104 protein-coding genes, 2 tRNA genes and 1 pseudogene (1 of these 107 only partly in view) are annotated in these 113946 nt (G+C 63.0%); 52 read left to right on the forward strand and 55 right to left on the reverse strand.

The window, feature by feature from the left end:
* Both SxD43FB_RS00005 and SxD43FB_RS24570 read left to right on the forward strand, forming a co-directional pair.
* Nucleotides 1-227 (forward strand): annotated as a pseudogene (locus SxD43FB_RS00005) (IS630 family transposase); the annotation flags it as partial.
* Between the two features lie 50 nt (nucleotides 228-277).
* Nucleotides 278-541: a hypothetical protein gene (locus SxD43FB_RS24570; RefSeq protein WP_141249435.1), complete on the forward strand. Its 264-nt coding sequence runs from the start codon at nucleotides 278-280 to the stop codon at nucleotides 539-541.
* A 141-nt stretch (nucleotides 542-682) separates the two neighbouring features.
* Here the strand turns inward: SxD43FB_RS24570 and SxD43FB_RS00010 are convergent, their stop codons facing one another.
* From SxD43FB_RS00010 to ychF, 5 genes are all read right to left on the reverse strand, one after another.
* Entirely contained in the window at nucleotides 683-1147 is a 465-nt protein-coding gene (locus tag SxD43FB_RS00010) for a MaoC family dehydratase (protein ID WP_096060467.1), read from the reverse strand.
* Nucleotides 1148-1207: 60 nt separating this feature from the next.
* A complete protein-coding gene (locus SxD43FB_RS00015; protein ID WP_096060468.1) occupies nucleotides 1208-2761 on the reverse strand; it encodes an alkaline phosphatase D family protein in 1554 nt (517 codons plus the stop codon).
* Between the two features lie 21 nt (nucleotides 2762-2782).
* The gene (locus SxD43FB_RS00020; protein WP_096060469.1) at nucleotides 2783-4057 is read right to left on the reverse strand and encodes an ectonucleotide pyrophosphatase/phosphodiesterase; all 1275 of its coding nucleotides are present in this window, start codon (nucleotides 4055-4057) and stop codon (nucleotides 2783-2785) included.
* A gap of 68 nt (nucleotides 4058-4125) precedes the next feature.
* Entirely contained in the window at nucleotides 4126-4659 is a 534-nt protein-coding gene (locus tag SxD43FB_RS00025; RefSeq protein WP_096060470.1) for a DNA-deoxyinosine glycosylase, read from the reverse strand.
* 3 nt (nucleotides 4660-4662) lie between these two features.
* Nucleotides 4663-5763, reverse strand: coding sequence for a redox-regulated ATPase YchF (gene ychF / locus SxD43FB_RS00030; protein ID WP_096060725.1), 1101 nt, complete (start codon nucleotides 5761-5763; stop codon nucleotides 4663-4665).
* 132 nt (nucleotides 5764-5895) lie between these two features.
* Between ychF and SxD43FB_RS00035 the strand changes: the two genes are divergently transcribed.
* Nucleotides 5896-6345 (forward strand): DUF983 domain-containing protein, encoded by a 450-nt coding sequence (locus SxD43FB_RS00035; protein WP_096060726.1) that lies wholly within the window; start codon nucleotides 5896-5898, stop codon nucleotides 6343-6345.
* Between the two features lie 9 nt (nucleotides 6346-6354).
* Here the strand turns inward: SxD43FB_RS00035 and SxD43FB_RS00040 are convergent, their stop codons facing one another.
* The gene (locus SxD43FB_RS00040) at nucleotides 6355-7770 is read right to left on the reverse strand and encodes a helix-turn-helix transcriptional regulator (RefSeq protein WP_069064809.1); all 1416 of its coding nucleotides are present in this window, start codon (nucleotides 7768-7770) and stop codon (nucleotides 6355-6357) included.
* A gap of 221 nt (nucleotides 7771-7991) precedes the next feature.
* Between SxD43FB_RS00040 and SxD43FB_RS00045 the strand changes: the two genes are divergently transcribed.
* The 5 genes from SxD43FB_RS00045 to SxD43FB_RS00065 all read left to right on the forward strand — a co-directional run bounded on the left by SxD43FB_RS00045 (nucleotide 7992) and on the right by SxD43FB_RS00065 (nucleotide 15742).
* Nucleotides 7992-9524 carry an acyl-CoA carboxylase subunit beta gene (locus tag SxD43FB_RS00045; RefSeq protein ID WP_096060471.1) on the forward strand — a complete coding sequence of 511 codons (1533 nt, stop codon included), beginning with the start codon at nucleotides 7992-7994 and terminating at the stop codon, nucleotides 9522-9524.
* A 114-nt stretch (nucleotides 9525-9638) separates the two neighbouring features.
* Complete coding sequence (mce, locus tag SxD43FB_RS00050; protein WP_096060727.1) at nucleotides 9639-10076, forward strand: methylmalonyl-CoA epimerase; 438 nt, start codon at nucleotides 9639-9641, stop codon at nucleotides 10074-10076.
* Nucleotides 10077-10265: 189 nt separating this feature from the next.
* Nucleotides 10266-12419 carry a methylmalonyl-CoA mutase gene (gene scpA / locus SxD43FB_RS00055; protein ID WP_096060472.1) on the forward strand — a complete coding sequence of 718 codons (2154 nt, stop codon included), beginning with the start codon at nucleotides 10266-10268 and terminating at the stop codon, nucleotides 12417-12419.
* Between the two features lie 121 nt (nucleotides 12420-12540).
* Nucleotides 12541-13545 carry a biotin synthase BioB gene (gene bioB / locus SxD43FB_RS00060; RefSeq protein WP_096060728.1) on the forward strand — a complete coding sequence of 335 codons (1005 nt, stop codon included), beginning with the start codon at nucleotides 12541-12543 and terminating at the stop codon, nucleotides 13543-13545.
* 196 nt (nucleotides 13546-13741) lie between these two features.
* Nucleotides 13742-15742 carry an acetyl/propionyl/methylcrotonyl-CoA carboxylase subunit alpha gene (locus tag SxD43FB_RS00065; protein WP_096060473.1) on the forward strand — a complete coding sequence of 667 codons (2001 nt, stop codon included), beginning with the start codon at nucleotides 13742-13744 and terminating at the stop codon, nucleotides 15740-15742.
* A 102-nt stretch (nucleotides 15743-15844) separates the two neighbouring features.
* On the opposite strand, the gene SxD43FB_RS00070 is transcribed toward SxD43FB_RS00065, so the two are convergent.
* Together SxD43FB_RS00070 and SxD43FB_RS00075 are read right to left on the reverse strand one after the other, a co-directional pair.
* Entirely contained in the window at nucleotides 15845-17017 is a 1173-nt protein-coding gene (locus tag SxD43FB_RS00070) for an acetyl-CoA C-acetyltransferase (RefSeq protein ID WP_096060474.1), read from the reverse strand.
* Between the two features lie 49 nt (nucleotides 17018-17066).
* Nucleotides 17067-18029 (reverse strand): alpha/beta fold hydrolase, encoded by a 963-nt coding sequence (locus SxD43FB_RS00075; RefSeq protein WP_176482647.1) that lies wholly within the window; start codon nucleotides 18027-18029, stop codon nucleotides 17067-17069.
* A gap of 124 nt (nucleotides 18030-18153) precedes the next feature.
* Between SxD43FB_RS00075 and phaR the strand changes: the two genes are divergently transcribed.
* The 3 genes from phaR to proS all read left to right on the forward strand — a co-directional run bounded on the left by phaR (nucleotide 18154) and on the right by proS (nucleotide 20715).
* Nucleotides 18154-18735 carry a polyhydroxyalkanoate synthesis repressor PhaR gene (gene phaR / locus SxD43FB_RS00080; RefSeq protein ID WP_096060475.1) on the forward strand — a complete coding sequence of 194 codons (582 nt, stop codon included), beginning with the start codon at nucleotides 18154-18156 and terminating at the stop codon, nucleotides 18733-18735.
* A 21-nt stretch (nucleotides 18736-18756) separates the two neighbouring features.
* A complete protein-coding gene (locus SxD43FB_RS00085) occupies nucleotides 18757-19098 on the forward strand; it encodes a hypothetical protein (protein WP_096060476.1) in 342 nt (113 codons plus the stop codon).
* 90 nt (nucleotides 19099-19188) lie between these two features.
* A complete protein-coding gene (proS, locus tag SxD43FB_RS00090; RefSeq protein ID WP_096060477.1) occupies nucleotides 19189-20715 on the forward strand; it encodes a proline--tRNA ligase in 1527 nt (508 codons plus the stop codon).
* Between the two features lie 9 nt (nucleotides 20716-20724).
* Here proS and SxD43FB_RS00095 read toward each other — a convergent pair whose 3' ends face one another.
* Genes SxD43FB_RS00095 through SxD43FB_RS00105 form a run of 3 tightly spaced genes read right to left on the reverse strand, consistent with a single transcriptional unit; the run spans nucleotide 20725 to nucleotide 24080 of the window.
* Nucleotides 20725-21114 carry a nuclear transport factor 2 family protein gene (locus SxD43FB_RS00095; RefSeq protein WP_096060478.1) on the reverse strand — a complete coding sequence of 130 codons (390 nt, stop codon included), beginning with the start codon at nucleotides 21112-21114 and terminating at the stop codon, nucleotides 20725-20727.
* 51 nt (nucleotides 21115-21165) lie between these two features.
* Nucleotides 21166-23451: an EAL domain-containing protein gene (locus SxD43FB_RS00100; protein ID WP_255245552.1), complete on the reverse strand. Its 2286-nt coding sequence runs from the start codon at nucleotides 23449-23451 to the stop codon at nucleotides 21166-21168.
* Between the two features lie 14 nt (nucleotides 23452-23465).
* Nucleotides 23466-24080, reverse strand: coding sequence for a methylamine utilization protein (locus SxD43FB_RS00105; RefSeq protein WP_096060479.1), 615 nt, complete (start codon nucleotides 24078-24080; stop codon nucleotides 23466-23468).
* A gap of 150 nt (nucleotides 24081-24230) precedes the next feature.
* On the opposite strand from SxD43FB_RS00105, the gene SxD43FB_RS00110 reads away from it, so the two are divergent.
* Together SxD43FB_RS00110 and SxD43FB_RS00115 are read left to right on the forward strand one after the other, a co-directional pair.
* A complete protein-coding gene (locus SxD43FB_RS00110) occupies nucleotides 24231-25076 on the forward strand; it encodes a DUF3034 family protein (protein WP_255245570.1) in 846 nt (281 codons plus the stop codon).
* 10 nt (nucleotides 25077-25086) lie between these two features.
* Complete coding sequence (locus SxD43FB_RS00115) at nucleotides 25087-25560, forward strand: group 1 truncated hemoglobin (protein WP_096060480.1); 474 nt, start codon at nucleotides 25087-25089, stop codon at nucleotides 25558-25560.
* A 144-nt stretch (nucleotides 25561-25704) separates the two neighbouring features.
* Here the strand turns inward: SxD43FB_RS00115 and SxD43FB_RS00120 are convergent.
* The 7 genes from SxD43FB_RS00120 to SxD43FB_RS00150 form a co-directional block, all read right to left on the reverse strand.
* Nucleotides 25705-25781, reverse strand: a tRNA-Arg gene (locus SxD43FB_RS00120).
* A gap of 73 nt (nucleotides 25782-25854) precedes the next feature.
* Complete coding sequence (locus SxD43FB_RS00125) at nucleotides 25855-26238, reverse strand: hypothetical protein (protein ID WP_096060732.1); 384 nt, start codon at nucleotides 26236-26238, stop codon at nucleotides 25855-25857.
* 60 nt (nucleotides 26239-26298) lie between these two features.
* Nucleotides 26299-26988, reverse strand: coding sequence for an endonuclease III (gene nth, locus SxD43FB_RS00130; RefSeq protein ID WP_096060481.1), 690 nt, complete (start codon nucleotides 26986-26988; stop codon nucleotides 26299-26301).
* A gap of 19 nt (nucleotides 26989-27007) precedes the next feature.
* Nucleotides 27008-27772, reverse strand: a complete 765-nt coding sequence (gene dapB, locus SxD43FB_RS00135; RefSeq protein ID WP_096060482.1) for a 4-hydroxy-tetrahydrodipicolinate reductase — start codon at nucleotides 27770-27772, stop codon at nucleotides 27008-27010.
* A gap of 78 nt (nucleotides 27773-27850) precedes the next feature.
* Nucleotides 27851-28378 carry a molybdenum cofactor biosynthesis protein B gene (gene moaB / locus SxD43FB_RS00140; protein ID WP_096060483.1) on the reverse strand — a complete coding sequence of 176 codons (528 nt, stop codon included), beginning with the start codon at nucleotides 28376-28378 and terminating at the stop codon, nucleotides 27851-27853.
* The gene (locus SxD43FB_RS00145; RefSeq protein ID WP_096060484.1) at nucleotides 28378-30165 is read right to left on the reverse strand and encodes a lytic transglycosylase domain-containing protein; all 1788 of its coding nucleotides are present in this window, start codon (nucleotides 30163-30165) and stop codon (nucleotides 28378-28380) included. Before SxD43FB_RS00145 ends, moaB begins: the two co-directional genes overlap by 1 nt.
* Nucleotides 30158-30880, reverse strand: a complete 723-nt coding sequence (locus tag SxD43FB_RS00150) for a uracil-DNA glycosylase family protein (RefSeq protein ID WP_096060485.1) — start codon at nucleotides 30878-30880, stop codon at nucleotides 30158-30160. Before SxD43FB_RS00150 ends, SxD43FB_RS00145 begins: the two co-directional genes overlap by 8 nt.
* Before the next feature lie 140 nt (nucleotides 30881-31020).
* On the opposite strand from SxD43FB_RS00150, the gene SxD43FB_RS00155 reads away from it, so the two are divergent.
* From SxD43FB_RS00155 to SxD43FB_RS00185, 7 genes are read left to right on the forward strand one after another with little or no spacing between them, the layout of a single operon-like run.
* On the forward strand, nucleotides 31021-32673 hold the full coding sequence (locus SxD43FB_RS00155; RefSeq protein ID WP_096060486.1) for an electron transfer flavoprotein-ubiquinone oxidoreductase: 1653 nt from the start codon (nucleotides 31021-31023) through the stop codon (nucleotides 32671-32673).
* A gap of 25 nt (nucleotides 32674-32698) precedes the next feature.
* Entirely contained in the window at nucleotides 32699-34303 is a 1605-nt protein-coding gene (locus tag SxD43FB_RS00160; protein ID WP_096060487.1) for a tetratricopeptide repeat protein, read from the forward strand.
* On the forward strand, nucleotides 34290-35171 hold the full coding sequence (locus tag SxD43FB_RS00165; protein ID WP_096060488.1) for a 4-(cytidine 5'-diphospho)-2-C-methyl-D-erythritol kinase: 882 nt from the start codon (nucleotides 34290-34292) through the stop codon (nucleotides 35169-35171). Before SxD43FB_RS00160 ends, SxD43FB_RS00165 begins: the two co-directional genes overlap by 14 nt.
* On the forward strand, nucleotides 35168-35884 hold the full coding sequence (locus tag SxD43FB_RS00170) for an N-formylglutamate amidohydrolase (protein ID WP_096060489.1): 717 nt from the start codon (nucleotides 35168-35170) through the stop codon (nucleotides 35882-35884). The genes SxD43FB_RS00165 and SxD43FB_RS00170 overlap by 4 nt, the downstream gene beginning before the upstream one ends.
* Nucleotides 35881-36243 (forward strand): hypothetical protein, encoded by a 363-nt coding sequence (locus SxD43FB_RS00175; protein ID WP_255245553.1) that lies wholly within the window; start codon nucleotides 35881-35883, stop codon nucleotides 36241-36243. Before SxD43FB_RS00170 ends, SxD43FB_RS00175 begins: the two co-directional genes overlap by 4 nt.
* Nucleotides 36240-37622 carry an NAD(P)H-hydrate dehydratase gene (locus SxD43FB_RS00180; protein ID WP_096060490.1) on the forward strand — a complete coding sequence of 461 codons (1383 nt, stop codon included), beginning with the start codon at nucleotides 36240-36242 and terminating at the stop codon, nucleotides 37620-37622. Before SxD43FB_RS00175 ends, SxD43FB_RS00180 begins: the two co-directional genes overlap by 4 nt.
* Nucleotides 37619-38824 carry a class I SAM-dependent RNA methyltransferase gene (locus tag SxD43FB_RS00185; protein ID WP_096060491.1) on the forward strand — a complete coding sequence of 402 codons (1206 nt, stop codon included), beginning with the start codon at nucleotides 37619-37621 and terminating at the stop codon, nucleotides 38822-38824. The genes SxD43FB_RS00180 and SxD43FB_RS00185 overlap by 4 nt, the downstream gene beginning before the upstream one ends.
* A 70-nt stretch (nucleotides 38825-38894) precedes the next feature.
* Here the strand turns inward: SxD43FB_RS00185 and SxD43FB_RS00190 are convergent, their stop codons facing one another.
* From SxD43FB_RS00190 to SxD43FB_RS00200, 3 genes are all read right to left on the reverse strand, one after another.
* Nucleotides 38895-40085: a type III PLP-dependent enzyme gene (locus tag SxD43FB_RS00190; RefSeq protein WP_096060492.1), complete on the reverse strand. Its 1191-nt coding sequence runs from the start codon at nucleotides 40083-40085 to the stop codon at nucleotides 38895-38897.
* Nucleotides 40086-40233: 148 nt separating this feature from the next.
* The gene (locus tag SxD43FB_RS00195) at nucleotides 40234-41406 is read right to left on the reverse strand and encodes a carboxynorspermidine decarboxylase (RefSeq protein ID WP_096060493.1); all 1173 of its coding nucleotides are present in this window, start codon (nucleotides 41404-41406) and stop codon (nucleotides 40234-40236) included.
* Nucleotides 41407-41510: 104 nt separating this feature from the next.
* Nucleotides 41511-42716, reverse strand: coding sequence for a saccharopine dehydrogenase family protein (locus tag SxD43FB_RS00200; protein ID WP_096060734.1), 1206 nt, complete (start codon nucleotides 42714-42716; stop codon nucleotides 41511-41513).
* A 196-nt stretch (nucleotides 42717-42912) separates the two neighbouring features.
* On the opposite strand from SxD43FB_RS00200, the gene SxD43FB_RS00205 reads away from it, so the two are divergent.
* A complete protein-coding gene (locus SxD43FB_RS00205; protein WP_069064773.1) occupies nucleotides 42913-43476 on the forward strand; it encodes a fasciclin domain-containing protein in 564 nt (187 codons plus the stop codon).
* Between the two features lie 81 nt (nucleotides 43477-43557).
* Here the strand turns inward: SxD43FB_RS00205 and SxD43FB_RS00210 are convergent, their stop codons facing one another.
* Together SxD43FB_RS00210 and SxD43FB_RS00215 are read right to left on the reverse strand one after the other, a co-directional pair.
* Nucleotides 43558-45141 carry a cisplatin damage response ATP-dependent DNA ligase gene (locus SxD43FB_RS00210; protein ID WP_096060494.1) on the reverse strand — a complete coding sequence of 528 codons (1584 nt, stop codon included), beginning with the start codon at nucleotides 45139-45141 and terminating at the stop codon, nucleotides 43558-43560.
* A gap of 94 nt (nucleotides 45142-45235) precedes the next feature.
* Nucleotides 45236-46231 carry a ligase-associated DNA damage response exonuclease gene (locus SxD43FB_RS00215; RefSeq protein WP_096060495.1) on the reverse strand — a complete coding sequence of 332 codons (996 nt, stop codon included), beginning with the start codon at nucleotides 46229-46231 and terminating at the stop codon, nucleotides 45236-45238.
* A gap of 132 nt (nucleotides 46232-46363) precedes the next feature.
* On the opposite strand from SxD43FB_RS00215, the gene SxD43FB_RS00220 reads away from it, so the two are divergent.
* Together SxD43FB_RS00220 and SxD43FB_RS00225 are read left to right on the forward strand one after the other, a co-directional pair.
* On the forward strand, nucleotides 46364-47584 hold the full coding sequence (locus SxD43FB_RS00220; protein WP_096060496.1) for a DUF3419 family protein: 1221 nt from the start codon (nucleotides 46364-46366) through the stop codon (nucleotides 47582-47584).
* Nucleotides 47581-48225, forward strand: coding sequence for a methyltransferase domain-containing protein (locus tag SxD43FB_RS00225; protein WP_096060497.1), 645 nt, complete (start codon nucleotides 47581-47583; stop codon nucleotides 48223-48225). The genes SxD43FB_RS00220 and SxD43FB_RS00225 overlap by 4 nt, the downstream gene beginning before the upstream one ends.
* A gap of 189 nt (nucleotides 48226-48414) precedes the next feature.
* Here SxD43FB_RS00225 and hemA read toward each other — a convergent pair whose 3' ends face one another.
* The 3 genes from hemA to SxD43FB_RS00240 form a co-directional block, all read right to left on the reverse strand.
* Nucleotides 48415-49641 (reverse strand): 5-aminolevulinate synthase, encoded by a 1227-nt coding sequence (hemA, locus tag SxD43FB_RS00230; protein WP_037474500.1) that lies wholly within the window; start codon nucleotides 49639-49641, stop codon nucleotides 48415-48417.
* 141 nt (nucleotides 49642-49782) lie between these two features.
* Nucleotides 49783-50586, reverse strand: coding sequence for a glutamate racemase (gene murI, locus SxD43FB_RS00235; protein WP_069066811.1), 804 nt, complete (start codon nucleotides 50584-50586; stop codon nucleotides 49783-49785).
* 52 nt (nucleotides 50587-50638) lie between these two features.
* Nucleotides 50639-51184 (reverse strand): nucleotidyltransferase family protein, encoded by a 546-nt coding sequence (locus tag SxD43FB_RS00240; protein WP_096060498.1) that lies wholly within the window; start codon nucleotides 51182-51184, stop codon nucleotides 50639-50641.
* Nucleotides 51185-51289: 105 nt separating this feature from the next.
* Here SxD43FB_RS00240 and plsY point away from each other — a divergent pair, with 105 nt between their 5' ends.
* The 4 genes from plsY to topA all read left to right on the forward strand — a co-directional run bounded on the left by plsY (nucleotide 51290) and on the right by topA (nucleotide 56082).
* Nucleotides 51290-51889: a glycerol-3-phosphate 1-O-acyltransferase PlsY gene (gene plsY / locus SxD43FB_RS00245; protein ID WP_069066810.1), complete on the forward strand. Its 600-nt coding sequence runs from the start codon at nucleotides 51290-51292 to the stop codon at nucleotides 51887-51889.
* Nucleotides 51886-52968: a DNA-processing protein DprA gene (gene dprA / locus SxD43FB_RS00250; RefSeq protein WP_096060499.1), complete on the forward strand. Its 1083-nt coding sequence runs from the start codon at nucleotides 51886-51888 to the stop codon at nucleotides 52966-52968. The genes plsY and dprA overlap by 4 nt, the downstream gene beginning before the upstream one ends.
* 63 nt (nucleotides 52969-53031) lie before the next feature.
* On the forward strand, nucleotides 53032-53319 hold the full coding sequence (locus SxD43FB_RS00255; protein WP_096060500.1) for a GIY-YIG nuclease family protein: 288 nt from the start codon (nucleotides 53032-53034) through the stop codon (nucleotides 53317-53319).
* Nucleotides 53320-53493: 174 nt separating this feature from the next.
* Nucleotides 53494-56082: a type I DNA topoisomerase gene (gene topA / locus SxD43FB_RS00260; RefSeq protein WP_096060501.1), complete on the forward strand. Its 2589-nt coding sequence runs from the start codon at nucleotides 53494-53496 to the stop codon at nucleotides 56080-56082.
* A gap of 10 nt (nucleotides 56083-56092) precedes the next feature.
* Here topA and SxD43FB_RS00265 read toward each other — a convergent pair whose 3' ends face one another.
* The 4 genes from SxD43FB_RS00265 to lepB form a co-directional block, all read right to left on the reverse strand.
* Nucleotides 56093-56809 (reverse strand): GGDEF domain-containing protein, encoded by a 717-nt coding sequence (locus SxD43FB_RS00265; protein WP_096060502.1) that lies wholly within the window; start codon nucleotides 56807-56809, stop codon nucleotides 56093-56095.
* 57 nt (nucleotides 56810-56866) lie between these two features.
* Nucleotides 56867-57775 carry a GTPase Era gene (gene era, locus SxD43FB_RS00270; protein WP_069066809.1) on the reverse strand — a complete coding sequence of 303 codons (909 nt, stop codon included), beginning with the start codon at nucleotides 57773-57775 and terminating at the stop codon, nucleotides 56867-56869.
* A gap of 170 nt (nucleotides 57776-57945) precedes the next feature.
* Nucleotides 57946-58629, reverse strand: coding sequence for a ribonuclease III (gene rnc / locus SxD43FB_RS00275; RefSeq protein WP_037476311.1), 684 nt, complete (start codon nucleotides 58627-58629; stop codon nucleotides 57946-57948).
* The gene (gene lepB / locus SxD43FB_RS00280) at nucleotides 58626-59486 is read right to left on the reverse strand and encodes a signal peptidase I (protein WP_096060503.1); all 861 of its coding nucleotides are present in this window, start codon (nucleotides 59484-59486) and stop codon (nucleotides 58626-58628) included. Before lepB ends, rnc begins: the two co-directional genes overlap by 4 nt.
* A gap of 177 nt (nucleotides 59487-59663) precedes the next feature.
* On the opposite strand from lepB, the gene pgi reads away from it, so the two are divergent.
* Both pgi and gor read left to right on the forward strand, forming a co-directional pair.
* Nucleotides 59664-61169 carry a glucose-6-phosphate isomerase gene (gene pgi, locus SxD43FB_RS00285; protein WP_096060504.1) on the forward strand — a complete coding sequence of 502 codons (1506 nt, stop codon included), beginning with the start codon at nucleotides 59664-59666 and terminating at the stop codon, nucleotides 61167-61169.
* Nucleotides 61170-61340: 171 nt separating this feature from the next.
* A complete protein-coding gene (gene gor / locus SxD43FB_RS00290) occupies nucleotides 61341-62687 on the forward strand; it encodes a glutathione-disulfide reductase (protein ID WP_096060505.1) in 1347 nt (448 codons plus the stop codon).
* A gap of 53 nt (nucleotides 62688-62740) precedes the next feature.
* Here the strand turns inward: gor and SxD43FB_RS00295 are convergent, their stop codons facing one another.
* From SxD43FB_RS00295 to SxD43FB_RS00325, 7 genes are all read right to left on the reverse strand, one after another.
* Nucleotides 62741-64204 carry a 2-oxo acid dehydrogenase subunit E2 gene (locus SxD43FB_RS00295; RefSeq protein WP_096060506.1) on the reverse strand — a complete coding sequence of 488 codons (1464 nt, stop codon included), beginning with the start codon at nucleotides 64202-64204 and terminating at the stop codon, nucleotides 62741-62743.
* Nucleotides 64205-64211: 7 nt separating this feature from the next.
* Nucleotides 64212-65228 (reverse strand): alpha-ketoacid dehydrogenase subunit beta, encoded by a 1017-nt coding sequence (locus SxD43FB_RS00300; protein ID WP_069065021.1) that lies wholly within the window; start codon nucleotides 65226-65228, stop codon nucleotides 64212-64214.
* A gap of 18 nt (nucleotides 65229-65246) precedes the next feature.
* Nucleotides 65247-66209 (reverse strand): thiamine pyrophosphate-dependent dehydrogenase E1 component subunit alpha, encoded by a 963-nt coding sequence (locus tag SxD43FB_RS00305; protein WP_069065020.1) that lies wholly within the window; start codon nucleotides 66207-66209, stop codon nucleotides 65247-65249.
* Between the two features lie 34 nt (nucleotides 66210-66243).
* Nucleotides 66244-67452, reverse strand: a complete 1209-nt coding sequence (locus SxD43FB_RS00310; RefSeq protein ID WP_096060507.1) for an acyl-CoA dehydrogenase family protein — start codon at nucleotides 67450-67452, stop codon at nucleotides 66244-66246.
* Nucleotide 67453: 1 nt separating this feature from the next.
* Nucleotides 67454-68599, reverse strand: coding sequence for a thiolase family protein (locus SxD43FB_RS00315; protein WP_096060508.1), 1146 nt, complete (start codon nucleotides 68597-68599; stop codon nucleotides 67454-67456).
* 3 nt (nucleotides 68600-68602) lie between these two features.
* Entirely contained in the window at nucleotides 68603-69007 is a 405-nt protein-coding gene (locus tag SxD43FB_RS00320) for an OB-fold domain-containing protein (RefSeq protein WP_096060509.1), read from the reverse strand.
* Nucleotides 69008-69169: 162 nt separating this feature from the next.
* Nucleotides 69170-70063 carry a helix-turn-helix transcriptional regulator gene (locus SxD43FB_RS00325; RefSeq protein WP_037476060.1) on the reverse strand — a complete coding sequence of 298 codons (894 nt, stop codon included), beginning with the start codon at nucleotides 70061-70063 and terminating at the stop codon, nucleotides 69170-69172.
* 139 nt (nucleotides 70064-70202) lie between these two features.
* Here SxD43FB_RS00325 and SxD43FB_RS00330 point away from each other — a divergent pair, with 139 nt between their 5' ends.
* Nucleotides 70203-71387 (forward strand): acyl-CoA dehydrogenase, encoded by a 1185-nt coding sequence (locus SxD43FB_RS00330; protein ID WP_096060510.1) that lies wholly within the window; start codon nucleotides 70203-70205, stop codon nucleotides 71385-71387.
* Nucleotides 71384-71749: a Rieske (2Fe-2S) protein gene (locus tag SxD43FB_RS00335; protein ID WP_096060511.1), complete on the forward strand. Its 366-nt coding sequence runs from the start codon at nucleotides 71384-71386 to the stop codon at nucleotides 71747-71749. Before SxD43FB_RS00330 ends, SxD43FB_RS00335 begins: the two co-directional genes overlap by 4 nt.
* A gap of 175 nt (nucleotides 71750-71924) precedes the next feature.
* Here the strand turns inward: SxD43FB_RS00335 and SxD43FB_RS00340 are convergent, their stop codons facing one another.
* Both SxD43FB_RS00340 and SxD43FB_RS00345 read right to left on the reverse strand, forming a co-directional pair.
* The gene (locus SxD43FB_RS00340) at nucleotides 71925-72680 is read right to left on the reverse strand and encodes a ThuA domain-containing protein (protein ID WP_096060512.1); all 756 of its coding nucleotides are present in this window, start codon (nucleotides 72678-72680) and stop codon (nucleotides 71925-71927) included.
* 14 nt (nucleotides 72681-72694) lie between these two features.
* Entirely contained in the window at nucleotides 72695-73456 is a 762-nt protein-coding gene (locus SxD43FB_RS00345; protein ID WP_096060513.1) for an SDR family NAD(P)-dependent oxidoreductase, read from the reverse strand.
* 174 nt (nucleotides 73457-73630) lie between these two features.
* On the opposite strand from SxD43FB_RS00345, the gene SxD43FB_RS00350 reads away from it, so the two are divergent.
* Both SxD43FB_RS00350 and SxD43FB_RS00355 read left to right on the forward strand, forming a co-directional pair.
* Nucleotides 73631-75169: a long-chain-fatty-acid--CoA ligase gene (locus SxD43FB_RS00350; RefSeq protein ID WP_096060514.1), complete on the forward strand. Its 1539-nt coding sequence runs from the start codon at nucleotides 73631-73633 to the stop codon at nucleotides 75167-75169.
* Between the two features lie 70 nt (nucleotides 75170-75239).
* Entirely contained in the window at nucleotides 75240-75662 is a 423-nt protein-coding gene (locus tag SxD43FB_RS00355; RefSeq protein WP_096060515.1) for a nuclear transport factor 2 family protein, read from the forward strand.
* A gap of 250 nt (nucleotides 75663-75912) precedes the next feature.
* On the opposite strand, the gene SxD43FB_RS00360 is transcribed toward SxD43FB_RS00355, so the two are convergent.
* Both SxD43FB_RS00360 and SxD43FB_RS00365 read right to left on the reverse strand, forming a co-directional pair.
* On the reverse strand, nucleotides 75913-76695 hold the full coding sequence (locus SxD43FB_RS00360) for an SDR family oxidoreductase (protein WP_096060516.1): 783 nt from the start codon (nucleotides 76693-76695) through the stop codon (nucleotides 75913-75915).
* Nucleotides 76696-76710: 15 nt separating this feature from the next.
* On the reverse strand, nucleotides 76711-77520 hold the full coding sequence (locus SxD43FB_RS00365; RefSeq protein ID WP_096060517.1) for an SDR family oxidoreductase: 810 nt from the start codon (nucleotides 77518-77520) through the stop codon (nucleotides 76711-76713).
* 200 nt (nucleotides 77521-77720) lie between these two features.
* On the opposite strand from SxD43FB_RS00365, the gene SxD43FB_RS00370 reads away from it, so the two are divergent.
* The 3 genes from SxD43FB_RS00370 to SxD43FB_RS00380 are packed head-to-tail and all read left to right on the forward strand — an operon-like array spanning nucleotide 77721 to nucleotide 81458.
* Nucleotides 77721-80189: a TonB-dependent receptor gene (locus SxD43FB_RS00370; RefSeq protein ID WP_096060518.1), complete on the forward strand. Its 2469-nt coding sequence runs from the start codon at nucleotides 77721-77723 to the stop codon at nucleotides 80187-80189.
* Between the two features lie 53 nt (nucleotides 80190-80242).
* Nucleotides 80243-80662 (forward strand): nuclear transport factor 2 family protein, encoded by a 420-nt coding sequence (locus tag SxD43FB_RS00375; RefSeq protein WP_096060519.1) that lies wholly within the window; start codon nucleotides 80243-80245, stop codon nucleotides 80660-80662.
* A gap of 16 nt (nucleotides 80663-80678) precedes the next feature.
* On the forward strand, nucleotides 80679-81458 hold the full coding sequence (locus tag SxD43FB_RS00380; protein WP_096060520.1) for an SDR family NAD(P)-dependent oxidoreductase: 780 nt from the start codon (nucleotides 80679-80681) through the stop codon (nucleotides 81456-81458).
* Nucleotides 81459-81460: 2 nt separating this feature from the next.
* On the opposite strand, the gene SxD43FB_RS00385 is transcribed toward SxD43FB_RS00380, so the two are convergent.
* The gene (locus SxD43FB_RS00385) at nucleotides 81461-82369 is read right to left on the reverse strand and encodes a LysR family transcriptional regulator (protein WP_096060736.1); all 909 of its coding nucleotides are present in this window, start codon (nucleotides 82367-82369) and stop codon (nucleotides 81461-81463) included.
* A 133-nt stretch (nucleotides 82370-82502) separates the two neighbouring features.
* Between SxD43FB_RS00385 and SxD43FB_RS00390 the strand changes: the two genes are divergently transcribed.
* From SxD43FB_RS00390 to SxD43FB_RS00405, 4 genes are all read left to right on the forward strand, one after another.
* Nucleotides 82503-83405, forward strand: a complete 903-nt coding sequence (locus tag SxD43FB_RS00390) for a VOC family protein (RefSeq protein ID WP_096060521.1) — start codon at nucleotides 82503-82505, stop codon at nucleotides 83403-83405.
* Between the two features lie 3 nt (nucleotides 83406-83408).
* Entirely contained in the window at nucleotides 83409-84569 is a 1161-nt protein-coding gene (locus SxD43FB_RS00395; RefSeq protein ID WP_096060522.1) for a prolyl oligopeptidase family serine peptidase, read from the forward strand.
* Between the two features lie 79 nt (nucleotides 84570-84648).
* The gene (locus tag SxD43FB_RS00400) at nucleotides 84649-85599 is read left to right on the forward strand and encodes a fumarylacetoacetate hydrolase family protein (RefSeq protein ID WP_096060523.1); all 951 of its coding nucleotides are present in this window, start codon (nucleotides 84649-84651) and stop codon (nucleotides 85597-85599) included.
* 340 nt (nucleotides 85600-85939) lie between these two features.
* Nucleotides 85940-87250: a site-specific integrase gene (locus tag SxD43FB_RS00405; protein ID WP_255245554.1), complete on the forward strand. Its 1311-nt coding sequence runs from the start codon at nucleotides 85940-85942 to the stop codon at nucleotides 87248-87250.
* Here the strand turns inward: SxD43FB_RS00405 and SxD43FB_RS00410 are convergent.
* Both SxD43FB_RS00410 and SxD43FB_RS00415 read right to left on the reverse strand, forming a co-directional pair.
* Nucleotides 87225-87419, reverse strand: a complete 195-nt coding sequence (locus tag SxD43FB_RS00410) for a helix-turn-helix domain-containing protein (protein WP_096060525.1) — start codon at nucleotides 87417-87419, stop codon at nucleotides 87225-87227. The genes SxD43FB_RS00405 and SxD43FB_RS00410 overlap by 26 nt on opposite strands.
* The gene (locus SxD43FB_RS00415) at nucleotides 87416-87631 is read right to left on the reverse strand and encodes an AlpA family phage regulatory protein (RefSeq protein ID WP_021316615.1); all 216 of its coding nucleotides are present in this window, start codon (nucleotides 87629-87631) and stop codon (nucleotides 87416-87418) included. The genes SxD43FB_RS00410 and SxD43FB_RS00415 overlap by 4 nt, the downstream gene beginning before the upstream one ends.
* 550 nt (nucleotides 87632-88181) lie before the next feature.
* Here SxD43FB_RS00415 and SxD43FB_RS00420 point away from each other — a divergent pair.
* Together SxD43FB_RS00420 and SxD43FB_RS00425 are read left to right on the forward strand one after the other, a co-directional pair.
* On the forward strand, nucleotides 88182-88487 hold the full coding sequence (locus SxD43FB_RS00420; protein WP_021316614.1) for a type II toxin-antitoxin system RelB/DinJ family antitoxin: 306 nt from the start codon (nucleotides 88182-88184) through the stop codon (nucleotides 88485-88487).
* Complete coding sequence (locus SxD43FB_RS00425; protein ID WP_096060526.1) at nucleotides 88484-88789, forward strand: type II toxin-antitoxin system RelE/ParE family toxin; 306 nt, start codon at nucleotides 88484-88486, stop codon at nucleotides 88787-88789. The genes SxD43FB_RS00420 and SxD43FB_RS00425 overlap by 4 nt, the downstream gene beginning before the upstream one ends.
* A gap of 101 nt (nucleotides 88790-88890) precedes the next feature.
* On the opposite strand, the gene SxD43FB_RS00430 is transcribed toward SxD43FB_RS00425, so the two are convergent.
* Genes SxD43FB_RS00430 through SxD43FB_RS24575 form a run of 3 tightly spaced genes read right to left on the reverse strand, consistent with a single transcriptional unit; the run spans nucleotide 88891 to nucleotide 92766 of the window.
* Entirely contained in the window at nucleotides 88891-89880 is a 990-nt protein-coding gene (locus SxD43FB_RS00430; RefSeq protein WP_096060527.1) for a hypothetical protein, read from the reverse strand.
* Nucleotides 89880-91583: a zinc ribbon domain-containing protein gene (locus tag SxD43FB_RS00435; RefSeq protein WP_141249436.1), complete on the reverse strand. Its 1704-nt coding sequence runs from the start codon at nucleotides 91581-91583 to the stop codon at nucleotides 89880-89882. The genes SxD43FB_RS00430 and SxD43FB_RS00435 overlap by 1 nt, the downstream gene beginning before the upstream one ends.
* A gap of 55 nt (nucleotides 91584-91638) precedes the next feature.
* Nucleotides 91639-92766, reverse strand: coding sequence for an N-6 DNA methylase (locus SxD43FB_RS24575; RefSeq protein ID WP_141249437.1), 1128 nt, complete (start codon nucleotides 92764-92766; stop codon nucleotides 91639-91641).
* A gap of 850 nt (nucleotides 92767-93616) precedes the next feature.
* On the opposite strand from SxD43FB_RS24575, the gene SxD43FB_RS00450 reads away from it, so the two are divergent.
* Together SxD43FB_RS00450 and SxD43FB_RS00455 are read left to right on the forward strand one after the other, a co-directional pair.
* A complete protein-coding gene (locus SxD43FB_RS00450; protein WP_255245555.1) occupies nucleotides 93617-94069 on the forward strand; it encodes a hypothetical protein in 453 nt (150 codons plus the stop codon).
* Nucleotides 94066-95580, forward strand: coding sequence for a HEPN domain-containing protein (locus SxD43FB_RS00455; RefSeq protein ID WP_096060532.1), 1515 nt, complete (start codon nucleotides 94066-94068; stop codon nucleotides 95578-95580). Before SxD43FB_RS00450 ends, SxD43FB_RS00455 begins: the two co-directional genes overlap by 4 nt.
* Here SxD43FB_RS00455 and SxD43FB_RS00460 read toward each other — a convergent pair.
* Both SxD43FB_RS00460 and SxD43FB_RS00465 read right to left on the reverse strand, forming a co-directional pair.
* Complete coding sequence (locus SxD43FB_RS00460; protein WP_096060533.1) at nucleotides 95577-95807, reverse strand: conjugal transfer protein TraD; 231 nt, start codon at nucleotides 95805-95807, stop codon at nucleotides 95577-95579. The genes SxD43FB_RS00455 and SxD43FB_RS00460 overlap by 4 nt on opposite strands.
* A gap of 22 nt (nucleotides 95808-95829) precedes the next feature.
* Nucleotides 95830-96135, reverse strand: a complete 306-nt coding sequence (locus tag SxD43FB_RS00465; protein WP_096060534.1) for a conjugal transfer protein TraD — start codon at nucleotides 96133-96135, stop codon at nucleotides 95830-95832.
* Between the two features lie 173 nt (nucleotides 96136-96308).
* Here SxD43FB_RS00465 and traA point away from each other — a divergent pair, with 173 nt between their 5' ends.
* Both traA and SxD43FB_RS00475 read left to right on the forward strand, forming a co-directional pair.
* Nucleotides 96309-99302 carry a Ti-type conjugative transfer relaxase TraA gene (traA, locus tag SxD43FB_RS00470; RefSeq protein WP_096060535.1) on the forward strand — a complete coding sequence of 998 codons (2994 nt, stop codon included), beginning with the start codon at nucleotides 96309-96311 and terminating at the stop codon, nucleotides 99300-99302.
* Nucleotides 99303-99320: 18 nt separating this feature from the next.
* Nucleotides 99321-100073, forward strand: coding sequence for a DUF6118 family protein (locus tag SxD43FB_RS00475; protein WP_096060536.1), 753 nt, complete (start codon nucleotides 99321-99323; stop codon nucleotides 100071-100073).
* Between the two features lie 156 nt (nucleotides 100074-100229).
* Here SxD43FB_RS00475 and SxD43FB_RS00480 read toward each other — a convergent pair whose 3' ends face one another.
* From SxD43FB_RS00480 to SxD43FB_RS00495, 4 genes are all read right to left on the reverse strand, one after another.
* Nucleotides 100230-101021 carry a hypothetical protein gene (locus tag SxD43FB_RS00480; protein WP_096060537.1) on the reverse strand — a complete coding sequence of 264 codons (792 nt, stop codon included), beginning with the start codon at nucleotides 101019-101021 and terminating at the stop codon, nucleotides 100230-100232.
* A 35-nt stretch (nucleotides 101022-101056) separates the two neighbouring features.
* Entirely contained in the window at nucleotides 101057-105157 is a 4101-nt protein-coding gene (locus tag SxD43FB_RS00485) for a hypothetical protein (RefSeq protein ID WP_217988767.1), read from the reverse strand.
* A 281-nt stretch (nucleotides 105158-105438) separates the two neighbouring features.
* A tRNA-Met gene (locus SxD43FB_RS00490) sits at nucleotides 105439-105515 on the reverse strand.
* A gap of 87 nt (nucleotides 105516-105602) precedes the next feature.
* A complete protein-coding gene (locus SxD43FB_RS00495) occupies nucleotides 105603-106439 on the reverse strand; it encodes an alpha/beta fold hydrolase (protein WP_096060539.1) in 837 nt (278 codons plus the stop codon).
* 146 nt (nucleotides 106440-106585) lie between these two features.
* Here SxD43FB_RS00495 and SxD43FB_RS00500 point away from each other — a divergent pair, with 146 nt between their 5' ends.
* The 6 genes from SxD43FB_RS00500 to trxB all read left to right on the forward strand — a co-directional run bounded on the left by SxD43FB_RS00500 (nucleotide 106586) and on the right by trxB (nucleotide 113149).
* On the forward strand, nucleotides 106586-107995 hold the full coding sequence (locus SxD43FB_RS00500; protein WP_037476536.1) for a circularly permuted type 2 ATP-grasp protein: 1410 nt from the start codon (nucleotides 106586-106588) through the stop codon (nucleotides 107993-107995).
* A gap of 139 nt (nucleotides 107996-108134) precedes the next feature.
* Nucleotides 108135-109067 (forward strand): alpha-E domain-containing protein, encoded by a 933-nt coding sequence (locus tag SxD43FB_RS00505; RefSeq protein ID WP_096060540.1) that lies wholly within the window; start codon nucleotides 108135-108137, stop codon nucleotides 109065-109067.
* Between the two features lie 21 nt (nucleotides 109068-109088).
* Nucleotides 109089-109961 carry a transglutaminase family protein gene (locus SxD43FB_RS00510; RefSeq protein WP_096060541.1) on the forward strand — a complete coding sequence of 291 codons (873 nt, stop codon included), beginning with the start codon at nucleotides 109089-109091 and terminating at the stop codon, nucleotides 109959-109961.
* Between the two features lie 27 nt (nucleotides 109962-109988).
* On the forward strand, nucleotides 109989-110726 hold the full coding sequence (locus SxD43FB_RS00515; RefSeq protein WP_037476539.1) for a peptidase: 738 nt from the start codon (nucleotides 109989-109991) through the stop codon (nucleotides 110724-110726).
* Between the two features lie 426 nt (nucleotides 110727-111152).
* Nucleotides 111153-111602, forward strand: a complete 450-nt coding sequence (locus SxD43FB_RS00520; RefSeq protein WP_141249438.1) for a hypothetical protein — start codon at nucleotides 111153-111155, stop codon at nucleotides 111600-111602.
* A 584-nt stretch (nucleotides 111603-112186) separates the two neighbouring features.
* The gene (gene trxB, locus SxD43FB_RS00525; protein WP_096060543.1) at nucleotides 112187-113149 is read left to right on the forward strand and encodes a thioredoxin-disulfide reductase; all 963 of its coding nucleotides are present in this window, start codon (nucleotides 112187-112189) and stop codon (nucleotides 113147-113149) included.
* A gap of 50 nt (nucleotides 113150-113199) precedes the next feature.
* Here the strand turns inward: trxB and SxD43FB_RS00530 are convergent, their stop codons facing one another.
* A complete protein-coding gene (locus SxD43FB_RS00530; protein ID WP_096060544.1) occupies nucleotides 113200-113490 on the reverse strand; it encodes an acyl carrier protein in 291 nt (96 codons plus the stop codon).
* Between the two features lie 27 nt (nucleotides 113491-113517).
* Nucleotides 113518-113946: the final stretch of a GNAT family N-acetyltransferase gene (locus SxD43FB_RS00535; protein ID WP_176482639.1), read on the reverse strand. The gene runs 576 nt beyond the window's last position; only the last 429 of its 1005 coding nucleotides appear in the window; the start codon falls outside the window, past its right edge — the gene reads right to left on this strand; its stop codon occupies nucleotides 113518-113520.

The raw sequence follows: 113946 nt of genomic DNA on the forward strand, positions 1-113946 counted from the left end.
CGACGTCCTGCTCATGGCTCAATGCCGTCGAGGGCTTCTTTGCAAAGTTGACCCGGCGGCGGCTGAAAAACGGCGTCTTCCACTCCGTTGTCGATCTGCAGGCCGCCATCAACCGCTTCATCAAGGAGCATAATGAGGCGCCGCGCCCCTTCGTCTGGAAGGCTGACCCTGACCAAATCATCGCCGCCGTTAGGCGCGGGCACCAAATGTTGGAATCAATCCACTAGCGGGAACCACGCAGTCTAATTCAGCGGTCTTCGTCCTGCTAACGCAAGCGTTGACCATCGCGCTGATCGTTGCTCTGACCCTGCTGGTCTCCCGTTGGCGTAGCCGTGTCGCGATGTGGATATCGATCATTCTCTTTGCTATTGGTATACCTAGTGTTTTTTCACTGGCTGCACATGGACTTTTGGCAGGTGCCCACTTCATCACTGTACTGCAGACTTTCGGTCAATTAGTTGCGTATGGCCTGCTGTTCACACCGGAAGCGCGGGCTTGGATGAAGGCAGGCACCTCTCCTCGAGCAGGCGTGATGGGCTAAGGTCCGCTTTCCACCAAAATTCGAAATGGCCATGTTGACACGACCGTCCTCACGCATCGGAAAGTCTAGCCATCGCTATGTAGAAAAGCTGGTTGAGCGGGAGTGACCGCTCTCAGGCAGGCCGACAACTAACGTCCAGCCTCACACCGGCCGCGTGCGCCACATCGCAATCGGGATCATCGTCAGCACGGGTTGATCGTCCTGGTTGAGGATCGTCACCTTGTTGCGCACGATCCCCATTTCCGGGCGGCTTTTCGATGCCTTTTTGTCGATCACTTCGCTTGTCCCGCGCAGCGTGTCGCCGGGGCGCAGTGGGCGGAGCCAGCGTAGCTCATCGACGCCGATCGCGCCCAAGCTCGCCGCCTGTCGCCCCGGATTCCTCTGCATCTCGGTCACGAACATCTTCATGAACAGCGCGGTGGTGTGCCACCCGCTGGCTGACAAGGTGCCGAAATGGGTGGTCGCTGCGGCCTCGTCGGACAGGTGGAAGGGCTGGGCGTCGAACTCCGCGGCGAAGGCGATCGTTTCCTCGCGGCTGACCGTCAACGGCCCGAAGGCGAAGCTGTCGCCGACTTCAATGTCCTCGAAATAGAGAATGTCATCCATCGCCACGCCTATCCTTTTGCAATGGATGCCGTTCTATCACCCCTTACGTTTACGTCAATGTCAGCTGATTTGCAGCGAAGGCTGGCCGCGCGGGACGGTCATGGTCGCTCGCGTGCTGATCGCGCCGCCCGGCGTCGACACCTGATCCATCACGCGCGCCTGCGTCGTCCAGGCGTCGGGCGTGACTTCGCAGACCAGATAGCCGCGCTGGTCGTTGATGAATTTCAGCTCGGCGTTGTTCTTCAACATTACATCGCTGCCGGTGCGCAGGTTCGACCCGTCGCCGCCCGACGAGATGGAGGTGGACACGAATTCGACCGCCACGGCCTTGTCGCCATTGTCGAGCAGCCCGGCGAAATTCTGATGCTCGTCGCCGGTCAGCACCACGACATTATCGAGACCACGCATCTTGGCCAGCAACCGGCTGCGCTGCGCCGTATAGGCGGCCCAAGTGTCGATATTATAGATTTTCTGGGTCTCGTCGGCATAGCGGCGGCGGTCGAGCGACATCATCATGATCTGCTGCGCCACGCAATTCCATTTCGTCTGGCCCCGCGTCATGTTGCGCACCAGCCAGCTTTCCTCCTCGGCGGAAATGACCATCGCCTTGCTGTCGTCGATGCCGGGGCAATAGGGTTTGAACCCATCGTCACACGGCTGATCCGTGCGGAAGGAGCGGGTGTCGAGAAAGTCGATCGACAGCAGATCGCCGAACCGCGCTTCGCGATAGGCGTTGGTGATGAGGCCGTTGCGCGGCATCATCGCCGCACGCACCGGCATAAATTCATACCAGGCCTGCAGCCCCGCCTGGCGGCGCAAGCGGAAGATTTCAGCGGGGCTGTTCCCCTTGCCGGCGAAATCCTGGACCCAATTATTGTCGATCTCATGATCGTCGAACGTTGGGAACCATGTGTGCCGGGCGCGTGCTGCCTGCAGGTCGTAATCGCTCAGATATTGAGCATAGCGCAGCCGATAATCGACAATGTCGATGCAATCCTGGCCGATATGCTGGCGGACCTGCGCCTCCGGCAGTCCGTCCTTGTCATAGTCCGGTCCGCGCTTTTTATATTCGTAAATGAAGTCGCCATAATGATAGACGAAGGCAAGGTCATCCTCGCGCGCCAGATGGCGGAACGCGGTGAACAGGCCGTCCTCATAATTCTGGCACCCGGCCACGCCGAATTTCAGCGCCTTGGGGCTGGCCGAGGCCAGCGGCAAGGTGCGTGCCCGCCCGCGCGGCGACTGGTCGCCTGCCAGCGCGAACCGATACCAATAGGGCCGGTCAGGCTGCAACCCTGACACCTCGACATGGACGCTGTGGCCAAGTTCAGGCCGCGCGGTGGCTTCGCCTGACGCCACGATCGTCTTGAAACGATCGTCGCTTGCCACTTCCCACTTCACCGGCAACGGGACGGTCGGCATCCCGCCATGCGGCTCGAACGGTTTGGGTGCCAGCTTGGTCCAGATGACAAAGCCATCCGCCGCCGGATCACCCGACGTCACCCCCAGCGAAAAGGGATAGCCCGCATACCAGCTTTGCGCCTTCAGCAAAGCGGGCGCGCCGATGGCGGGGGCAGTGGCGGCGGCGGTCAATATCTGGCGACGGGTCAGCATGGCAAATGTCCTGAAGGAAGGTCAGTGTGCGAGAATGGGGGCAAGCGCGGCTGGATCACCGTCACCGGGCACCGGCGCGACACCGATCAGACGCGTGAGCAGGGGATAGACATCGACATTGGCGAAATCGCGCTTTGGCTTGTTGCCTGCCGCGAAGGCCGGGCCGTGCGCGATGAACAATGCGCGCATTTCCGGTGCCTGATCGTCCCAGCCATGGCTGCCGCCGGTTATGGCGTAGGTCGGCGTGGTCGGCTGAATCTCCCACCCGGTTTCGCCCAGGCAGAAATAGGGCGGGATGCGCCGATGCGTGCCATAATGGAAACGGGCGGGCATCGCTTCCTTGCGCCAGCATTGCATATGGGGGTGGGGCTTGAGCAGAGCGGCTTCCAGCGCCTTTTCGCGTCCCGGCTGTGCCGCCAGCGTGGCATAAGGACCGGATTCGACAACGCGATAATCGGCCGGATCAGCGATCTTGTCCAATATTACCACCCGGTCGCTGGCGCTGGCGGCCATGCCGTGATCGGACAGGATGACGAGATTGGCGGGCTGCCCCATAGTCTTCAGACCGTCGATCAGGTCACGAATATGGCCGTCCACCTCTGTTGCCGCGCGCGCGGTTTCCGGTGCATCCGGTCCATAAATATGACCGGCCGTATCAACGATGTCGAAATAGAGGGTGACGAAGCGCGGGCGGATGGCGGCCGGGCGGCGAAGGACGTCCAGCACCATGTTGACGCGCTGGGTGCCACTGACCTGCTGATTGAACTGCGCCCAGTCGCTCGGCCGGGTGCCGCCGTCCAATGTATAGGGCCATTGCTGCAGGCGCGTGCCACCCCAGGCTACGTTGGAGCCGGGCCAGAACATGGTGGCCGTGCGTATTCCCGCCTTTTCCGCCGTTACCCAGATCGGTTCCGCCTCATTCCACCAATAAGGATCGTCGCTCGCCATGGTGAAGCGTTCATCGGGGCGGGTAACGTCCTCCATGCTGTTGGCGACGATGCCATTATGGTCGGGCCGCTTGCCCGTCACGACGGTCCAGTGATTGGGGAAGGTCTTGGTCGGAAAGGACGGGCGCATGGGCGCTTCGACGCCGCCCGCAGCCAGCCCGGAAAGGACAGGCGTCACGCCCCGTTCGAGATAATCGGGGTGAAAGCCGTCGATCGACACCAGGATGGTGACCGGCGCGCGTTCCTCTGTCGGGGCAGCGACGGCCGGACGCTGTTCGACCGAAGCGCATGCCCCCAGCACGCTGGATAAGGACAGGCAAAGGGCAACGGCTATCGAACGGGGGATCATGGCGACTCTATGATTAGGGGCTTTTGAAGCATGGCGCTTAGCAGGGATGCCATGACGGTAAAGTGACACTAAGCGGCAGGTGGGGCAATCCACGACCGCAGGGCGGCCCAGCGCTCGGCCTTTTGCGCGCGCGACAGGCTGGCATAGGCGCCGCTGGAGGAGGGGAGGTCGATCAGCGTCAGGCCCGGCCGGTCACCCAACTGCCGCCGCCCCTGCATCGCGGCGGTCTTGCCATTGAAGCCGATCGCTTCGAGCATCGGCAGCCGCGCGACGAACGCCCCCAGATCGCGGACTTCCGCCCCCCGAATGGCCCCGTCCAGGCTCCCCTCACGCTGCGCGCTTTCGATCACATCCCATAGGCCGACGCCCCGTGCCCGCAACCGCTTCAGCCGCATGGCATAGGGGTGGCCGCGCAAATCCTCGCCCAGCACATCGCCCATCAGCAGCCAGAAGGCGTTGCCGCGATGGGCATAATATTCCCCCTGCCGGATCGACGCATCACCGGGCAGGCTGCCGAGGATCAGCAGCCTTGTGTCCGCATCGACGCTGGGCGGGAAGGCGGCCTTGCGCTGCGCAGGCGATTGACCGGGACGCAGCGCCAAGGGTCAGACGTTGAAGCGGAACAGCATGATGTCGCCATCCTGCGTCACATAGTCCTTGCCTTCCGACCGCCATTTGCCCGCTTCCTTGGCCCCGGCTTCGCCGTTAAACTGGACATAATCGTCAAAGGCCATGGTTTCGGCGCGGATGAAGCCCTTTTCGAAATCGGTATGGATCGCGCCCGCCGCTTGCGGGGCCTTCGATCCACGCGCCACGGTCCAGGCGCGCGCTTCCTTGGGGCCGACGGTGAAGAAGGTGATGAGGCCAAGCAGTTCATAGCCCGCCCGGATGATCCGCGCGAGACCCGCTTCGGCAAGGCCCAGCGCTTCGAGATATTCCGCCCGTTCCTCGACCGGCATGGTGACGAGTTCCGCCTCAATGGCGGCGGAGACGATTACGGCCTTGGCATTTTCCGCCGCGGCCTTTTCGAACACACGCGCCGAATGAGCGTTGCCGCTCGATGCGCTATCTTCCTCGACATTGCAGACATAGAGGACGGGCTTGGCGGTCAGCAATTGCGCCTGCGCGAACAGCCTTGCTTCTTCTTCGTCGCGCGGCACCGTCAGGCGCGCGGGCTTGCCGTCGCGCAGCAGGTCTAGCGCCTGACCCAGAACGGCGGCGGCCGCCTTGGCCTCCTTGTCGCCCTGCGCGCCCTTTTTCAACAGGTTGGGAACGCGCTTTTCCAGGCTTTCGAGGTCGGCCAGCATCAATTCCGTCTCGACCGTTTCGGCGTCGGCGATCGGATCGACTTTATTTTCGACATGGGTGATGTCGTCATCTTCGAAACAGCGCAGCACATGGACAATCGCGTCGGTCTCGCGGATATTGGCCAGGAACTGGTTGCCCAGCCCTTCACCCTTGGACGCGCCACGCACCAGACCCGCAATGTCCACGAACGCCAATTGCGTTTCGATGATCTTGGCCGACCCGCCGATCTTCGCGATCGTCTCCAGCCGGGGATCGGGCACGGCCACGCGCCCCTCATTCGGTTCGATGGTGCAGAAGGGATAGTTCGCCGCCTGCGCCGCCTGCGTCTCGGTCAACGCGTTGAACAGGGTGGACTTGCCCACATTGGGAAGACCGACGATACCACAACGAAAACCCATTTGACTGCCTTTGAAGATCGGAAGGATTGGCGCGCGCGATAGCGCCTTGTGCGCTCCTTGGCCAGTGGCGCGCAAAGGGGTAGGACAAAAGGGCCAATTGCAATGCGCTTCGCACGCGCCACATGGAGCGTCATGACAGACATGCAAAGCCAGGCCCATTGGGTTGACGAGACCGGCCGCCAGTGGCCCAAGCGCCCGGCGCATGAGACGGGTGTACTAGGCCGTTGTCCCCGCTGCGGCGAAGGGCATATCTTCAATGGCTTCCTGACCATGCGCGATCATTGCGAAGTCTGTGGCCTAAATTACAGCTTCGCCGACCCTGCCGATGGCCCCGCCGTATTCGTGCAATTATTCGCCTGCGTGCCCGGCGTCATTTTCATCATCATGCTCGAAATCATGGCGCGGCCGGGCGTGTGGGTCCATCTGGCCGTTGGCGTCCCCGTGCTGATCCTGACCACCATTTTGCCCATGCGCCCGATCAAGGGCTGGCTGGTCGCTGCCCAGTTCACGATGAAGGCGCAGGAAGCGGGCACGGCGGGCCTGTGGGCCAAATTACATGATGGCCAAGGCACGAAGCCCTAACCTCAGTCCTTACCCAATCCAGTAAGGCACGATCTGCCGATTGTCCGGGTCGACATGGATCGGCCGATCGGCGGGCGGAAAGGCGCGCTGGTCGCAGCTTTGGCGCGAACAGAGGCGACAGGTGATGCCGATCGGCGTCGCCGCACCCTCGACGTCCAGCTGCAGGCCATCGGCATAGACGAAGTTCGCCGCATGCGCCGTCTCGCACCCCAACACCACGGCAAAGCGGCGCGGCGTCCGGCTATAGCTGCCCGATGGCTTAACCAGCCCCTTGGCCATAGAGACATAGCGCACGCCATCGGGCGTTTCGCCCAGTTGCACGTTGATCCGGTCGGGGATCGCCACCGCCTCATGCACGTTCCATAAAGGGCAAGCCCCGCCGAACCGCGCGAACTGCAACCGGGTGGCGCTGTGGCGTTTGGTGATATTGCCCGCCATGTCGACGCGGCAGAAGAAGAAGGGAATGCCGCGCAGCCCCGGTCGCTGAAGCGTCGAAAGCCGATGGCAGGCCTGTTCGAAACTGACGCCGAAGGTGCGGGCGAGCCGGTCGATGTCATGGCGCATCGTGCGGGCGGCTTCGCGGAAGGCGGCATAGGGCATCAGCAGCGCGCCCGCCGCGTAGTTACCAAGACCTATGGCCAGCAGACGGTCTGCCCCAGTCACCGGCAGTCCCGCCTTGCTCACCACATCAGCGATCACGGCCTGCCCCTCCAGCATCATGAGCTGGTGCGCCAGCATGAATTTGCGGCTCTCGGTCGGCAGCGCCGCGTTGACGAATAGCCGCTTGGTACTGCTGGTATAGGATCGCAACGCGCTGTCGGGCGTATCGGCGATCAGCGTTTCGATGCCATGCCGCCGCGCCAGCGCTTCGACCAGCATGCCTTCGTCCAGTGTTTGTCCGGCGGTAAAGCTGGCGGCCATGTCCTCGGCCAGGCAATCGATGCTGTGAACATAATTGCCCGCCTCATGAAACCAGTCGCGCGCCGCCTCCCATGGCAGCCGGGCCTGCACCGTGCTGTCATTGGCGATCGCTTCCTCGATCATGTTGATGCGCTCGTTCGCCCGCAGATGTGCATTATAAAGGTCGAGATAGCGCGCCGCGAATTCCGGGAACTGCAAATGCAATTTCTCGATCCGTTCCGGCTCCAGCGCGACGCCAGGCAATTCGGGATGGCTGAGCGCGAAGGTGAAGGCGCCCAGCATCTGCTCATCCTCACGCGCGTCAAAGCTGGCCCAATCGGTCGGAAAGGCATTGGCGAGTGCGGCCTTGACCTTGGCGGTCAGGGGGCGGTCATCATTCTCCATCTGGGATAGGTAGGACACGGAAATGCCCAACGCCTGCGCCATCGTCGCCTGATCCATGCGATGATCGAGGCGCAACTGGCGCAGCCTTGGTCCTGCAAAGATACGATTGCCGCGTGCCATATTTGGGTTCCCCGCTTCATGTTCCCCGGCGAAGGCCGGGGTCCAGTCCCATGGTCCGAACTGGACCCCGCCCTTCGCCGGGGCACGGAACAGGCCTGCTCCCAGTTCCTAATTTGCGAAGTCGTGATTTGCAAATTAGCAAATTTACATTTGCGAAAAGTCGCAAAGCTTGGGACAGAGCCGCTATAAGACGTCCGCGCAATGACCGGAGAGATATGCCTATGTCGAAGCTCGCCATTATCGAACAGCTTGAAGCCAAGCGCGAAGGCGCGCGCATGGGCGGCGGCCAACGCCGCATCGATGCCCAGCATGGCAAGGGCAAGCTGACCGCGCGCGAGCGGATCGAGGTGTTGCTGGACGAGGACAGCTTTGAAGAGCTGGACATGTATGTCGAGCATAATTGCGTCGATTTCGGCATGGATGAAGCGCATATCCCCGGCGATGGCGTGGTCACCGGATCGGGCACGATCAACGGGCGGCTGGTGTTCCTGTTCAGCCAGGACTTCACCGTCTATGGCGGCGCGGTGTCCGAACGACACGCGATGAAAATCTGCAAGATCATGGACATGGCGCTGAAGGTCGGCGCGCCGGTGATCGGGCTGAACGATAGCGGCGGTGCGCGGATTCAGGAGGGCGTGGCTTCGCTCGCCGGTTATGCCGAGATTTTTCAGCGCAATGTACTGGCCAGCGGCGTGGTGCCGCAGATCAGCGTCATCATGGGGCCGTGCGCGGGCGGCGCGGTTTATTCGCCGGCCATGACCGACTTCATCTTCATGGTGAAGGATAGCAGTTTCATGTTCGTGACTGGCCCGGACGTGGTAAAGACGGTGACGAACGAGGTAGTGACGCAGGAGGAACTGGGCGGCGCGGTGACGCACACGACCAAGTCGGGCGTGGCGGACGTGGCGTTCGAGAATGATATCGAGGCACTGTTGGCGGTGCGCGATTTCGTCGACTTCCTGCCCGCGTCGAACAAGGAGCCGGTGCCGGAGCGGCCGAGCGCGGACCCGTGGGACCGGATCGAGCCGAGCCTCGACACGCTGATCCCCGCCAATGCGAACCAGCCCTATGACATGCACGAACTGATCAAGAAGATCGTGGACGAGGGCGATTTCTTCGAGGTGCAGCCCGCCCATGCGGGCAACATCATCTGCGGCTTTGGCCGGGTGGAGGGCCGCACGGTCGGCATTGTAGCCAACCAGCCCTTCGTGCTGGCAGGGGTGCTCGATATCAACTCATCCAAAAAGGCCGGGCGTTTCGTGCGCTTCTGCGATGCGTTCGAGATACCGATCGTAACGTTGGTAGACGTGCCAGGCTTCCTGCCAGGGACCGCGCAGGAGCATAATGGCATCATCAAACACGGCGCGAAACTGCTGTTCGCCTATGCCGAAGCGACCGTGCCCAAGATCACCATCATCACCCGCAAGGCCTATGGCGGCGCCTATGACGTGATGGCGTCCAAGCATCTGCGTGGCGATTTGAACTATGCCTGGCCGACCGCCGAGATCGCGGTGATGGGCGCGAAGGGCGCGGTCGAAATCATCTTCCGTGGCAAGACAGCGGACGAGATTGCCGAGCGCACGGCGGAATATGAAGCGCGCTTCGCCAACCCGTTCGTGGCCGCATCAAAAGGCTTTATCGACGAGGTGATCCAGCCGCACTCGACGCGCAAGCGGATCGCGCTGGGTCTGCGCAAGCTGCGCAACAAGGCGCTGGAGAATCCGTGGAAGAAGCATGACAATATTCCGCTTTAACTAAGACCCGCCATCCTCGCGAAGGCGGGGAGCCATCTCCGGGCCTCGCGCCTTGGGATGGGGTGGGAGATGGGTTCCCGCCTGCGCGGGAATGACGAAGTTTAGGAACGCATGATGAAACTCGGTCGCCTCAATCATATCGGCGTCGCTACACCCAGCCTTGAAAAGAGCATTGCTTATTTTCGCGATGTGATGGGCGCGACGAAGATCCATGAACCCTTCGATCTTCCCGCGCAGGGAGTGAAGGTGTGTTTTGTCGATACACCGGGTGAAGGCGGCACGGCCGGGACGCAGATCGAGTTGATCGAGCCGTTCGATGAAAGCTCGCCGATCACGGCGTTCATCGCCAAGAACCCGGCCGGGGGGCAGCATCATATGTGTTATGAAGTGCCTGACATATTGGAGGCCAAGGCGTGGTTCGAGGCGAAGGGCGCGCGGGTGCTGGGTGAGCCGCGCATCGGGGCGCATGGGACGCCGATCTTCTTCGTGCATCCCAAGGATATGAACGGGGTGCTGACCGAGATCATGGAGACGCCGAAGGGCGGGCACTAGGCATGAAAACCTCCCCCCGGCGGGGGGAGGCAGCGAGACTTGGGGCTGCGCAGCAGACCCTTAGTCGCAGCGGAGAGGGGGTACGAAACCCGATGGGCCGAACACCCTCTCCAACTTCGGCTAGTCAGACAAGCTGACAAGCCTTCGTATCCTCCCCCTCAAGGGGGAGGGAGCAGGGTAGATTGAACGATGACCGACAAGCCGACGCTGGATCAATGGGCTGCCGCTGCCGCCAAGGAAGTGAAGGGCAAGGATTTGACCTGGGCGACCCCGGAAGGGATCGCCGTCAAGCCGCTCTACACGGCTGAGGACGTGACGATCGATCCGGGCCTGCCGGGCTTTGCCCCCTTCACGCGGGGGGTGCGCGCGTCCATGTATGCCGGGCGGCCCTGGACCATTCGCCAATATGCGGGCTTCTCCACCGCCGAGGAATCCAACGCCTTCTACCGCCGTAATCTCGCCGCTGGGCAAAAGGGGCTTTCGGTCGCCTTCGATCTCGCCACCCATCGCGGCTATGACAGCGACCATCCGCGCGTCACCGGCGACGTCGGCAAGGCGGGCGTGGCGATCGACACGATCGAGGATATGAAGATCCTGTTCGACGGCATTCCGCTCGACCAGATGTCGGTCAGCATGACGATGAACGGCGCGGTGATCCCGATCCTCGCTTTCTTCATCGTCGCGGGCGAGGAGCAGGGCGTCGACCGGAAATTGCTCGACGGGACCATCCAGAACGACATCCTCAAGGAGTTCATGGTCCGCAACACCTATATCTACCCGCCCGAACCCTCGATGCGGATCATCAGCGACATTTTCGGCTATACGTCGCGTGAGATGCCCAAGTTCAACAGCATCTCCATTTCCGGCTATCATATGCAGGAAGCGGGCGCGACGCAGGTGCAGGAACTGGCCTTCACCATCGCCGACGGCATGGAATATGTAAAATATGGCGTCGCGTCAGGCCTCGACATCGACAAGTTCGCCGGACGCCTGAGCTTCTTCTTCGCGATCGGCATGAATTTCTTCATGGAAATCGCCAAGCTGCGTGCGGCGCGGGTGCTGTGGCACCGGGCGATGACGGAGCTGGGCGCGAAGGATGAGCGCTCCAAGATGCTGCGGACGCATTGCCAGACGTCGGGCGTGTCGCTGACCGAGCAAGACCCTTACAACAACGTCATGCGCACCACGATCGAGGCGATGGCCGCGATGTTGGGCGGCACGCAATCGCTCCACACCAATGCGCTGGACGAGGCCATCGCGCTCCCCACCGACTTTTCCGCCCGGATTGCGCGCAACACGCAGATCGTAATCCAGGAAGAGACGGGGATGACCAAGGTGGTCGATCCGTTGGGCGGCTCCTATTATGTCGAGGCGCTGACGCAGCAACTGGTCGATGAAGCCTGGGCGATCATCGAAAAGGTGCAGGCCGATGGCGGCATGGCCAAGGCCGTGGCGGCAGGTTGGCCCAAGGCGATGATCGAAACCGCTGCGGCCGCCCGTCAGGCGCGGGTAGATCGCGGCGATGACGTGATCGTTGGTGTCAACAAATATCGTCTGGCGACCGAGGACTTCCTCGAAACGCTCGACATCGACAATGCCAAGGTGCGCGAAGGCCAGATCGCCCGCATCAACCGGGTGAAAGCGGAGCGTGACAGCGCCGCATGTGAAGCCGCTTTGCAGGCGCTGCGCGACGGTGCGGCGAAGTCCTCCAGTCTCGACAATAATCTTCTCGCCCTTGCCGTCGAAGCGGCCCGCGCCCGCGCGACACTGGGCGAAATCTCCTCCGCCATGGAGGAAAGTTTCGATCGCTACGGCACCCAGCCGACGCCGGTAAAGGGCGTCTATAGTGCGCCCTATGCGGGTGACAGCCGCTGGCAACAGGTTCTTGACGGCGTGCAGGCCGTCGAGCGGCGCCTCGGTCGCAAACCCAAACTCCTCGTCGCCAAGATGGGGCAGGATGGGCACGACCGGGGCGCCAACGTGATCGCGTCGGCATTCGGCGACATGGGCTTCGACGTGGTGTCGGGACCGCTGTTCCAGACGCCCGAAGAAACCGTCGTGCTGGCGCTGGAAAGCGACGTCGATGTCGTGGGCGCGTCGTCGCTGGCGGCGGGCCACAAGACGCTGATCCCCGACCTCATCGCCAAGCTGCGAGAAGCGGGCCGCAACGACATCAAGGTGATTGCAGGCGGTGTCATCCCGCCGCAGGATTATGACTTCCTCCGTGACGCGGGCGTTCAGGGCATTTATGGACCGGGTTCCAATGTCGTGGAATGCGCCGCCGACGTGCTGCGCCTCCTCGGCCACAACATGCCCCCTGCGGGGCTGGAGGATGCCGCTTGAATACCCTCTTCATCCTGATCCGCACCCAACAGCCGTTCGTTTCGAGCGTAGTCGAGAAACGTTGGCACCGTCCTTGCCGCTTCTCGACTGCGCTCGAAGCGAACGGAGGTGGTAAGTGACCATGACCGATACCACCGCCCGCACCGACTGGACCCGCGCCGAAATCGCCGCGCTGTTCGACCTGCCGTTCGCCGACCTGATGTTCGAGGCGCAGACCATCCACCGCGCCAATTTTCCGCGCAACGAAGTGCAACTCTCCACCCTGCTGTCGATCAAGACCGGCGGCTGCCCGGAGGATTGCGGCTATTGCAACCAGTCGGCTTCGGCGGAAAGCGGCCTCAAAGCCGAGAAGTTGATGAGCGTGCAGGCCGTGATGCAGGCCGCGGCGCAGGCGAAGGATGCAGGGTCTTCGCGCTTTTGCATGGGTGCGGCCTGGCGCAACCCCAAGGAACGCGACATGCCCGCCATCGTCCAGATGGTGCAGGGCGTGCGCCAGATGGGCATGGAAACCTGCATGACGCTGGGGATGCTCAGCGAAGGCCAGGCCAAGGTTCTGGCCGATGCGGGCCTCGACTATTACAACCATAATATCGATACCTCGCCTGAACATTATGAGAAGGTGATCACCACCCGTACTTTTGATGACCGGCTGGAAACGCTGGAGAATGTCCGCAATTCGGGGATCAATGTCTGCTCCGGCGGGATCGTCGGCATGGGTGAGACGCGCGAAGATCGCGTCGGCTTCCTGCACGCGCTGGCCGTGCTGCCACAGCATCCGCAGAGCGTGCCGATCAATGCGCTCGTGCCAGTCAAGGGCACCGTGCTGGGCAATATGCTGGCCGACACGCCGCTCGCGAAGATCGACGAGATCGAGTTTGTGCGGACGGTGGCGGTGGCGCGGATCGTGATGCCGGAGAGCATGGTGCGGCTGAGCGCCGGGCGCGAAAGCATGTCGGATGCGTGTCAGGCTTTGTGCTTCATGGCGGGTGCGAACAGCATCTTCACTGGCGACAAGCTGCTGACGACGGCCAATGCGGGCGACAATGCGGACGCAGCGCTGTTCGCGAAGCTGGGCGTGGTGCCGATGCAGGCTGAAGTGAAGGTTGCGATGGAGGCGGCTGAGTGAGTTTCGCCCTTATCTCCATCATCGTTGCCCTGGTTGGATAATGTTGCAGTCGGGCATGTTCATGCACGGCGATTAAGAAATACACCCGTTCGCCCTGAGCTTGTCGAAGGGCTGCTTTTCTCCTTGAGAGGAAGAACGGGGCTTCGACAGGCTCAGCCCGAACGGCTGATAGGATAGGACTGGGACAGGGAATAATATGGCAATCACCAAGATCCTGATCGCGAACCGTGGCGAAATTGCGTGTCGTGTTATGCGCACCGCCAAGAAGATGGGCATCAAGACCGTCGCGGTCTATTCCGATGCCGATGCGCGCGCGCCGCATGTGCTGATGGCGGACGAGGCCGTGCATATCGGCCCGTCCCCCGCCGCTCAATCCTATCTGATCGCAGACAAGATCATCGAAGCGTGCAAGGCGACCGGTGCCGACGCCGTCCACCCCGGCTACGGCTTCCTCTCCGAACGCGAGAGCTTTCGCAACGCTCTCGACGCCGAGGGCATCATCTTCGTCGGCCCCCCCGCTAATGCCATCGCGGCGATGGGTGACAAGATCGAGTCCAAGAAGCTCGCGCTGGAAGCGGGCGTCAATGTCGTGCCGGGCTTCGTCGGCGTGATCGACGACACCGAACATGCCGTCCGCATCTCCAACGAGATCGGCTATCCGGTCATGATGAAGGCATCGGCAGGCGGCGGCGGCAAAGGGATGCGGCTCGCCTATAATGAGCAGGATGTCCGCGAAGGCTTTGAAGCGACCAAGCGCGAAGGCCTGGCCAGCTTTGGCGACGATCGCGTGTTCATCGAGAAGTTCATCGAAAGCCCGCGCCATATCGAAATTCAGATACTGGGCGATCAACATGGTAATATCGTCTACCTGAACGAACGCGAATGCTCGATCCAGCGCCGTCACCAGAAGGTGGTGGAGGAAGCGCCGTCGCCTTTCGTCACGCCCAAGATGCGCAAGGCGATGGGCGAGCAGTGCGTCGCGCTCGCCCGCGCAGTCGGCTATTTCAGCGCCGGGACCGTCGAACTGATCGTCAGCGGTGCGGACACGACCGGGGAGGGCTTCTACTTCCTCGAAATGAACACCCGGTTGCAGGTCGAGCATCCCGTGACCGAGGAAATCACCGGCGTTGATCTGGTCGAACAGATGATCCGCGTCGCCAATGGCGAGGCGCTGGCCTTCACCCAGGATGACGTCAAGATCAACGGCTGGGCGATCGAGAACCGCGTCTATGCCGAAGATCCCTATCGCGGTTTCCTGCCGTCGACCGGTCGCCTCGTCCGTTACAACCCGCCCGAAACCGGCACCGACGAAAGCGGCGCGCTGATCCGTGTCGATGATGGCGTGGTCGAGGGCGGCGAAGTCTCCATGTTCTACGACCCGATGATCGCCAAGCTGATCACCTGGGCACCCACGCGGTTGGAAGCGATCGACAAGCAGATCGAGGCGCTCGACAAATTCGAGATCGAGGGACCGGGCCACAATATCGATTTCGTATCCGCGCTGATGCAGCATGAGCGTTTCCGCTCCGGCAATATCACGACCGGCTTTATCGCGGAGGAGTATCCCGACGGCTTCCAGGGCGCGCCCGCTTCGCCCGAATTGCTCCAGCGGCTCGCCGCGATCGGTGCCTTCGCCGCCATGGCCCAGGCCGACCGCGCCCGCCGCATCGACGGCCAGTTGGGCAAACGCTTGCCGCCGCCGACAGGCTGGCAGGTCAAGATCGGCGACAGCGTCCATGATGTGGAGATCGACGGCGACGATGTCACCGTCGATGGCGTGAGTGTAGACATGGCGCTCGAATATACGCCCGGCGATCGGCTGATCGAAGCCGAGTTCGGCGACGAGGAATTGGCGGTGAAGATCGCCCCGACCCGCGCTGGCTTCGTCCTAACCGCGCATGGCGCCAGCCATAAGTTGCGCATCCTGCCCGCGCACGCCGCGCCCTATGCCGCGCACATGATCGAGAAGATCCCGCCAGACCTGTCGCGCTACCTGATCTGCCCCATGCCGGGCTTGCTGGTCGCGCTGCATGTGGGGGCGGGCGACAAGGTCGAGGCCGGACAGCCGCTCGCCGTGATCGAGGCGATGAAGATGGAAAATATCTTGCGCGCGCAAAAGGCTGGTGTGGTGAAGAGCGTATCGGCCGCCCAGGGCGACAGCCTGGCCGTCGACGCGGTCATATTGGAGATGGAGTGACGCGCCTGATAGCGCAGTCGCTGATCCGGCTGACCTGAACCATAATAAAAAGGGCCGCCGCTCCGATTGGAGCGGCGGCCCTTTTTCACACTTACGCAGACATCAGCGCTCGATGCACATCGCCACGCCCATGCCGCCGCCGATGCACAGGGTCGCCAGACCCTTTTTCGCATCACGCTTGGCCATTTCGTAGAGCAACGTCGTCAGCACGCGCGCGCCCGAAGCGCCGATCGGATGGCCGATGGCGATCGCGCCGCCATTGACGTTGACCTTCTCCGCATCCCAGCCCAGTTCCTGGCCGACCGACAGCGCCTGCGCCGCGAACGCCTCATTGGCTTCGATCAGGTCGAGATCAGCGACGGACCAGCCCGCTTTCTCCAGCGCCTTGCGGCTGGCCGGGGCCGGGCCGATGCCCATGATCGAGGGATCGACGCCGCAGGTCGCGAAACCGGCGATCCGCCCCAGGATCGTCGCACCGCGCTTGGCCGCGGCATCAGCGGTCATCAGCACGAGCGCGGCGGCACCATCGTTCAGGCCGCTCGCATTGCCGGCGGTCACGCTGCCATCCTTCTTGAAGGCCGGACGCAGCGCCTGCATGCCTTCGATCGTGGCACCCGCGCGGATATATTCGTCGGCATCGACGATGGTGTCGCCCTTGCGGCCCTTGATCGTGATCGGCACGATTTCGTCGGCAAAGCGACCCGAAGCGCGCGCCGCCTCCGCCTTGTTCTGGCTGGCGACCGCGAAGGCGTCCTGCGCTTCCCGGCTGATCTGATATTTCTCCGCCAGATTTTCAGCGGTGATGCCCATATGATAATTGTTGAAGGCGTCGGTCAGGCCGTCATGGATCATCGTGTCGATCAGGCTGACATTGCCCATCTTAGTGCCAGCGCGCAGATATTGCGCATGGGGGGCGAGCGACATGCTTTCTTGCCCGCCTGCCACCATGATGTTGGCGTCGCCCGCACGGATCGCCTGAGCCGCCAGCGCCACCGCGCGCAGGCCGGAGCCGCACAGCTGGTTGATGCCGATGGCGGTCCGCTCGACCGGGATGCCCGCATTGACGGCGGCCTGCCGCGCCGGGTTCTGGCCCTGGCCTGCGCTCAGCACCTGGCCCAGGATCACTTCGTCCACTTCCTCTGGCGCGACACCGGCCTGCGCCAGGGCGGCGAGGATCGCCTGACGACCCAGTTCATGCGCCGGGGTCGATCCGAAAGCGCCCATGAAGCTGCCGACGGCGGTGCGCTTGGCGGCGGTAATCACGATGTCTGACAAAGGCCTGATCCTCTAATGACAGGGGTTGTTTTCGCCCGCGCCCATAGCATCATCCGCCATGGCTGGAAACCCAGTCGGACAGCGGATCCCATAGTAGGGCGCGCGCCCGGCCACCCACGACCATGCCGACATGTCCCAATGCCAGGCTGCGTTGTTCGGCGAAATCCGGGGCGGCCGCGGCGGGCACGATGCGGTCGGTTGTCGAGCGGATCGAAAGGCTGGGGCAGGGCAGGGCTTTGGGATCGATCAACTGGCCGCCGACGGACCACCGCCCTTCGCCGGTCGCATTGCCCGCATAGAGATCATCGAACAAGTCGCGGGCAGCAGCGTAGGTGAGTGGCGCGCCTTCATTCGCCCAATCCTCAACCGCGAGGAAAGCGCGGGCCGCGTCTGACCCTTCTTCCATATCGGCAAAGGCGGCATATTTCTGGATCGTGCGCTTGGGGTCCATCGCCCAGAAGCCGGACTGTAGCACTTCCATCGGCACATAACCCAACCGCTCGCACATCGCTTTGGCGTTGCGCCACAATATATTGATCTCTTGCCGGTCCGCATCAGCAAAACCGTCGAACGCCCAGGGGGATGCGATAGCGACGAGGGCCGTTACCTTGCGCAGCATTGCTGCAGTAATCGCCAATGTGCCACCCAGGCAATAGCCGACCAGAATGGGCGGGCGCGGCAGGCTCGCGAGCAATGGCAACAAACGCTCGGTCACATGCCTGTCCAGTCCCATCGCTGCATCGCGGTGCGTAGGCGACCCCCAATCGACCAGATAGGCGTCATGCCCTGCTGCACACATATGGCGCAGCATCGATCGGCTTTCCGACAGGTCCAGCACTTGGGGGGGATTGATCAGCGAGGGGATGAACACCACGGGCACCCGCCCATTTTCAACGCCATAGCGCAGCAGTCGAGCGCTGCCCGCCACGGCCACGCAATCGGGGGCAGGGGGAGCAGGGGGGCGCTGCGCCTCCTGATAGCGGCGCAGACCTGTGAACGCGCGGCGGCGCAGTTCAGGATCACCCTGCGTCTCGCGCCATAAAATATTGAGAAAAAGGGGTAATGGGCGCGGTCCATGTTGCGGTGCGACATGGCCTTGTGCTAGTGCAGAATGAGGTTCTGAGGGAGAGGCTTTCATGTCCAAATCTAAAGTGGTCAACGAATCCGATCCGGTCGTTATCAAGAAGTACGCCAACCGGCGTCTCTATAATACCGAAACTTCCAGCTACATCACGCTCGACCTGTTGTCGCAGATGACCCGCGAAGGGCGCGAGTTCACCGTGGTCGATGCCAAGTCCGGCGAGGACATCACGCACAACGTCCTGACCCAGATCATCATGGAGGAAGAACAGCGCGGCACCAACATGCTGCCGGTCAACTTCCTGCGTCAGCTGATTTCCATGTATGGCGATTCGATGCAGTCGATGGTGCCGCAATATCTGGAATCGTCGATGGACGCGTTCCGCAAGAACCAGCAGCAATTTCAGGAAGCCATGAAGGGCGCTTTTGGCGGCGGCCCGCTGGCCGAGATCGCCAAGCGCAACCTGCAGATGTTCGAAGCGGCTGCCAGCGCCTTTGGCAATGGCGTGCCGGGCATGCCGGGCGTTCCGGGTGCGACACCTGCACCCGCTGCAACGGACGGCAGCAAAGATGACGAGATCGCGGCGCTCAAGGCGCAATTGGCGGCGTTGAACGCGAAGATCGACAAGCTGAGCTGAATAACAGGATCGGACGAGACCATGGCGAAGGCGGATCGGTTGGAGCGGCTCGACGTTCGCCGCGAGGAACTGGAACTCGCCTATCGCGAGGCGCTGATCGCGGCGCTCCAGACTACCGCGAGCGGCAAATGGGGCCTGTTCGATCATCAGAAGGACAAGGCGGCACGGGCCAAGGCTGCGCCGATCGTCGCCGACCTGTGCGACACGGCCGACGAAATTGACGATCTGCGCACCACATTGGGGTTGGAGCGGTTCGCCCTGCATCAGGATTTCATGGCCGCGCGCGGGCCGGTATCGTCTGACGCCGTCGGCGAACCCAAACAGGCGCGCGCCTGGCTCGATCGACTGGGCGTCCCGGCCTGACTTCATTGCCATGCTCAGGGGTCGACAGGCGTAGCGCGCTTGCCCTATGGCGCGCCATTCCTTTCCGTTTCTAGCCTAAGGCCCGACCCCGTGAAGCACGCCCTTTCCGTCACCCGCGAACAGGATTTTTCCGCCTGGTATCAGGCCGTCATTACCGAGGCCGACCTGGCCGAGGAAAGCGGCGTGCGCGGCTGCATGGTCATCCGGCCATGGGGTTATGGCATCTGGGAACGTATCCAGAAATTGCTGGACGAACGGATCAAGGCGACGGGCCATGAAAATTGCTATTTCCCGCTGTTCATCCCGCTTTCCTATTTCGAGAAGGAAGCCGAGCATGTCGACGGCTTCGCCAAGGAAATGGCTGTCGTCACGCATCACCGGCTGATCCAGAAGGATGGCAAGCTGGTGCCGGATCCGGATGCGAAGCTGGAAGAGCCGCTGGTCGTGCGCCCGACATCGGAAACGGTGATCGGCGCGGCGTTCAGCCGTTGGGTCCAGTCGTGGCGCGACCTGCCGGTCCTGATCAACCAGTGGGCCAATGTCGTCCGCTGGGAAATGCGCACCCGCATGTTCCTGCGCACCACCGAGTTTCTCTGGCAGGAAGGGCATACGGCCCATGCCAGCGTCGACGAGGCGCTGGAAGAAACGATGAAGATGCTCGAAGTCTATCGCAGCTTCGCCGAAGAATGCGTCGCCATGCCGGTGATTGCGGGCGAAAAGCCCGAAAATGAGCGTTTCCCTGGTGCCGTCGCCACCTATTCGATCGAAGCGATGATGCAGGATGGCAAGGCGCTGCAGGCCGGCACCTCGCATTTTCTGGGCACGACCTTTTCCGCGGCGCAGAATATCAAGTTCCAAAATGCCGAAGGGCAGCAGGAACTGGCCCAGACGACCAGCTGGGGCATGTCGACGCGGATGATCGGTGGCCTCATCATGGTCCATGGCGACGATGACGGCCTGCGCGTACCGCCCCGTGTCGCGCCCTATCAAATCGTGGTCGTGCCGATGCTGCGCGACAATGACGAAGATGCCGCGATCGTCGATTATTGCACCGATCTGGTCAGCCAGTTGAATGCGCTCGACTTGTTCCGCGAGCCAGTTCGCGCGCTGCTCGACAAGCGCCCGGCCAAGGCCGCGACCAAGCGCTGGGGCTGGGTCAAGAAGGGTGCGCCGATCGTCATCGAAGTGGGCGGCCGCGATGTGGCGGGCGGCAATGTCTCGGTCATCCGCCGCGACCGGCTTTATCGCGAGGACGGCAAGCTCGACAGCCAGATCGTGGCGAAGGCGGATTTCGTCGCAGCGGCCACGTCGATGCTGGCCGATATCCAGCAGGCACTGTTCGCCGACGCCAAGGGACGGCTCGACAGCAATATCGACAGCTCGATCAGTTCGCTGGATGCGCTCAAGGCCTATTTCGACGCCAGCGCCAAGCCGGGCTGGGCGCTGGTGCAGTGGAGCAAGCCAACCGGCGATGCGCTCGACAAGGTCGTGCAGTGGCTCAAGGGTGAGAAGCTGACGCTGCGCAACATACCGAGCGATGCGGCGGCGGCTGATGGCGCGTGCATCTTCACGGGCGACACAGCGGTGGAACGGGTGCTGGTCGGTCGCTCTTACTAAACGGCCCCTTCAGCCGAGGGTGAGGTAGATTTCCGCCTCAATCAGCCAGTCTTCCCCGCTTTGCCGCCATTTGGCACTATAAATGCCCGAAGCCTGTTGTTCGCCCGTCGAGGCGAGAACGCCTTGCCACTGGCCATGCTCCATCGCGATCGGCTCGACGGCCGACGCGATAATCGTGTCCGGCGTTCGGGTGTAGATCAGACGCTCCGCCGCGGCGAACTCGCGCCGCCACGCCAGCATCTGCGCCTTGCGCCCGGCCAGCAACGCACTGTCCGTCCCCGCGACGAGAATGGCGTCCCGCGCCAGCAGCGTTTCGATCATGCGCAGGTCGGCTTGCGCCAGCGCGCGGTTGAAGCTGGCGCGGCGCAGGCGGATGGCGAGGTCGGGGGTGGTGGTCATGGGAACCGGTCGTAGGTCGTGCCACCCGCCGATGCAATTGGCAGACCGACGTCAGGCGGCCAGACGGTCGCCCGAGAGCTTCTCCAGCAACGCGGCCACCTGACCCGCCGGAATCGGACGACTGAAGAAATAGCCCTGGATCTGGTTGCACCCTTCGGCGCGCAATATTTCCAGCTGCTCGCTGCTTTCCACCCCTTCGGCGGTGGTTTCGATGCCCAGCGCATCCGCGAGCGTGGTGATGGCGCGGATGATGGCGGTCGCGCCATCATGTTCCAGCAGATCGATGATGAAACTGCGATCGATCTTCAACTTGTCGAAGGGGAAACTGCGCAAATAGCTGAGCGAAGAATAGCCGGTGCCGAAATCATCGAGCGCGATCCGCACGCCCAAGGCGCGCAGCGAATGGAGCGACCCGAGCGTCGCTTCAACATTGTCGATGAACAGGCTTTCGGTGATCTCCAGTTCCAGCCGGTTCGGTGCCAGGCCCGACCGCGCCAACGCCTGCAAAACGATGCTGTTGAGCGTCGAACTGCGGAACTGCACGGGCGAGATATTGACCGCGATGCGGATGTCGTCGGACCATGTTGCGGCGATGCGGCAGGCTTCGTGCAGCGCCCATTCGCCGATCGGGACGATCAGGCCAGTTTCCTCCGCCAGCGGAATGAACTGCACGGGCGACACCATGCCATGTTCCGGATGGTTCCAGCGCAGCAGCGCCTCGAACGCGGTCACGCGATTCTGCGACAGGCCGAACAAGGGTTGGAAATAGAGTTCCAACTCGCCTTTGCGCAGCGCATCATGCAGATCGATCTCCATCGCGCGCCGGGCCTGTGCTTCAGCATCCATCGCGCTTTCGAAAAAGCGATGGCTGCCCTTGCCGTCATCCTTGGCGCGGTGCAGCGCCAGGTCGGCATTTTTGAGCAATTCGGTCGCGTCCCGGCCATCCTGCGGCGCGAAGACGATGCCGATGCTGGTACCGGTCACGATCCGATGGCCGTTGACGTCGAACGGTTGCGCCAGCGCCTTGACGAGCGCGCGACCGGTCTGGTCGGCGCTGCCGCTGCCATCGGGCAGGATCACCGCAAACTCGTCGCCGCCCAGCCGCGCCACAAAGCCCTGCGGACAGGTTTCGCCCAGCCGCGTTGCCACTTCGCATAGCAGGGCGTCGCCGGTCGGGTGGCCCAGCGTATCGTTCACCGACTTGAAATTGTCGAGGTCGAGGCAGAACAGCGCGAAGTTGGCCCCGCCATGACGGCTAAGCGCGAGCGCAATCTGTTCGCGTAGCAGGGTACGGTTGGGCAGGCCCGTCAGCGAATCGTGAAAGGCCATATGGGCGATCTGCCGCTCGCGTTCCTCGACCGCATTGACCATGCGATTGAAGCTACGTGCCAGCTGGCCGATTTCGTCGCGTGTTTCCACCGCCACCTCGGCATGCTGGCCTGCACTGACCTTGCGCGCGGCGGCCTCCAGCGCCACGATCGGGCGGGCCAATCGGCGCGACGCGACGAAGGTACCGGCGATCGCCAACACCGCGCCCAACGCGCCAAATCCGAGCAACGCCCACAGGATCGGCGCATAGTCCCGCAAGGCGCGCGTGAGGCTATATTCCAAGACGAGTATCTGCGGCGCGGATTCGACCAGGGTCGGCACGCTGCGGGCTTGCATCAGGATGCGTTCGCCATTGCGTGCGACTTCCTTGACGGTGCCTGCGCCAATGTCCGATCCGGTCTGCGGCAGGATGCGGGGATGCAGGTCGATCGAGGACAGGCGCGCAATCTGCCTGAGGTCGGCCGGACCCATCGTCCGCGCAAAGATCACCCATCCCGTGAGGATCGGGGCGCGCACCGGAGAGGCGGCGACCATGTAATTTTCCCCGCCCCAATGGGCGACGCCGCGCTCCCGGCCCATGTCCAGCGCGTCGAACAACTGATTCTTCTCACCGACCGACATGCCCGGCACATGGCCGACGACAGTGCCATCGACGCCCACGAACAAGGCGTGCTGCAGGTCGAAGCGGCCTTGGAGGCTTTCGAGCGCGGATATGATGGTCGGCGCATCGCTCGTGCCGACGGCCTCGCGGAACCCGAAGTCGCTCGCCAGCACATTGCCGGCCTGCGCCATCTGGCTGACCTGCATTGCGGCAATGCGATCGAACAGCGCACTGCCGACGGCCATTTCGCGCCGGATCGACTTTTCGGCATAGGTTTCGATCGCCATGCGTGTGCCATAGAGCGCCAGTATCGACACACCCACGAACAGCGCCCCGTAGAAAAGGGTCATCCGCAGGGTCAGCGTCGATTGCAGCCGCCAGACCCACCGCTGCCATAGCCCCGTCAAGGCAAGCGCGCCCTTCACCGCGCGGCGCGCAGCGTCAGCGGCACCGTCTTGCTGACGGCACCGCTACCGGGAATGGGGACGTTCACCACCAGTTCGTTATCCTTGGCGCGCAGCAGCGGATGCCAGATCGTCACCTGTGCCGTGCCGGTCGCCATGCCGGTGATCCGCGCCGTGCCTGCCGCGTCGCTCTTGGCGGCGAAGGGCGTCTCGACGACTTTGATGAAGCCCGTCATCTGATCGTGAATATTGCATCCCACCGCGACGGCGCCCGGCGTCTTGAAAGTATAGCTGCGGGTTTCATCCTGGCCGAATAATTTGATCTCGAACTTGGCCGGGCGTGAAAAGGAATAGACGTGGTGGCGCACCTTATCCTTGTTGGGAAAGCGCACCGTAGCCCCTACCGGCACGATCAGGACATGCGGCACGAAGGCGACATTCTGCTGGATCATGGTGGTGGGCCAGGGAAAGCGGATGGGGCCTGCGGGGATGCCGCCAGCGGGTCGGACGGAAACGACGGCATCGCTCACCGGGCGCCCCGCCGCATCGACCAGTTTGAGATTGAGATCCCCGGCCACGACTGGGCTGGCCGTGCAGGACAACAGAATGAGCGCAAAGCGTAAGTTAGGCATGCCGCTGTGTTTAGCGGTAAATATTGAACAATTGCTTATGATCCGCGTGGATCGCCAGAACCCGCTCTCTTCCCGGCATCAAGCTGAATATTTTTTTAACCAGGTCCGTCTATGTCGCTGAACATGACTCGACTTCTCCTCGCCGCCACTATGGCGCTCTTCGCTACCCTATCCCTGTCTCCCACGGCGAGCGCCAGACCGCTCCGCCATGGCGGCAAGCTCCTGCTTACCAATGGCATTGCGTCGCTTGAGGGCGCGAGTGGCGGCGGCCTTACGCCCTGGGCGGTGATTGCGGGCAACGAAACGGACGAAGGTATCGGCCTGTCCGGCCATGGCACGATGGTCGAGGTGAAGGATTATGATTATTGGAGCGCGGGCGTAGCCGTCGGCTTTCGCGACCGGCTCGAACTCAGTTACGCCCATCAGAATTTCAACACCAACGACATCGGCACCGTGCTGGGCCTGGGCAAGGACTATGCATTTTCGCAGGACATCATAGGCGCCAAGGTCCGGGTCGCGGGCGATCTCGTCTATGACCGGCTGCCTGCCATCGCGATCGGCGCGCAATATAAGAAGAACGGGCAGGGCGCTGTCGTCCGCGCGATCGGAGCGCAGGATGACGAGGGCGTGGACTATTACGCCTCGGTCAGCAAATTATTCCTGTCGCGCTCGATCCTGCTGTCGGGCACCGCTCGGCTGACCAAGGCGAATCAGATGGGTCTGCTCGGTTTCGGTGGCGATAAGCAAGATAGCTATGGCCTGCAGTTCGAAGGATCGGCCGCCTGGCAATTGTCGCGGCGCGTCGCGATCGGCGGCGAATTTCGCAGCAAGCCCGACAATCTGGGGATCGCGCGAGAGGATGACTGGTTCGACCTGTTCGCGGCGGTCGCGGTGCATCGCAACCTGACTGCCACGGTCGCCTATGCCGACCTCGGTTCCATCGCCACCGTCAAGGGCCAGCGCGGCCTGCTCCTGTCACTCCAGGCCGCTTTCTAAGGACGTCATCATGTCTCTGCTTCTCTCGCTGCTCCTGCTGCAAGCCGCACCCCATGCCATGCCCGGCGAAGACGCGGTCGATCCCTATGTGCCCAATGCGGCCCATGCCGGCGGCGCGCCCTTCACCGGCGATGCCATGGCGCGGGCGTTTCACGGCCAAGACGGCATCAGGCGCGTGGTCGATGGCATGGTCGCCCGCGCCTATGCCGATCCCGTCATTGGCGAGATTTTCGTGGGACATGACAAGGTGCGCCTGACCCGGACACTGTTCGAGCAATTTTGCTACCTGCTGAACGCTGGCTGTTCCTACAGCGGTCGCGACATGGCGAGCGCGCATAAGGATTTGGGGGTGCAGCGCAAGGACATGAACCGCCTGGTCGAATTGCTTCAGGAAGCGATGCGCGCGGAAAAGATCGATTTCCAGGCGCAAAACCGCTTCCTGTCGAAGCTAGCACCGATGCATCATGATGTGGTGAAGCAATAAGCCAGCCGCCAACGGCGGTAATGGTGCATCTGGTAAGAGCGACTTCGAACCCGCCAAGGTTCGCAAGGCCGAACGGCCGCCCGAGCTTATGCGAGGCCAGCCAAGCGGGCGGATGCCCGCGTCGGCGCCTCAGGCTAAAAAATGTGGTGCACCCAACTGGATTCGAACCAGTGGCCTTTGCCTTCGGAGGGCAACGCTCTATCCAGCTGAGCTATGGGTGCATGACGCTGGTCGGACATGGCGCTTAGCAAAGGCCATGGGCCTGCGCCAGCCTCAATTCACCCGCGCCCCATCTTATTTCGCCGCCTTTTCCATCGGCTGGAATTTGCCCAGGCCACAGCTTGCGCCCGGCTGCAGGCCTGGTCCAGCGTTCCACAGCACCGTGATGATATCGACCGAGCAAAGCTGCGAAATGCTGGTCTGGTAGGAGAATCGCTTTTCGAAGCCCAGGCTGGGGCAGCTGTTGGGCAGCGTGTTGCGGTAGAGTTTGCGGCCGTTCATGATGAAGTCGATGGTCCGATCGTCGCGCACATTGGTCGATCGGATCGACCGGATCGGGATGCAAGTGACCGCTTCGCCCTTTGCCACATAGGGGTCGGGCCTGTCCTTGGCGACGGCTGGTGTCGCGGTAGCCGCCAGGGCTAGGCCAATGGCTAGACAGTGGGTGCGCGAAATCATCATGACGTCTCTCCTTGGCTCATGCCGAATCGACGATCTGGCCGATATTATTCCGTATCGCTATTCGCTGTCTGCTGAACTGGGCGATAACGGAAAGGCGGCAGAGGGTGGTTTTGGTGCGGGCGTCTTGGGCTTGAACCGGCACAGGTCGGCGACGATGCAGCGCCAGCATTCGGGGCGACGCGCCTTGCACACATAGCGGCCATGCAGGATCAGCCAATGATGCGCGTCGCGCCGAAATGGTGCCGGCACGCGCTTTTCGAGTTTCAGCTCGACCGCGAGCACCGTCTTTCCGGGGGCGAGGCCAGTGCGGTTGCCGACGCGGAAGATGTGGGTATCGACGGCGAAGGCTTCCTGCCCGAACGCGGTATTGACCACGACATTGGCGGTCTTGCGCCCGACGCCGGGCAGGGTGGTCAGCGTGTCGCGATCCTGCGGCACTTCTCCGCCGAAATCGCGGACCAGTATCTCCGACAAGGCAATGACATTCTTGGCCTTGCCGTTGAACAGGCCGATCGTCTTGATATGCTGCTTGAGCGCGTCTTCGCCCAGATCGACCATCTGCTGGGGCGTCTGGACATCGCGGAACAGGGCGCGGGTGGCCTTGTTGACGCCGACATCGGTGGCTTGCGCGGACAGCACGACGGCGACCAGCAACTGATAGTCGTTGCCATATTCCAGTTCGGTGACCGGCGCCGGATTGGCTTCGGCCAGGCGGCTGAAAAAATCGAAGATCTGCGCCTTGTTCATGTCATGACTTTCATGGCGGTCAGAGGCCCAGCACGCCCTTCATGTCGTAGCGTCCGGCGGGCTGATCGACCAGCCACTGCGCGCCCTTGATCGCGCCGCGCGCGAAGATGGAGCGATTCTCGGCGCGATGGCCGATTTCTATCCGCTCGCCTTCGCTGGCGAAGATGACCTGATGGTCGCCAGCCACCGATCCGCCGCGCAGGGCGGCAAAGCCGATCGCGCCCTTCGCCCGCGCGCCTGTAATGCCATCGCGGCCGCGTTCGCTATGGTCGGCAAGGTCGATCCCGCGTCCGCGCGCTGCTGCTTCGCCGAGCAGCAGCGCGGTGCCGGAGGGGGCATCGACCTTGTGCCGGTGGTGCATCTCGACAATCTCGATATCCCAGTCGTCACCCAAGCCCGCCGCCGCCTGTTCGACCAAGGCGGCGAGCAGGTTGACGCCGAGCGAGGTGTTGCCGGTCTGGAGTACGGGAATGACCAGCGCGGCCTGATCGATCAGCGTGTGATGGACAGGCTCCAGCCCGGTCGTGCCGATCAGGATCGGCTTGTGGGCGGCGATGCAGGCGTCGAGATGGGCCGAGAGGGCACCGGGGACGGAGAAATCGATCAGCACGTCGCTTGCCTGCGCCAGTGCCGCGATATCGGTCGTGATCGGGACAGCCGGCGCGATCTCGCCGCTGCCTGCGCGGTCGGTGCCGCCCGCCAGGCCCAGGCCCGCTTCGGTCGCGACTGTGGCGATCGCCTGCCCCATGCGGCCTGCGGCCCCGAAAATCCCGATGCTGATCATGAAGACGCCGTCCCTGTTGTGCTGGGAAGCGCGGATGCCAGAGCGACGCGCTTTTGTCATCCCCTCGGACGGGTCGTCTCAGCGCTCGTTGAGGCGCGGCATCAGTTCGACGAAATTGCAGGGACGAAAGCGGCTGTCCAATTGTGTGACCAAGATACCGTCCCAGGCATCCTTCACCGCGCCGGTGGAGCCAGGCAAGGCGAAGATATAGGTGCCGCGCGCGACGCAGGCGGTGGCGCGGGACTGGATCGTGGAGGTGCCGATCTTCTGGTAGCTGAGCCAGCGGAACAGTTCGCCGAAACCCGGAATTTCCTTGTCTTGCACTTGCGCCACTGCTTCGGGGGTCACGTCGCGCCCGGTGACGCCGGTGCCGCCGGTGGTCAGGATCACGTCGACCTTCGGGTCGTCGATCCAGGCGTGCAGTCGTGCCACGATCGCCGCCTTGTCGTCACGTTCGATATAGCGGCCAGCGAGGATATGGCCTGCACTTTCCAGCCGTTCGACCAGCGCGTCGCCGGAGCGATCATCGGCCAGCCCGCGCGTGTCCGACACCGTCAGGACAGCGATGCGGACAGGGATGAAGGCCCGGCTCTCGTCGATCGGCATCAGTCCGAACCGCCACCCATGCTGCCACGCCCATCGGCCTTGCTCAGCCGCACCAGCTTCATGCCCTTGGAAGTCGGGAAGGTCGGCCACAAGCCCTGGGCCATGCCGGTCAGGCAATCGGCGCTGCCCTTGCCCTGGATCTGATACATCCAGTAATTGCGCATGACGATGTTCACATAGGCGCGGGTTTCATAATAGGGCAGCGATTCCATGAAGAGCAGCGGGTCGCCCTTGTCCTTCACTTCGCTGTTCCAGCGTTCGACCGGCATCGGCCCGGCATTATACGCTGCCATGACCTTGGGCAGCAGTCCGCCGGTCGCGCTCATGTCACGCAGCGCTTCGAGATAGCGCTGGCCAAATTCCATGTTGGTCGATGGCACGAACAACTGATCGGCCGAGGCGAGACCCATGTCGCTGCCCGTGCCGGGCCGCACCTGCATCAGGCCGCGCGCGCCTGCGCTGGAGACGACCTGCGAGCGGAAGCCCGATTCCTGCAGGGTGTGGGCGTAGATGAGCGCCGGATCGACGCGCCAGCCGCCATCGGGCTGCCAGTTGGGGGCGGGGAAGCGGGCGAAACTTTCCGGCTGCTTGCCGGCGGGGCCGTTATGGGCGAGCCATAGCTGGGTTTCGGGCAGGCTGAGCGCGCTGGCGAGGCGGATCAGCGCATCATAATGGCCGGTGCCACCAATCTTCGCCTGATGGCGCAGCAATTCTTCGGCACGGCCGGTTTCGCCGATGGCGCTCAGCGCGATAGCGGCGCGGGCATTGGGGCTGTCCTTGAGCAATTGCCATTCGGACGCGCCGAACCGGTTGGCTACAGGCGCAGCGCCGAGCGGCAGACCAAGCGATTCGCGGGCGAGCAGGCCGTAGAAAGTCTCTTCCGACCGGCTGGCAAGCTTGAGGTAATTTTGGACCTTGTCCGCTTCGCCGCACACCATATAGGCGCGCGATGCCCAATAGGCCCCTGCGGCGCGCATGTCGTTGTTACCGGCCAGCGCCGCAACATTGGCAAAGGACGGGGCGGCGGCGCGGCAGTCATTCTGGCGCCAGGCGGCAAGGCCAGCGGTCCAGTGGGCCTGTACGCTCCAGTCGCCGCCAGCCCGCGCTTCCAGCGCGCGCGCGGCCATGCGGCGGGCGTTGCTGTCGTCGCTTTCGATATAATAGGCCCAGGCAACCCGCTGGCGCACTTCGGTCAGGCCTTCAGGCGTCAGGCCCGCTTCGCCGCTTGCCAGCAGCGCTTCGGCCCCGATGGGGTTGTCCGCTTTGATGTACGTTTGAATTTGGCCCGCAAGTGCCTGGGCCAGCATGTCGGTCTTGACCGCGGCGACATATTCGCGGCGGGGGGCAGCGCCTAGCCAGACCATCTTCTGCACTTGCGGCAGGGTCGGCAAGATGGTCGCGCCGCGCTTTTGCGCCAGGCGAGAAAGTTGGTCGGCCTTGGGGAGCCAGGCGGCTTTGTTCACCAGGTCGAGCAGGTCGAACAGTTCGACCCTGGGCGAACCCTTGGCGAGATAGAGTTCGGACAACGCCAGCGGCCGCATCGCATCCTGCGCGTCCAACGCGTCGATCATCGCGCGGGCGTCGGACCATTTCTGATCGCGCAGGGCAACGAAGATGCTGCGATAGCGGGCCTTGTCACCGTCCGACAGGACAAGCGGGGCGTTGCTGACCAAAGCCGCCGATGCCGGTGGCAAGGTGCCGGTCGTTTCCGCCGACACGGGCAGCGCGGCGGCAACACCCATTGCGAACAGGGCCAGGCAGGACAGGCGCGTCGCGGCTCTAGTCATGGTCGGTTTCCTCGATAAGGCTTTGCAGGGCGCGCCAGCATTGCGCCTTGGCCGCCGGTTGCGTGAGCAGCAGGCGGGGGTGAAATGTGGCGACGACGGGCACAATGCCGCCATCATGGTTAAAGCCGGGTAAAGCAGTAGACGCCTCGCCACCGCCCGTCGGCATCAGAGCCCGGATCGTCCGATCACCGAGCAGAAGCAGGCGGCGTGGCCGGGCGAGATGGACATGGGTGGCCATGCGCGTGGCGGCGCTGGCGATGTCGCTTGCCTCCACCATGCCGCCGGGCGGACGGGAAAAAAACAGGGAGGCGATATAGCAATGCGCCCGGTCGAGGCCGATGGCGCGCAGCATCGAATCGAACAAGACGCCCGCCCGGTCGGCCAGCAGCGTTCCTTGCTCGATATCGGCGGGATCGGGCATGTCGGTGACGATCATCAAGGGCGCATCGACCGGTCCGACAGGCATGATGGCGCGGCCCGCCCAGCGCTGTTCAGGCTGACCCGAGTCGCTCGCCAGCCACGTCTGAAAGGCCTGCAAATCCTGCGGTTTGGCGACCGGGGGAGCAATCGGGACGCTCGATTGCGCCGCTGATGCCGTAGCGGCCAAGGCCGGACGCAACCAGTTGACGGGCGTTTCCGCCACCGCGCATTCCACGCCGACAAGCTGCCACCACGCCAGATAGGCGTCGGCACCCAGCGCCGCATTGTCCTGCATTGGTCCCCGCATCTGCACCTTAGGGCCAGAGGTTGACGAGGGGGTCAAGGTGCTTCATCGCCTGTGATGGTAGAGTGTTGGAGTAATAAGGCGATCGGAAGATCGGGGTGCAGCCCGCCGGACGCCGATATGGAGGGACTATGAGCGAACGGGAATCGATGCCCTATGACATCGTCATCGTCGGCGGTGGGCCAGCTGGACTGTCTGCGGCGATCCGGCTGAAACAGCTTGCCAGTGAAGCGGGTCAGGAACTGGCCGTATGCGTGCTGGAAAAAGGCTCCGAAATTGGGGCGCATATCCTGTCGGGCGCGGTGATCGATCCCAAGGCACTCGACGAATTGCTGCCGCAATGGCGCGACATGGACTGTTCATTGGCGCAAACGCCGGTGACCGACAACCAGCACTGGTTCCTGACCAAGTCCGGCAAGATGGCCATGCCGCACATCATGACGCCGGGGTGGATGCATAATAAGGGCACCTATACCGGATCGCTGGGCAATTTGTGCCGCTGGCTGGCCGAGCAGGCCGAGGGGCTGGGTGTCGAAATCTTCCCCGGCTTTGCCGCCGCCGAAATCCTCTATCATGAAGATGGCAGCGTGAAGGGCGTCGCCACCGGCGACATGGGCGTCGATCGCGAAGGCAAGCATAAGGGCGATTATCAGCCCGGCCTAGAACTCCACGCCAAATATACCTTCTTCGCCGAAGGGGCGCGCGGGCATCTGACCAAGATATTGAAGCGCCAGTTCGCGCTGGACGCGGACAGCGAGCCGCAGGTCTATGGCCTGGGCATGAAGGAATTGTGGGACATTGATCCGGCGCTGCATCAGCCCGGTCTGGTGATCCACAGCCAGGGCTGGCCGCTGACCGATGCCTATGGCGGCGGCTTCCTTTATCATCAGGCCAATGGCCAGGTGGCGTTGGGCTTCGTTGTCGGACTTGGCTACCGCAACCCGCACCTCTACCCGTTCGAGGAATTTCAGCGCTGGAAACAGCATCCCGAAATCCGCAAGTTCCTCGAAGGCGGTCGTCGCGTGTCCTATGGCGCGCGGGCAATCAACGAGGGCGGCTGGCAGTCAGTGCCCAAGCTCGACTTCCCCGGCGGCGCGCTGATCGGCTGTTCGGCTGGCTTTGTGAACGTACCCCGCATCAAGGGCACGCATACGGCGATGAAGTCGGGCATGTTGGCGGCCGAAGCGGCCTTTGCCGCCGTGCAGGCGGGGCGGACGAGCGACAGTCTGGCCGACTATGATGCGGCTGTGCGGTCAAGCTGGATCGCGGACGAGTTGAAGCTGGTCAAAAATGCCGAACCGCTGCTGTCCAAATTTGGCGGCACGATCGGCACGCTGCTGGCGGGCATCGACATGTGGATGCGGACGCTCAAGATCGGCCTGCCCTTCACGATGAAGCACAAGCCCGACAATGAGAAGATCTGGCACAAGGACGCCTGCGCCAAGATCGCCTATCCCAAGCCCGATGGCGTGGTCAGCTTCGATCGCCTTTCCTCGGTGTTCCTGTCGAACACCAATCATGAGGAGGACCAGCCGGTCCATCTGCAGCTGAAGGACCCGGCGATCCCGATCAGCTATAATCTGCCCCTTTATGACGAGCCGGCGCAGCGTTATTGTCCGGCAGGCGTCTATGAAGTGGTGGGTCAGGAAGAGGGCAATCCCCGGTTCCAGATCAACGCGCAGAATTGCGTCCACTGCAAGACGTGCGATATCAAGGACCCGACCCAGAATATCAACTGGGTCGTACCCGAAGGCGGCGGAGGACCGAATTATCCCAATATGTAAGCGCCTGATCCTGTCTCTTTCGCTGATGGTCCCCGCCGCCGCCGGGGCATCGGTCGATCCGCAAAGCGCGCTGCACACCTATGCGCAGGCGCGGTTGGCGGACAGCGACGGCGCGCTGGCGCTGGCCGTCGCCCATTATGGCGAGGCGCTGGCGCTCGACCCCGACCGGGTGGAAATCGCCGAGCGCGCCTATGTTCAGGCGCTGGAGAGCGGGGACAAGGCGCTGGCGCTGCGATCAGCGGCTTTGCTGGATCAGGCGGGCTTGCTGCCGCGCGATGGCACCTTGCTGCGCATCGGCGAGGCGCTGGAGCAGCGCAATTGGATTGCCGCCGCAACGCTCGCCGACCGGATGGAAGAGGAGGGCAATTTCGCCTTTCTCGGCCCGATTTTGCGGAGCTGGATCGCGGTGGGCGAAGGTGGTTCCGTGCCGCTCGCCATCGATGCGAAGGATCGATTCGCGGCGTTGGCGCAGCGCTATGTCGATGAGCATCAGGCGCTGCTGGCGTTGAACGCGGGTGATGTCGAAGGCGCGAAGTTGCCGCTGCGCCGGGCGATCGCCCTTCGCCCTGCCGATGCCGGGTTGCGCCTGTCCTTTGCCACCCAATTGGCGGGGCGAAAGGCCAAGGCGGAAGCGCTGCTGCTGCTGCCACCGGGCCAGGCGCATTTCAGACAGGCGCGGGCCGAGATTGAGCGACGCAGGATCAAGGCTGCGCCGCTGACCCCGGCGCAGGGCTATGCGCGGTTGCTGGCGCGGTTGGCGGTGGATATCGGGTCGGATCGGGAGGGCGTGGGGCTGGCGCTGCGGCTGGCGCGGATCGCGACCTTTGCCGATCCTGATTCGCCGGAAAATCATATCATCGCCGCGCGGCTGTTGACGGTTGCGGGTTTTGCCAAAGCCGCGATCGCGCAAGTGGACAAGGTGCCGCCTGCTGGCTGGTATGGCGCGCTGGCGCAAGCGGAGCGGGTGGACGCACTGGCGGTCGATGGCCAGATGGATGCGGCGCTGACGCTCGCACGTACGCTGGCGGCGGAGCCTGACGCGGAGGCGGAGCGCCATGTGCGGCTGGGCCGCCTGCTCGCTGAACAACGGGATTTTGATGGCGCGGCAGTCGCGTTTCGGGCGGCGCAGGCGCGTTTTGGCGATGCGGCCCCGCCCTGGTCGCTGCTGCTGTTCGAAGGCAGTGCGCTGGAACAGGGCAAGCGCTGGGACGAAGCGCGCGCGGTGCTCGAACGGGCTGCGGCGATGGCCCCCAATGAGCCGGTGATCCTCAACTATCTGGGCTATGCGCAGATCGAGCGGCGTCAGAATGTCGCGGCGGCACTCGACATGCTCAAAAAGGCAAGCGCGCTCAAGCCGCAAGATCCCTCTATCACCGATTCGCTGGGATGGGCGCAGTTCGTCACGGGCGACGTCAAAGCCGCCGTCCCCGTGCTGGAACGGGCGGCAGCGGGCGCCCCGGATGATGTGACGATCAACGAGCATCTGGGCGATGCGCTCTGGACCGCAGGGCGTCGTTACGAAGCGCGTTATGCCTGGGCCGCGGCGTCGATCAATGCGGAAGGCGATGTCGCGACGCGGATTGCCGCCAAGACCAAGGAAGGATTGAAGCCCGAATATGCCGCACCCTGACGCGGAGCTGGAGGCCGATAGCTTCATTGAAACCGCCTATGCCAAGGTCAATGTCGCGCTGCATGTGCGGGCGCGGCGGGACGATGGCTATCATGCACTGGAAAGCCTGTTCGTCTTTGCCGAGCATGGCGACTGGCTGATCGGCCAGGCGACCGATGATGGCGCGATCGACCTGGTGATTGACGGGCCGTTCGGCAGCGCGCTGGACGCGGGGCCGGGCAATCTGGTTGTGAAGGCGGCGCGGGCGCTGCAATCCTATCTCGGTGAACAAAGGGGTGCGGCGATCCGCCTGACCAAGATCTTGCCGGTGGCGTCGGGGATTGGTGGCGGATCGGCCGATGCCGCCGCGACCCTGCGGCTGCTGGTGCGGCTATGGGATGTGCGGATCGAGGAGCGGGAATTGGCGGCTTTGGCGCTGGATCTGGGATCGGACGTGCCGGCTTGCATCGCCAGCGTGACGCAATTGGTTACGGGGCGGGGTGAGGGGCTTGCGCGGCATGACGTTGAGGGGCTGGCGGGCATGTCGATGCTGCTGGTCAATCCGGGTGTGGCCGTGCCGACGGGGCAGGTGTTTGCCGGGTGGGACAGGCAGGATCGGGGGGCTTTGGATGCCGGGAGTTTGGACGCGCTGATAGGTTCGGGCCGCAATGATCTGGAATCACCGGCCATTGCGGTGGCTCCGGTGATCGCAGATGTGCTGGTTTCTCTCAACGCGCAACCGGGGCTGGTGCTTGCACGCATGTCGGGGTCGGGCGCAACTTGCTTTGCCTTGTTCGCGGATGACGCCGCTTTGGCCGACGCAGCAATGGCGGTGCGCATCGCCCATCCCGACTGGTGGGTGATGGAAACACGGATCGGCGCGGCATGAGCGAGGCCTTTACCCTGGTTGAAGAGGGTGGGCTGGACCTGCTGATCGTTGCCGATCATGCGTCGGCGCATGTGCCGGAGGATATCGACCTTGGCATCGACCCGGCGCTGCTCGCCAACCATATCGCGATCGACATCGGCGTGGCAGAGGTCAGTCGGCTTCTCGCGGCGCAACTGGGTGCCACGGCGATATTGGGCGGCGTGTCGCGGCTGGTGATCGACCTCAACCGCGAAGAGGATGCGCCCGGCCTGTTGCCGGTGATGAGCGATGGCCATGCGATTGCGGGCAATCGCGCTGCTGACCTGTCCGACCGGATGCGGCGCTTCTATCATCCCTATCATCATGCGATCGAGCGGCGACTGGCCATGATGGCCTCGCCCTTCATCCTGTCCGTCCACAGTTTTACGCCCCGGCTGGCAAGCGACCCGGACCAGCAGCGGCCATGGGAGATCGGCATCCTTTATGGCGAGGATGACCGCGCGGCGCGAATCGCCATTCCCTTGCTGGCGGCGGCAGGGCTGATCGTCGGCGATCAGCAACCCTATTCGGGCAAGCTGCTGAACGCGACGATGAACCGCCATGCCGAAGCCAATGGCATCCCCTATCTCGGCATCGAGATGCGGCAGGATATGGTCGGTGACGCGGCGGGTCAGCGGCGTTTTGCCGATCTGCTGGGGCCGGTAGTGCTGGCTTGCCGGAGTGCGCTGACATGATGCGATGTGGCTATTGGGGGTTGCTGCTGAGCCTTTCGGCGTGCGGGAGCGATCCTGCTGTTTTGGGCAATGGGCCGGACGCGCGCGTTGATGACGGCATGGTGGAATGTGCGATCGGGCCTGATGCGGCCTGGGCGCGGGATTGTGCGGTTGAACGAGCGGGGAACATGCTGACGATCCGGCATCCCGATGGCGGCTTTCGCCGTTTCACGGTGCTGGACGATGGGCGGGGTCTGGAAGCCGCTGACGGGGCGGAGGAAGCCAGGCTCCAGTTGATCGACAAGGATCAGATCGAGATCCGTATCGGCGGTGGTCGTTATCGCATGTCGGTTCAGGTGGCGGGGTCCGCGCCCCGATGACGGCCACGCCGATCCTGACCGCTGCGCAAATGCGGGCGGCGGAGCAGGCGGTGTTTGCGTCGGGTGTTGCAGATTATGCGCTGATGGAGCGAGCGGGCGCGGCGGCGGCGGCGATCATCTGGCGGGCAGGCGGGCGGCGCGATACGCTGGTCCTGTGCGGGCCGGGTAATAATGGCGGCGATGGCTATGTGATTGCGCGGTTGCTGCGCGAACGGGGCGTGGCGGTGCGGGTGGCGGCGCTGTGCGAAAGCCGCACGCCGTCGAGCCAGTGCGCCCGCGCCGAGTGGGATGGGCTGGTCGAGGATATGGTTACGACCGCACCTGCGACGCAGCTGGTGGATGCGCTGTTCGGCACGGGCCTGTCGCGGGGGCTGGATGGGGTAGTTGCTGCGCGATTGGGTGAACTGACCAAGGCGGCGAGCCATAGCCATGCCATCGACCTGCCGAGCGGGGTGGACACCGACAGTGGCGCGCTTCTCTCCGCCGTGCCGCGCTTTGGGCTTTGTATCGCGCTAGGCGCTTTAAAGCCCGCGCATCTTCTCTATCCGGCGGCGGGCTGCTTCGATAGGCTGATCACTGCGCCGATCGGCATTGCTGCGCCGGATCAGGTGCACCGGCTGGAACCGCCCCGGCTCATGGCGCCGGGGCCGGATGCGCATAAATATACACGCGGCCTTGTGGCGGTGGTCGGTGGATCGATGCCTGGCGCGGCGCGGCTGGCGGCGCGATCGGCGGCGGTGTCGGGTGCTGGCATGGTTCGGCTGTTCGCCATGGATGGGGCGGTGACCGGGCCGGATGCCATCATTCATCAACAGGTGCAGACGGCGGCGGACGTGGCGAAGGCGCTGGACGATGACCGAATCGCGATCGTGCTGTTGGGGCCGGGGCTGGGACGCGATGCAGCCGCGCGCGACCGGCTGGCGGCAGTTGTAGCGGCGGGCCATCGGTTGGTGCTGGATGCCGATGCGCTGACGCTGTTGGCGGTCGATGCCATTCCGCGCGGCGCGATCCTGACGCCGCATGAAGGCGAGTTTCGACGGCTGTTCGGCTATCTGCCCGGCAGCAAGATCGATCGCGCACGGCAGGCCGCGGCGCAAAGCGGTGCGGTGGTGATCTACAAGGGCGCGGACAGCGTGATCGCTGGGCCGGATGGACGGGTTGCCGTGGCGGCAGGCGCTTCGAGCTGGCTGTCGACTGCCGGGACCGGCGATGTGCTGGCCGGGCTGGTCGCCGGACGACTGGCGGTTACAGGCGATCCCTTTCGTGCCGCGAGCGAGGCGGTATGGCTGCACGGCGATACCGCGCGGCGGTCGGGCGCGGCGTTCGTGGCCGATGATTTGCCTGATGCGCTGCCAGCGGCTATCGCCGCGCGATTGTGACAGACAGCGACCCAGACATCATCATCCGTATCGCCGCCAAGGGCGATGGCATCACCGCCGACGGCCGCCATGCGACGTTGACCGCACCGGGCGACCGGCTTTTGCCCGACGGCACAGTGGAGCGCGGACCCCATCATGTCGCGCCGCCCTGCGTGCATTTTCCGGCCTGTGGCGGCTGCGAACTACAGCATCTCGATGACGCCAGCCTGTCCGATTTCGTGACCGGGCGGGTGGTCGGGGCGCTCGCCGGACAAGGGGTGACGGCGCAGACGGTGCTGCCGACGCATCTGTCGCCGCCGATGACGCGGCGGCGTGCGTCGCTGCGCGCGGCGCGGTCGGGGCGCAAGATCACCATCGGCTTTGCGGAGGCGGGCAGCCACACGCTCATTGACCTCACCATGTGTTCGGTTCTTGATCCGCGCCTGTTCGCGCTGCTCGCGCCGTTGCGGGATTTGCTGGCGTTGATCCTGCCCGACAAGCGGGCCGCGCATGTCCGCATGTCGTTGATCGACCAGGGTGTCGATCTGCTGCTCGAAGGGGTGCGGGTCGAGGGGCTGGCGGCGGACGAAGGGCTGGGCGATTTCGCGCGGACGCATGGGCTTGCCCGGCTGACGATCGACGAAGGCGACGGGCCGCAGACGCGCTGGGAACCCGAAGCGGCAACGGTGACATTCGGTGGCGTGGCGGTAGGCTTTCCGGCTTTCTCCTTCCTGCAGGCGACGCCAGATGGCGAAGCGGCGCTGGTCGCGGCGGTGCGCGATGCGATGCCGGAGACGGGCGCGATTGCCGACTTGTTCAGTGGCCTCGGCACCTTTGCGCTGGCGCTGGGCGCGGCGCGGCCGGTCTATGCGGCGGAGGGCGCGCGCGATGTGGTGCTGGCGCTCAAACTGGCGGGACAACGGGCGCAGCGGCGGATGGTGGCGGATCATCGCGACCTGTTCCGACGTCCGCTGACGCCGGAGGAACTCAACCGTTTTGCCGCCGTCGTGCTGGACCCGCCGCGCGCGGGTGCGCGCGAGCAGGTGATGCAACTGGCGGCCTCGACCGTGCCGGTGATCGCCTATGTCTCCTGCAATCCGGCAAGCTTCGCGCGCGACGCGGTGCATCTGATCGCGGGCGGCTATCGCCTGGAGAGCGTGCGCCCGGTCGGGCAATTCCGCTGGTCCACCCATGTCGAGATGGTCGGTATCTTCCGCCGATAAAAAAGTCCCTCGCCGCAGGGGGAAGCGGCGAGGGACTGGCATCCTCTCCAACAGGGAAACCGAGGTCGGTTTAGCCCAGCTTGATGACGGTTGCGCGACGGCGGGCGGGTACGGCTTCGGCATAGAGGCTGGCCATCGGCGCATCCTCCACTTCGATCGTCGCTTCCGACGTGAAGCCGTTGAAGCCGGTCCGCATCGCTGCGCCATAGGCGCCCAGCATGCCGATCTCGATATAGTCGCCAACGCCGACATCGGCGGGCAGCATGAACGGACCGACCATATGGTCCATATCGTCGCAGGTGGGGCCATAGAAGGAGAAGCCGGTCTGCTCCGCCATGCTATCCTCTTCGCGCAGCAGCGCGACGGGGAAGCGCCAGCCGATATGCGCCGCATCGAACAAGGCACCATAGGCACCGTCATTGATGTAGAGCTCGGTGCCGCGACGGCGCTCTACCCGGACGATGATGGAGCTATATTCGGCGGACAAGGCCCGGCCGGGTTCGCACCACAATTCGGACGAATAGCTGACCGGCAGGCTTTCAAAGCCACGGTGGATCGCGTCGAAATAATTTTCGAGCGCGACCGGCTCCATGCCGGGATAGATGGACGGAAAGCCGCCGCCAACATCGATGATGTCGACCGTGACCGCCGCATCGACGATCGCCGCGCGGACGCGTTCGATGGCGTCACTATAGGCCTGCGGGCTCATCGCCTGGCTGCCGACATGGAAGCAGATGCCAAGGGCATCGGCAGCCTGGCGGGTGGCCATCAGCAGATCGCGGGTCTCGCCCAGTTCCGCGCCGAATTTCGACGCGAGGGACAATTCGCTATGCTCGGACGATACGCGCAGGCGGACGCACAGTTCCAGATCGGTCGCGTCATTGGTGGCGCGCATGATCTTGTCCAGCTCGTCGATCGTGTCGAGCGAGAAGGTGCGCACGCCATGGACGGCATAGGCTTCGGCAATGGCTTCTTCAGCCTTGACCGGATGCATGAAGCAAAGCTTCGCGTCCGGCAGCGTTTCGGCGACGAGGCGCACTTCCGCGATGGAAGCAACGTCATAGTGCGAGATACCGCTGTCCCACAATGTCCGAAGCAAATCGGGCGAGGGGTTCGCCTTCACCGCATAGAGCGAGCGCCCCGGAAACTTCTCGACGAAGAATCGGGCTGCCCTGGCTGCGGCCTGGGGACGAATAAGCGTTACCGGTGCTGCCGGTGTGAGGGCGGTTGCTACCCCCAGCGCGCTAGGATGCTTGTGCAATTCAAGGGACCTCCAGTGTAGTCAAGGTGAAAGAAGCTGCCTTGCGGTGGAAGTCCCATGGGGCAGCGGACGGCCGATATAGTCGGGGGGGTCCCCCCTGTAAAGCGCATATGAAAATTTTGTTGCGCGTGCTCGCACGAACCGTGCGTCAGGAGAGACGAGCCTTGAAGTCCTGATAGGAAAAGGCCCGGATTTGCTGGAGTTCGTCGGTGGCAGAGTTCCACAGCCAGATGTCGGGCAGGGGGACGCCGTTGAAGGTGTTGGTCTTGACCATCGAATAATGGGCCTGGTCAAGGAAGGCGATGCGTGCGCCTGGTTCCGCGCCGCCAGGCACATGATAGTCGCCAATAATGTCCCCGGCAAGGCAGGAGGGACCACCGAGTCGGACCAACGGGCCTTCGCTCGGCTCGTGCAGCATCGCGGGGCGATAGGGTGCCTCGATCACGTCGGGCATGTGGCACGTGGCGGAGATGTCGGTGATCGCTACCGGCATGCCGTTGTCGATCACGTCGAGAATTTCACCGACCAAGATGCCAGCGTCGAGCGCCATCGCTTCGCCGGGTTCCAGATAGAGAGTGAGGCCGGTCTTGGCCTTCACGCCCTGGAGAAAGGCGACGAGATCGTCGCGCTGATAATCGGCGCGGGTGATGTGATGCCCGCCGCCGAAATTCAGCCATTTGAGGGTCGAGAGGCGCGGCATGATATGCGGTTCGACCGCGGCCCAGGTGCGTTCCAGCGGTGCCAAATCCTGTTCGCACAGATTATGGAAATGGATGCCGTCGACACCCGACAGATGATCGGGCGTTAGCTGGTTGACGGGAAAGCCGAGGCGGCTGTGCGGCTGCGACGGGTCATATTTGGCGACCTCGCCCTCCGGGTTTTGCGGGTTGATGCGCAGGCCGATGTCGAAATCATGCCCGGCGGCGCGGGCGGCGTCGATCTGCGGCTTGAAGCGGGCGATCTGGCCGGGGCTGTTGAAGATGACATGGTCGGACATCTTGAGGATTTCGGCCAGATCGTCGGGCTTGTAGGCGGCACAATAGGTCGCGACCTCGCCCTTATATTCCTCGCGGCCGAGGCGCGCTTCGTACAGGCCCGATGCGCACACGCCGTCGAGATATTCGCTCACGACGCTGCCCAGCGACCACATGGAAAAGGCCTTGAGCGCGCCCAGCACCTTGATGCCCGCGCGGTCGCGAACATCGGCGAGGATCGCCAGATTGCGCCGGATCGCGGCCTCATCCACCACAAAGGCGGGCGAGGGGACGCGATACAAGTCGAAATGCGCGAAGGCGGCGGGATCGCCGGCTTTGGTTTCCATGAATCATCCTCCGCCACATCGTCACCCCAGCGAACGCTGGGGTCTCACTTCCTCGTGGCGCAAAAGAAAAGAGAGATCCCAGCATTCGCTGGGATGACGAGGTGTTAAAACGCCAGCGGCGCGTCCAGTTCCTTCACCTGCCAGGGCAGGCCATGCTTGTTGAGCATGTCCATGAAGGGATCGGGATTGAACTGTTCGATATTGAACACGCCTTCGCCTTTCCACGCGCCGGTCAGCATCATGGCGGCGCCGATCATCGCAGGAACGCCGGTGGTGTAGCTCACGGCCTGGTTGCCGGTTTCGGCATAGGCGTCCTCATGATCGCAGACCTGATAGAGATAGACGGTCTTGGCCTCGCCATCCTTCACGCCGGTTGCGATATCGCCGATATTAGTCTTGCCCTTGGTGGTGGAACCCAGGCTCGATGGTTCGGGCAGCACGGCCTTGAGGAACTGGAGCGGGATGATCTCCTTGCCCTCATACATGACCGGGTCGATGCGGGTCATGCCGACATTCTGCAGCACTTCGAGATGTTTCAGATACGCATCGCCGAAGGTCATCCAGAAACGGATGCGTTTGATTTCGGGATAGAATTTGGCGAGGCTTTCCAATTCCTCATGATACATGAGGTACATATTCTTCTCGCCTACCTGGTCGAAATCGAACGTATGCTTGTGGCTGAGCGCCGGGCCTTCGACCCATTCGCCCGCCTCCCAGTGACGCGATGGCGCGGTTACTTCGCGGATGTTGATTTCCGGGTTGAAGTTGGTCGCGAAATGCTGGCCATGGTCGCCGCCATTGCAATCGAGAATGTCGAGCGTGTCGATCGTATCAAGCAGATGCTTCTTGATGTAGCTGGCGAACACGCTGGTCACGCCGGGGTCGAATCCCGAACCCAGCAGCGCCATGATGCCCGCTTCCTTGAAGCGATCCTGATAGGCCCACTGCCAGCCATATTCGAACTTGGGCGTGTCGCGTGGTTCGTAATTGGCGGTGTCGAGATAGTCGGTTTTGGTCGCGAGGCACGCGTCCATGATGTTGAGGTCCTGATAGGGGAGGGCCAGGTTGACGACCAGCTTGGGCTGCACCTTCTCAATCAGCGCGATCGTGGCCGCGACATCATCGGCATCGACCTGCGCCACGTCGATGGTGACGCCGGTGCGGGCCAGAACCGATTCGGCGACCTTCTCGCAACTCACGATGCGGCGGCTGGCCAGCGTGATGTGCGAGAAAATATCGGGGTTCATCGCCATCTTGTGAACTGCGACAGACCCGACGCCGCCTGCGCCGATGACCAGAACCTTGCTCAATCTCGTCTCCATATCCTGTACGCGGCATGCGCGCTAAAAGGGCCATATAGGGGCTTGGCGTGACAGCGCAAAGTCAGATGCTTGGGCGGGGCGCCCAGCACATGCCTTAAGGGGCAGTGGCGCAACCTTATCCAGTCCGCAAACGTAAGGGCATCGCATCCCTATCAAGCTGATGCGTGGAAGAGGAAGTAAGCCCATGAAATTCTCGAACGTCTCGCTGGCGCTGGCCGCGACCCTGTTGTCCGTCAGTGGCGCGGCTCTGGCCAATCATCATATGGAAAAGAACCCGATGGTCGGCGGCGCGGCCATGTATCCGACCAAGGATATCGTCGATAACGCCGTCAATTCGAAGGATCACACGACGCTGGTCGCCGCCGTCAAGGCCGCTGGCCTTGTCGATACGCTCAAGAGCGCCGGGCCGTTCACCGTGTTCGCGCCGACCAACGCCGCCTTTGCCAAGCTGCCCGCCGGTACGGTCGATACGCTGGTGAAGCCGGAAAATAAGGCGACGCTGACGAAGATCCTGACCTACCATGTTGTCGCGGGCAAGATGAACGCCGCCGACATCATCGCCGCCGCACAGGCCGCCGGTGGCAAGGCAACGCTGACCACGGTGGAAGGCCAGCCACTTACCGCATGGAAGGATGGCGACGCCGTCTATCTGCAGGATGCCAAGGGCGGCACGTCCAAGGTGACGATCGCTGACGTCAACCAGTCCAACGGCGTCATTCATGTCATCGACACGGTATTGATGCCCTGATCCTTGTCGGGTGACATGAAGGACGGCGGGCCAGTGGCGGGATATTCCCGCTACTGGCCCGTTTGTGTTGGTGAAGCAGGCTCAGCGCACCAGTTTCTTCAAACCCTCCACCGTATCCGCCTCTGCCGCAGGTTTATCGCGCCTGATCCGGGCGATGCGGGGAAAGCGCATGGCAAGGCCCGATTTGTGGCGCTTGCTGTCGTGGATGCTGTCGAACGCGACCTCCAGCACGAGTGATTTTTCGACTTCCCGCACCGGGCCGAAGCGTGCCACCGTATTCTGGCGAACGAAGCGGTCGAGCATCTTGAGTTCCTCGTCGGTGAAGCCGCTATAGGCCTTGCCGACCGGATGCAGTTCGCCGTCCGCCGTCCAGCAGCCGAACGTATAGTCCGAATAAAAGGATGAGCGTTTGCCGTGGCCGCGCTGGGCGTACATCATCACGCAATCGGCGGTCAGCGGATCGCGCTTCCATTTATACCAGAGCGCGGCCTTGCGCCCAGCCACATAGGGGCTGTCGCGGCGCTTGAGCATTACCCCTTCGATCGCGGCGTCGCGGGCACCGGCGCGGATATCGGCGAGCGCGTCGAAATCGTCGGCGTCGATGATGGTGGACAGGTCGAAGCGGGTCGCGTCGAGCTGCGGCATATAGGCTTCGAGCCGGGCGCGGCGGTCGGTCCAGGGGAAGGCGCGCAAATCCTCGTCGCCGTCGAGCAGCAGGTCGTAGAGGCGGACGAAAGCGGGATAATCCGCCTGCATTTTGGCGCTGACGACTTTGCGGCCAAGCCGTTGTTGCAGGGCGTTGAAACTCGCCGCTTCGCCGCCCTGAAAATCGCCGCGCACCAGCAATTCGCCGTCCAGCACGGCATGGCCGGTGAAGGCGGCCGCGATTTCAGGGAAGCTGGCGGAAATATCGTCGCCCGCGCGGCTGTAGAGGCGGGTCTCGCTCCCCGTGCCGACGATCTGGATGCGGATGCCGTCCCATTTCCATTCGGCGACATAGTCGATAAGGTCGACGCTGTCGGCTTCGAGCGGATGGGCGAGCATGAAAGGGCGGAAGAAGGGGGTGCCCGATGGGTCGGGGCGTTCGGTGCGCCCCTCCGCCCAGTCGAACAACTCGGCATAGGGCGGGATCAGGGAATGCCAGACCTGTTCGACATCATCGACATCGAGGCCGAACGCCTGCGCAAAGCCCGTCTTGGCGAGGCGTGCCGAGATGCCAACGCGCAGGCCCCCGGTTGCGAGCTTGAGCAAGGCGAAGCGGCCCGATGCGTCGAGATGGTTCATCATCTGCGCTAAGACGTCAGGCGCGGCGGCGCGGCTGGTGGCGTGGAGGCGATCGACCACCGTGGCCAGCGTCAACGTGCCATCGTCCAAGTCGGGCGGTTCATTGGGCGGTGGGGGCCAGAGCAGGGCGACGGTTTCGGCAAGATCGCCGACATAGTCGCGGCTCATTTCGTAGAGGACAGGATCGACGCGAGCGCGGATCATCTCGCCGATAGCGGAGGATTTGACCGCCTTGAGGTCGAGATTGCCGGTCAGCGCGGCGAGCGCCCAGCCACGATCCGGGTCTGGTGCCGTGCGCAGATAGGTGGCGATCAGCGCCAGCTTGCCATTGCGCGAGCGAGTGTAGACGAGCGCGTCGAGCAGTTGGGAGAATGGCCTCATGATCCCACCTCCGTTCGGTTCGAACTTGTCGAGAACGGGGGAGGAGCAGTTCTCGACAAGCTCGAACCGAACGGGTGGGGGCATGTCTTGGCCATCACCCTTCCTCCTCCTCGTCATCGCGCCCGACCAGGGCCAGCGCCCGCGCCCGAATCTGGTGGGTCATGCACCAGTGGAGCAGGGCTTCCTCGCGGCCATGGGTGATCCAGGTTTCGGTGGGGGCGACCTCGCGGATCGTGTCGGTCAATTCGTCCCAGTCGGCATGGTCGGACAGGATCAGCGGCAGTTCGACATTCTTCTGCCGCGCCCGCTGACGCACGCGCATCCAGCCTGACGCCATGGCCGTGATCGGGTCGGGCAGGCGGCGGCTCCAGCGGTCGTTGAGCGCGGAGGGCGGGGCGACGACGATCGCGCCGCGCATATCCTTGGCCGCGACGCCGGTGGCGGGGCGCAGGTCGCCCATCTCGACGCCGAGTTCGGCATAGAGCGCACACATGCGTTCCATCGCGCCATGGAGGTAGATGGGGTCGCTATGCCCGCGCGCGCGCAGTTCACAGATGACCCGCTGCGCCTTGCCCAGCGCATAGGCGCCCACCAAAACACTCCGGTCAGGATTGGCGTGGAGCGCGGCGAGCAGCCGGTCGATCTCGCTGCCCGTGTCGGGATGGCGGAAGACGGGCAGGCCGAAGGTCGCTTCGGTAACGAAGATGTCGCAGGGCACCGGCTCGAACGGGGGACAAGTGGGGTCGGGGCGACGCTTATAATCGCCGGTCACGACAACCCGCTCACCTGCATGAGTCAATACGATCTGCGCCGATCCCAGCACATGACCCGCAGGCACATAGCGGATGGTGACGCCGCCCAGCCGGATTTCTTCGCCATAGCCGACCGGCGTGCCCGACACAGTGCCATAGCGCAGCCCCATGATCGCCAGCGTTTCGCGCGTGGCCCAGACATGGCCATGGCCGCCGCGCGCATGATCGGCATGGCCATGGGTTACCAGCGCGCGTTCGCGCGGCATCGACGGATCGATCCAGGCATCGGCGGGGCGGACATAGATGCCGGTGGGGTGGGGTTCGATCCAGTGAGCCATTCCCTCCAGAAGATGTGAGCGCGCCAGCGGTTCCGCAAGCTGGTCACAAGGACGTAACGCTATCGTCACGGCCACGACACGCATCTGCCCTATGCGCCGCCCACGACCCGACTGCGAGGAGGCTTGAAGGACATGGCGGCACCGGCACATCAGAACGTCACGCGCGCGGTGCATCGCCACCGGCATCTGTCCAAACAGGGGCTGCTGGAGCGCGCCTTCACCTTCGCCTTTCGCGGCCTAGTCTATGCCCAGATTTGGGAAGACCCCGCCGTCGACATGGAAGCGCTGGCGATCACGCCCGACAGCCATGTCGTGACGATCGCGTCGGGGGGCTGCAACGTATTGTCCTACCTGACCGCCGATCCGGCCAAGATCACCGCCGTCGATCTCAACACCGCGCATATCGCGCTTAACAAGTTGAAGCTGATGGCGGCACGGACCTTGCCCGACCATGCCGCCTTCCACCGCTTTTTCGCGCAGGCGGATAGCAAGGAAAATATCGCCGCCTATCGCGACATCGTCGCGCCGCACCTCGATGAAGCGACGCGGCGCTATTGGGAAGGACGCGACTTGATCGGGCGGCGCCGGATCGGCGGATTCGCACGTGGTATCTACAAACATGGGCTTTTGGGCCGCTTCATCGGCGCGGCGCATCTGCTGGCGCGGGTGCATGGCGTGGACCTGCGGCGGATGCTGGCGGCGACGTCGCGCGCCGAACAGCGCGAGATTTTCGAGCGGGAGGTAGCGCCGATCTTCGACCGCGCTTTTGTCCGCTGGCTCACCAGCCAGCCCGCCTCGCTCTTCGGCCTGGGTATCCCGCCCGCGCAGTTCGAGGCGCTGGCCGGTGACGCGCGCATGGACGTGGTGTTGAAGGCCCGGCTTGAGAAGCTGGCCTGCGACTTCGACCTGAAGGATAATTATTTCGCGGTGCAGGCGTTCGGCCGGGGCTATGACGGCGGTGAAGGGCCATTGCCGCCCTATTTGCAGGCCGCCAATCATGATGCCGTCCGGGCGCGCGCAGACCGCGTCGATGTGCGCCATGCCAACTTCACCGACTTCCTGCGCGAACAGCCTGATGCATCGGCGGATCGCTACATCCTGCTCGATGCGCAGGACTGGATGGATGACGAGCAGTTGAACGCGCTCTGGGCGCAGATCACGCGGACGGCCAGGCCCGGCGCACGGGTGCTGTTCCGCACGGCGGGCGAACCCAGCATCCTGCCGGGCCGGGTGGTGGACGCTGTGCTGGACCGCTGGGCGTATCAAGCCGAAGCATCGCTCGACTATACCGCGCGCGACCGGTCGGCCATTTATGGCGGCGTCCATCTCTATGTGCTGAAGGACGCGCTGTGAGCGACCATGGGCGGTTGATGGACGGCACCTATCGCTGGCAGCGCCACATCTATGACATCACCCGCAAATATTATCTGCTGGGTCGGGACGGCCTGATCGCTGACCTCTCCCCGCCATCGGGTGGAAGCGTGCTGGAGATTGGCTGCGGCACGGGGCGCAATTTGATCGCGGTGGGCAAGGCCTGGCCCCATGCGCGGCTGTACGGCGTCGATATTTCGCAGGCGATGCTCGACACCGCGCAATTGTCGGTCGAACGAGTCGGCATGGCGCGCTGCGTCCGCTTGGCGCAGGGCGATGCCGTCGATTTCGATCCGATGGCGCTGTTCGGCCAAGCCACGTTCGACCGGGTGTTCATCAGTTATGCGCTTTCGATGATCCCGCAGTGGGAGGCGGCACTGGCGCAAGCCGCGCGCTGCGTTGCGCCGGGCGGTCGACTCGAAGTCGTCGATTTCGGGCAGCAGGAAGGCTGGCCGGCTGTGTGGCGGCGGGTGCTGTTCGGCTGGCTGGCGCGGTTCCATGTGACGCCGCGCCATGTGCTGGGAGCGGCGATCGAGAAAGTGGCGGGGGACGTTGGCGGTGAAGCCAGCGTCCGGCCGCTGTATCGCGGTTATGCGCTACGGGGTGGCGTGGCGTTGGGTTAGCCCTACCTCTCGCTGCAGGGAGAACTACTGATTACGCACCAACCCCCCCGGCCGTTCGGGCTGAGCCTGTCGAAGCCTCTTGCCTTACTCAAGGAAGTAAGGCCCCCTTCGACTGCCTGCAAGGCAGGCGCTCAGGACAGGCTTCGACAAGCTCAGGGCGAACGGATGACGTGGTCTTGCGGCGAGAATTCAAGCCGCGCGCCGCGCCGCCTTCTCCAAATCCAGCCGATCCCAAATCTCGACCAGCGCGTTCACCAAGTCGCGCATCATCGCTTCGGTGTGCGCCGGGCCGGGCGTGAAGCGCAGGCGCTCGGTGCCGCGCGGGACGGTGGGATAGTTGATGGGCTGCACATAGGCGCCATATTCGGCGAGCAGGATGTCGCTGATCCGTTTGGCCTTGACCGGATCGCCGACCATCAGCGGGACGATATGCGTCACCGACGGCATGACCGGCAGGCCAGCGTCCGCCATCATCGTCTTGAGCATCGCGGCAGCGGCCTGCTGGCCCTCGCGCTCTTCGCTCGACGCCTTGAGGTGGCGCACGCTCGCCAACACGCCGGCGACCAGCACGGGCGACAGCGAGGTGGTGAAGATGAAGCCGGGTGCATAGCTGCGGATCACATCGACGATCATCTGGTCGGCCGCAATATAGCCGCCCATGACGCCGAACGCCTTGCCGAGCGTGCCTTCGATGATGGTCAGCCGATCCGCGACATCGTCGCGTTCCGAAATGCCGCCGCCGCGCGCGCCATACATGCCCACGGCATGGACTTCATCGAGATAGGTGAGCGCGTTGAACTCGTCGGCCAGGTCGCAGATTTCCGCGATCGGCGCGACATCGCCGTCCATCGAATAGACGCTTTCGAAGGCGATCAGCTTGGGGGCTTCGGGGTCTTCGGCAGCCAGCAATTCGCGCAGATGCTCGACATCATTGTGACGGAAGACGCGCTTTTCGCAGCCCGAATTGCGGATGCCCGCGATCATGCTGGCATGGTTGAGTTCGTCGGAAAAGATGATGCAGCCGGGCAGCAGTCGCGCCAGCGTCGCCAGCGTCGCTTCGTTCGAGACATAGCCCGACGTGAACAGCAGGGCGGCTTCCTTGCCATGCAGGTCGGCCAGTTCGCCTTCCAGATCGACATGATAATGGGTGTTGCCGCCGATATTGCGCGTGCCGCCGGAACCCGCGCCGACATCGTGCAGCGCCTCTTCCATCGCGGCGATCACCTTGGGATGCTGGCCCATGGCGAGATAGTCGTTCGAACACCAGACGGCAATCGGCTTGGGGCCATTATGGCCGTGGAAACAGCGCGCATTGGGGTAGGAACCGCGATTGCGGAGGATGTCGATGAACACCCGATACCGGCCTTCTTCATGAAGACGGTCGATCGCCTGCGCAAAGATATGCTTGTAGTTCACGCTCGCCCTATCCCTTGATGGCCCGCATCCTCTGGGTGCGGCGTTTACCGGTAGATGGCGCGCATTACCAGCGCTAACCGCTCGCAGACATAGGGGGAAATACCGATCAGTGATATCGGACCTTTTGTCCAAGCCTCTATATTATAGCTGTTCCAGGCGGGAAAGACCGTAGCGGGCGAGCGCCGGGACGAGGGCGCGGACCTTGTCATCGACGCGCGTGAATATCGCTATGCCCGGTGGCGGCGTGTCGGGCCAGGGCTGGCCCTGCGTCAGAAAGGCGATGCGCCGGGCAATGCCGTCGCCGCCGTGGACGAAGGTGAGCGGACGAGGTGCAGCGGCCGCCAGTTCGGCCTCGACCAGCGGAAAATGGGTGCAGGCGAGCGCCACTACATCCATCCGATCGCCGCCGGGCTGTTCGGTCAATCCTGCCAGCGCGGTGCGGGCGATGGCGGGATCGAGCGGTTCGCCGCGCAGCTTCGCCTCGGCCAGTTCGACCAGCGCCGCGCTGCCATGGCGCAGCATGATGCAGTCCGCGCCATGTTCGGCGGCGAGCCGATCGACATAGGGCTGGCGCACGGTGGCGGCAGTGCCGAGTACGCCGAACACGCGGCTTTTGGACGCCAGGGCAGCGGGCTTTATCGCCGGGACGGTGCCGACGACCGGAATGTCGAGCGCGGCGCGCACATGCTGGAGCGCGATGGTAGACGCGGTGTTGCAGGCAATGACGGCAAGGCGCGGCCGATAGCGTTCGACCAGCCGCCCTAGCAACGCGGGCACCCGCGCCGCAATCTCCGCCTCGCTCTTGGTCCCATAGGGAAAGCCCGCGCTGTCGGCGGCGTAAATCACTGGCGCCGTAGGTATCAGCGCGCGCGCAGGTGCAAGGATGGACAGACCCCCGACGCCGGAATCGAAAAACAGGATCGGGGCGGAGGATGCGACGGTCATTATGCCGACCATGTCGCGACATCGAGCGAGGGTGTCAACTATTGGGAAGCTGTCAGGAGCGGAGTAAGGGATAGCGCTCCTGCCACCGCTTGCTGCGAACCCGTGCGTCAAAGATGGCGCGCTTGCTCGTCACAAAATCCGGCGTCGGTTGCAGCCGCAGAGCAAATAGATCGTCCAAGCCGTAGGGTGCATTGATTTCAATTTGCCCTGACCGCGACAGCCAACCCGCCACAGCCGTAGCCGTTTCTGGCCAGTGTCGCATCGCATCTGCGACATCGGTATAGAGCGTATCTCCGTTGCGATCATGCATACGCGCCTGGTTTTTTACGGACCAGATCGAGTCCGGCGAATGAGGGAGGAGTGAGGCTTCAAGACCTTTATCCACCTCAGGCGTGGCTCTGGCGGCATTAAACCAAAGGACGTCTATGTCGCCGATGGGTGGCTGGACAGGGCGGCCATGCAATCGGTCCCATATGGCGTCGCGCACGAAGCCAGCGCCGATCCAACCATCCGCAAGGTCGAGCGCCCGAACGATCGACAGAGCCTGCAACCGAAAGGGGTCGTCGGCCAATATACGGATCAATTCCTGGTCGTGCATCACGGCAAACCAACTATCACAAGATGGATCGGAATGCCCGTATCTTGCCCATTGCCCGTGCCGTTCGTCACGCTATGGTCGCGCTTTCCTTCTATCGGCGAGATCATGACACTTCCCTGGCTGCTTCCGCTCTTCGTGCTGGCCCTTGGCTATCTGCTTGGCTCTATCCCCTTTGGCCTGGTGCTGACGCGCCTCACCGGGGCGGGGGATTTGCGGCAGATCGGGTCGGGCAATATCGGCGCGACCAATGTGCTGCGGACCGGGCGCAAGGGGCTGGCGGCGGCGACCTTGCTGCTGGATCTGCTCAAGGGCGCGGTGGCGGTGCTGATCGGCGCTGCGCTTATCGAGGGTGGCGGACCGATGGCGGGCGCGATGGCGTTTATCGGCCATTGCTACCCGGTTTGGCTGCGCTTTGCCGGGGGCAAGGGCGTGGCGACGATGATGGGCGTGGTGACGGCGCTCCATTGGCCCGCCGGGTGCATTTTTGCTGCGGTGTGGCTGGCTGCGCTGTTCGGAACGAAATGGTCGTCGGTCGGCGGCATGGCGGCAGCGGTCAGCGCGCCGATCGCTTTGTGGTTCATGGGGCGGATCGACCTGGTGCCGGTGACGCTGGCGCTGACGCTGATCCTGCTGTGGCGGCACCGCGCCAATATCGCGCGGCTGATGCAGGGCACGGAGCCGAAGATCGGAGCCGCGAAGGAATGAGCGAGGGGGAGCGGTTCGACCGGCTGCGGCTGATCCGATCGCCCCGGATCGGACCGGTCAGCTATCGGCAATTGCTCGCCCGTTTCGGCACGGCCGGCGCAGCGTTGCGCGGCATCCCTGACTTGGCGGCGCGCGGTGGCGGCAAGGCCAGCGTGGCGGACGCGGGCGCGGTGGAGCGGGAGATTGCCGCGTCGCAGGCTTTGGGCGCACGCTATTTGATGATGGGCGATGCGGACTATCCCGCGCTGCTCGACCAGATGGAGGGCGCGCCGCCTGCGCTGATCGTGCGCGGCAGTGCGGCGCTGGCGGAGGGCCAATGTATCGCGATGGTCGGCGCGCGCAATGCGTCGGCGGCGGCGGTGCGCTTTGCGCGGGTTTTGGCGCAGGACTTGGGGCAGCGCGGCGCAGTGGTCGTGTCAGGGCTGGCGCGCGGCATCGACACGGCGGCGCATCAGGGATCGGTAGCGACCGGGACGATCGGCGTCATCGCCTGCGGGCTGGACGTCGTATTCCCGCCGGAAAATCGCGACTTGCAGGCGCAGATCGCGGACGAAGGTCTGCTGGTGACCGAACATCCCCCCGGCACCCAGCCACTGGCCCGCCATTTTCCGGCACGCAACCGCATCATTGCCGGACTGGCGCTGGGGACCGTGGTGGTCGAAGCCGCGCCCAAGTCCGGCTCGCTCATCACCGCGCGGCTTGCGGGAGAGGCTGGGCGCGAGGTGATGGCCGTGCCCGGCTCTCCGCTCGACCCGCGCGCGCAGGGATGCAACCAGTTGATCCGCGACGGCGCGACGCTGATCCAGAATGCGGCCGACGTGCTGGAAGCGGTCGGCCAGATCGACCCGCGCATGGTGCGGCAGGGCAGCTTCGACTTTGCGGGCGAACCCGTGTCGAGCGACGTCGCTGCGAGCGAGCGCGACGCGGTGATCGCGCTGCTCAGCCACGCGCCCGCACCGGTCGACGATCTGATCCGGCTGAGCGGCCTTAGTCCGGCTGTGGTGCAGACGGTGCTGCTTGAACTGGAACTGGCCGAACGGCTGGACCGGCTGGCGGGCGGACGGGTGAGTTTGCGGTGACAATCGATTTTGTCATGCCAGCGAAGGCTGGCATCTCAGGCGGTGGCGCTTAACATTTGCCCTATGCGCGGAGGCTGGACCTATATCATGACCAACAAGCCGCGTGGCGTGCTGTATGTTGGCGTGACCAGTTCGCTCCATGCGCGCGTGGACCAGCATCGGCGCGGGGTTGGATCGGATTTCTGCCGTCAGTATAATCTGCGTCGTCTTGTTTTGGTCGAGCGCCACGATCATATCACGGAGGCCATAGCGCGTGAAAAAGCTATCAAAGCATGGAAGCGTGAATGGAAAATCCGGTTGATCGAAGAGGCGAACCCGGAATGGCGCGATCTGTTCGACCTCACCGTCTAGGGGCCTGAGATGCCAGCCTTCGCTGGCATGACGGGGTTTTTGCGCTGCGGTGATGCGCGATCAGTACTGGCCATCCCCCGTCATCTCCCCTAATCACACGCACCGCTTGACGCCCGCCGTCATCGCCTTCCAGACTCGCGCGTACGTGTGAGGCATCAAAGTTCGGGGCCGTAAATGCAGCTTGTCATCGTTGAATCGCCGGCCAAGGCGAAGACTATCGAAAAATATCTGGGCGGGGATTTCCATGTGCTCGCCAGCTATGGCCATATTCGCGACCTGCCTGCCAAGGACGGGTCGGTGGACCCGGACGACGGCTTTGCGATGTCGTGGGAAAATTATGGCGACAAGGGCAAGCAGCTCAAGGCCATCAGCGATGCCGCCAAGAAGGCGACGCGCCTCATCCTCGCGACTGACCCTGATCGCGAAGGGGAAGCGATCAGCTGGCATGTGCAGGAAGTGCTGCGCGCCAAGAAGGCGCTGCCCGCGGTCGTGGACCGGGTCACGTTCAACGCGATCACCAAGACGGCAGTGCTGGACGCGATGGCCAAGCCGCGCGCGCTGGACGAGGATCTGATCGATGCCTATCGCGCACGCCGGGCGCTCGACTATCTGGTGGGCTTCACCCTGTCGCCCGTGCTGTGGCGCAAGCTGCCCGGTGCCAAGTCGGCGGGCCGGGTGCAATCGGTCGCGCTGCGGCTGGTGGTCGAGCGCGAGCGCGAGATCGAATCCTTCAATCCGCAAGAATATTGGTCGGTCGTGGCCGAGATGGAGCAGGATGGCACGGCCTTCACCGCGCGCCTCGTCCGGTGGAAGGGCGAGAAGATCGAGCGGCTGACGATCGGCAAGGAAGGCGACGCGATGGCCGCCAAGGCCGATGTCGAAGCCGGACGCTTCACCGTCGAACGGGTCGAGACCAAGCCGCTTACCCGCAACCCGCCGCCGCCTTTCACCACTTCGACGATTCAGCAGGAAGCGGCGCGCAAGCTCGGCTTCTCGGCCAGCCATACGATGCGGATCGCGCAGCAGCTCTACGAAGATGGCGCGATCACCTATATGCGAACCGATGGCGTGCAGATGGACGGCAGCGCCATTTCCGCCGCGCGCGCCGCGATCGCGCAGCGCTATGATGGCGGCTATGTGCCGGACAAGCCGCGCATCTACCAGACCAAGGCGAAGAATGCGCAGGAAGCGCATGAAGCCATCCGCCCGACCGATTTTTCGCGCGACAAGGTGGGCAGCGGCGACCATGCGCGCCTCTACGACCTGGTGTTTAAGCGCGCGCTGGCCAGCCAGATGGCGTCGGCACGGCTGGAACGCACCACCATCGACATGAACGACGCCACCGGCACGCATACGCTGCGCGCGACAGGCCAGGTGGTGATCTTCCCCGGCTTCCTCGCTTTGTATGAGGAAGGCCGTGACGACAGCGATGACGAGGACGGCAAGCTGCTGCCTCGCATCGCGGAAGGCGATGCGCCTGCGAAGAAGAAGGTCATGGCGGACCAGCATTTCACCCAGCCTCCGCCACGCTATTCCGAAGCCAGCCTGGTCAAGCGGCTGGAGGAACTGGGGATCGGGCGTCCGTCCACCTATGCCTCGACGCTGCAGGTGCTCAAGGATCGCGACTATGTGCGGATCGAAAAGAACCGCTTTTTCGCCGAGGAAAGCGGGCGGCTGGTAACGGCCTTTCTGGAGCGTTTCTTCGAACGCTATGTGTCTTATGACTTCACTGCGGGCCTTGAGGACGAGCTGGACGATATTTCCGGCGGCCGTGCCCAGTGGCAGGAAGTGCTCGAAGCCTTCTGGCGCGATTTCAAGCCCAAAACGGCCGAAATCATGGAGCAGAAGCCGTCGGACATTACCGCCGAGCTGGACAAGTTCTTGGAACCCATGCTGTTCCCGCCCAAGGCCGATGGCAGCAACCCGCGCGCCTGCCCGCTGTGCGCGGACGGGCAATTGTCGCTGCGCGGCGGCCGGTTCGGCGCGTTCATTGCCTGCTCCAACTATCCCGAATGTAAATTCACCCGCAAGTTCGGTCAGCCGGGCGGCAAGGATGGCGAAGATAGCGGGCCGGAGGTGCTGGGCCAGCATCCCGAAACCGGGCAGGATATCGTCAAGAAGGTCGGTCGCTTCGGCCCCTATATCGAGATGGGCGAGGGCAAGGAGGCCAAGCGCGGATCGATCCCCAAGGATCTGCCCGATGGCGAATTGACGCTCGATTGGGGCATCAAACTGCTCAGCCTGCCGCGCGAAGTCGGTTTGCATCCCGAAACCGGGCTGCCGATCGTGGCGAATATCGGCCGCTTCGGTCCCTATCTGCTGCATGACGGCAAATATGGACGCCTGGCCAATACTGCCGAGATTTTCGAGGTCGGCATGAACAGCGCGGTCGTGAAACTGGCGGAGGCCGCGACACGCGGGCCGCGCAGCGCCGGGCGCGAGCCTTTGAAGGTGTTGGGTGCGCATCCGCGCACGGAGCTGGAAATCAAGCTGATGGAAGGGCGCTATGGCGTCTATGTCACGGATGGCACGACCAATGCGACCCTGCCCAAGACGATGGACAAGGATGCGCTGACGCTGGAGGAGGCCGCGCAACTGATCGATGCCCGCGCGGCGGCGGCCCCGGCCAAGAAGGGCGCGAAGAAGAAAGCTCCGGCCAAGAAGGCAGCGCCCAAAAAGGATGCGGCCAAGAAGGACGGGGCAGCGAAGAAGCCCTCTGCCAAGAAGGCACCGGCCAAGAAAAAGGCAGCGGCGGCCGAATAAGCGCGCACCGTCAGGCGGCGAGGCGCACCTGGTTGCGCCCGCCGGTCTTGGCGGCATACATGGCCATGTCCGCGCGATGGAGGCTGACCTCGATCGGCACCGCCGGATCGCCCGCGCTCAGGCCAATGCTGGCGGTGGCGCGCACGATGCGGCCCGATGGCGCACGCACGCGGAGCGATTGGATCGAGGCGCGGACATGTTCCGCGCGCCGTACCGCCTGGGCGCTGTCACACCCGGTCAGGCAAATGGCGAATTCCTCGCCGCCCAATCGGCCGCAGATCGCGTCAGGGTGCAGCGATTCGCGGATCGCCTGGCCAACCGCCTGCAGCACCGCGTCACCGGCCTGATGGCCATGACCGTCGTTGAACTGTTTGAAATGGTCGATGTCGATCAACAGATACCAATTGCCCGGCCGACCATGGGCGACGCTCGCCCGATCGAAAAAGGCATTGCGCGTCAGCAACCCGGTCAGCCCATCAATCTGCGCCAGGCGGGCCAGCTCGGCGACGCGCTGCTCCAATTGTTCGCGCAGATGCCGGTTCTCCTCCGCCTGACGGGTCAGGAGCAGGCAGACCGGCGTCGACAGGCTGCTGGCACAGAATATGCCGACGAAGAAATAGCGCGCCGGAATGAACATGCCGGGGATCGCCGAGACCAACGCCATGATGACCACTGTGCCGACGATCGAGATGATGACGCAGCAGGCGATTTTCCGTTTCGGACCCATGAGACGGGTGCGTAACGACAGAAGGTAAATAAGCTATTTCCGGTAAGGGAAGGACTATTATTCCACCCAGTCGAGGCCGATGTCGCGATAGATGCCGCGATCATTTTCCCAGTCTTCCTTAACCTTCACATGCAGATACAGGTGGACCTTGACCCCCAGCAACGCGGCGAGTTCCTCGCGCGCCTTCGACCCGATTTCCTTCAGGCGCTGGCCACCTTTGCCCAGCACGATCGCGCGCTGCGTCGGGCGGCCGACCAGGATCTGCTGGTGGATTTCGACCGATCCGTCCGGCCGTTCCTTATATTGCTCGGTATCGACGGCGGTGGCGTAGGGCAGTTCGGCGTGCAACTGGTGATACAGCTGCTCGCGCGTGATTTCCGCCGCCAGCATCCGGTCGGTGGCGTCCGACACCTGGTCCTCCGGGAAATGCCATGGCCCTTCGGGCATGGCAGCGGCGAAGGCGGCCTTGAGTTCGGGCAGGCCGTCGCCGGTCGCGGCCGACACGAAGAAGATTTCATCGAAGCCCAGCGTCTCGTTCAGCTTCTCGGTATGGACGAGCAGCTTTTCCTTGATGGCGATATCCACCTTGTTGAGGATCAGCCACTTGCGTTCGCTGCGATGCTTGAGCGATTCGATGATCGGCTCCAGCTTGGGGCCCCGCCCGGCCTTGCCATCCACCACCATCGCGATCAGGTCCGCGCCCTGCGCGCCACCCCAGGCCGCCTGCACCATCGCGCGGTCAAGCCGACGCTTGGGCGCGAAGATGCCGGGCGTGTCGACCAGCACGATCTGCGCATTGCCCTCGATCGCGACGCCCATGACGCGGGTGCGGGTGGTCTGCGCCTTGGGACTGGTGATCGCCACCTTCTGCCCCACCAGCGCATTGACCAGCGTGGACTTGCCCGCATTGGGCGCACCGACAACGGCGATGACGCCGCAGCGCTGATTGGTTTCTGAAACTTCCAAGCCGTCCAAAATATACTCCGTTCGCCCTGCGTCCAACGGCGCAGTCATGATTGTTGTCGTCATGCCAGCGAAAGCTGGCATCTCACTGCCCCTATCGAGAAAGCGAGATCCCAGCATTCGCTGGGATGACGGAAGATGCTTATTGTAGCGGGGTCTGATGCGCGAGGAAACTACCCCGCCAACTTCTCCAGCAGCGCCGCCGCTGCCGCGGTTTCCGCTTCCTGCTTCGACCCGCCGGTGGCGCTTGCCTCGCCCGCGCCCTTGATGCTGACGGTCACGGTGAAGCGCAGCGCGTGGTGCGGGCCGGAGCGGTCCATCATCACATATTCGGGCGGCTTGCGCTTGTTGGCGGCGGCCCATTCCTGGAGTGCGGACTTGGGATGGCGCGGCGCGGCGGTCTGGGTATCGACCCGGTCGGCCCACAGCCGGCGGACCAGCGTGCGCGCTTCCTCCAGCCCGCCCTCCAGATAGAGCGCGCCGATCAGCGCTTCCATCACGTCGCCCAGCACATTGTCGCTATTGGCCGCGCCATCGTCGCGCGCCTGCTTGCCCAGCACCAGATGCGTCGGTACGCCCGCCGCGCGCGCCACCTCGGCGCAGGTTTCGCCCGACACCAAAGCGTTGAACCGGCGCGACAGCTTGCCTTCAGGCTCACCGGCAAAGCGTTCATACACCCATTCGGACACCAGCAGGCCCAGCACCCGGTCGCCCAGAAATTCCAGCCGTTCATAATTGTCCGGCTTGGCGCTGCCATGGGTCAGTGCCTGGTGGAAGGGTGCGGGATCGCGCGGCGCGCGGCCGATCAGCGCCTTTAGCCAGCCCGTCGTATCAGGCCCATGGACGCTCAATTTCAAAAGCCTTCCCCGATGCGGCTCCAGCGCGCGGCGGAAATCCAGGTCCAGGGCAGCAGCCAATTAGCGCTGCCGTCGGTGGAGAAGATGGAGAACACTGCTTTGCCGACGAGATTTTCTTCCGGGACTAGGCCGACGGCACCTCCATCGACGGCTTCAAAACGGCTGTCAGCGCTGCGGTCCCTATTGTCGCCCATGACAAACAAACGACCTTCTGGTACAAGAATTGTGTCAATATCATCTTTGGCTGGGTCATACTCCAGGTCGAGAACATTATAGTTCTTCGCCGGAACTATGATCTCTTTTTGCTGCTTGTCTCGCACTTCTGGAAGAGTTTCACGGAACTGCGGATAACGGCACTGCTTGCCGCCGCCCGCCGCCGGTTCCTCGAAATCGGGTCGATAGCAGGGCGAGATCGCGCCTTCCTTGGCAGCGGCGGCGATCATGTTCGGCGTCACCGGAATGACGAGGTCGGCGACCTTCTGCTTGGGCACTGCCGCGCCGTTGAGATAGACCGTGCCGCCACGCACCGCGATCATGTCACCGGGCAGGCCGATGACGCGCTTGATATAATCGTTCTTCTGCGTCGGGGGTGCCTTGAACACCACCACGTCGCCGCGTTCGGGCGTGGAGGCGAAGATGCGGCCGGGGATCAGCGGGACGCTGAACGGCAGCGAATAGCGCGAATAGCCATAGGGCCATTTTGCTACCAGCAAATAGTCGCCGATCAGCAGGCGGGGCTGCATCGATTCCGATGGAATGTTGAACGGCGAAATGATGAAGCTGCGCAGGATGAAGACGAACAGGCCCAGCCTGGCGAGGAACCATAGGAAGTCCCGCGTTTCCGATTTTGCAGTCATGGGTGGTCGTCTTGTCCCTTGGATGCGCCGACAACGCGGCCGTGGCGGCTTGTGAAGCCTGGCGTCGGGGACGTCAAGCATGTCCTTGACCATGCAAAGCGCGCAAAAATTGGGTAAGGACAGGAAGAATCGACCGGTGCAGCGTCGATCTCGACCAACGTCATAGGGGACCATCGCATGCCCAGCACTGCACTGGCGGCCATCGCCGCACTGCCTATCGCCGATCTCAAGTCCATTTTCACGACCGATCCCGACCGCCTGTCCAAACTGGTCCTGTCGCAGGGACCGATCCGGTTCGACTGGTCCAAGACCCATCTGACCGACGAACTGATCGCGCACTATCTCGACCTGGCCCAGGATCAGGGCTTCGCCGCGCGCCGCGATGCGCTGTTCGCGGGTGAGGCGGTGAACAATACCGAAGGCCGCGCGGCCGAACATACCGCCGAGCGGGGCGAGGGCAAGGCCGACAGCGTGGCGCAGGCCAAGGCGCTGCACAACCGCATGCGCGCGCTGATCGACGCGATCGAGGCGGGCGCGCTGGGCGAGATCCGCCACATATTGCATATCGGCATCGGCGGGTCGGCGCTCGGCCCCAAGCTGATCGTCGACGCGCTCGATGGTGATGGCGTGCGTTATGATGTGGGGATCGTCTCCAACGTCGATGGCACAGCGCTGGAGCGGGCGATCGAGGGCTTCGACCCGCACACTACGCTGATCGCGATCGCCTCCAAGACCTTCACGACCAGCGAAACCCTGCTGAACGCGGCGAGCGCGATCAACTGGATGGTCGAAGGCGGGGTGGAAGACCCCTATGGCCGCGTGATCGCGCTGACCGCCGCGCCCGACAAGGCGATCGAATGGGGCGTCGATGAAACCCGCATCCTGCCCTTCGCCGAATCAGTGGGCGGGCGTTATTCGCTCTGGTCCTCGATCGGCTTTCCCGCCGCGCTGGCGCTGGGCTGGGATGCGTTCGAAAGCCTGCTGGAGGGCGCGGCCGAGATGGACCGCCATTTCCGCCTGTCCGCTCCAAATGAAAATATCCCGCTGATCGCCGCCTTCGTCGATCAATATTATAGCCGCGTGATGCACTGCCAGACCCGCGCCTTGTTCGCTTATGACGAACGGCTGGCGCTCTTGCCGTCCTACCTCCAGCAGCTAGAGATGGAGAGCAACGGCAAGGCGGTGCAGCTCGACGGATCGCCGGTGGACGGCCCCACCGCTGCTATTACCTGGGGCGGCGTCGGCACCGATGCGCAGCATGCGGTGTTCCAATTACTGCACCAGGGGACGATCCTCTCGCCGGTCGAATTCATCGCCTCGATCGAGCCGGGCCATGCGCTCGACCCGGCGCATCATCGCGCGTTGCTGGTCAACTGTTTCGCGCAGGGCGCAGCGTTGATGCGCGGCAAGGATAATGACGCCGACCCGGCCCGCGCCTATCCCGGCAACCGGCCATCGACCACGATCCTGCTCCAAGACGTCACGCCCCATGCGCTGGGCGCGCTGATCGCCTTCTACGAGCATCGTACCTTCGCCAATGCGGTGCTGATGGGCATCAACCCGTTCGACCAGTTCGGCGTCGAACTGGGCAAGGAAATCGCCAAGTCGATCGAGGCGGACGGTGCCAAGGGGTTCGACCCTTCGACCATGGCGCTGATCGAACTGGCGCTGGGCGGCGACTAGATAAATAGATCCGTTCGTTTCGAGCGAAGTCGAGAAACGCTGACGCAACGCTTCTCGCTTCTCGACTTCGCTCGAAGCGAACGGCATTGGTTTGCTCAAAATAAGCAAGATTCCCGTTTGTAACTCAGGTGCCCACCCGCCATATCCCCCGCAACCAAGCGGAGGCCAGGCATGAGCGACTATGATTTCGACCTTTTCGTCATCGGTGCAGGATCGGGCGGCGTGCGCGCCTCCCGCGTTGCAGCGGGGCATGGCGCGAAGGTCGCGGTGGCCGAAGAGTTTCGCGTCGGCGGCACCTGCGTCATTCGCGGCTGCGTGCCCAAGAAGCTGCTCATTTATGGCGCGCATTTCGCCGAAGATTTGAAGGACGCGCGCCGTTTCGGCTGGAACGTGCCCGATTGCGGGTTCGAATGGGCGACGCTGCGCGACAATGTGCTGGGCGAGGTCGACCGGCTCGAAGGCCTCTATAAGAATACGCTGAGCAGCCATAAGGTCGAGATGATCCCCGAACGCGCGACCGTGACCGGTCCGCATAGCGTCAAGCTCGCCAGCGGCCGCGAAGTCACGGCGAAATATATCCTCGTCGCGACCGGCGCCTGGCCGATCCTGCCGGATATCGAAGGCGCGGAGCATGGCATTACCTCCAACGAGGTGTTCCATCTCGACCAATGCCCCAAGCGCATCGTCATCGTCGGCGGCGGCTATATCGCCAATGAATTTGCCGGCATCTTCCATCAGTTCGGCAGCCATGTGACCATCGTCAACCGGTCCGGCACGCTGCTGCGCGGCTATGACGAACAGATTCGCGATCGGCTGCTTCAAATTTCCATGACCAAGGGGATTAATTTCCGCTTCAATGCGCAGATGGAGAAGATCGAGAAGAATGACGACGGCACGCTCTGCGTCCGCTTCAAGGATGGTGATCCGGTCGCCGCCGATGTCGTGCTGTTCGCCACCGGGCGCAGGCCGCATACCGAAGGGCTGGGGCTGGACAGTGCGGGCGTCGATCTGGCCGATAATGGCGCGATCAAGGTCGACGACTATAGCCGCTCCAGTTGTGACAGCATCTATGCGGTGGGCGATGTGACCGACCGGCTGCAACTGACCCCGGTTGCGATCCGTGAGGGCCATGCCTTTGCCGACACGGTGTTCGGCGACAATCCGCGCACGGTGGATTATGACTGCGTGCCCTCGGCCGTGTTCAGCCATCCACCCTTGGCGGGCGTTGGCCTCACCGAAGCGCAGGCCAAGAACAAGCTCGGCACGGTGCGGGTCTACACGTCCGACTTCCGGCCGATGAAATATGTGCTTGCAGGCCGTGAGGAGCGGGCGCTCTACAAGATGATCGTGGACGCCACGACGAACAAGGTGGTCGGGCTGCACATGATCGGTCCCGACGCGCCGGAAATATTGCAGGCGGCAGCCGTTGCAGTGAAAGCCGGCCTCACCAAGCAGGATTTCGACGACACCGTCGCTCTGCACCCCAGCATGGCCGAAGAATTGGTGTTGCTGAAATAGACATGAAAAGCCCGTCAATGCCTCTCCCCGCGAAGGGAGAGGCATTCGCGCGACTACCCCACCAGCAGCGTCGGTTCTTCGATCAAGCCCTTGAGTGTGCGCATGAAGTCCGCACCCACTGCGCCGTCTATCGCGCGATGGTCGCAGGAGAGGGAGAGCTGGACGATGGTGGCGAAGGCCAGCGCATTGCCGATTTCGATCGGTTGGCGATTGCCAGCGCCTACGGCCAGGATCGCGCCCTGCGGCGGATTGATGATCGCATCGAACTGGTCGATGCCGAACATGCCGAGGTTGCTGATCGAAAAGCTGCCGCCCTGGAACTCGTCGGGTTGCAGCTTACCGGTGCGGGCCTTTTCGGCCAGCGCCTTCACCGTGCGCGAGATGGCGGCGACGGAGAGGGTGTCGGCGCCTTTCACGATCGGGGTGATGAGGCCCTTGTCGGTCGCGACGGCGACGGCGATGTCGGCGCTGGCGAAGCGGTGGATCTCATCGCCATGGACCTGCACATTGACATCGGGATGCCGGGCGAGCGCCAGGGCGCAGGCGCGCACGAGATAGTCGTTGATGCTGGGCGCTTCGCCGGTCGCTGCCTTGGCCTGTGCGCGCAGGCCCAGGATCGCGTCGATCCTGACGGCCGAGCGCAGGTAGAAATGCGGGATGGTCGATTTGCTGTGGCTAAGCGCCTTGGCAATCGCCTTGCGCATCGGCGACATTTTGACGATTTCCGTGCTGCCTGCCGCCGGGCTGGCGAAGTCGATCGCTGCCGGGGCTGGGGCAGGGGGCGCAGCGGCGGGAGCTTCGACCGGCTTGACCTTGGCCAGCACGTCCGCTTTGCCGATCCGGCCCTTGGGGCCTGTGCCGGTCAGACCCGTTAGGTCGACGCCATGCTGCACCGCCAGGCGCTTGGCGAGGGGGCTGGCGAAAACCTCGCCCAAGGCGTTGCCGACGGGGGTCAGGTCCACCGCCGCGTCGCCGCCGACCGCGACCGGGGGCAGGCTTGCCTGCTGCACGTCCTGGAAGGTCAGGCGACCATTGGGACCGGAGCCGGTGAGCGCGGTGATGTCCACGCCATTCGCCTGCGCGAAAGCGCGGGCGGCGGGGCTGATATTCGCGTCGTCGGCGATCGCGACCTGCGGAGCGGGTGCGGACTTCGCCTCCGGTTCCGGCGTAGCGGGCGGTGGCGGGGCTGCGCCAGCCTTGGACGCGACCTTGGTGTCGGCGGGCTTGAACCCGGCGACGAAGGCATCGACCTCGTCGGCGCTGACCTTGTCGTCCGGCCCCGCCAGCACGGCGATCAGTTCGCCCACGGCATAGCTGTTGCCCTGCTGGGCGATCAGGCGCGGGAACATCCCGTCGGCCTCGGCCTCGATCTCATTGGTGATCTTGTCGGTTTCGATGAGGGCGAGCAGGTCGCCCTTCTTGAACGGCACGCCTTCGGCGACCATCCATTCGGCGACGACGCCTTCGGTCATTTCTATGCCCCATTTGGGCATCGCATATGCGCGCAGAGTGGCCATGATATGCTTATCCCCGCCGATAGGATAGGAGCTGCACCGCCGCCGCCACGATCTTGTCGGGCGAGGGCAGATAGGCGGATTCGAGTTCCCGTGCGAAGGGGACGGGGCTGTGCGGCGGCGTCACCATCTCGATCGGGGCCTTGAGCGAGGCGAACGCCTTTTGCGCCACCAGCGCCGACAGGTCGGTCGCAAAGGAGCAGCGCGGCGGGGCTTCGTCGACGATCAGCAGGCGGCCGGTGCGCTCGACGCTGTCGAGGATCGCCTCGACATCCAGCGGGCTGGTGGTGCGCAGGTCGAGCAGGTCGCAACCAATGCCATCCTGGGCAAGCTGTGCTGCCGCCTTTTCGGCAAAGCCGACCATCATGCCGGTGGCGAGAATGGTGATGTCGTCGCCCTGCGTCACATGCCGGGCATGGCCGAAGGGGATGGTATAGTCGCCATCGGGCACTTCCCCCTTCACGCCATAAAGCGCCTTATGTTCAAGAAAGATCACCGGATCATCGTCGCGGATCGCCTGGGTCAGCAGCCCCTTGGTATCGGCGGGGGTGGAGGGCATGACGACCTTCAGTCCCGGCATCGCCGTGACGAACTGGTGGATCACCTGGCTATGCTGGGGCGCGGCGTTGAAGCCCGCGCCATAGGGCATGCGGATGACCAGCGGGCATTTCGACTTGCCGCCGAACATGTAGCGGAACTTGGCCGCCTGGTTCCAGATCTGGTCCATGCACACGCCGATAAAGTCGGCGAACATGATTTCGGCGATGGCGCGCTTGCCGGTCAGGGCCGCGCCGGATGCCGCGCCGATGATGGCGCTTTCCGAAATGGGGGTGTCGATCACGCGGTCAGAGCCATATTTGGCCCATAGCCCGCCCGACGTGCCCCATATGCCGCCGATCGCTTCGGGGCCGCCGGGTGCGCCATGGCCGCCGACAATATCCTCGCCCAGCATGATGACGCTGTCGTCCCGTTCCATTTCCGCATCGATCGTGTCGCGAATGACGTCGCGGATCATCTTGATAGCCATGTGTCGATCCCTCTGGCGTCAGTAGCTGATATAGACGTCTTCCAGGACGTCGGCAGCGGTGGGGCGGGCGGCGGTCTGCGCTTCGGCAACCGCGCGGTCGATGAGGTCGGTGACTTCGGCATCGACCGCGTCGAGTTCGGCTCCGTCGAGCAGCTTGGCTTCGGTGACCCGCGTGCGGAAGGTCTTGAGGCAATCGCGTTCCTCACGGATGCGGTCGAGTTCGCCGGGGCCGCGATAACGCTGCGGATCGCCCTCGAAATGGCCGTAGAAGCGCTCGCAATCCAGCTCGATCGAGGCGGGGCCGTTGCCTGCCTTGCAGTAATCGATCAGCTCGCGCATCGCGTCATAGACGCTGAAGAAATCGATGCCATTGGCCTTGATCGCCTTCATGCCGAAGGCAGCGGAGCGCACGGTCATGCTTTCCGCACCGACGGCATAGGCTTCGCCGGTATGTTCGGAATAATGGTTATTCTCGAACACGAAGATGACCGGCAGTTTCAGCACCACCGCCATGTTCATGGCTTCGAAGGTCGTGCCCTGGTTGCAGGCACCATCGCCCGAAAAGGCGATGGAAACGGTGCCGTTGCTCTTGGCGGTGATGCCAGCGCCCACCGCGATCGGTGCGCCCGCGCCGACGATGCCGTTCGCACCGAGCATGCCGACGCCGATGTCGGCGATGTGCATCGATCCGCTCTTGCCCTTGCACAGGCCATCGCGCGAACCGTAGATTTCCTTCATCATCGCCATGACGTCGCAGCCCTTGGCGATGCAATGGCCATGACCGCGATGGGTCGAGATGATATAGTCGGTCGGCCCCAGATGCTCGCACACGCCCACGGCGCAGGCTTCCTGGCCCGCATAGAGATGGGTGAAGCCGGCGATTTCGCCCAGCGCGATCTCATCGTGCAGGCGCTCTTCGAACAGGCGGATCGTCTTCATCTGACGATAGGCCCGGATCAATGCCTCGCGGCTCAATTGCATCTATCTTCTCCTGGTCGGACGACTCCGGTGGCGGTCACAGCCCCAGCACCGTTTTTGCTATGATATTGCGTTGAACCTCATTGGTCCCGCCAAAGATGGTCCAGGCGCGTGAATTGAGATAGCGCGGCGCAGCGAGCTGCGCAGGCTTGCCATGGAGGGCAGGCGGTGCCTGATTGCCGTAGAGCGGCCGCTGTTCCTCCAGCGCGATGCCGGCATAGCCGTACAACTGGACCGCGAGGCCATCGACCTGCTGGCGCAGGGTGGACGCGACCAGCTTGGACAGCGAGGTTTGCGGGCCGGGCGGCAAGCCCTTGGCCATTTCGGCCAGCACCCGCATCTCGGTCATTTCAAGCGCCTGCGCCTCCAGTTCGGCGCGGGCGAGGCGGGCCATATAATGCGGTTCGTCGGCCATGCAGCCGCCCTTGCCATCGGGTTCTGTGAGGGCGGCGGTGCGCAGCTTGGCGATGTCCGACAGCAATTTGGGCGCGTGACAGGCGCCGCCGCGCTCATTTTCGAGCAGGAATTTGGCGATGGTCCAGCCTTGGCCTTCTTCGCCCACCAGATGGTCGAGCGGGGTCACGGCATCGTCGAGATAGACTTCGTTTACCTCATGGTCGCCCGCCAGCCCCATGATCGGGCGCACTTCGATGCCCGGCTGCGCCATGTCGATCAGCAGGAAGCTGATCGCGCGCTGCGGCTTGGCGGTGGGATCGGTCTTGGCGAGGCAGAAGATGTGCGAGGCGTGATGGGCGTGAGTGGTCCACAGCTTGCGGCCGTTGACGACATAGTGGCCATCCTTACGTTCCGCGCGCGTCTTGAGGCTGGCGAGGTCGGAGCCGGAGCCGGGCTCGGAAAAGCCCTGGCACCAGAAATCTGTGCCATCCAGGATGCGGGGCAGGAAATAGGCCTTCTGTTCCTCGGTGCCGAAATGGCAGATGACCGGGCCGAGCAGCTTGAGGCTCAGCACCGGCAGGCTGGGCGCGTCGGCCAGCGCGCATTCCTTTTCAAAGATGTATCGCTGGATCGGCGTCCAGCCGGTGCCGCCGCAGTCGGTCGGCCAATTATAGGCAAGCCAGCCCTTGGCGCGCAGGATCGCCTGCCATTCGCCGCCAATGTCAGGCTCCACGAACACGCCCGGCGTCGCGCGCATGCCTTCGCGCAGATGCTGCGGCAGATTGTCATCGAGGAAGCGGCGGACTTCGGCGCGGAAGGCCTGATCCTGAGGGGAGAAATCTAGGTCCATCTTATCGTTCCAAAATGGTCACGCCGGAAATGCCGGGCGCGCCGTAGACATGGGAATAGGCCGTGCGCGGATCGCCGGGCACTTGCCGCCCGCCACCAAGCCCGCGCAGTTGCAGCGCATTTTCATAAACCTGGCGCAGGCCCGACGCGCCGATCGGCTCGCCACAGGCCAGGCACCCGCCATCGGTGTTGACCGGCAGGCGACCGTCGATGTTGGTCCAGCCATTGGCCAGCCATTCTTCCTGATCGCCATCGGCGCAAAAGCCGTTTTCGGCCATGTGCATGATTTCCGCGCCGGATTCGGTGTCCTGCAACTGGGCGAGGTCGATATCCTCCGGGCCGATCCCCGCCATCTCATAAGCGGCCTTGCTGGCGAGCAGCGTCGGTGCGCCGCCGCGTTCGATGTCCATCGACGGGGCGAAGACCTCGAACGATCCGGGCGGGCGGGTGCGGATGACCGCTGCCTTGATCCGCACCTGATCGCGGCCGAGTTCGCGCGCCTTCTTGGCGCTGGCCAGCACCAGCGCGACGCCGCCTTCGGCGGGCGAGCAGAACATATATTTGGTCAGCGGGTCGCTGATCATCGGGGCGTTGAGGATGGTGTCGAGATCGACCGGCGAACGCCGCCACGCATGGTCGGCATGGACCGCGTTGCGGAATGCCTTTTCCGCGACCCGGCCCAGCGACGTCGGGCTGATGCCGTGCAGCGCCATATAGCGTTGCAGCTTCATCGCGAAAAACTGCGTCGTGACCATGAAGCCCGCCTCGCCATACCAGTCGGGCAAGCTATATTCGGCGGGCATGGCGTTGAATGCGCCGCGCGGATGTTTGTCGAAGCCGATGGCGATGCCGACATCATGCGCGCCCGACGCGATCGCCTGCCAGGAACCGATCAGCGCCGATCCGCCAGTGGCGCAGCCATTTTTGACATTGATGAAGGGCAGCCCGGTCAGGCCCAGTTCGTTGACGATCGTGTCGGCATTGCCCGCCGAATCCGATCCGCCGAAACCGAACTCCATGTCGGGCCAGGCAAGGCCTGCGTCGGCCATGGCGGCGCGTGCGGCATTGGCCCCTTGTTGCAGACCGCTCAGGCCTTCGCTGCGGCCAAACGGGTGGATGCCGATCCCGACGATATAGACGTCCTGCATGGCTCAGGCCTCCGTGGCGGGGGTAAAGGCGTAGAGGCGGATCGCGTCGCCATTGGCGGCGGTGGCGAAGTCGGTCGTGACCAGCTTCATCGCCATGCCGATCGTCAGGCTATCGAAGTCCGCGCCGACGATCTGCGTTTCCACGATCGTCGCACCAGGCAGTTCGACATAGCCGATGGCGAAGGGGGTGAAATCCTCTGGCCCGATATAGGGTGGCGATTTGGGACGGAAGCGCTGGACCGTCCAGGACCAGAGCGTGCCCCGGCGTGGCAGGTCGATCGGCTCCCACCGCGCGGCATCGTCCGGGCAGGGAAAGACGATCCGCCCCGTATCCCGGTTGCGGCCGCCGATCAGGGTCGGTTCGGGTGTTTCCCGAAACAGTCCCTGCGCTATCGCTGATGCGCCCAACGTCTAAGCCCTCTCATTCTTGTGTGGAGCCACTATGGGAAGCGGAACGGGCGAAGGCTTCTGTAAGAAAGCATAGGTTGGCAGCGTCGTTGGCCGCGCGGGCACAAAAAAAGGGCCAGCCGGTCGCCCGGCTGGCCGTATATTTTCTCAGGGGGAGAAACTTTATTTCGCGGCGGCCGACGCCTGCGTTTCATGCGGCAGATGCGGCACCATGACGGCGGCGACATTGCCGAGATAGCCAAGCTGCGTCGCCTTGAACACGGTCTGGCTGCGGTTGACCGCCTCCAGCTTGATCGCGGCATTATGGATGTGGAAGCGCACGGTGGCGCAGCTGCGGCTGAGGATCATCGCGATTTCCGCGTCGGTCTTGCCCACCGCCGCCCAGCGCAGACATTCCACTTCGCGCTTGGAGAGGCGGCAATTTTTGGGAATCCATGGGCGCTGGCTGCTGACGCGGGTATAGCCGTTGACGAAGCGCCGGGCATGATATTCGAGCTGGTCGCTATAGAGATCGAACTCGCGCGACAGGTCGTCGCGCTTGTCGTTGATCGGCGAAAAGCTGATCGCGGCGATCTGACCAAAGGACATATGCACCGGCACGACGATCACCGCCTTGGCATTCACTTCGCCCTCGAAGAGGCTGAGGTCGATCTGGTCGAGCAGCGGATTGGGCGCGCGGGTATGGATGCCATGGGCATTGGCCCAGAAGGGTTCATTTTCGTAGCGGCAGGCGAAGGGCAGGGGAGAACTGAGCGCGAGTAGCGGCTTTTGCCACCATTGTTCCTTGGTCGAGGGCCAGCCGAACACGGCGCTGGCCAGCACTTCGCCTTCCGCATCGGTCATCGGCGATCGCGACGCGATATTGGCGCAGGCCGCGACGCGGAAATTGCCCAGGTCGCGGGCAATATCGCGCAACGCCTCCGCCGCCGGCCTGATGTCGGCGGGCGCGAAAATAGCGGTTGGAACCTGCCTGCCCGAACGGAAATCGGTCGCCACTTTTGCGGCTTGTCCGGTATCCTTGCGGGGGGCGACGAGCGTGTCACCTGATCTCTCCATGCGCTGGATGCTATTATGGGCAGGGGGTGCGGGCAAGCGACAAAAACCTATGACTAGCGTTAGGTTTTCGGGGCGCAGCGTGCCCATGGTGAAACTAGCGGAATATCCAGTCCACGCCCTACCCGCTGCCCGTGCATAAATGCGTCATGAAACAGCAACAGCCGGACGGCGCAGCGCGCGGTCCAGCCATGACAATCCGGGGGATGGTGGCTTGAATTTCGATCTCAGCGATGAGCAGGCCATGCTTCGCGACCTTGTGCAGCGGTTCGGGGCGGACCGCTATGATGCCGCCAAGCGGCTGGCCTATCTGCGCGAACCGCGCGGCTTTGCCGACGCCAATTGGGCGATGTTGGCCGAAACGGGCCTGCTGGCGTTCGCGCTGCCCGAAGAGGCGGGCGGCTTTGGCGGTTCGCCGGTGGACATCATCACGGTGATGGAAGCGCTGGGGCGCTTCGTCGCAGTGGAGCCGGTGCTGCCCGCGCTGATCCTGAGCGCGGGGCTGGTGGCGGCGGCTGGCACGCAGGAACAGAAGGATGCGCTGCTGCCCGCCATTACCGGTGGCGAAGCGATCGTCGCGTTGGCGCTGTTCGAGACGCAGGCGCGTTTTGGCCTGGACCGATTGCGGACGCGGGTGACCGGCGGCCGCATCAGCGGAGTCAAGCAGATGGTGCTGGGCGGCGGCCATGCCGATCGGTTCATCGTCGCCGCGCGCGCAGGCGACGGCGCACCGCTGACGCTGCATCTGGTCGAGGCGGGTGCGCCGGGGGTCAGCATCGACCCCTATCGGCTGGTCGATGGTTCCCACGCTGCCGATGTCCGCTTTGCCGACACGCCCGCAGAGCAGATGGCGGGTGGCGAGGCGGACCTCGCAGGCGTGATGGATCAGGCACGGCTGGCGGTCAGCGCCGAACTGCTGGGCCTCATGGAAATGATGTTCGCCGCGACGCTCGACTATCTCAAGACGCGACAGCAATTCGGCCAGCCGCTCGGCAGCTTCCAGGCGTTGCAGCACCGCATGGCCGATTGCTATGCGCGGCTCGAACTCAGCCGGTCGCAACTCTATCGCGCGGCGGGCGCTGGCGCGGACGGGCGCGCGGCGGCGATCATCGGGGCCAAAGCCTATATCGCCCAGAGCGCGGTGCATATCGGCGAAGAATCGGTGCAATTGCATGGCGGCATTGGCACGACCGAGGAATTATTAGTGGGCCAGGCGTTCAAGCGGGTGATGGCGCTTGTCACGCTGCTCGGCGATGTGGATCATGACATGGACGCCTATAGGACGATGACGACCAAGGCCGCACGAGAGGATCAGGCGCGCGCATGACGGAAAGCTATCATCGGGTGGTCGAGGCCAGCGCGATCGAGGATCGGGCGATGATGCCCTTCATCGTCAATGGCTGGCCCGTGTTGCTCTGCAAGGATGAGGGGCAGATTCACGCCCTCATCAACCGGTGCAGCCACGCCGCCGCGCAACTGGCGCCGGGCGGCCGCGTGCGGCGCGGCGCGGTGATGTGCCCGCTGCACGGCGCCCGGTTCAAGCTGGACAATGGCGAATGTCTGGGCGGGGCGGGCTATAAGGCGCTCAAACTCTACCCTTGGCGCGAAAGCGCGGACGGGTGGATCGAGGTAGCGGTGCCGGACGAAGCGCCGGGCGCGGAGCATCTGCCGGTCAAGCCGTTGGGGTGAAGTAGAATGTGGTGCCCTTAACTCTCACCGTTCGTGCTGAGTAGAGACTGAGCTTGTCGAAGGCTCGTATCGAAGCATCATACACAGTGCATGACCCTTCGATACGCCGTTTCGACTTCGCTCAACGGCTACTCAGGGCGAACGGGTTGGGGATGGGCAGACAGATCACCCTGCCTCAAGCGCCCTCCCCCTTGCACCACGCAATGCCCCGCCGCAGCAGGTCGTAAAACACCGGCAGATCCCAGGCGCAGCGGTCGATGGTGGGCCACCAGTCGAGGAAGGGCTGCATGTCATAATGGCTGCGGCAATGGCCGAGCGTGTTGTAGAGGACCGCGCCTTCGCCCTGCGCCTTGATATATAGGACAGGGTGCCGGTCCTGCGCCCACTGATGCTCGTCGAAGCCGGTCGCTTCGCCGGCAAACTCGGTGTCGAGCAGGACATGGAGATCGCCATGCCGTTCCATCAGATACAGCTCGTCGGTCGTTTCGAACGGTTCGATGCCGCGGGTCAGCGGGTGATCGGGGTCGGCGACATCGACCCGATAGGGCGCGATCGGCGGGTGGGCGATGAACTGGCTGCCCAGCGTTTCCATCATCAGCGGTGCCCAGCGCGGGCTGCCATAAAGGCCATTGTCGAACAGGCGCAGCACCGAATTGGTGCCATGCAGCGCGTACCAGCGGCCACCATCGCGCACCCATTGGCGCAATGCTTCCTGCGCGGGCAGGGGCGGCACGACGTCGCAGGTGTAAGTGATGAGCATGTCGGCGGCGAGGATGGCGTCGAGATTGCCATAATCCTCGAACACGCGAGTCCGCACACGCGGGTCTTCGCCCAGCAGCTTCAACAGCTCCAGCCGGGCGAAGTCCATGTCGTGATAAAGGCCGCCGACGATCAGCACGCAATTGATGCGCGCGGGCTGTGTCTCGCTCATGCTATCGTCCCCGCTTAATATTGCACGCCCTTGGTGATGCCGCCGTCGATCAGGATGTTGGCCCCGGTCATGTAGCGGCAGGCGGGCGACGCGATGAAGGCGATCGCCTTGGCCAGTTCCTCGCCCGTGCCCATCCGGCCGAAGGGGATTTGCTGGAGGATGCCGTCATGGAAATCGGTCATATTCTTCTTGATATAGGCCCAGGGGCCATCGTCGGTGTAGATCGGGCCAGGCGAGACGCAATTGACGCGCAGCCCTTGCGGCGCATGTTTCTGCGCCAGCGCGGCGCTGTAGTTGATGACCGCGGCCTTCAGCGCATTATAGGGCTGCGGCCCCATAAACTCCTCCAGCGCGCCAGTGGACGAGATGGTGACGATCGACCCGGCATCGGACTGTTCGAGTGCGGGTAGGGCCGCGTGGATGCCGCGCACCAGCGGCAAGATGTCGCCGTTCAGCACCGTGGTCCAGGCTTCGGGCGTGTCCACCCCCGGATTGACCGAGACGAAGGAAATGAAAATGTCGCAGCCGCCCAGTTCCTGCGCGGCGCTGCTGACCCAATTGGGGAAGGCGTCCGCATCGGTGACGTCCACCGACGCGCCGATGCCGCGCACGCCGAGCGCCTGCACTTCGGCGACGACGGCATCGACCTTGTCCTGGGTCCGGCCGCATAGCGCGACGTCGCAGCCTTCGGCGGCCAGAACCTTGGCGACGGCCCGGCCGATGCTGGCGTTGGCGCCTGCGAGAATGGCTTTGCGCCCCTTCAGACCAATGTCCATGACGGCATCCTTTCCTGTTCACACTGCATTTGCTCGCCTGTTTATCGGCAAAGGGGCGGCGCTGCACTGGCAAAAGCGTCAGGGGCGTGCGCGCCAAAGATATGACCCTTAGCGATTGTGAGAGGGGGACGGCGCGGCTTTTGCCGCTATGCTGCGGCCTTGAATGGAGGGTATATGGGGACGGATGCGATCAGAGTAGCGGACCATGTCAGGGCGCATGCCGCCGCGACGCCCGACGCCATCGCCCTGATCTTCGAGGGGCACCAGACTAGCTATGCTGCGCTGGATAGGCAGGCGAGCCGGGTGGCCAATGGCCTGATCGCGGCGGGCTATGGCGTGGGCGATCGGATCGCCTATCTCGGCAAGAATCGCGACGACTATTTCGGGCTGTGGCTGGGGGCGGTGAAGGCGGGGCTGGTGATGGTGCCGGTCAACTGGCGGCTCGCCCCGCCGGAGGTCGCCTATATCCTCGCCGATTCAAGGCCACGAATGATCGTGGTGGAACCGGAGTTTCTCGATCGGGTGGCGGACAGCGCGGCGACGATCCTGCTGGCCGACGCGGGCGAGGGGCATCCGCTCTTTGCCGACTGGCGCGATGCGCAGGATGACGCCGATCCGCACCGCGATGTCGGCTATGATGAGGCGGTGCTGATGCTCTACACATCGGGCACCACCGGCAACCCCAAGGGGGCGATGCTGTCCAACCGCAGCCTGCTTGGCCTGCGCGCGTCGGTGCCGTCGGCGGAGCTGCCCGACTGGTATCGCTGGACGGCGCAAGATGTGTCGCTGATCGCGATGCCGATCTTCCACATCAGCGGATCGGGCTGGGGGCTATGGACCTTGCAGCATGGCGCGACCGGCGTGGTGGTGCGCGAGTTCGATCCGACGCGGGTGCTGGACCTGCTCGTCACTTTCCGCATTACCAAGATCATGCTGGTGCCCACAGCGCTGCGCATCCTATGCGATCATCCCCAGGCGGCGGAGACGGATTTCAGCTTCCTCAAGACCATCTGCTATGGTGGCTCTGCGATCCCGCTCGACCTGTTGCGGCAGGCGATCGCGGTGATCGGCTGCGGCTTCGCGCAAATGTACGGCATGACCGAGACGGCGGGGACGATCATCGGCCTGCCGCCGCAGGATCACGACCCGCAGGGGAGCGAGCGGATGCGCGGCATCGGCGTGCCATTGCCCGGCGTGCGGGTGCGGATCGCGAACGAGGCAGGCGAAACGCTGCCGGTGGGCGAGATTGGCGAGATCATGGTGGCGTCGCAGGCGTGCATGATCGGCTATTTTGAGCGACCCGACGATACGGCGCAGGCGCTGGATGCCGAGGGCTGGTTGCGGACCGGGGACGCGGGCCGGATGGACGCCGATGGCTATCTGTATCTCGCCGACCGGATCAAGGACATGATCATCACCGGCGGCGAGAATGTCTATCCGGCGGAGGTCGAAAATGCGCTCTACAGCCATCCCGCCGTCGCCGATGTCGCGGTGATCGGCGTGCCGGACGCGAAATGGGGCGAGGCGGTCAAGGCGATCGTCGTGCCGGTCGAAGGAGAAACGCCCGATCCCGCCGCGCTCATCGCCTGGGCGCGCGAGCGGATCGCGGCCTACAAAGCGCCCAAGACGGTGGAGTTCCGCAGCGACCTGCCGCGCAATCCATCGGGCAAGATATTGCGCCGCCTGCTGCGCGAGGCTTACCGGCAAACCTAAGAGTAACGGCAGGTTTCTGGCAGCGGTTGGCGGCATATCCTCCCTGCACAAACAAACAAGGAGAGGCGTTTTGACCGCCAATTTCACCGGGCCGATTGAGGACCGGATCGCAATCCGCGAATTGCTGGAAACCTATGCCGATGCGGTCAATCGCGTCGATCAGGATCTGTGGGCGTCGCTGTGGGTCGAGGACAGCCATTGGGATCTGTCGCATTATCCAGAGCTGGGCATCGTTTCCGGCAAGGACGCGATCGTTGCCCTGTGGGCGGGTGCCATGCCGCATTATCCGCAACTCAGCTTCCTCGTAAATCCGGGGATGATCCGCGTTGACGGCGATAGTGCGCAGGCGCGCGCCTATTTCTCCGAAGTCTATGCCGAACCGGGGACGGGCAAGGATAAGCGGGCACGGGCTTGCTATAATGACAAGCTGGTGAAGCGGGACGGGCAATGGTTCTTCCAGAGCCGGTCCTTCACCATCATCCACCAGACCTGACAACAGGCGCTATTCCCGCCCGCTCGCTCTCCATGAGAGGGTGGGAATTGACCCGGCCGCTTGAGGGTGACCGGGTCTTTTTTGTGGGGGAATGGCGGTCAAAAAATCCTCCCCTGGCAGGGGAGGTGGCTGCGCGAAGCGCAGACGGAGGGGTGTCACCCTATCGATAGGGTGACACCCCTCCACCACTTCGTGGTCCTCGAACGGAGGCACGTGACTCCGTTCGACCCCTTACAGGGGAGGAATTATGTCAATGCGCGGTCATGCCGCCGTCGATGACGAGTTCGGAGCCGGTCATGAAACTGGCGGCAGGCGCAGCGAGATAGACGATGCCGTCGGCGATTTCCTGCGGCGTGCCCATGCGGCCAAGCGCATGGCCGGCCGATACGGTGGCGCGGGCGGTTTCTTCGTCGGGGAAGGCGCCGGTTTCGACATAACGGGCGTAGATGGTGTCCATCATGTTGGTGTCGATACCGCCGGGATGGACGCTGTTCACCCGGATCGGCTGCTTGAGCGCGGCATATTCCAGCGCGGCGCATTTGGTGAAGAGCCGCACCGCGCCCTTGGACGCGCAATAGGCCGACATGAAGGGCGCGCCCGCCAATCCCCCGACAGAGGACAGGTTGATGATCGACGATCCGCCGCGCCGGTCCGCCCCGCTTTTGGCCAACAGGTCGGCCATGGCGCGGGTGCCGAGGAAAATGCCCTCCACATTGATCTGCATGCAGCGGCGGAAGGTGGCGAGGCTGGTGTCGGCGATCGCGTCGGTGACGGAAATGCCCGCATTGTTCACCAATATGTCGAGCTGCCCATAGGTGGCATCGACATAGGCCGCCAGCGCGGCCCAGCCATCCTCGTCCGTGACGTCGAGCGGGCGATAGTCCGTAGCCCCCGCCACGGTGGCCGTCTGCGCCATGTCGGTCGCAATCACGCGCGCGCCCGCGTCGGCGAGCGCCTGGACAGTGGCGCTGCCGATGCCGCCGCTGGCACCCGTCACCAGCGCGACCGTGCCGGTCAGGTCGAAATTGCTCATAAACTATCCTTCAGGTTAGCGCGCGGTCCAGCCGCCATCGACCACGACTTCGCTGCCAGTCATGTAGCTGGCGTCGTCGCTGGCGAGGAAGGCGACGACCTTGCCGATTTCGATCGGTTGGGCGAGGCGTTTGACCGGCGTGGTTTCGGCCATCTGCGCGATCAACTCCTGCGCGGTCACCGTGCCGTCGCGTTCGGCCCAGCGCTCCATGCCTTTGCGCAGCAGGGGCGTGTCGACGAAGCCGGGATGGACGGAGTTGACGCGGATCGGCACGCCCGCATCGGCAAATTCCAGCGCATTGGATTTGGTGAACAGCCGCACCGCGCCCTTAGACGCATTATAGGCCGATACCTCGCCCATGCCGACCAAGCCCATGATCGAGCTGATATTGACGATGCTGGAGCCATAGGGCGTGGTCGCGCCGGTGCGGGCAAGCATCGGCTGAAAGGTCTTGGTGCCCAGAAACACCGTGTCCATGTTGAGCGTCATCAGCCGCCGCCACGACGCCAGCTCGATATCCTGCACCTTGCCGGTCAGGTCCGCGCCGACATTGTTGACGAGGATGTCGAGTCGGCCATGGTCGGCCTCGATGGCGTCGCGCGCCGCCTGCCACGCCGATTCCTCGGTCGCGTCGAGGCGGAGGTAGCGGGCGTTCGGCATCGCCGCGAGAATGTCGATGACGGGCTGGCTGTCGGGCGCGTCCAGATCGGTGATGATGGTGGTCGCGCCATCGGCTGCCAGGCATTGCGCGATGGCATGGCCAATCCCCCTAAGCGCGCCCGATACCAGCGCCACGCGTCCGTCCAATCGTCCTGCCACAGCCATTCCCTTCCCGTTCCGCCCTCACAAGGGCGCGTCTTTTGCACCCCTGCTTGTCCGCCCTGCGCGCCTTTGCTTCACCTGCCGTTTTTTGCAGGTTCGCTCCTGGGACGATACGCGCATTGAGGGCCGACGGGCAGGCGTGCCGCTACGGCGTGCCACATCCCGATGCGATTTCGAGAATATAATCAGGTGAGGGTTTAGTAATGACCAGGATTTTCGCGCAACGATCAGCTTATGCGATGGCGACCAGCGCCATGGCGCTGTCGATGGGCCTTGCCCAGCCGCTGTTCGCGCAGGATGTTGCCCCGCAGGCAGTGACGCAGGCGGTGCAGGAAGGCGGCCTGACCGACATCGTCGTCACCGCGCGCAAGCGTGAGGAAAGCGTGCAGGATGTGCCGGTCGCCGTCACGGCCATTTCCGCTGAACTGATCCAGCGGCAGGATCTGACCTCGATCGAAAAGATCGCGGCGCGCACCCCCAACCTCAATGTCGGCCGCGCCTCCAACGGGTCGGGCGCGCAATTGACGCTGCGCGGCATCGGTTCGTCGTCCACCTCGATCGGTATCGAACAGTCAGTCGCGGTGGTGGTTGACGGGGTCTATTATGGCCAGGGCCGGATCATCAACGAAGGCTTTTTCGACCTTGGCGGCGTGGAAATCCTCAAAGGGCCGCAGGCCCTGTTCTTCGGCAAGAATGCGACGGCAGGCGTCATTTCGCTGACCACCGCCGATCCGACATCGACGCCGGAGTTCAAGGCGCGCGCCGGTTACGAGTTCAAGGCGCAGCAGGCGCAGGCCGAATTTGTCGGGTCCGGCCCGCTGACCGACACGCTGGGCGTGCGCGTCGCGGTGCGCGCGTCGAAAATGTATGGCGGCTATTATCGCAACGTCTCGACGCCGATCGACTATCCCACCTTCGACATCGCGACGGGCGCGACGGGCTTTGCGGTCGCCAACCCCGCGCCGGAGGAACAGCCCGGCGAGAAAGAGCTGCTCGGCCGCGTGACGCTGAAATGGGAGCCGACCGACCGGTTGACCGCCACGCTCAAGGCGTCGGGTTCCTATAACAAGACCAACAACAACAGCTGGAACTATGTCGCCTATAATTGCCCCAGCGGCGAGAGCCAGCTCAACGGCTATGCCTGCGCCCGCGATTTCGTGACGCACCAGAACAAGCTGCCTGCCGAGTTCGCGGCGCAGATCCCCTATGCCAAATCGGACGGCAGCCTCTATAATCGCTACAAGAGCTGGGCGGTCACCGCGAACATCAATTATGAGCTGGACGATGTCACGCTGACGTCGGTGACCAACTATAATTGGAACAACAACCGCTGGGCCTGTGCCTGCGATTTCCAGTCGAGCGTGGCATCCAATTGGGCGACCGAAAATTCGACCTTCGACGCTTTTTCGACCGAATTCCGGGCGCTGACCAGCTTCGACGGGCCGGTCAACCTGATGGTCGGCGGGCTGTATCAAAAGACCAAGCGGACCTTCGACCAATATATCGTGCTGGGCGGCCTGACCAACAGCGCCGCCGCGCCGGAGGATGAATATCTCGCCACGCGCAAGACGAGCTTCACCGATGGCGAGACGGTTGCCCTGTTCGGGCAGGCGACGTGGAAGATCGTGCCGACGCTCGAACTGGCGGTGGGTGCGCGTTATACGCATGAGACCAAGGACAGCTATTTCACCCAGCCCTATAATAATGCCGGGGTGGCGGCGATCTTCCGCGACCAGAATGACCCCGATGGCCTGGGCGTCATCACCGCCGATCAGACGTTCAACAACTGGTCGCCCGAAGCGTCGATCACCTGGAAGCCTGTGAATGGCATATTGATATATGGTGCCTATAAGACCGCCTATAAATCCGGCGGCTTTTCGAACGGCGGCATCAATTCCAAGCTGTCGGCCGACCCGGTCGCCGATCTGACCTTCGATCCCGAACGGGCGCGCGGTTTCGAAGGCGGGGTCAAGACGACGCTGGCCGACAATCAGCTGCGCCTGAACCTGAGCGTCTACAGCTATGCGTATAAGGATTTGCAGGTCGATTTCTTCAACTCGCCCATCTTCGCCTTCCAGACCCTGACCGCCGACGCGCGGACCAAGGGTGTCGAGGTCGATTTCGAATATGCGCCGCGTGCGGTGGCGGGCCTCAATATCCATGGGTCGATCAACTATAACCGTGCCCGCTATACCAGCTTCCCGCAGGCCCCCTGCTATGCCGGACAAAGCGTGGGCGAAGGGTGCAACATCGTGCTGCCGGGCGGCGGCGTGCGCCAGGATCTGAGCGGCCAGGCCTTGTCGGTCGCGCCGGAATGGACGGGGACGATCGGCGCTTCCTATGACACGCCAATGGGCAATGGGCTGATGCTCGGCCTGAATGCGGACGTGCGCTACAGCGGTTCCTACCTCCCCTCCGGCTTCGGCAACCCCGATTCGCGCCAGAGCAAATATGCGACGCTGGACGCGGGCATTCGTGTCGGGGCCGAGGATGATCGCTGGCAGGTGGCGTTGATCGGCAAGAACCTGACCAACCGCTTCTATGTGACCGGCGTGGTCGATGGCCCCTCGACCGGCGGCGCATCGGGTGGGGCAGTCCCGGCCCATGCCGACCAGCTGGGCTTTGGCACGCTGCCGCGCACGGTGATGGTGCAACTCAGCACCAGGTTCTGATAGGTTGCGCCCCCGGCCGATGGTCGGGGGCGGCCTTGTTTTGGGAGAGAGAGATGGACCCGCAACGCTATGCCGCCGTCAAGGCGATGGTCGAACAGATTTATGCGCTCACCGGCTCTGGCCAATGGGACGCAGCCGAAGCGATGATGACCGACGATTTCCGCATCGTCGAGGCCGACAGCCTGCCCTTTGGCGGGGAATATCTGGGCAAGGCAGCGCTGCGCGAACTCTATACCAAGGTGTTCAGCTTCTGGGACGATGCGGCGCTCGAAACCGGCGATATCACCATATCTGACGATCATGCGATCGTGATGGTGACGATCAAAGCGACGTCGCGGCATAATGGCGAACGCATGACCCTGCCGCTGTGCGAAGTTTTCCACCTGCGCGGCGACAAATTTTGCGGCATCACCCCCTATTATTTCGACACGGCACTGATCGCGCGGGCGTCCGGCACGCTGATGGCTGACTGAAGGACAAGGAAACGACATGGCTGATCTAACGGGCAAGGTGGCTCTGGTCACGGGCGGCACGTCGGGCATCGGACGCGCGACGGTGCAGCGGCTGGCGCGCGATGGCGCGCAGCTGGTGTTCACCGGATCGAAGGAGGATGCCGCCGCGACCTTGAGCGCGGAGACGGGCGCGCGCTTCGTCAAGGCGCGGGTGCAGGAGGAAGCCGACTGGGCGCGGGTCGCGGACCTGATCGCCACCGAGTTCGGCCGGCTGGACATCGTCTTCGCCAATGCCGGGACTGAAAGCAATGACGGCAGTGTCGAATCGATCTCGATGGACGGATGGAACGGCATCATCGGGGTCAATCAGACCGGGGTCATGCTGACCGCACGCACGGCGCTTGGCCTAATGCGCGCCAATCCGGGCGGGCCATGCGGGTCGATCATCATCAATTCGTCCATGTCGGCGCATAAGGTGATGGGCAATTATATGGCCTATTCGGTGACGAAGGCCGCCGTGCTGGCGATGGCCAAGTCGATCGCCATCCATTGCGCCACGGAAAAGCTGCCGATCCGCTGCAACGCCATTTTGCCCGGCGTGGTGGAGACGGAGATGATCAGCGCGATCATCGCCAAGTCGCCATCGCCCGACGCCGCGCGCGCCGCTTATGAAGGCATGTCGCCGTTGGGCCGGATGGGCCGGGTCGAGGAAATCGCCGCGCTGGTGGCGTTTCTGGGGTCGGACGAAGCGGCGTTCATCTCCGGCGGCGAATATGCGATCGACGGTGCATCCACGGCGGGCATGACCGGGGTTTAGGGTCAGGCGGTGTCCGCCGCCTGCGCCCGGATCGTGTCGATCAGCCAGCGCAGGCCGGGGTCGTTACTGCGCGTGACATGATATTGCGCCATTTCGACGAGCGGCGGGATCGGCACCGGCGGCGGGACGATCGTGATGGCGAAATTGCGCTGCATCAGATGTGCCAGCCGCCCTTGCATCAGCGTCAGCCAGTCGGTCTCCTGCAACAGCCAGGGCAGCATGGCGAAATTGGGCGCGGTCATCGCCACGCGCCGCTGGATGCCGATCCGGTCGAGATAGGCATCGCCGAAACTCGGCAATCGTTCCTCGCCGATCGCGACCATCACATGCTCATAGGCCTGCATCGTCTCCAGAGTGATCCCCTCGACCAGCGCGGGATGGTCGGCCCGGCCCACCAGCCAGTAGCGATCCTCCAGCAGGAAGTCGGACGGTAGTTCGGGCGTGAGATAGGCTTCCAGCGTGATCAGCAGGTCGATATTGCCATTGTCGAGCAATTCGATCCGCCTCTGGCTGGGTAGGAGCAGTTCGACCCGCACACCCGGCGCGGCCGAAGCGAGGCGGGTGATCATCGGGAAGAGAACGGCGGTGGCGATATAGTCCGACGTCATGACCCGGAAGGTGCGGCTGGACGTCGCGGGATCGAAATGGCGGGAGGTCGCCACCACGCTTTCCATCGTCGCCAGTGCCGCCTGCACCTGCGGGATCAACGTTTCGGCAAAGGGCGTCGGATACATGCGCTTGTTATGCGCGATCAGCAGGTCATCGCCGAAATAGGCGCGCAGCCGCGAGAGCGCATTGCTCATCGCGGGTTGGCTGAGATTTACCCGCTGCGCCGCGCGCGACACGCTGCGATCGACCATCAGCGCGTCGAACGCCACCAGCAGATTGAGGTCCAGACCCTTGAAACGCACATGTCTCTCCATTCACGACATGAATTGAATTGCATCAAAACAATCCTTTTATCAATCGTGCAGAACCGCCCTATATGCTTGCGACGAGGTCGTCGGTGGACGAACCGACCCACAATATTGGAGCAGGATCATTATGAGCCGCGTCACTGAAATTCGCTTTGTCGGCTATGCCGTCACTGATCTGGAAGCCGAACAGAGCTTCTACCGCGACGTCTGGGGGCTGAAGGACGTCGGCATGCAGGATGGCATGCTGCACTTCGCCGCAGAGGGGAATGACGAACATCATGTCGTCCGCCTGCGTGCCGCCGAGGACAAGCGCGTCGATGTCATTGCCCTGGCGGCCGACAGCCGCGCTGATGTCGATGCCCTGCATCAAAAGGTGACGGATGCCGGATGCCAGATCATCTTCGCGCCGCGTGACCTCACCACACTGGGCGGCGGCTATGGCTTCCGCTTCTTCTCGCCCGACGGCCTGCCGTTCGAAATTTCGAGCGATGTCGCGCGCGGCACGGCCCGCGAAATGCACCGCTGGGACGGCGTGCCGCAGAAGATCAGCCACATCGTTCTGCACTCGCCCGATCACAAGGCGATGGTGCAATTCTTCGTCGATGTGCTGGGCATGCGGGTCAGCGACTGGCTGGGCGATTTCATGTGTTTCCTGCGCTGCAACAGCGCGCATCACCGGCTTGCGGTGCTGCCGGGGCCGGCCTGCCTCAATCATGTCGCCTATGACATGCTGACGGTGGACGACATGATGCGCGGCATCAGCCGCCTGCGCAAAAAGGGCACCGACATCCTGTGGGGTCCGGGGCGTCATACCGCCGGGAACAACACGTTCAGCTATTTCACGACGCCGAACGGCTTTGCGGTCGAATATACGTCGGAACTGGAAGAGGTCGATTTCGAACATCATGTCGATCAGGTCCATGTGCCTGGACCGACCGTGATGGACCAGTGGGGTGTTGGCGTCGGCGGACCCCAGACCATGCCCCATCCAGAGGCCGACAAGGGCCTGTTTCAGCCGGTAGAGGTATAAGCCATGGCTTTGTTTGAATATTTCCCCAACTATATCTGGAACCTGTCGGTTTCCATCGCGCTGGAAAGCGGCGGCAAGATCGGCGAAATCGTCGATATGTGCCAGCCGATCCGTGACGCGGCGGCCTCCGGCGCGGATGCGGGTACGCCCCAGTTCATGGCGCAGTGGGTCGCGATGGCCGAGCGGCTGATCGGCCTCGCCGATGAAGACATCGCCGCCGGGCGCGCTTTCTCCGCCTCCGACAAGATGGAGCGCGCGGCGCTGTATCTGTTCGTGGCCGAACGGATGCAGGGCCATGGCGCTCCGGGCCGCGAAGCAACCTATGCCAAGGCGCGCGACATCTTCGATCGCTCGACGGTGCTGGGCAAGATCAATCGCGAGCGGGTGGAAATCCCGTTGGCGCAGGGCACGATGCCCGCGCTTTATACCCGTGCGCCCGGACCAGGGCCGCATCCGGTCGTCGTCTATTGCAATGGCCTCGATAGCTGCAAGGAACTGCTCTACTGGTCCAATCTGCCCGAAGCGCTGGCACGGCGCGGCATTTCGACGCTGAGCGTCGATCAGCCGGGCAGCGGCGAAGCGCTGCGCTTGCAGAATCTGCCGGTCGATCCGCATAGCGAAAATTGGGCGAGCAAGGCGGTCGACTGGCTGGAAACCCAGGCCGACGCCGATCCCAAGCGCATCGGCATGACCGGCATTTCGCTGGGCGGCCATTTCGCGCCGCGCGCCGTCGCCTATGAACCGCGCTTTGCCAGCGGCGCCTGCTGGGGTGCCAATCATAATTGGGCCGAGGTGCAGCAGAAGCGGTTGAACCGGGAAGGCGAAAATCCCGTCCCCCATTATTGGGCGCATGTCATGTGGGCCTTCGGTGCCGACACCATGGAGGACTTCCTGGAAAAGGCGAAGGACATGAACCTGAATGGCGGCCATATGGATGGCGTCAAGGTGCCGTTCCTCGTCACCCATGGCGCGAAGGACCGGCAGATCAGCGTCGATTATGCGCAGGATTGCTATGACCAACTCGTCAATTCGCCGCGTCGCGAACTCAAGCTGTTCACCGAGCGGGAAGGCGGGGTCGAACATGTCGGGGCCGACAATATGAGCTTTGGCTGCGACTATATCGCCGACTGGTTTGCCGACACGCTGAACGGCCACGCTGGCTAAGCGGCTGACCATCGCAACACTATAATGCGACGGCGGGCCATGATCCCGCCGTCGCCGATTTTTTGCAGGGGAGTGAACAATGCGTCTGGCAACATTGAAGCGCGGCGGCCGTGACGGCACGCTGGTAGCGGTCAGCGACGATGGCGCGCGCGTCGCGCCGGTCAAGGGCTATGCCACGCTGCAGGCGGCGCTGGACGATTGGGATGCGGCGCAGGATGCACTGGCTGCGGCCGCGCAGGATGCAGCGTCGGGCGAAGTGGTTACACCCGCCGATTTCGCCGCACCCTTGCCGCGTGCCTGGCAATGGCTGGACGGGTCGGCCTTTACCAATCACGCCAAATTGATGGAAACGGCGTTCAACATGCCGCCGATCGAAACCGACCTGCCGCTCATGTATCAGGGGATGAGTCACCAGTTCATTGCGCCGACCGACGATGTGCCCTTCCCCAGCGAAGCGGATGGCATCGATTTCGAGGGCGAGTTCGGCGTCATCACCGATGATGTGCCGATGGGCTGTTCGGCCGCCGACGCGCTACGCCATGTCCGGTTCCTTGTCCTGATCAACGACTGGTCGCTCCGCGCGATCGCGCCGGTCGAGATGAAGACCGGCTTTGGCTGGATACAGGCCAAGCCCGCTTGCAGCGTCGCGCCATTTGCGGTGACGCCCGATACGCTGGGCGATGCCTGGCGCGATGGCCGCGTCTGCCTGCCGCTGACGGTCGAGGTGGATGGGGAATGGTTCGGCCATCCCAATGGCGCGGCGATGGCCTATGGCTTCCACGAACTGATCGCCCACGCCGCCCGTTCGAGATCGCTGCCGGCCGGCACGATCATCGGCTCCGGCACCGTATCCAACGCGGAGCATGAAACGGTCGGCTCCACCTGCCTGTCCGAACGCCGCGCAATCGAAATGATTGCCCATGGCGCCCCCAAAACCGCCTTCCTCCCCTTCGGCAGCCGCGTCGCGATGCGCGCAGGCGAGGGGGCATCACCCTTCGGCGTTATCGATCAGCGGGTGGTGAAGGGGTAATCAGTCCGCCCGTACCGGGCAACGGCCCGAAGCAAAGTTGATGTAGACGTAACCGCGCCATTGCGCGGATACGTTCCGTCCGCTCGTGGAGAGCAGGCAGACGTGCGCCTGTAGCTTAGCGCGGCCCACCATAGCCGCACCAAATCCGCACATCCCACCGATACCGGCTGGACCATATCCCTGTCTGGGGCGCGATGATCTGAAAAATGGTAGCGGAGGAGTCGCTAAAAGTATCGTGTCAGGCGGGTTCATGGCGTCCGTAAGCACATTGTAACATCGGTGATTTTTGTTGTAGCCTGTTCGCGGTCGGTCGCCCTGATTTGTCTGAACCCGCATCAAAATGTGGGAACAACAGTGGGATCATTTTTTGCTACGAAATGTGGGACCAGTTTGTGGGAACACAGGCAGAAAATTCCCTAATAGGGAACCGAACCTGATGGCACTAACAACTTTGAAAGTTAAGAACGCGAAACCCGGTCGCCATACCGATAGTCGTGGCCTTTGCTTGCTCGTGAAGGACAGCGGGGCGCGGACATGGGTTCTGCGAATGCAGAGACACGGCCAACGCCGTGACTATGGGCTGGGATCAGCGTTGGACGTATCGCTAGCCGAGGCGCGTGAAGCAGCAGCAGCACTACGTCGCCGAGTCCGAGAGGGCTTTGATCCAGTCGCCGAGCGGCGGAAGGCGCGAAAGATCGTGCCCAACTTCGAAGCCGCGACTCGGACTTGCCACGAGACGTTACGCGAAGGCTGGAATGGCGGGCACCATGTGAAGTGGCTTGCTAGCTTCGAAAAGCATCTGTTCCCGAAGATCGGCAAGAAGCCGGTAGATCAAGTAGATAGCGCCTGCGTGGTCGAGGCGCTCGCGCCGATCTGGCTCGAAATTCCGGAAACTGCCCGCCGTATTTTGCAGCGCATAAGCGTTGTTTTGGATTTTGCGCACGTCAAAGGCTGGGTGCCGGGGGAAGTGTCGCTGCGTTCCGTTCGCAAAGGGCTTCCGCGCCAGAACGACAAGCGCGGTCATATGGAGGCCATGCCCTATGTCGATGTTCCAGCGCTTATGCAGAAGCTGGCGGTGGCAGCGCCGACAACGGGCCGGGACGCGCTGCGCTTTACCATCTACAATGCCGTGCGCTCCAACGAGACGCGCTTTGCCGTCTGGACAGAGTTTGACTTGGACAAGGGCATTTGGACCATTCCAGGCGAACGGATGAAGGCACGGGAAACCCATATCGTGCCGCTTTCCGCGCCTGTCGTTGCGCTGCTGCGCAAGCGTTGGAAAGAGCGCACCAGCGACACCGGGCTTGTGTTCTCACATAATGGTGAGAAGCCGATCAGCGATGTAACTATGACCAAGCTGTTGCGAGATGACGGAATCGCAGGGATAACGGTCCACGGCTTCCGTTCATCCTTTACCGATTGGGCAGCGGAGCGAACGCGCTTCCCGAAGGAAGTTGCCGACAAGGCGCTGGCGCACAAGCTGCCCAACAAGGTCGAAGCCGCCTATCGCCGCACCGACTTTTTCGAGAAGCGGCGCAGTCTCATGGCGCGTTGGGCCGAATATCTCGACCGGACAGAGACACAGAGCGGCAAGGGGAAGGACGCCGCCGCAACGGCGTCCGACCCTACAACGCTCCGCGTTGCCGCCTGACCAAATCGTGCAGGCTGGCGGTGGTGATACGGGTTGCCTTGCCGAGCTTCACCGTTTCAACCTCGCCAGCCGCGATCAGTTCATAGAGCTTGGTGCGACCGACGCCGATCATGCGCGCCGCTTCATTGACGCGGACGCAGATCGGATCGGGGGGCGGGAGCGCGGTCATTGGGCATGGCTCCCGGCCCGTTCCTCGCGATAGCTGACAGGATCGGCCATCCAGCGCTCGACGGACGACTCCCGCCAGCCAGCGCCATGAACGCTGATTCTGATTTGAGCGGGAAACGTCCCGTCCGCGATCTTGCGGTAAAGGGTTGAACGGGAAAGCCCGGTGCGGGCCAGAACGGTCTTCAATCGGATGATACGATCGGTGTTGGACATCGACTTATTCCATATGTGCGCCAGTTATGCCTTTCCCCCATGAGAGTTGAACAATGCGGGCCGTCCCTCAGCCCGCAAGGGGCAATCGGCGCGCATAGGGCTATTGCGGGCCTACGGCGGCAAATGTCGGGGATCGGCGGAGATTTCGCGCAGGCGGCAGTCATAGGGGATCATCGGTGGCCCCAGGCGGCAAGCGGCGGTCGCCTTTTGCCGGGAGAAAGCGGGGCGGTGCCTTGCAAGGGCAAGCAGCGGGCGCTTAGCCCTGAAAATGATAGCAATCGACCTGTTCGAGTCGCACGCCATGGCGGACCTCTTGTTGACGACCCGCCAAGCCGTCTTTTGCTATGCCTCCGGTGCATAAGCTGTCTCGGTTTTTTCGAGTGTGCAAGTGGATAGGAAATGAAGTTCCTGAAGTAGGCACTACACTGCCGCTTTCGGCACTTCAGTGCCGATTTGCACATTTTGGTGACGCTCGCACCAAAAGGCTGTGCGGTTTCCCGATGGCAATTGTCATGCGATTGAATTACATATGAGGAGAAGGAGTGATCCCATGGCAAACAATGCCCTTATTCAGACCCGAATCGATTCGGACGTAAAGGACCGCGCCTCCGCCGTGTTCGAGCGAATGGGGCTTACGGTATCGGACGCCGTGCGCATCCTTCTGACTCGCACCGCACGCGAGGGCGTTGCCCCCATGGAGCTGCTGGTAGAGCGGCAAGCCTATGACCAGTGGTTCCGGGCGCGAGTGCAGGAGGCGCTGGACGATGATCGGCCCGACATTGACGATGCCGAAGTTTCCGCGCGATTTGCTGAGCTTCGCGCGAACGCGCGAAAGGGCATCAAGCCGGTGCAATGAAACTTGCTTGGTCCAATCGGGCGACGACTGATCGTCTGGCGATATTCATCTGGATTGCCGAGGATAATCCGCAAGCCGCCGCCGATGTGGACGATCGGATCGAGGCAGCAGCCCAGCGCCTCAAAGACTTCCCGAATAGCGGGCGTCCAGGCCGCATCGAAGGCACGCGCGAATTGGTGATCGCGCACACGCCCTATATCGCACCTTACCAGATCATCGGGAATACTGTCCGCATCCTTCGCGTGATCCATGGAGCGCGCATGTGGCCCCACGACATTCCCCCGGAGTTCGCCCCGGAGTAAGCTGCCAGATACCCCCCGTTGGTGAACGATTGGCCGATAGGCGAATGTCGGCTCCGAAGCAAAGATGCGGAAATAGCTGCCATTGGCGAGGCGTTGCTCGACTAAGCAGCAGACGAGGGATCGCTCTGGGCCAACTCTACCGGCATTGTGCCTGTTACTGCTTCAGTCGGGACGGCGGCCTGCGCGGCAGCGTTCGCTAGTCGGCGTGCCGTCCGCGCGTTCAGCCAATAGGGCCCGCCAGGTTTTACGTTTGCCGCAAAACTTGCGTAGGCCCGGCGCACAGTGGGAGATTGCGGGACGTCGGCCTGAGATGAGAAAATCTGGTAATATCTCGTGAAGTATGGGCGATCCTCGGACCAACTCCACTTCCACGTCCAAGGCACGTCCGGCACCGTCGCGCCTCCGTGACGGACCGTACGCTCAAGCACCGTGGCGAAAAGAAAGTTATTTAGCGTCTTGACGAAGGTGCGAAGAGTGTCAGCGATACCTTGTAGATCGTCAATTGACGGGCGGAACGGGCGCTCGAGAAGCTGTCCGTGCGCATCTAGGCCGAGCCGGATGGCGTTGCGGCTCCCCAAACGCCCACCCCGGTGGACACAGCAATGACGCAGCTCGCAGATTCGAGCGAAGTCGTCCATCACCGCTTGCATCTCCGACCCCTTCACGTCGATCCCCAACACTTCCTTCAGGGCATCTGTGATATTCTTTGGGCTGGAAAAAGAGTAGCTCTCGAGTAGTGCTTCGGGCAGGCGGTCCTTCGCATGATGATAAGCGGCTCCGTAAGGCAGCGTCTGCAACGCTGCGCGGCTACCTGAAATTGCGTCGCCAAGCACGGTTCTCCGGATCACCGCCCGAACGTAGGACTCGACCGCCGAAGTGTATCCCAGCAAGACTAGACTACCGAGCGGAGCCGGAATTCCACCTCCGATGTACTGAAGATATAATTGATTGATCTCGTCAGTACTGGCGATGAACAAATCAATTGGACTGCTCTCACGGCCAAGAGGCGTCGGATCGAACATAGACACTGTCGAGAGATTCGGAAGCGCCTGCAGCGTTGTAAGTGCGCGGTAATCGGCAGCGTCCGACATCACGAAAGGAACTCGTCGACAAAGTCGTTCACTCGTTCCAAAACGCGACTGGAGCGGTGCGGACCCACACCGCGCGCTTTACGCAGCTCTGACCCGGGATCCTGCATTGTGACAAGGCTGCCAATCGTCTCTATTTTACGTTCCCGAAGCGCTTCTTGGGTAAATTGCGAAAGATTCGGAATTTCGCTGATCGGTAGTGCCATGCACCGGGTGAACGTAGAGCCATCTAAGAGCTTTTTCCCGCATGCATGACAGAAGCGCTGTGTATCGTTTAGCCGCGGAGTCTGGCAGTGCTGACATGGAGGCAAGTCGTATCGCAGGGATTCGAGACTGCCTTGATCTATGAGCCGGGAGATCACCCGTCGCACAGGATGCTTTGATTTCTTTCCCCCTAATGCGTCAACGATCAATCGCGCTCCGCCACCGCGGCCCTTAAAAATGGCTCGGTCAGCGATAAGTGCGCCGACATGAGGCGATATCCGCCGCAGCCGCCGGTCGGGTCCGTGCGATACCTCCGCCTCCTCTCGCACCAGTCCTGCTTCAATTAGAAGATTGAGCATTCGATTTGTTAGTGGGTCAAAGCCATCAGCGTTTATACCTACTTGCAGCTGGATGCCTTCGGTTGTGCTGTCGGCGTTTGCATCTCTTAGGACGTCAACAAGTGAGGCGAAGAATGTGACGCCTGTCGTGACCAACGAACTCAATTTAGGCAGTTTTAACGCAAGAGACTTGAACTCAGATATCCGCGCATCACGGTGATCCCGGATAAGCTGGTTCAGAACGGCTTGCTCCGACGTTGTGTCCGCCTTGTCCATCCAGGCCCGCATCATCGTCAAGTACGCTCGCGGCACGCCAAAGGCCGCATACATCAGCGATTTAGCCACAGCTTCCGGCACAGCATCGGATCCAGCTAGCCGACGCTGACCGATGTCGCGCATTACGTCGAGATAGCGGGGTTCAGTAACTGACAACCAGACGGGCACTGATCGCCCCTCGTGATCTGCATGGAAACGCGGCCCGTATTCAGTCGTTCCAGGATATACGGATGCCTTCGGCGAGATATCACTCGCCTTAAGAACGCGGACAATGTCAAAAAATTCGATTAGGTACTCCGGGGTAAGCGTCAATGCCGCGTCATCCAATAGCACAATTGATCGTCTCCGATCAGCGAGCTCGGCAGCATCCCGAATAAGATCCTTAATCGTCTGAATGCTCAGAGCAGCAATCACCGTCTGATCAACATCGGAGGTTGGAGTGCCCCGTTCCACCCGTTCAACAAACTTTCTCACTTCGTCGTGACTTACCGGGAACGTAATCCATAGCTTTTTTCCAAACTTTTCACTCACAGCGGCAAGTGCCTCCGCACAGGCTAATGCAATGAGAGCGAGGACCCAAGAGTGGAAAAGCGTGATCGCATCCGAGCGTGAACTGAGTAAGGGCTCGAGCCGGAGATAGCGGTTGAAGCTGACGTAAACTGCGAAGGGCGCCGATGCTTTTTGCCGACAGCTGATTGCGGCAAAACGCATCATATGGGTCTTTCCGCAACCACGAGGACCAACGATCAGCGTCAGCCCCTTGCTTACAAGGGCGCGATTAACCTCATCGAAATGATCCTGGACAATAGTGTCGGTTCTGATCTGCTCGTCGGTAAGCTGGTCCGCCCGTTCCTCGAAGCCATCGTCATCGTCCGTTTGCTTCGTCACCCTTATCTCCCGTTCTTGCACTAACTAGAACCTCTTTCGAACGTGGCAAGCCTAGTCAGCCGACTATCATATTGAGCAACTCACTTTTTGGCAGGTGTCGAGCGGACACCCCGCGGACGGCAGCAGATAAACGAGTGCGACCATCCGACGATCGAAGCCAGCGCCAAACGCTTTCTGTCACAGATTTGGGGCAGCGAAGCCGATAAACGCAGTCGGAAATCGGAAGGGTTCCGCGAGCCACTAGCGCGACTTTGGCTTCTATATTACGATGGACTCGGGCCATCAAAATGTCGCCGGGCACGGCCTCAACCTCGTTTGGGCAAGGTTCATGCCCGTTCAGCTCTAGAACGCCATGTTCTGCCGCAGCCGCAAAACCATCAGTATGAAATAGCGCTCGGCGCTCCGCACGCGCCTTCGTGGCATTGGTTGCCCCGCGAACGACCTGCACGCCTAGGTCTGCAAGTGTATTACCGACGCGTTCGGGCGTGCCCGCTGCAGAAGTTAGCCAGTTCCCAGAAGACGAATAGAAACAGCCAGGCTCGGCGTTGCTGTCTCTAGCAGCCGATGATGAATGTTTGCGCAACACTACAAGATGCGTTTTTGCGTCTGTGCGGTGGAACGTATGAGGCGGAAGCGACTTTATAGCGCAGACGTCGGCAACGTGCTCCACTTGCTGCCTGAACCAAGCCGCACGAGCACCTGCTACAAGAGTGTCAGGCATGATCGACGCCACGGTCGCACCGGGCTTTGCAAACCAAAAAGCTTGTGCCAACGCGGCCATCTCAGCCGTCACCGATCGGAGCCCCCGGCCGACGATTGACCTATCGACAATCTGATAAAGGTTATCGCAGCGCGGCCTATACCCAAATGGCGGGTTTGTCAGCACTACGTCGAACCCATCACCGCCTAAGCCATGACTACCGTCAATCTGCAATGCGTCCCCAACTATATGTCGATGCACCAGCCGGTCGAGCCCATTGAAAAAGGGCCGAACCGTAGGATCTTTGTCGATGGTCACGATGCTACTAGGCCTCCATCGCTCCAGCGCCGCCGCCGACAGCGCACCGGGTCCGGAGCAGAGATCCAGAATATAGCTAGGTTCGGCGGAAATGAGAGCGACCAACTGCTTTGCAACGGGGGCAGGCGTGTAGAACTTCCCATCGTAGCGTGTTGATTCAGTCATTTGAAATCGCCTCCATACGATGGGCAATAGAGGCTAGGTCAACCGGGTACCAGCTTTATTCTGCGGACCCAATGCGCATCTTAGCGCCACGAATACTGGGCGAACCTGAGTCTGCTTCTGAGCACGAGGATTTGGCAGTCGAGTGGCGGAGTTTGGCGCATTGCCGTCCGTCGGGAAGGGCATTGGCTTCAGGCACGAGCCACACAATTCTGCGGCGACACTGCAAATCACGATGTCACAAGAACTGGTGAATGGCGGAATGCGTGAGAATTACCGCCGGATTGGTGAGTTGCCCGACAACCGCAGCCGAAGGCTTCTTTCAGGGTGAAGACTGCCTGCCTGATTTTGCGGTACGTTCGCTCTCCAATCGTTCAACCTCCTTTTCGACGAGGCTGCGGATGAACTGAGCGCGCCGATTGGGGCCGATCAGATCGTCAATGCGCTCCGCCAAGCCATTCGGCAGACGAACAACGGTTGTTTTTACTCCGAGCGGCGGTCTTCCCATGGAAGTTTCGTAACCGACGATGACGCCTGTTCAATCACAAGTTCATTAAGAGATATCGGTTATTGATTAATGCCATTCTTTTGCTGTATAAGCGATATCTGATAGTCCTTTGCGAGATGTAATCCAGAGGACGTAGCCGATGGAGGCAAGGCAATGCCGAAAGGTGAATATCCGTCTGACGATTCGAAAATCGGTACATCTCGCCGCGCTCTGCTGCGCGGATTGACCGCCATCCCAGTTACGGCGTCGGCCATCGCATCGCCTTGGGCCAAGACCCTGGCGCCGCTCCACCAGCGGCATGAAGACGAACCCGCGACACTTGTTCGGACGAAAGATGGGCGAAGCATGAGCCGCTTCCGCTATCACAATGCGGAACGATGGATGACCGCGCTGGAGGTGGGTTTCCTAGCCGACCCGCGACATGCAAGGGAAGCGCTGCATCAGGCCGGTTTCGTGACCCAGCAGGCTTTGTGCGCCTACCTGCTGGACGTGGGCTTTTCCGATGCGTGGAACGCCCGTCACATCAAGCAGGACATCGCCAAAGCGCTTTCTTACGCCATTGCCTGCGGCTTTGGCCATGATTGCCCCGACATGGCGCGGCTGGCGGCAGTACTCTCCCCCTATTGGAAATGGGGCTATCATTATCATCAGTGGGAGGAAGACCGGCCCCGCACGGGCGGCTTCATTCCCGCCACGATCACACCCCTTGTGCGTGCCTTGGTAGATCGCGTGCATGACGTGACCGGCCACCCGCGCCCCAGGGGTTGCCAGCCCCGCCCACAGGAGGCGCGGTCATGATATTGCGCACCGATGCCGACCATCTGCCCGCGCCGATCCGTGAGGAGCTTCTTCACGTCGCCACTATCCTGTTCGAGGCGTTCGAGGAAACGACCAAGGGCCGATGTTCCGAACATTTCCGGGCGGGCCGCATCCTTACCCTGATCCTGCATGGTCCCCATGCCGAAAAGGATTGGGAAGATGTTGCGCCGGGGGAAGCGTTCCGCCTGCTGGCGATCGTCAACTATCCGCGCCTTGCCCGCAGCGAACGCGACTGGCGGCTGGTGCGTGACCGCCTGCGTCGCGCATGGGAGCATAGCGAAATCGCCCGTCCGGTGCGGTTGTCTGTGGAAAGTCTTGAGCGGCTCAACGGCGCTCTTGTCGAAGGCGTCCCGCATTTTGTCACCATCGCCGAACAGGGAATCGCGCTCTACCAGATGGAGGGCTTGCGGCTGAAAGAGCCGCGCCGTTTGCCGGTGCGGGAACGGGCTATTCGGGGTGTGGCGGAGTTCGTTCGGTGGCATGAGCGCGGCACCGGATTTCTGGCAGGCGCTGCTTTCTATCGGGACCGGGGCGATGCGCCGATGGCGGCGTTGATGCTGCATCAAGCGTGCGAGCATTTCTATCTGTGCGTCCTCCGGTCGATCAGCCTACACGCCCCGCGCACCCATGCGCTAGATGAACTACGCGAGGCGGCGGAGGCGCTGGACCCGCACCTGTGTTCGGCATGGCCGCGCGACAGGCGGTTCGAGCGCCGCGCGTTCGGCTGCATCCGCCGCGCGTATGTCGAAGCGCGCTATGGGCGATCATACCGTATTTCGGGCGAGGAACTGTCATGGGCGTTCGCGCGAGTGGAGATATTGCAGGTACGGGCAGCGTTCGCCTGCGCGGATCATCAGGCTTCGCTCGCCGAAAGTCGGCCAAAGCCAATGCTTCCGCCGCCCGCAGGACCGACAACGGCGATAGCCCTTTCCCAGCCTGCTCGCCGCGCCAATATGCTGCAACGGACATGGCGTATCGTGCGACGTGCCGCCCCATCGCAGGGTCAATGGAACCCGATCATTCCCATTCGCAGATTCTGGCACTCCGACAGGTTCACGGACTGGGTTGACCATCTGACCTTGGCGATTGTCTGCCTGTGCTTCTTCATGGCTGGCGCGGAGGCAACGCTATGGCAGGTAAAGTCCGAGCATGTCGTCCGTTCCAAACCCGCCGACCTGTCCGCTGTGCTGGATTTCGACGTGCGCGCGAACACGGTGCTGGGCGCAGTCATGGACGTTGCGCAGAAGGCGGGCTATCGGGTCAAGGCGAATGACGACATTTGGACGGTGCGGTGGACCGGAGCCTATCGGGCCAAGGCGACGACCTTCGACGCGCTTGCGGACATCCTCTATGGCTCCGGCCTATGCCCTGCGATCAGAGAAGGCTTCATTACCGTGCGCTATTGCGACAAGAGCAGCCCACCCATAGCGGCGATGGTCGAGTATCAGGCAGAGCCGGGCGGCAATGCGCGCTTGTCGGTTTCGCGCTAACCGTCGCCCTGTTCCGCCTCGAAGGCCCGCTTGCCTTTGCGCTTCCAGAGGGCAAGTGCGTTGGCGCGTTCCTCGCCGCGCAGCCGGTCGGCAACCGTGAGGAACGCGCCGTAGATCGCTGCCCGGTCATCATGGGTCAGATCGACCAGGCCCGCCTTGACGGCGAGGCCGCCCAGTTCGATCAAGTGTCGGGTGCGTTCACGCCGTGCGACGGCCCAATCTCGCATGTCGGTTCGCCCCTTCCGAGCCTCAAGCCGATGCCGCGTGGCCGTCGAGCGGGAGAGTGCCGCTCTGTTGGCCAGAAGGTCCGCCCGCAGGCTTGCCGCCTTTGCCGAGAAAGAACGCCACGCCCGACTTGCGCCAGCCCTCCTTTGTCGCGGCATCTTTCACCGTGGCGGCATGGAGCAATGCCCCGGCCAGTATATCGGCGTCGAGCGCATCGGCCCCGGTAGCGGTCATCAGCTCGCCGAGCTGGCGCACGCGCCGTTCCTTGAGCGCCTTGGCCTTGTCGGCCAGGGCTTTGAGTTCCGAATCAAAATCACGGGGCTTACGCATCGCAAAGTCTCCATTGAGTGACGATAGCGCTATGATAAGATGATCCCGCTGCAAGCGCAGTAGAGTCGCCGGGACAGCCTGACACCGCCTAGTCCCGTCCGAGAAATTTTCGAGAAGGGCGCGCTTATACGTCGTTCCGACGTGCGCTTGAGCATAGTAGATGGACGATCGTCATGGCGATCTTTCATTTCTCCGTTCAGGTCATCTCTCGCGCGGCGGGCCGTTCCGCCGTCGCCGCCGCCGCCTATCGTGCGGGCGAACGCCTGCACGACGAGCGCCTTGACCGGCCCCAAGATTTCCGCGCCCGCTCTGGCGTCGAGCATAGCGAAATCATGCTGCCGGAAGGCGCGCCCGAACAATGGCGCGACCGCGAGCGCCTCTGGAACGATGTCGAGGCTTTCGAGAAGCGCAAGGACGCCCAGCTTGCCCGCGAGGTAGAGTTCGCAATTCCCCGCGAAATGACCAAGGCGCAAGGCATCGAACTGGCCCGCGATTTCGTGTCCGCGCAGTTTGTCGATCACGGCATGATCGCCGACCTCAATGTGCATTGGGACATCGGCGCAGACGGCCAGCCCAAGCCGCACGCCCATGTCATGCTCGCGATGCGGGAGGTCGTGCAGCGCGAGGACGGCAGTGCTGGTTTCGGGGCGAAGGTGCGCGAGTGGAACGATCATGAGAATGTCGAGCGCTGGCGCGAACGCTGGGAGACCCACGTCAACACGCGCCTGGCCGAACTCGACATCGACGCGCGCATCGATCACCGCAGCCTTGCCGATCAGGGGATCGACCTTGAACCGCAAAGCAAGATCGGCCGCCCTGCGCACCGTATGGACGCCCAGGGGCTGGAAGCCGACCGCGCCGAGATGCACCGCGAGATCGCACGGGAGAATGGCCAACGCATTATCGCCGATCCCGCCATCGCGCTCAACGCCATTACCCACCAGCAGGCGACATTCACCAACCGCGACATGGCCATGTTCATCCACCGGCACAGCGACGGGCAGGAGCAGTTCAACGCCGCCATGCGCGCGGTGCGCGGTTCGCCAGACCTGATCGCCCTGGGGAAGGATGGGCGCGGCGACGAGCGGTTCACCTCGCGCGATATGATCGAGACAGAACAACGGATGAGCCGCGCCGCTGACAGGCTTGCGATGGACCGGAAGGATGGTCTCTCAGCGGCGGCGACCTACGCCAGCCGCGCCGCCGAGAGTGGTGGCCTTGCTCTGGGGGCAGGGCAGGAAGCCGCGCTGCGCCATATAACGGGCGAGCGCGGATTGTCACTGGTGCTGGGCTATGCCGGGACTGGCAAAAGCGCCATGCTGGGCGTGGCCCGCGACGTTTGGGAAAGCGCAGGGCTGAATGTTCGAGGCGCGGCGCTCGCGGGCATCGCCGCCGAGGGGCTAGAGAATGGCTCCGGCATCGCGTCCCGCACCATCGCCAGCTTGGAACATGGCTGGTCGCAGGGCCGCGATCTTCTAACCTCCCGCGACGTGCTGGTGATTGACGAGGCGGGCATGGTCGGCACGCGCCAGATGGAGCGCGTGCTGTCCCATGCCGCCGACGTTGGCGCGAAGGTCGTCCTTGTCGGTGATCCACAGCAGTTGCAGTCGATCGAGGCGGGCGCGGCGTTCCGCGCGATCCATGAGCGCCATGGTGGCGTCGAGATCACGCAGGTTCGCCGCCAGCATGAAGGATGGCAGCAGGACGCCACCCGGCATCTGGCCACCGGCAGGACCGGCGAGGCCATTGCCACCTATGCCGACAAGGGCATGGTGCATCAGGCCGAGACGCGCGAGGACGCGCGGCGCGAACTGGTCGAGCGCTGGGATCGCGAACGGCAAGCAAATCCCGACGCCAGCCGCATCATCCTGACCCACACCAATGCGGAGGTGCGCGATCTCAACGAGGCGGCGCGCGCGGCGATGCGCAATGCGGGCGAACTAGGCGACGAGCGTCAAGTGAAGACCGAGCGCGGCGACCGACTATTCGCGTCTGGCGACCGCATCATGTTCCTGCGTAACGAACGCAGCCTTGAGGTGAAGAACGGGACGCTGGGCACCATCGAAAAGGTCAGCCAAGGCCATATGTCCGTCCGCACCGATGACGGGCGTGCCGTTTCGTTCGATACCAAGGACTATCGCGACCTCGACTATGGCTATGCCGCCACCATTCATAAGGCGCAGGGCATGACCGTGGACAGGGCGCATGTGCTGGCGACGCCGGGCATGGATCGCCACGGGGCTTATGTAGCCATGTCCCGCCATCGCGACGGCTTGGCGCTTCATTATGGCCGCGATGATTTTCGCGATCAGTCCCGTCTTGTTCGCACGCTCTCACGCGAGCGCGGCAAGGACATGGCGACCGATTACAGACAAGCCGACCCGGCAAAGGAATATGCCGAGCGGCGTGGCATAACCTTTGGTGAGCGGATCGCGGAAATCGTCAGGCCGATTGTCGAGAAAGCGCGGGGGATGTTCGACAACTTCCGGCCCAACATCCTGCCGCAGCAGGAACGCGACATCTTTGCAGGCTTCCAGCCCAGGGTCGAGCCGCCCGCCCAGGAGCGGGCCGTTCGGCACCAGCCCGAATATGACAAGCAGCCGATGCGCGCAGGCGGCGTGCGCGGCGCGGTGGAGCGCTATGCCAAGGCGCTGGACGCGATCCAGCAGACTCGCGAGCAGGGCGTGGAAGCCATGCCGCATCAGCGCGAGGCGCTCGACAGGGCGCGTGATGCTCTGGACGCCATCCGCCCTGAAGGTTCGTCGGACTTGAGCAGCGCGTTCCGCAGTAGCCCGGAGCTTGTCCGCGAGGCTGCCGAGGGGCGCGGCCAGGCGGCAGTGCGCGCGATGCAGTTGGAGACCGAAATCCGCATGGACCCGTTCCAGCGCGCTGACCGGTTCGTGGAAGGGTGGCAGCAGTTGCAGCGCCATCATGCAGAGCTTGTGCGCGACGGCAATTTTCGGGGCGCGAGGAGTGCAGCGCAGCAGATGGCAGGCATGGCAAAAAGCCTTGAGCGCGACGCCCAGCTTGAATCGGTGCTGGGCCTGCGCAGCCGCGAACTTGGGCTTGAGATCGGCCAGCAGGCTGGCCGCAGCCTGTCCCACGACCTCGCATCCTCCATTCCCTTCTATCACGGACGCGACATCGGTCGCGGCATGAGCCGCTAACCCCAAGGAGACCATGACATGGACGACGAGCAGAGCCTTCTAAACGAACCGGAGCCGGAACCCCGGCCCAATGCCGCCGCCGAGGCGTTCGCGCACCTCTCGGAGCGCGTGGCTGTTATGGAGGCGCGGCTTGAAGGGCGCATGGCGGTGATAGCCCGCGCTCTTGAGCATATCGCCATAGAGAAGCAGAGCCTCGAATTTCCCGACTATGGCCCGACACTTGCCAAGATGAACGGCTATCTCGCGACGGTGGCGGGGCAGACGAAGACAATCATGGAAGCACCCGCCATGCAGTTGACGCCGGAGAGCATGGCGGAGCGGATTGATGTGGCGGCGGATACCGCACGAGCGACGGACAAGGCGATCATCAAGAAATCGCTGGAATTGCATCATCAAGTCCATGCAGATCAGATGCGCGTGGTCGGGGCTATTCGGACCAAACAGGAACAGCGTTGGCACATGGCCTGCCTTGGAGGCGGCACGGCGCTGGCCGTATCGCTTCTGTGGATGATCTATCCCGGCTGGGCGGCCAGCATCGGCCCGCAAAGCTGGCATTGGCCGGAACGGGTGGCCCGGCGCACGATAGGCGAGCCGACCCTATGGAATGCCGGTATCCGCCTCATGCGCGCCGGGAACCCGGACGGCTGGCAGGTGATTGTGGATGCCGCCGACATGGCACGCGAGAACCGCGACACCATTGCCGCGTGCGAAAAGGCAGCCGCTAAAGCAGGAGAGACGGTGCGTTGCACCATCAGCATCAACAAACGATGAGGCTCTTGGGAGCGGAGTCCGCGTCGCGCGGTGACAACAAACATGCGATTTCCGTTGTCGTACACTTTCACATCCGAAAATGATTGTCGGCCACCAAGCTCTGCGAACCTCCCACGGAAATCAGCGATACTGGCATAGGTAGTATCGCTACATCGTTTAGAATAGCTTGTTCAGAAGCTTAGGCTCACTTGACTTTAGCCGTTCCAACATCGTGTTGACGTAGAACATATCCGGGCTGGCCAGCGCAGGCAGGATGACGACGAGATAATCCGGCGCATCTTTGTCTAGCAGGAAAGTGACCAGCCCGACACCGTGGATGCTGCACAAGGACTTCAAGCGACTCATATCGTCGCTGCTCGTAGTGCGGGGCACGACGATATAGCTTTTATGCGAGAACAGCCGGTATGCGACTGCTTGGCCAAAAGCGACGACGGGCTGGGAGGGCGTCGCCTTGATTTCGGCAGCAATAATCTGCGGTTCAAAGCGGAAGATGTCCTGCGCGCGCGGCTTCATCACGCCGAGTACGTCGGGCGTGCCCCATTTGCCGCCGAGGCTGCTCCCGCCCAAAGGCTCTGCTACCGTCGCCTCGTCATTCTCGACCAGCCATTCGGCGAAGCTGGCGTAGAAATCCTGTTCGGTAAGCGTTCCGGTGGCACCTGCTGTCGCATTGCCGATCGGCACCGTCGCAATCGCTTCGTCGGCGGCGACTGCATCGGCGGCATCGGCATCGACATACTTGGCGAGCTGGTAGGTGCCACGCGCCACCTTTACGATGTCGTCAGAGCTTTGGAACAGCACCTGAATTGCGCCGTGAATGCTGTTTGGCGGCGTTTCGGGATCAGGGCCATGAATCAGCTTCAGGATTTCGCCCCAGCGAATGCCACCGCTTTCCGCTTCGAGAATTTCACGCGCACGATCCTGAATCTGCTTGCGATTGAGCTTTGCCATTCATGCCCCTCCATTCTGGTTTAGCCCCATGGACCTCACCCTGCCACCTCGGCATCGGGCTTCGCCGCCATCAGCGCATTGATCCAGGCGAGGCAGAGGTCGCGGCTGCGATAGCTGCCCCATTTTGCTGTTTCTTCCCGTTCGACGATCGGGAAGGTCGCATAGATGTAGCTGATGTCGTCGCGGCTTTGGCTCGCGGCGGCGGGATCGAAAACGCCGTAGAGGATGAAATAGAGGGCATCGAGCTTGGCGCGGAGGCGCAGCCGACGGTCCTCGTCCCAGATGAAGGGCGGCAGCACGTCACCCGTCGCATCGATATAGCCCATATCGCGCGCGAAGGGAGCGAGATCATCTGCGGTGTAGGTGAGTTCCAGCACCGACTGGCGGATAATCTGGGCAGCGGTTTTGGAGCCGAAGGTTCGGGTATAGGCTACCGGCGGAATGATCGGGAGTTGCTCGACCAGATACCAGGCGAGGTGATTGCCGTGGACCTTCTGGCGCGCGAGATAATCAAGGACGACGCTGTTAAAATTGGCGAGCACCAGCGGCACGGCCTCGGCATAGCTTTTTGCGCTCACACCCTTTGTCGGGAACAGCACAGGGAGCGTATGCCCCGCACCGAAGCGAGGAATGATGGCAGCAATCGTCGTCCGTGCATTGGTGACGGACGTGACGTCCTTGAGCGACAGGCACCAGTCGGTCGGCGCATTCCAGCCGGTGTCGCTGGCCTTCACCCAATAGCGCGGGGTCGCCTGGCGTGCCGAGTCGCGATGGTCATCATCAGTCAGGTCCGCGCCCTGTCCCGACCGGAATACATTAGCTTCAGCCACCACGATATCCGACGCGCGATGATCGAACGCCTGGACCATCTTGCCCTCATAGAGGGGCACCCATTCCCCATCGGCTGACTCGAACCGATTGCCGTCTACAGGCCAGGCGCTTTCATCGCCCTCCAGTTCGGCGGGCGTGCGAAACTTACCGCTGTCGTTCGCCATGTGAAGCATCGTGGCATAGCGCATTGGCCAGAGAGGCTGACCATCGCCGACGGATCGATCCGCCCACACCGGCATACGTGCATAAATGCCCGACGTGATCTCCTTGTCACGGCGTGACCGGAAGATGGGAGCCGTACCGCTATTCGGATTGATCCGCGCGATCTCGTCAGCGGTGATGGGAAACACTCGATCGGGATCAGAGATTTCGGCCAGGTCACGGATGAAGAAGCCGTAGGAAGCGCCGTCGAACTGCCGATCGACGCCCCCTGCGATATAGGCGCAGAATTTGAAGCGGTAATACACATCGGGGAAAAACAGGCTGCCGTCATACCGCTTGTTGAAGAAGTCGATCACCCGATGGACCTGTTTGTCCCCGGTCACCTTGCGGAAGAACGCAGCCGAGCTTTGATCGGAGGCAATGCCCGACGGGATTAGCAGGCCTACCATGCCGCCGGGCTTGACCAGCGCATGGCCGCGTTCGACGAACAGCGAATTCAGATTGGTATCGCCACCCGACAGAAGCGGATAATGCCCGGACTTGCGAGCCATGCGGGCGGTGTCGATTGCGCGCTGTTCGGCGTGGTTAAAATCATCCCAAAGCGGATCGCCGTCGGTTTTTAGCTTGGCGATTAACCGCGTCCGGTCCGATGCGCGCTGCGCCAACGCAATCTCCGGACGGCGCGCGGCGAACCATTCCACCTGTTGCAGCTTGATCCGGTCCCACGGCGGATTACCAACGACAGCATCGAACCCACCTTCGCGGCCCGTGCTAGCCCAGTTGTCCCACACGCCAGGAAATGCGATCTGCCAGTTTAGAAAGCGTTCCTCCTCGATCAGCGCACGAGCCCGCTGCCAGATGGCGGTGAACGCCTCGACTTCCTCCGGCCTTGCCATGCCGCCTTCCGGTACCTTTCGGCCCCGCGCGATCGGGATCGGATCGCCGAAGCGCCCGTCGAGCCAGAGCTGGGCCAGCGCCTTGTCCTTGGCCTTCAGTCCGAGCCAGTCCAGTGCGTGCAGGAAGCTGACGAACCCGTCGAGTTCGCCGGTCATCAGTTCCACGTCTTCATACATTGCCGCCGAGCGATGCGCTTCCGCGATCTCGACATCGGTCAACGCCTCGATGGTCTTCATCGCTTCCGCCGACCGCTGCGCGTTGCGGAGCGCGTCATGATAGAAAAGCTCGCCCCCCATTGCGGTGGCCTTGTCGATGGCGTCACGCACCCATAGGCCGAAAAGACTGTCGCCCGCGTGCAGGTGGTGGTCGATAAATGACAACGGTGCCCCGACCGTAAAAGTGTGCAGCCACAGCGCAACCTTGGCGAGTTCGACCGCCATCGGGTTCTTGTCCACGCCATAGACGCAGCGTTTCAGCACCATGCGGCGAACGATGTGCCGGTCGTCGAGCTGTTCCTCGTCTATGGTCCACTTCGCCGCCCTGGCATTTTTCAATATGGTGGCGCGAATGTCCTCGATCTTGTCGGAGAGCGGCGAGATGTAATGCAGATCGACACCGAGAACGGCGGCTTCCGCCATCGCATCGAGTACATGATCGGCCAGCGTATCGACCAGGCTGACAAGGAAATGCCCGGACCCCATCGCCGGATCGCAAACTCGTAGCGACAGTATCGCACTGGCCGGATCAGCATCGCGCAGTTCGCGCCGCTGATAGTCTTCAGCGTCCTTAGCGTTGAGCTTGGCGAACGCGGTTCGGAATGCATCCAGCTGTTCTGCGATGAGCGGTTCGAGCGTCTCGTCAAGGATCAGCCCCACCAGTTCGTCCGGTGTATAGTAGCTGCCGCTATTTTTGCGAGCGAACAGGTTCGGGCGAACCGTCAGCGCACCGGTTTCGTCGCGCACGATCTCGAATTCCAACAGACGTTCGTAGATCGAACCGAGCTGCTGCACGGAGAGGTCGCGGTAATTGATGTAGCGGCGCTCGCCCGATGATCGCTCATAGGAAAGGGCATCGAGGGCAGTGGCCATCACGCTGTCGGGTACGCGAGCGCTGGTAAGCAGCGGCGTTCCGGCAGTGGCGAACAAGCCGCCGTTATAAGGTGGGATACCGACCGAGGCATCTCCCTTGTCAATGATCCGCGATAAGTCGGAAACGTGCGACCAGATGCGCGCGGCGGACGTGGAAAACGCATCGCCGCTGGTCACCCGCCTACCGACATCGAGCCGCAGCGGGCGCAAAGCATAGTCGTCATAGCGCGGGTCGCTGACCGGCAGCAGATCGCGATCTTCGGCATAGAGCAGGAAAAGCAAACGGTAGAGAAGCACCAGTGCGGCGTCGCGAACGTCGTTTAACGGCGCATCGGGCGCAGCCTCGGCGATGGATTTTGCCAAGCTGGGAAAGACGACATCGAAAACCAGCTTCGACAGGCTGGAGGCGACCCGTTCCTCATAGAACGCGGCTTCGGCGCGGGCGCGATCGTGAAACGAACTCTGGTCCGCACCATCGCGCAGAAATGCTTCACGTCCGAACATGACGGCGAAAACGCGCAGCCAATGGTCACGTGTAAGTGCATCCGAAGCTGCATCGTCGCCTTCAAGCGCAAGAACGCGACCCAGATCAATCTCTAGAAATTCTTCCGAAATCGATCTTGCTCCGGCCCAGTAGAGCCTCCAGCGCGTACCGTTGGTAAGAATTCCCCAGCGCAGCGCACCGCCCGTCAGATCGTCAATCCGCCGTAAATAGCGGAGCATCTGGGTGGATGGCGCGGTAATTTCATCACGGCCAGATGCACGGTCGAGCGGACGCGCCCAGCGCTTACTTTCGACGACCGCCAAGCCATGCCCATAGCGCCGCCACTGGTCATGTTGTGCGTTGGCGGACGCCTTCGCCGCTGCGTCGGCGAATAGCAGACCATCGGGCACGTCATCACGCCCGCTAACGGTAAGGTTCTGCTGGCGAAGAGAATCTGACCAGCCAAGCGCGGCAAGCACCGGCCAAATGAAATCGTCCTCGGTCTGACTTTCATTCGTGCGTTGATTTTGCGGGAATACTGCGGCGATTTGACCCAGACGCGCGCGCAACTCCGCCACATCGACGGCACGATAGGCCGCCGTGACCTTTATCGCTTCGATGAGGTAGTCGGTGGTAAAAAGCGCACCAGAAATGAACAACGCGGAATCAGCCAATTAGCACCCCCTATTTGTTTCATACCGATGGAAGCGTAAGGCGCAAAGGGGAAGCGCTTACCGACGCGAGCTGTAGCGATCAATGCGCTGGCAGCAATTGACCCGCTGTTGAACAGTTCACCGCACCACGCTTGAGCGCCGCCAACTAAAAAGCCTGGTTGCGTCCCGTCCTGTTCCGAATCGCGCCATACGGACCCAATCGAAACGTGGGAACAAATGTGGCTTTGTATCGTGAAGGTCCGGGGTTTATCGTGTAAAAACAACACGATAAACCCCTTGACTGGTAGCGGAGGAGGGACTTGAACCCCCGACACGCGGATTATGATTCCGCTGCTCTAACCAGCTGAGCTACTCCGCCCCTTGGGGCCGCGCAAGGCAACATGGCCCTGCGGTGAGGCGGCGCTATACGCAGCGGCGGCGGGTCGGTCAACGGGGCTTTTTGCGATTATTTGCGCCGCACGCGCCAACCCGCTGGCAGCGCTACCGGATAGCCCGCCATCGCGCCCGAATCGATCGCGCCGACCGCCGCTCTCACCATCGGGCCGAGCTGCGCCATGTCGGGATTATGGCCCACGCCCGGCACCGTCAGCATGGCGGCGGGCGCGCGGGCGGCGGCGAACAGCGCGTCGGCCTGCGCCATGTCGATCCGGTCGTCGGCGGTCCCCTGTATCATCACCAACGGAGTGCCGATCTTCGTCACCGCGTCCAGATTATTCCATTTGTCGGGCAGCAGCAGGCCAATCCCGCCGGGCGCCGATTCCTCCAGCTTGTCGAAGGTCGAGAGGGTGACGACCCCCGCCACCTTCACCGTCGCCGCGACATGCAGCGCCACCGCGCCACCCAGCGAATGGCCGACCAGGAACAGCCGCGCGTCCGGCCCGACCAGATCGCGCGCCGCCGTCACGAAACTGCGCCCGTCCGCCACCAGCCCGGCCTGCGTCGGTGTGCCGGGATTGCCGCCAAAACCGCGATAGGACACCACGACCACATGGTCGCCCTTGCCCGCCAGATGTTCGGCATAGCGCGCGCCGATCCCCTGATGCGATCCCCGCCCGTGGAAGAAGAGGATCACGTCACGGTCGGCCGGGTCGCCCGGCCAATAATAGCCGCTCAGCACCAGGCCGTCCTCGCTTCGCACCGGTAGGGCGACAGGGGCCGTCTTCGTCCATTGCGCCACCTGCACCGGCGCGGCATCGGCGCGGTAGATCTGCTCGCGCACGGTCGAGGCGCAGGCGCTCAACGCCAGCATGGCGGCCAGCGGCCCGCCGATCATCCTGTTCATGTCTGCCTTCTGCCCAATCTCTGCTCTGGCGCAAGGAATAATGAAATCGCCCGATCTGTGTCATTTTTCTATTGCAATCCCTTTTGCCCCACGTCCTAATGTTGCGACGCACAACCGGCCGTCCTGGCCGAGGGAGGAACGTCCACTTGCCCTTCCACGAAATGTTTGAGCCTGATGGTTCGATACGCGCCTGTTACGCCGAAGTGCAGAAATGGGTGGAACGAACGGGCATATCCGGGCTCAACCGTCGGCTGGATGAGGCAGAGGCGATCTTCCGCCGCATCGGCATCACCTTCGCCGTCTATGGCGAAGGCGGCGACCCGGAACGGCTGATCCCGTTCGATCTGTTGCCGCGCATCTTTACCGCGCAGGAATGGCGCGTGCTGGACAAGGGCATCCGCCAGCGCGCCCGCGCGCTCAACGCCTTCCTGCATGATGTCTATCATCGCGGCGAAATCGTGAAGGCCGGCATCATGCCCGCCGACATCATCTACAAGAACAGCGCCTATCTCGCTGAAATGGCGGACTTTTCCCCGCCCGGCAAAGTCTACAGCCATATCGTCGGCATCGACATCGTCCGCACGGGGCCGGGCAGTTTCGAAGTGCTCGAGGATAATTGCCGCACGCCGTCGGGCGTCTCCTACATGCTCGAAAACCGGGAGATCATGACGCGCATGTTCCCCGAACTATTCGCCGCCGGGATCGTCGCGCCGGTCGATGACTATCCCGCCGAACTGCTCAAAAGCCTCAAGGAAGTCGCGCCGCCCGCCTGCAAGGGCGATCCGGTCGTGGTCGTCCTGACCCCCGGCTCGCTCAACAGCGCTTATTATGAGCATAGCTTCCTCGCCGACCTGATGGGCGTCGAGCTGGTCGAACCCGCCGACCTGTTCGTTGATAATGACCGGGTGTGGATGAAGACGACGCTGGGGCCAAAGGCGGTCGATGTCATCTATCGCCGCATCGACGATGAATATCTCGACCCGCTCGTCTTCCGCGCCGACAGTCTGCTCGGCGTTCCCGGCATCTTCAACGTCTATCGCAAGGGCGGGGTGACGCTCGCCTCGGCCCCCGGATCGGGCATCGCCGACGACAAGGCGGTCTATATCTACGTGCCGGAGATGATCCGCTTCTATCTCGGCGAAAAGCCGATCCTCGACAATATCCAGACCTGGCAATGCGGCAAGCCCGACGAATGCGCCTATGTGCTGGAACATCTGCACGAACTGGTCGCCAAGGAAGTCCATGGATCGGGCGGATACGGCATGTTGATCGGCCCCAAATCGACCAAGGATGAGGTCGCCGCCTATGCCGACCGCATCCGCGCCAATCCCAAGGAGTTCATCGCCCAGCCGACGCTCGACCTCTCGACCGTCCCCACGCTCGGCCCCGCCGCCGTGGTCGGCCGTCACGCCGACTTCCGCCCCTATTGCCTGGTCGGCAAGCAATTGCGCCTCGTCCCCGGCGGCCTGACCCGCGTGGCCCTGACCGAAGGGTCGCTGGTGGTCAATTCCAGCCAGGGCGGCGGGGTCAAGGACACCTGGGTGTTGCAGGATTGATGATGGCCATCCCGTCCATTCACCCCACACGTCATCCCCGCGCAGGCGGGGATCCATCTCCGGGCCTCACCCCATGCGGAACGCTTGGGAGATGGGTTCCCGCCTTCGCGGGAATGACGGAAGAAGAGGGCATGACCAAATGCTGAGCCGGACCGCCGAAAATCTCTTCTGGATGGCGCGCTACATGGAGCGTGCGGAGGCCACCGCGCGCCTGCTCACCATGGGCCAGCGCATGGCGATTCTGCCCGGCGCGCATCATCGCGACGAATGGCGATCGGTCGTCCGCGCGGCAGGCTGCGGCCACCAGTTTCCCGAAGGATCGACCGTCACCGAAAGCGACGCCGTCGCCTATCTGATGCTGGACCTCGACAATAGCAGCTCGATCCGCTCCTGTCTCGCCAAGGCGCGCGCCAACGCCAAGTCGGCCCGCACCATGCTGACGCAGGATATGTGGGAAGCGCTCAACGATGGCTGGCGCAAGCTCGACAGCTATGATGTCGGCGAGGCCCGTCAGCAGCTCCCGACACTGATCGACTGGGTCAAGACTCGCGTCATGACCTTCCGCGGCGCGACTCATTCGGGGCAGCTGCGCAACGAAGGCCATGACTTCCTGCGCTGCGGCTCGGCGCTCGAGCGCGCGCAGATGACGCTGCGGCTGCTCGACGTCAAATATTATGTCCTGCTGCCCGAAACCGAAGTCATCGGCGGCAATCGCGACCATTATCAATGGACCTCGGTCCTCTACGCCCTGTCGGGTGCGCGCGCCTATCATCATGTCTATGGCGGCACCTACACCCCCTGGCAGATTACCGATTTCCTGATGCTCAACCGCATGTTCCCGCGCAGCGTTGCCTTCTGCTACGACCAGCTCGCCTATCGGCTCAACCGCCTGTCGGGCTGGCATGATCGGCGCGGCGCGTGCAACGACACGATCGAACAGATGGTCAGCGCCCTGGAACAGCTCGACAGCGGCGAAATCTTCCGCTTCGGCCTGCATGAAACGGTGCAGCAGGGGCTGGCGATGACCAACCAGCTGGGCGTCGAAATCGCCCAGACCTATCATTTCGGCTGATCGGGGGAGGGGGCGCTCGCGATGAAATTGCTGGTCCGGCATCAGACCGTCTATTCCTACGACCCTTCGGCGGGCCGGGTGGTCATGCGGCTGAAACTGATGCCGGTCGACACGCCCGCGCAAACGGTGCTGGACTGGCAAGTAAGCGTCAATGACGCGCCGGTCACCGGCTTCCACCGCAACAGCAATGGTGAGATGGAAGCACTCTGGGTCCGGCACGATCAGCTCGGCCAGGCGGTGATCGTTGCGGAAGGCCTCGTCGAAACGCGCGAAACCCATGGCGTCGTCGGCGGCCCGATCAGCCGCGTGAACCCGCTCTATTTCCTGCGCGACACGCCGCTCACCCGCGCGTCGGACGCGATCGCCGCCATGGCCCTGGCGCTGCCCGACGGTAACGGACCGCTCGCCCGGCTGCACGCGCTGGCCGCCGCCGTCACCGACGCGGTCACCTATCGCGCTGGCGTCACCACATCGGCCACCACGGCTGCGCAGGCCTTTCAGCTGGGCGCAGGCGTATGCCAGGATCATGCCCAGATCTTCATCGCGGGCGCGCGCGTCCTTGGCATCCCCGCCCGCTATGTGTCGGGCTATCTGCTCACCAGCGAGGGCAATGAACTGCACGAAACCCATGGCTGGGCCGAAGCGCTGGTGCCGGGCCTCGGCTGGGTCGGCTTCGACCCCTCCAACCGCGTCTGCGTCACCGAACGCTATCTGCGCGTGGCGAGCGGCCTGGATGCCGATGATGCCGCGCCGATCCGGGGCACCATCATGGTTGCGGGCGATATCCTGATTGACGCGGACGTCCGTATCGCGCAGGCGGATGACGGGATCGAGGAACGGCAGTTGCAACGGCAACAACAGCAAAACAGTCCGCCGCCCGGTCTACAGGGTTGAGTCAGATATTTCGGGAGCCTGCGGGGAATGACCTATTGTGTGGCGGTGCGCGTGGACCAGGGGCTGGTCATGCTGTCCGATACCCGCACCAATGCGGGCATGGACAATATCGCCCGCTTTCGTAAGAGCTTCACCTATGTCGTGCCGGGCGAACGCGCGATCACGCTGCTCTGTTCGGGCAATCTGTCGATCACCCAAGGGGTGAAGGCGACGCTCAGCAAGGCGATCAAGGACGCCAAGCTCGACCCCGAAATCGAAACCATCCTCAATTGCAGCACCATGTATCGCGTGGCCCAGATCGTTGGCGACGCCATGCGCGCGATGCAGACCCGCTATCGCGAAAGCATCGAAATGGGCGGATCGGGCGCCAGCGCCTCGATCATGATCGCGGGCCAGCGCCGGGGCGGCAAACCGCGCCTCTACCTCGTCTACTCCGCCGGCAATTTCATCGAAGCAACCGAAGACACGCCCTTCTTCCAGATCGGCGAACATAAATATGGCAAGCCCATCCTCGACCGCATCATCGCCCGCGAAACCAGCCTGGAGGATGCGACCAAGGCGGTGCTTGTCTCGATGGACTCGACCCTGCGCTCCAACCTCTCGGTCGGCATGCCGCTCGACCTCGCCGTCATCCCCACCGACGCCTACGACTTCCGCGTCCGCACCCGCATCGAAGCCGACAATGAAGAATTCGCCATGATCTCGCAAAGCTGGAGCGCTGCGCTGCGCAAAGGCTTCGAAGATCTACCCAACGTCCTTGATTGAGCGGGGCAGGGCATTGCGAAAGCCCCTCCCTTCAAAGTTCAAACGAATCATGTGACTCGTTTGAAGGCTTGGGATGGGGGCCAGCGCAGCGAGCCGCAACTAGCGATACAAACCGCGTAAACCACTCCCCCGTCATTCCCGCGAAGGCGGGAACCCATCTCCCACCATCACCGCAAGCGCGGCGTGTCGGCAATGGGTCGTAGGCGGGCTCCCCATACTCCCGCAAAAGCAGTTACACATCCTAGCCGTCATGCCAGCGCAGACTGGCATCCCAGGCGGAGGCGGGGAACCGTGGGGCTTCGCACTGATCGCAACGCCATCGCGCCATCTCCTGAGACCCCAGCTTCCGCTGGGGAGACGGAAAGGGTGGGTTGCGGAAAGGCGGGTTTACGGCGAATACAATCAAAAGCTGACTTGCGAGGTGCCATGACGAGATTACGTTTTGCTAGTCTAGCCGCTGCAGCCTTCGTGCTATCCGGCCAAACAGCCCCACCGAAATATGCAGTAGGTCAGATTTGGGAATATCGGAATCGTCCGCAGGACGCCGGTTCGTTGCTCAAAGTCCAACAAATCGCGGACTTCGGTAGAGATAAGGTCTATCACCTTAGTATCATCGGTGTGCACTTCGCGACGCCGGGTATCTCTGGCGTTCTTCCGCATATCCCCGTTTCGGAAACGACGCTGGATGCAAGTGTTACACACCTTTCATCTGCGGATACAGACTTCCCGACCACCGCTTTACAGGAAGGGATCGCCGAATGGCAAAAGGCAAAGGGCGGCATTTTCACCATTCCCATGTCGCAAATCATGGACATCGTTGATGACCAAACAGGTCGGCGGCAAGCGACCGCTGAAGCCGAAGTCGTGGGCATTTAATGTCCGCTTTCGTTGACTACTGGACAAAGCCAAATAACAAAAAGTGGTCTTTCACTCCCGTTCCTCCTTCGTCATGCCGGGCTTGACCCGGCATCCCGCTTTTCTTCGCGTAAATAGCCAAAACCCTGAGCCACAGCCCGCCGAAGTGGCCGGGGTGACGATTAACGCGACGATTTAATCCGGTCGGCAAAACACCCTCCCTCCAACACCCTTCCAATGTAGGAAAATCCCTGATCTAGTCCCAATGGATGGATCAGCCGCCCACCGTCGTCCGCTTACGCCCCCCTTGCGCACCGCCCGCCCACATCCCCTGTCGCGCCACTGTCGCGTCACCGTTACCCAACTGTCGCGTCACAGGCGCGAACCTGTCGCGTCACCGTCGCGTCGCGGCGGCTTCGCCGTCGCAATTCGCCCGAATCCTCCCCGAAAATCACGCCTGCGACACTGTGAACTTCGCCCTGTCGCGTCGCTGTAACCCCACCCACATCCCTGCTTGCCGCCCCCCAAGCAAATCCATCGCTTGCCTGCGCGCCGTCACCGCCTATCTCTCCTCAAACACGAATCGCAGCCGGAAAGCCCCGTTCATGACCGCCACCCACTCGACCCGCATGCTCATCCTTGGTTCCGGCCCCGCCGGCCTGTCCGCCGCCATCTATGGTGCGCGCGCTGGCCTCGCGCCGATCGTGGTGCAGGGGATGCAGCCGGGCGGTCAGCTCACCATCACCACCGATGTCGAAAATTATCCGGGCTTCAAGGATGTGATCCAGGGACCATGGCTGATGGAACAGATGCAGGCGCAGGCCGAGCATGTCGGCGCCAAGATGATGTATGACCAGATCGTCGATGTCGACCTGTCGCAGCGTCCCTTCCGCCTGACCGGCGATGGCGGCATCGTCTATGTCGCCGACACGCTCGTCATCTGCACCGGCGCGCAGGCGAAATGGCTGGGCGTCGAGGGCGAGGAGCATCTCCAGGGCAAGGGCGTGTCCGCCTGCGCCACCTGCGACGGCTTCTTCTATCGCGGCAAGAAGGTGGTGGTGATCGGCGGCGGCAACACCGCGGTCGAAGAAGCGCTCTACCTCACCAACCACAGCCATGACGTCACCCTGATCCACCGCCGCGACACGCTGCGCGCCGAAAAGATCCTGCAGGAACGGCTGTTCGCCCATCCGAGCATCAAGATACTGTGGAACAAGGCGGTCGACAAATTCGTCGGCGGCGGCACGCCCGAAGGGCTGGTCGGCGTCGATCTCATCGACACGGTCACCGGCGAGCGGTCGCACGAACCCACCGACGGCGGCTTCGTCGCCATCGGCCATCACCCCGCGACCGAATTGTTCACGGGCAAGCTGCCAATGGACGAAGGCTATCTGCTGGTCGACAAGGGCACCACCCACACCGCCATCCCCGGCGTCTTCGCCGCGGGTGACGTCACCGACAAAATCTACCGCCAGGCCGTGACCGCCGCCGGCATGGGCTGCATGGCCGCGCTAGATGTTGAGAAATTCCTGGCCGAAGCGGACTTCGAAGCGATGGCGGAGGCGTAATTGAAATTAGCCCCTCCCCTTCAGGGGAGGGGTTGGGGTGGGGGCTATCCTCAGCCCGCCACCTTACCCCGCGCAAAGGCCACCAGCGACCCGAATGTCTCGAACGTATCGCCGTCGATATCGTCATCCTCGATCAGGATATCGAAGCGATCCTCCATCTCGGTCAGCAGCCCCGCGACCGCCATGGAATCCAGTTCAGGCAGCGCGCCGAACAGCGGCGTGTCCGCCTCGAACGCATCGACCCGCTCCTGGGACAGGCCCAGAACGTCGCGAAGCAGCGTCCGCGTCAGGGTGTCGATGGTATCGGCCTGACCGACCGGCGAAGGATGATTGGCCCGCATAAGGGCGCTTTCCTAGTCATTCATGCCCTATCCGACAAGCGCGGAAATCGCCGTCCGCGCCGCCGGGAGCCAGCTCGACGCAAAGCGGGGATTGAAGGCGTCGATCCGGTGCAGTGCGATCCGCTCCTCCATCCAGTCGGCCTTATAGCCATTGTCGCCGGTGCCATAGTCGATCAATTCGACCCGATCCTGGTCGATGGCCTGCGCAAACATGGCATGGCTCAACAATGTACCAGGCGACCCGGCATCGTGGGCGCGATCATGGGAGAGTTTGTGAATGAGGGCAACGCGATGCTCGACCGTCCAATATTGCGTCGCCACCGCCCGCCCGTCGAGCCGCGCAAAGCCCAGCCGCAACGTCCCCGCATCGCTCTCCTGTTCCGCAAGCGCGCGCAGGAAGGCCAGCCCCGGCTCCGCCGCCTTCCAGCTACGATCATGCACATCGACATAGTCCTG

Source organism: Sphingobium sp. D43FB, from assembly GCF_002312805.1.
GTDB lineage: Bacteria > Pseudomonadota > Alphaproteobacteria > Sphingomonadales > Sphingomonadaceae > Sphingobium.

Bases quoted from the DNA above. Each gene is read 5' to 3' on its own strand.
- SxD43FB_RS00310 (WP_096060507.1), bottom strand. From the start codon at position 67,452: ATGGACCTAGATTTCTCCCCTCAGGATCAGGCCTTCCGCGCCGAAGTC.
- nth (WP_096060481.1), bottom strand. From the start codon at position 26,988: ATGAACAAGGCGCAGATCTTCGATTTTTTCAGCCGCCTGGCCGAAGCC.
- SxD43FB_RS00300 (WP_069065021.1), bottom strand. From the start codon at position 65,228: ATGGCTATCAAGATGATCCGCGACGTCATTCGCGACACGATCGATGCG.
- SxD43FB_RS00255 (WP_096060500.1), top strand. From the start codon at position 53,032: ATGCGCGGAGGCTGGACCTATATCATGACCAACAAGCCGCGTGGCGTG.
- SxD43FB_RS00430 (WP_096060527.1), bottom strand. From the start codon at position 89,880: ATGTCGGACGCTGCCGATTACCGCGCACTTACAACGCTGCAGGCGCTT.
- SxD43FB_RS00425 (WP_096060526.1), top strand. From the start codon at position 88,484: ATGAAACTTGCTTGGTCCAATCGGGCGACGACTGATCGTCTGGCGATA.
- SxD43FB_RS00125 (WP_096060732.1), bottom strand. From the start codon at position 26,238: ATGATTTCGCGCACCCACTGTCTAGCCATTGGCCTAGCCCTGGCGGCT.
- SxD43FB_RS00040 (WP_069064809.1), bottom strand. From the start codon at position 7,770: ATGGCACGCGGCAATCGTATCTTTGCAGGACCAAGGCTGCGCCAGTTG.
- SxD43FB_RS00495 (WP_096060539.1), bottom strand. From the start codon at position 106,439: ATGAACAGGATGATCGGCGGGCCGCTGGCCGCCATGCTGGCGTTGAGC.
- SxD43FB_RS00265 (WP_096060502.1), bottom strand. From the start codon at position 56,809: ATGGGTCCGAAACGGAAAATCGCCTGCTGCGTCATCATCTCGATCGTC.
- SxD43FB_RS00110 (WP_255245570.1), top strand. From the start codon at position 24,231: ATGGCGCTCTTCGCTACCCTATCCCTGTCTCCCACGGCGAGCGCCAGA.
- SxD43FB_RS00530 (WP_096060544.1), bottom strand. From the start codon at position 113,490: ATGCGGGCCAATCATCCTTCGCCGGTCGGTCAGGCCGATACCATCGAC.
- SxD43FB_RS00375 (WP_096060519.1), top strand. From the start codon at position 80,243: ATGGACCCGCAACGCTATGCCGCCGTCAAGGCGATGGTCGAACAGATT.
- SxD43FB_RS00465 (WP_096060534.1), bottom strand. From the start codon at position 96,135: ATGCGTAAGCCCCGTGATTTTGATTCGGAACTCAAAGCCCTGGCCGAC.
- SxD43FB_RS00480 (WP_096060537.1), bottom strand. From the start codon at position 101,021: ATGGCAAAGCTCAATCGCAAGCAGATTCAGGATCGTGCGCGTGAAATT.
- SxD43FB_RS00215 (WP_096060495.1), bottom strand. From the start codon at position 46,231: ATGGCTCACTGGATCGAACCCCACCCCACCGGCATCTATGTCCGCCCC.
- SxD43FB_RS00205 (WP_069064773.1), top strand. From the start codon at position 42,913: ATGAAATTCTCGAACGTCTCGCTGGCGCTGGCCGCGACCCTGTTGTCC.
- SxD43FB_RS00450 (WP_255245555.1), top strand. From the start codon at position 93,617: ATGAGCCGCTTCCGCTATCACAATGCGGAACGATGGATGACCGCGCTG.
- SxD43FB_RS00335 (WP_096060511.1), top strand. From the start codon at position 71,384: ATGACGGAAAGCTATCATCGGGTGGTCGAGGCCAGCGCGATCGAGGAT.
- murI (WP_069066811.1), bottom strand. From the start codon at position 50,586: ATGACCGTCGCATCCTCCGCCCCGATCCTGTTTTTCGATTCCGGCGTC.
- SxD43FB_RS00345 (WP_096060513.1), bottom strand. From the start codon at position 73,456: ATGGACATTGGTCTGAAGGGGCGCAAAGCCATTCTCGCAGGCGCCAAC.
- SxD43FB_RS00395 (WP_096060522.1), top strand. From the start codon at position 83,409: ATGGCTTTGTTTGAATATTTCCCCAACTATATCTGGAACCTGTCGGTT.
- SxD43FB_RS00390 (WP_096060521.1), top strand. From the start codon at position 82,503: ATGAGCCGCGTCACTGAAATTCGCTTTGTCGGCTATGCCGTCACTGAT.
- SxD43FB_RS00015 (WP_096060468.1), bottom strand. From the start codon at position 2,761: ATGCTGACCCGTCGCCAGATATTGACCGCCGCCGCCACTGCCCCCGCC.
- SxD43FB_RS00145 (WP_096060484.1), bottom strand. From the start codon at position 30,165: ATGACTAGAGCCGCGACGCGCCTGTCCTGCCTGGCCCTGTTCGCAATG.
- mce (WP_096060727.1), top strand. From the start codon at position 9,639: ATGAAACTCGGTCGCCTCAATCATATCGGCGTCGCTACACCCAGCCTT.
- SxD43FB_RS00155 (WP_096060486.1), top strand. From the start codon at position 31,021: ATGAGCGAACGGGAATCGATGCCCTATGACATCGTCATCGTCGGCGGT.
- SxD43FB_RS00325 (WP_037476060.1), bottom strand. From the start codon at position 70,063: ATGGAGAGATCAGGTGACACGCTCGTCGCCCCCCGCAAGGATACCGGA.
- SxD43FB_RS00170 (WP_096060489.1), top strand. From the start codon at position 35,168: ATGAGCGAGGCCTTTACCCTGGTTGAAGAGGGTGGGCTGGACCTGCTG.
- SxD43FB_RS00380 (WP_096060520.1), top strand. From the start codon at position 80,679: ATGGCTGATCTAACGGGCAAGGTGGCTCTGGTCACGGGCGGCACGTCG.
- SxD43FB_RS00510 (WP_096060541.1), top strand. From the start codon at position 109,089: ATGAAATTGCTGGTCCGGCATCAGACCGTCTATTCCTACGACCCTTCG.
- dapB (WP_096060482.1), bottom strand. From the start codon at position 27,772: ATGATCAGCATCGGGATTTTCGGGGCCGCAGGCCGCATGGGGCAGGCG.
- SxD43FB_RS00115 (WP_096060480.1), top strand. From the start codon at position 25,087: ATGTCTCTGCTTCTCTCGCTGCTCCTGCTGCAAGCCGCACCCCATGCC.
- moaB (WP_096060483.1), bottom strand. From the start codon at position 28,378: ATGCCGATCGACGAGAGCCGGGCCTTCATCCCTGTCCGCATCGCTGTC.
- topA (WP_096060501.1), top strand. From the start codon at position 53,494: ATGCAGCTTGTCATCGTTGAATCGCCGGCCAAGGCGAAGACTATCGAA.
- SxD43FB_RS00095 (WP_096060478.1), bottom strand. From the start codon at position 21,114: ATGACCACCACCCCCGACCTCGCCATCCGCCTGCGCCGCGCCAGCTTC.
- SxD43FB_RS00460 (WP_096060533.1), bottom strand. From the start codon at position 95,807: ATGCGAGATTGGGCCGTCGCACGGCGTGAACGCACCCGACACTTGATC.
- SxD43FB_RS00220 (WP_096060496.1), top strand. From the start codon at position 46,364: ATGGCGGCACCGGCACATCAGAACGTCACGCGCGCGGTGCATCGCCAC.
- SxD43FB_RS00360 (WP_096060516.1), bottom strand. From the start codon at position 76,695: ATGAGCAATTTCGACCTGACCGGCACGGTCGCGCTGGTGACGGGTGCC.
- SxD43FB_RS00400 (WP_096060523.1), top strand. From the start codon at position 84,649: ATGCGTCTGGCAACATTGAAGCGCGGCGGCCGTGACGGCACGCTGGTA.
- SxD43FB_RS00475 (WP_096060536.1), top strand. From the start codon at position 99,321: ATGGACGACGAGCAGAGCCTTCTAAACGAACCGGAGCCGGAACCCCGG.
- dprA (WP_096060499.1), top strand. From the start codon at position 51,886: ATGAGCGAGGGGGAGCGGTTCGACCGGCTGCGGCTGATCCGATCGCCC.
- ychF (WP_096060725.1), bottom strand. From the start codon at position 5,763: ATGGGTTTTCGTTGTGGTATCGTCGGTCTTCCCAATGTGGGCAAGTCC.
- trxB (WP_096060543.1), top strand. From the start codon at position 112,187: ATGACCGCCACCCACTCGACCCGCATGCTCATCCTTGGTTCCGGCCCC.
- SxD43FB_RS00415 (WP_021316615.1), bottom strand. From the start codon at position 87,631: ATGTCCAACACCGATCGTATCATCCGATTGAAGACCGTTCTGGCCCGC.
- SxD43FB_RS00365 (WP_096060517.1), bottom strand. From the start codon at position 77,520: ATGGCTGTGGCAGGACGATTGGACGGACGCGTGGCGCTGGTATCGGGC.
- phaR (WP_096060475.1), top strand. From the start codon at position 18,154: ATGTCCAAATCTAAAGTGGTCAACGAATCCGATCCGGTCGTTATCAAG.
- pgi (WP_096060504.1), top strand. From the start codon at position 59,664: ATGCCCAGCACTGCACTGGCGGCCATCGCCGCACTGCCTATCGCCGAT.
- SxD43FB_RS00165 (WP_096060488.1), top strand. From the start codon at position 34,290: ATGCCGCACCCTGACGCGGAGCTGGAGGCCGATAGCTTCATTGAAACC.
- SxD43FB_RS00065 (WP_096060473.1), top strand. From the start codon at position 13,742: ATGGCAATCACCAAGATCCTGATCGCGAACCGTGGCGAAATTGCGTGT.
- bioB (WP_096060728.1), top strand. From the start codon at position 12,541: ATGACCGATACCACCGCCCGCACCGACTGGACCCGCGCCGAAATCGCC.
- SxD43FB_RS00350 (WP_096060514.1), top strand. From the start codon at position 73,631: ATGGGGACGGATGCGATCAGAGTAGCGGACCATGTCAGGGCGCATGCC.
- plsY (WP_069066810.1), top strand. From the start codon at position 51,290: ATGACACTTCCCTGGCTGCTTCCGCTCTTCGTGCTGGCCCTTGGCTAT.
- SxD43FB_RS00330 (WP_096060510.1), top strand. From the start codon at position 70,203: ATGCGTCATGAAACAGCAACAGCCGGACGGCGCAGCGCGCGGTCCAGC.
- SxD43FB_RS00045 (WP_096060471.1), top strand. From the start codon at position 7,992: ATGTCGAAGCTCGCCATTATCGAACAGCTTGAAGCCAAGCGCGAAGGC.
- SxD43FB_RS00085 (WP_096060476.1), top strand. From the start codon at position 18,757: ATGGCGAAGGCGGATCGGTTGGAGCGGCTCGACGTTCGCCGCGAGGAA.
- traA (WP_096060535.1), top strand. From the start codon at position 96,309: ATGGCGATCTTTCATTTCTCCGTTCAGGTCATCTCTCGCGCGGCGGGC.
- SxD43FB_RS00160 (WP_096060487.1), top strand. From the start codon at position 32,699: ATGGTCCCCGCCGCCGCCGGGGCATCGGTCGATCCGCAAAGCGCGCTG.
- SxD43FB_RS00035 (WP_096060726.1), top strand. From the start codon at position 5,896: ATGACAGACATGCAAAGCCAGGCCCATTGGGTTGACGAGACCGGCCGC.
- SxD43FB_RS00240 (WP_096060498.1), bottom strand. From the start codon at position 51,184: ATGCACGACCAGGAATTGATCCGTATATTGGCCGACGACCCCTTTCGG.
- SxD43FB_RS00210 (WP_096060494.1), bottom strand. From the start codon at position 45,141: ATGAGGCCATTCTCCCAACTGCTCGACGCGCTCGTCTACACTCGCTCG.
- SxD43FB_RS00405 (WP_255245554.1), top strand. From the start codon at position 85,940: ATGTGGGAACAACAGTGGGATCATTTTTTGCTACGAAATGTGGGACCA.
- SxD43FB_RS00195 (WP_096060493.1), bottom strand. From the start codon at position 41,406: ATGGAAACCAAAGCCGGCGATCCCGCCGCCTTCGCGCATTTCGACTTG.
- SxD43FB_RS00370 (WP_096060518.1), top strand. From the start codon at position 77,721: ATGACCAGGATTTTCGCGCAACGATCAGCTTATGCGATGGCGACCAGC.
- SxD43FB_RS00340 (WP_096060512.1), bottom strand. From the start codon at position 72,680: ATGAGCGAGACACAGCCCGCGCGCATCAATTGCGTGCTGATCGTCGGC.
- gor (WP_096060505.1), top strand. From the start codon at position 61,341: ATGAGCGACTATGATTTCGACCTTTTCGTCATCGGTGCAGGATCGGGC.
- scpA (WP_096060472.1), top strand. From the start codon at position 10,266: ATGACCGACAAGCCGACGCTGGATCAATGGGCTGCCGCTGCCGCCAAG.
- SxD43FB_RS00315 (WP_096060508.1), bottom strand. From the start codon at position 68,599: ATGCAGGACGTCTATATCGTCGGGATCGGCATCCACCCGTTTGGCCGC.
- lepB (WP_096060503.1), bottom strand. From the start codon at position 59,486: ATGACTGCAAAATCGGAAACGCGGGACTTCCTATGGTTCCTCGCCAGG.
- SxD43FB_RS00175 (WP_255245553.1), top strand. From the start codon at position 35,881: ATGATGCGATGTGGCTATTGGGGGTTGCTGCTGAGCCTTTCGGCGTGC.
- SxD43FB_RS00305 (WP_069065020.1), bottom strand. From the start codon at position 66,209: ATGCAATTGAGCCGCGAGGCATTGATCCGGGCCTATCGTCAGATGAAG.
- SxD43FB_RS00010 (WP_096060467.1), bottom strand. From the start codon at position 1,147: ATGGATGACATTCTCTATTTCGAGGACATTGAAGTCGGCGACAGCTTC.
- SxD43FB_RS00105 (WP_096060479.1), bottom strand. From the start codon at position 24,080: ATGCCTAACTTACGCTTTGCGCTCATTCTGTTGTCCTGCACGGCCAGC.
- SxD43FB_RS00180 (WP_096060490.1), top strand. From the start codon at position 36,240: ATGACGGCCACGCCGATCCTGACCGCTGCGCAAATGCGGGCGGCGGAG.
- SxD43FB_RS00020 (WP_096060469.1), bottom strand. From the start codon at position 4,057: ATGATCCCCCGTTCGATAGCCGTTGCCCTTTGCCTGTCCTTATCCAGC.
- SxD43FB_RS00455 (WP_096060532.1), top strand. From the start codon at position 94,066: ATGATATTGCGCACCGATGCCGACCATCTGCCCGCGCCGATCCGTGAG.
- SxD43FB_RS00420 (WP_021316614.1), top strand. From the start codon at position 88,182: ATGGCAAACAATGCCCTTATTCAGACCCGAATCGATTCGGACGTAAAG.
- SxD43FB_RS00410 (WP_096060525.1), bottom strand. From the start codon at position 87,419: ATGACCGCGCTCCCGCCCCCCGATCCGATCTGCGTCCGCGTCAATGAA.
- SxD43FB_RS00295 (WP_096060506.1), bottom strand. From the start codon at position 64,204: ATGGCCACTCTGCGCGCATATGCGATGCCCAAATGGGGCATAGAAATG.
- SxD43FB_RS00505 (WP_096060540.1), top strand. From the start codon at position 108,135: ATGCTGAGCCGGACCGCCGAAAATCTCTTCTGGATGGCGCGCTACATG.
- SxD43FB_RS24575 (WP_141249437.1), bottom strand. From the start codon at position 92,766: ATGACTGAATCAACACGCTACGATGGGAAGTTCTACACGCCTGCCCCC.
- SxD43FB_RS00150 (WP_096060485.1), bottom strand. From the start codon at position 30,880: ATGCAGGACAATGCGGCGCTGGGTGCCGACGCCTATCTGGCGTGGTGG.
- SxD43FB_RS00515 (WP_037476539.1), top strand. From the start codon at position 109,989: ATGACCTATTGTGTGGCGGTGCGCGTGGACCAGGGGCTGGTCATGCTG.
- SxD43FB_RS00520 (WP_141249438.1), top strand. From the start codon at position 111,153: ATGACGAGATTACGTTTTGCTAGTCTAGCCGCTGCAGCCTTCGTGCTA.